This window comes from Paenibacillus sp. 01T443 (assembly GCF_056398325.1).
Genome location: NZ_JBFTPE010000007.1, coordinates 230,686 through 326,614 on the forward strand (window position 1 = coordinate 230,686; position 95,929 = coordinate 326,614).

Genomic DNA, 95,929 nt, shown 5'->3' on the forward strand with positions numbered 1-95,929 from the left:
AAGCAGTCAAGAACGGCAAGTACTATAAGGTAAACGACATTACCTGGAACATGTCCGGCGGCGCGACCGCGGCGAAGATGATGCTCGATGACCTATACTTCTATTTCGATATTTAACAATGGGATAACGATCGCGACACGAGGAAGAATGAGCTGTTTCGGCTCATTCTTTCTCGCTGTCACGGGAATGGAGCGACGATCATGGAAAGGTTCTTCTCTGGGAACATAACTAAATTCTCTGGCCTTGCGTTCGGCTTCCTCATCTTGATCGTGTGCGTATACGCCAGCATGGCATACGGAGCAACGACTATCAGTTTGAGCGACGTATACCATTCTTTCACGCAATACGACGAAACTTCGAACGCGCAAATCATCGTGCAAACTGCGCGTATGCCGAGAGCATTCACCGCGGCCGCCATCGGTGCCAGCCTAGCCGTTGCTGGCTCGCTAATCCAGGGATTAACGAGAAATCCTCTTGCCGATCCGAATGTGATCGGAATCAACTATGGCGCGTCATTCATGATTGTTTTCGCCGTGACTCAGTTATCCATCTCCTCGCTGCCGGTGCTGACGGGCATATCCTTTGCGGGTGCCGCATTGGCATCCATCGCGGTTTACCTGCTGGGATCGCTCGGACGCGACGGCTTGACGCCGCTTAAGATTATTTTGGCGGGTGCCGCGCTAAGCGCCCTGTTCTCTTCGTTCACGCAGGGGATGCTCGTTCTCGACGAACAAGGCTTGAACGAGGTTATGTTCTGGCTAGCAGGATCGGTCGCGGGCAGATCTGTCGAGATGCTGCAAGCCGTGCTGCCGTTCATGGCGGCTGGATGGATCGGCGCTCTCTGGTTAGCCAGACATATGAACGTGCTGACGATGGGCGAGGATACGGCGCAGGGGCTCGGACAGCGGACCTTGTTCGTGAAGCTTGCCGCCGGTCTGATCATCGTGGCGCTCGCTGGCAGCTCCGTCGCAGTGGCGGGTCCGGTCGGCTTCATCGCATTGATCGTGCCTACGATAGCCCGCCAGTTCGCCGGCAACGACTATCGCTGGATTATTCCTTACAGTGCAGTTCTCGGCGCTATTCTCGTTCTCGCGGCCGACATCGCAGCACGTTTCGTCATCCAGCCGGAAGAGCTGCCCGTCGGCATTATGACCGCGATCATCGGCATACCGGCCTTCATCGTGATCGCTAGAAAGGGGATCGTTACGAAGTGAAAACCCATACACATGTCCGATTCGAGAAAATCCCCGTTTCTTTTATCGTTCATAAGAAAACGTTGATACTGACCATCGCGCTTGCGGTCTCCTCCGTTGTCATCTTCTTGCTGAGCGCCTCGCTCGGGGATGTACGTATTCATCCTCTGGACGTCGTCCGAGCGATTTTCGGATACGGCACCGAAGAGCAAAGGCTTATCGTACATACGCTTCGCCTTCCCCGGATCGCAGCCGCGTTCCTCGTCGGGGCCGCGCTTGCGGTCGCAGGTTCGATCTTGCAAGGAATCATCCGCAATCCTCTGGCTTCCCCCGACATTATCGGCATTACGAGCGGCGCTTCCCTTGCCGCGGTTGCATTTATCAGCTATTTGTCGGGGACGGTCAGCATCGTCTGGCTGCCGGTAGCCGCGATGACGGGTGCCGGCATCACGTCTATTCTCATCTACCTGCTCGCCTGGAAAAAGGGAGTGACGGCGATCCGCCTCGTGCTGGTCGGGATAGGTATCAACTTCCTGCTCGGCTCTATTACCAAGGTGATGCTTGTCAAGAACCCGATCTTCACATCTTCACAGGCCTATGTGTGGCTGACCGGTACGGTATACGGCACCGATTGGAGCATCGTAGGCATGATCCTGCCATGGGTAGCCATCTTTATCCCGCTCGCGATCGTATTCGCCAGGAACGTGAACGTCCTTCAGCTCGGGGACGATATCGCGGTAAGTGCGGGAAGCGCTGTTCAGCGTCAACGCTTCACACTTCTTATGATCAGCGTTGCCTTGGCCGGAGCCGCGGTATCGGTAGGCGGGGCCATCTCGTTTATCGGACTGGTCACGCCTCATATGACCCGCAAGCTGGTCGGCCCTTCGTTCGGCGGCATGCTTCCGGTATCGGCCCTGATCGGCGGATTGATTGTCGCCGCAGCGGATACGATAGCTCGGACGGCATTTTTGCCCTACGACATTCCGGTAGGTGTGTTTACCGCCGGCGTCGGCGCTCCTTTCTTCATCTATTTGCTTTATCGCAATCGTAATTCATGAATCGAACGGCAGATTCTGGCGAAAATTAATCCATGCCAAAAAAAAAGAGCTGTATGTAACGCAGCCCTTTTTTTTGGCATTTCATTTCCGAACCTCAACCCGCTCATCGAAATCGGGACCAGGTCCTCTATCATTAATTCCCTAGGCTCCCGGCCTCGCCTTTGTTTACGAGATTCTTAATTTCATTAAGTATTGTTAAATATCTAGCAGAGCCTAACAGCAGTTCATTATACAAAAACACACATTGCATGCTGTACGGATGTTTAAAAGTTTCTTTCCCGGCATTCTGAAGGATACCTGCATACTCTATAAAAAAAGATAATTCTTTGATCATCCTTTTTGTTATGGCTGTACGCTTTAAATACTCGGACAGTTCTGCGATTCTTCCGGATATATATTCGATGACTTCCTTAATTTCCGCTTGCTCTACTTCCCCTTCTTTCATTACAAATATTTCCCATTGTTCCTGATACCATTTGAATTGATCATTGTACAATATAAAATAAATAGGCTTTACTACAATCATCTGTGCTTTTAGCTTTCGGACTGAAACCATACGAAGAATTGCTCTTATGATTAGAATCACCCTTTCCCGCTAAATGAACAGTCTGCAATCCGATGACCTCGATTTCCAACAATAATATCTATGCTATAATACTTGCATTAAGCTTGAGATCTGCGAAAGGCAGGGAGAGAATATGAAAATAATTGTTGATCAGCTCGCTGAATCGAAGGTGGCTATTATTGAGAGCGAAGAAATTGTCATCGAGAAGGCACAGGACGCGCTAGACTTGATGGCTTCCGTTAGATACCATGAGGATTGCGACAAAATTGCAATAAACAAGTCGAACATTACCAAGGATTTCTTCGAGTTAAAAACGCGGCTTGCCGGTGAGATTTTGCAAAAGTATACGAACTATCACGTTAAGCTCGCCATTTTTGGAGACTTTGACGTCTACGACAGCAAGAGTTTAAAGGATTTTATTTATGAATGCAATAATGGCAAGCAGGTTTTCTTCGTAAAAGACTTACCGTCCGCGCTGCAAGCCCTCCACAAGACTCCGTGACCACATCTGCGATGTGGTCTATATTTTTTCCCCACCATCCTTAACTCAAAATAAATCCAGCTGCTCCACTACTGGAGCAGGCGGTTCATTCGGGCTCCCGCCATCCGGACGCGTCAGCCCGAGCAGCTCCATGAGCCGCTTTGCGTTACCTGCCGCATCACCGCCGGAGTTGTTGTTGAAAATAACATAAACATGCTTGCTTTGCTGCTCCAGCAGCCTTAGCTTGTCAGTCCAATCCATCAGCTCGGCATCGCTGTAATGGTACAAATAGCGGACCTCCCGCCAATTCGGTGCGCTGGCCTGATTCCAGCCGGAAACGTTTCGGCCGTGGAACCTAACGACAGTGGCCTCGGCATCCGTAGCCTTTAGCACCGTCGGAATCGAGCCAACTCCCGCCTGCGGCTCGTCGCACACGCTGTGCATCCACTGCTCCCGCGCCATGAATGCCAGTGTTTTCTCCCTGTACTCTTCGGTAAACCAGCTTTGATGGCGAAATTCGAGCGCACAGGGTATTCCGTTCATCCGCGCCTTCGTTTCTCGAAGCATGCGTACATTTGCCTGCGTACAATCGAACCAAGGCGGATACTGGAACAGCGCTGCCGTCAATCGCCCCGCCGCTATCACCGGCTCCAGCATTTCCCGAAACGCTGCGAACATCTCGTTCGTTTCAGTCGCCGGTATGGTTGGACCCCTTTGATGCCCTGTCATGCCCTGATAAGCCTTCACGAGAAAATGCAATGTTTCGGGCGTATCCTCCAGCCATTTTGCAAACCGCTCCTTGGACTGGATCGCATAAAAAGTGCTGTCTACCTCCACGAGAGGAAAATGCTTCGCATATTGCCGCAGCTTGCTGCCGGCTTTGGCAACGGAGACATACAGCTGATCATGATCTCCCCAGCCTGCTAATCCAATATGTATCGTCATGTCCTTCCCCCCCCGTTTCCGCTTTTTAACTATTATACCTAACTTTTATGCAGGAAAAAAACAGCCCCCTTGTAGATGGATCTACTAGAGAACTGTTTTCCGCTTCGTTCATATGCATAGATTTATAAATACTGATACTCCGAAAAGGCAGCCGCTTGTCCCTTGTAGGCACCGTCCTCATCGACCAAATTCCAAACCGTCGCTTTCAGGATATAGAACCTTCGTCCCGTACTTGAAATACGAATGCCTGTGTAATTGTCGACATAGCCGTTCGCCGTTACCGCTTCAAAGAAACGGTCCCGCTCCTGCCGTTCCATTGGCTCTGCCGTAAGTCTCGAAGGTGTACGTGTAAACGTCTCCCCATCCATTTCCCAAAGCTCAAGCCCTCGCCGATTGCCGTAATTCAGCACAGGATCGAGCTCCGTCCCGTGCGACAAAATGACGATTGAGGCTTGAAATAGCTGCTCTCTCAGACTCTCTCCCGGCACATACCCCAGAAGCTCTTTGCCTGTCCATTTCTTAAAGCTGTCCACCAACAGCTTGGCATGCTCCTCCGTTGCGCCTACGCCGGTCAGCGGTATTTGCATCCTGCTTTTCCTCCCCGTTTTGTTCGCTTCCATTTATATATCACGGGGAGCAGCGCATGTCCACCTCTTGTTAACCCTGTGCTCACCGCTCAAGTTATGCCCGGTTAAGCTTCCGCAAACGAAGCAGCGCCGTCAGGATAATCAAATAAGCAGCCAACGCCAGCATCGGAATCGTTATAAAACCAAACCAATTTAAGTAATCGCCCTGACAGGAGACCGGGCCGCAGGCCGCAAGCGGTGAGTCATGCGGCAGCTTTTGCAATACCGAATGATAGAGCGAGAAGCCTCCTCCTATTACCACAAGCGGAAGAGCATAGGAAACGATGCCTGTGTCCCCCTTTGAGTACGCTATACCCAGCAAGATCGCCAGCGGATACATGAAAATACGCTGAAACCAACAAAGGCTGCATGGCGCAAAATGCATCACCTCGCTCAAATACAAGCTTCCCGCTGTCGCCAGAACTGCCGCTCCCCAAGCAAGAAATAACCAAAACGATTTTTTCTTATCCGATTGATCTTCCAGATTGTTCTCCTCACCTTCCTCGGGCTGTTCATGCTTATGTTTATTTTGGCTCAAAGGAAGGAGGAAGGCATGACTCGAAAGGGCTATTGCATTTACTTTTTCATGCTGCGCTTTCAGTCCTTTTAGCAGCTTGAACATACAATAAAGGTTTCTTCACCAAATTTCGGCGGATAATATTACGACCGGTCCATTTTTCAGAAAACCGGATTCCTGATGCTTCGTTTTCTTTCATTTACGCTATAGCCGTCTTTTACCTATACGCCCGCCTCCTGCCTTGTTACTATAAAGCAAGCAGGCATTTTACCAATGAAAGCAGGAATCACACATGAAGATAGAGTTGGCATCGGCCAATCATATTCCCGTTATTTGCAAAATAGACAGCCTCGTTATCGGCTCCAGCAGCCGAGAAAATCTACTCGAAGCAGCCGTAACAAAGAAGCAATGCATCATCGCCCTAGAAAATAACGAAACGGTCGGCTTCGCTCTCTTTGATACTTCATTTTTCGGTTACAGCTATATTCCGCTTGTTATCGTCAGCCCTTTGGCTAGAAGAAAAGGCGCGGCCTCTGCGCTCATCCATTACATTGAGCAAAACTGCAAGACCCAGAAGCTGTTTACCTCTACTAACGAGTCCAATACGGCTATGCAGCGCGTATGCGAATCTCTAGGCTTCGTAAGAAGCGGCATGATTGAGAACCTGGATGAAGGCGACCCGGAGTGGATATATTTTAAGCCGATTCATACGCCTTAAAATTTCGGTAATAAAACTTGCGAATATTACCTTCGAAACACCATAATGTTGAAATTTGTTTAAAATTCAGCTGCTTACAGCCGCCCGCCCGCGTCTGCACTCACGGACACAAAAAAGAAGGGTTGCCCAGCGGCGGATTAATCCGCTCTGGAACAGCCCTTCTATGTTCAAAACCAGCTTAGTTACCGTTGATCATGGCCAGGTTTTCCTGCCATCTTGCCGTACGGAATTCGTTAACCTTGTCGAAGCCAAGATCTGTTGTTGTCTTCTTCGCTTCTTCAATCAGCTTAAGCGCCTCATCATCACTTTTCGCAAACAAGATTTTACCGAAGTATTCGTTTGCAATCTCGCCTACCTGTTGATTAATAATGCCTTCATCCGTCTCAGGAGCCGGATCGATATTGTTGTACTGCGTCATGTTTTGCGATGTTTTCCAAGCAATGTTCAGCTGTGCCAAAGAGCCCCAGTTGCGCTGTTCTTCCGGCAAGGTTTGTTCGATCTTCTGCTTGCTCGTATCGACAAATGTAGCGTTGCCTGCCCATACGTAGGCTTCCAGCTTATCCTTGTCTTTCTCCTCCTGCGGAGTGCTGAACCATTTATCATTCGGGATCGGCGCGCCGTCCGCATCGAAATCATCCCAATACAAGCCTTGCGGTCCAAAGAACATCACCCGCGTGCCTTCTTCGCCCGTCATCCAATCCAGGTAAGCGAAGATCGCTTCCGGATTTTTGGCGCTGGTTGTAATGACGTTAACGTTCCAGCCAAGTGCGTTATAACCGTTCGGATAAACCTTATCTTTATCCAGACCTGACTTCACGACCGGCCAAATAAATTCGTAGCCTGCATTTGGATCCTGTGCCTTCAAAGCATTATGTCCCTCACGGCCCATGTTCGTCGCGTTGCCGCCAACAAATACAGCGACTCTGCCTGTTGCCAGCTTCTCTTTTACTTGATCATCCTTTTGCGTCATTGCATCCTGCGTCATTAGGCCTTCTCTAAACAGCTTGCTTGCATACAGCATTGTTTCTTTCCAAGCTTCATTATTATAGATCGTATCGAATTTGTCGCCGTTCGGATAAGCCTTCATCGCATGGAACGCGCCTGCCGCACCCTCTTGGAAGCTCGGGAACATCACCTCCACGCCCGAAGCATTGCCGCCCACCTCTAAAGGCACAACATCAGGGTATTTCGCTTTAACCTGCTGCAGGTATGCGTACAAATCATCCGTTGTTTCAAGCTTCGGCGAACCGAGCTCTGCGTAGATTTTCTTATTTACGAACCACCCGCCGTTACCTGTCGGTGCTGCCGTATACCAATTCGGGAACTGATAGATTTTACCGTCGCTGGAGCGCAGCATGTTCAGGGTTTCTTCGCCCGCCCATTTCTTCAGGTTCGGATATTTATCGATATATTCATCAAGAGGTACCAGCGCTCCCGCTGCTCTCAAACGTTCTACTTCTGGCCCGCGGTCCATCATAATGGCGTCAGGAAGCTCTTTGGAAGCGATCATCGTGCTCAGCTTTTGCGCCGCTGCGCCGCCGGATTGGACAGGCTCTACGGTTACCTTCAGGTTATCCTGCACCCATTTGCTGTTAGGATTAGCTCCCCAAGGCTCTGTGGTCCACCAGTCATAATGGACATAATAAGAAAATGATACCGGTGTTTCTCCCAAAACAAACCCATCGCTCTTCTCCGTTTTATTAGAGCCGGTATTGCCAGCATTGCCTTCGTTAACAGAGTTTCCGCCGTTATTGCCCGAGCATCCGGCAAGCAGCACAGTGCCGGCAAGACCAACGGTCATAAGCGCGGTAAGCAGCTTCTTTCCTTTCATAATCGTACGCCTCCCAATTTTTAATATATATACTCAAACCCCTCGCCTAAGCAGTAAGGTCGAATACCGAGATTACTCTTTTAAGGAACCGATTAGGACGCCTTTAACGAAAAAGCGCTGAACGAACGGATAGACTAAAACGATCGGAATCGTCGCTACCATCATCGTTGCCATCGTTAACGACTTGCTCGTTACGCTCTGCATCCGGCTTAATGCATCTGAAGCAGCACCACTGCCCTGAGAAGCGATAGAAAGCTGCTCGCTCATCGTGTTGGAATTCATAATTTGCTGAAGGAACGTCTGAATCGGATAAAGCTTCGCATCGTTAATAAAAATCGTGGCGGTAAACCAATCATTCCAGTGGTAAACCGCGGTGAACAAGGATAGCGTAGCGAGTACCGGGCCGGATAAAGGAAGCACGATTTTGAAAAAGATGCCAAACGTGCTCGCTCCGTCAATTTTCGCGGATTCCTCCAGTCCATCGGGCAAGCCCATGAAGAAGGTGCGGAATATAATCATGTTCCATACGCTTACCGCTGTCGGAATAACCATGACCCAGAACGTATCCATCAGGCCCAGCTCGCGGTTCAGCAGGTAGAATGGAATAAGCCCGCCGCTAAAATACATCGTAATAATCGCAAAGATCATATAAAATTTCTTCCCGATAACGCCCTTAATGGACAAGCCGTAGGCGAAAATAGCGGTGAAGAAAATCGATATTACGGTACCTGCAATCGTCCGCAAAACAGAGATAAGAAAAGCGTCAACGATCCGCTCGTTTTGGAACACAATACTATAATTGTCCAGCGTAAAGGCCCTCGGCCATAACGTGATCCCGCCTTTCGCCGTATCCAAGCCTTCGTTAAAGGAAATGACTGCCGAGTTCCAGAACGGATATAACGTTGCCAGCCCCAGCAGCACCAGAAGGATATAAATAACCGTGTGCAATGCTTTATCGCCGCTGCTCAGCTTCACTAGGCTTCGCCCCTTTTCTGCATATTGGTCATCTTGATTTGCTCTACCATAGGCTCGTACCTGCTCTTCTAGCCAAATAGTTGGCCATCGTCAGCAGACCTACGCTAATGATCGCTTTAAACAAGCCGACCGCAGCCGCATAAGAAAAGCGGTTATTAATAATGCCGATCCGGTAAGCGTAAGTATCGATAACCTCTGCTACATCGCGGAGCATCGCGCTCCTGGCGAGCAGCAGCAAATCATCAAAGCCGGCATTTAAGAGACTGCCAATGTTCAGAATGAGGAAAATGACGATAACCGGCGTAATTGAAGGAAGCGTTATCAAAAAAATCTGTTTGAATTTGCTTGCCCCGTCAATGGACGCCGCTTCGTATAAGCTCGGGTTCACGCCCGCAATGGCCGCCAAATAAACGATTGTCGCAAATCCAATTTCCTTCCACAAATTCGTTGTCACGATAATTCCCCAGAAATACTCCGGAAGCGATAAGAAATTAATCGGTTTGTCGATGAGTCCAAGCGCCTGCAGCGAGATGTTCAGGCTGCCGTTATCGACGGACAATATGGAAATCGTAAATCCCGATACGATAACCCATGATAAGAAATGGGGCAGATAGCTGATCGTTTGAATGATTTTTTTGAATGCCATATTTCTTACTTCATTCAGCATGAGGGCAAGCAAAATCGGTGCCGGAAAGTTAATAACCAGCTTTAACAGACTGATGACGATCGTGTTGCGGATGACGCGGATAAAGTCAGGCGAGTTAAAGAACATCTCAAAATGCTTGAACCCCGCCCATGGGCTGCCAAAAAAACCTTTAAACAAACTGTAGTCCTGAAACGCCATCAGCACGCCGTACATCGGGAAGTAGTTAAAGATCAAAATAAAGACTAAAGCCGGAAAAATCATGAGCTGTACTTGCCATTGCGACAAAAACCGCCGCCATAGCGGTTTTTCTCTGCGCGCGATGGTTATCGCTGATTTTGCTGTAACAGGTGTTTGCACGCTGCCTCCGCCTCCCTTTTCTGGCCTAGCCTAACCTTTCACTGCTCCAGCGGTAATCCCGCGTGACATTTGCTCAGTAAAGAGCAAATAAATGATGACTGTCGGCAGCGCGATCATCGTCATTACGGCAAACTGCGCGCCATAATTGGATGAATATTGCCCCGTAAACTTCATGATGGAGAATGGCAGCGTTTTGAACGTTTCAGAGGTTAGAAACGTATTCGCCATAATGAATTCATTCCACCAGCTTATAAAGTTCATAATGCATACCGTCGCAATAGCCGGCTTCGTAATCGGCATGATGATTCGAAAGATGACGCCAAAGACAGAGCAGCCGTCCATGACCGCGGATTCTTCAATGCTCCTCGGAATCGTCTCGAGAAAGCCAGATAAGATCAGCAGGCTGATCGGTAAGGAGAAAGCAATGTACGGCAGAATCAACGACAATGGATTATCGATGAGATTCAGCTTGTCGAACAAAATAAAGTTCGGCAGCAAGGTCGCGTGGATCGGAACGATCATCCCCAGCATAATGAAGGCCATCGCCGGACCGCGCAGCTTCCATTCCATTCGCGTAAAAGCGTAGCTCAGCATCAGAGCCAGAAAGGCGGCTGCCAAAATCGTTACGGTCGTAATAAACACGCTGTTCAAAAGAAAGCGCGGAACGCTCCCGTATGTGAATGCATTCACATAGTTATTCCATTCAAATGATTTAGGCCATTTCAAAATTCCGCTCCCGAAGAAATCTCCGCTCTTCAGAAAGGAATAATTAATGAGCCAAATAAGCGGGAAAATTTGAAGCAGCGCCACTCCCCACAGGATGATGTGAAGAATGACCTTTAAAGCAGGCGATGCGGCATCCTTCTTCTTGCCGTTATTTGCCTCCCGGTTGGTCTTAGCTGCAAGGGCCTCCACTGGCATGCCTCCTAAAGAAATTCATGTCATGAAATGACTCATTCGTGATGCCGTTAAAACTCGCCGACATCTTTTTTGAACGCTTTGTTCATCGCCATCGTTATGACGAGGCAGATGATAACGAACACAACGGAAATCGCGTTCCCATAGCCATAAAGCGATGAAGAAAACGCCGTTTTGTAAAGGTAATTCCCTATAAACTGCGTCGTATTGGCGGGTCCTCCGTTCGTCATGAGAAACACGGTTTCCATCTGCTTCAAGCAAGCGGTAACCGCTATGACGACCGCTACCCGGACCATTGGCGAGAGGAGCGGAATGATGACTCTCGTATAAAGCTTCACTCTGCCTGCTCCATCGAGCTCGGCCGCTTCAAATAAATCCTTCGGTATGCCCTGCAGCCCTGCATAATAGAGAAGAAGCGCATAACCAAAGCCCTGCCACATGACGACGACAATAATGCACCAAATCGCAATATGTGAATCGCCAAGCCAATCCTGCTTCCAAGCGCTTAAGCCGGCGCCCTCGAGCAATTTATTTAACATCCCGAAATTCGGATGAAATACGCTTACCCACATTTTCGATGTTACGACGATTGAAATCACAGCCGGTATAAAAAAGACGGCACGGAACCATTTTTCAAGCTTTCCTGCATGTGTAACGAATATCGCGAAAAGCAGCGCAATCGGATGTTGAATCAGTAGCGTAGCTGCCAGCAGCATCAGGGCATTTAACAGAGACCGCCAAAAAACGCTGTCATGGAACAAGATGTTCATGTAATTCTCGAGCCCAACGAACTCGTAAGCACCGATTCCCGTCCAATTCGTCGTACCGTAATATGCACTCATCAAAATCGGAAAACAAACCATGAAGAGAAACAGCATAAACCCCGGTGCGACTAGCCAAAAAATGGTGATTCGATTGCTCATCAGTTTGTGCATGGTTCTCCCCGCTCTCTCTCTGTAGAAGGGGAGGCAGTCGAAATAGATTCGTCTGCCTCCGCAGCTATCAGGTTAATCTGTTACTTCAACACGGCGACTGCCGCATCCATCTCCGTCAAAAATTGTTCCGGCGTAATTTGCTTGCCGAATAGCTTCTGATGAGCTTCCATCACCTTTGTTTTGAACTCATCCGTTCCATTATCATGGACCGGTGTTCCGCTGGAAGATGTCATGGCGCTAAAAATATCCACCAATTGTTTTTGCAGCGCTGTCTCGTTGCCAGTCAAAAATTGATCAAACTTTTGAGCCGGCGTACCGGAGCCCGTTTCCCAAACCTGCTTCGCCCAGTTCTCAGGTGCGAAGAAATATTTCAAGAAGGCTACCGCTTCCTCTGGATGCTTCGAATTTTTGGATACGGAATATCCGCCGCCATACCATGCCGCTACGTCTGTTGCTTTGCCATTATCGGAGGCTGGATACGAAATCGCGCCTACGTTATTGCGGAATTCCTCCGGGAAATTCTCGTCCGTTGCTAGGCCGGCTTCCCAGTTGCCCATCACATACATTGCCGCTTGGCCTTGACCGAACAGGTTGCGGGATGTGCCGTAGTCCGCTGTCATGAAGCCGTCTGCCAGCCCTTTGCTGTCTGCCAAAGCCGCAATATCCTGCGCCGCTGCGAGGAAGCCTGCATCGCCAGAGAATTTGCCTTCACCCTTCAATACCGCATCCATTTTATTGAAATCGCCTGTATGGCGCTGTGCCGCATATTCGAACCAAATCGGCAGCGACCAGCCTTCCATTGCGTTTGTTGCAATCGGGTTAATGCCCTTTGCTCTTAGCTGCTTCGACACCTCAAGCAGTTCTGCCGTTGTTGTCGGTACCGTCAAGCCATTGTCGTCAAACAGCTTCTTGTTATAGTAGATAACTAAGAAATCGGTACCGCGCGGCAAGCCGTACAACTTACCGTCTTGAGAGAATCCATCTTTTGCGCCCGGCACGAAGTTGCTGCTCTCAAACTCGGCTTCGTTCAGCTCCAGCAGCATGTTGTTATCGATAAGCGGCTTGATGAAGGAGGTTTGGCCCCAAGCTTGAATAATGTCCGGCACCGCATCAGTCGATGCGTAAACCTTGATTTTTGCTTTATAAGGCTCATCTTGAAGCGCTTCGACTTCAATCTTCACATTCGGGTTTTCTGCCATATAGCTATCGATGATGGCTTGCTCGATTTTACCCGCTCCGTTAGAGCGATCGGCCAGTGCCGTAAAAAACTTAAGCGTAACCGGCTCGGCGTCCTTGCCCTCATTCGCGGCATTCGTTTCCTTAGTTTCATTGCTCGGGCTCGGCGCCGTGCCCTTGTTCTCATTCGTACCGCTATTGCCGGAGCTGCATGCTGCCACAGTGAAGACCATGAGCATCGCTACGAGCGTGATCCATATCTTTTTCATCGCTACCCCACCTTTATTTAGTTGACCAGGCGTTCCCTGTTCTGCACCCATTATAACGTGTAACTTAGGTGCCAAAATATGAGCCATAATTTAGAATAGATGCCTCATTTTTTGGATCATCGGCAAAAACCCCCTGCCTGGATTTAATTCTTGGTATACTGAAAGCACAAATTTGAATGGCAAAAGGGGATTGGCATGAGGGCTCTTTTTCCTCCATTTCGACATATTACGCTGCAGCGAAAATTACTTACCTTAGTGATTCCCCTCCTCATTGTTACCGTAGGCATTACCGGTCTATATTCGTATTTCATCGCCTCCGGAGAGGTCGTGGATAAGCTTCGCCAATCCCAATTGAATATGGCGATCAAGACGAAGGACCAGCTGGACTATTTTGCCAAGAGCACATTGAGTTTCTCCAATTATTTGTTTTTGAATCCGACGGTTCAAGGCATGGTTATAAACGGGGATACGCCTCAGCGCCGTGACCAGGTGTTCAAAAATCTGCTGCCGCTCATGGTTACCGGTGAATTCATTCAATCGCTCATCCTTTATCCGACCTCGAAGGAGGATGTATCGGGGCAGCCGTTTGCTATTACGCAAACCGGTATTGCAAGCGCTATCAGTTTTGAAGGATTTACCAAAACCCGCTATTATGAACGATTGGCGAAGACGCCTTCGGGGCAAATATGGGATATGTTTTATCCCTCGGATTATATTTTGCCCGGTGACTACCATCATAAAATCGTCTTAATTAAGCCCTACAAAAACTATTACAACTATGCGCGCAGCGGTCTCCTCGTCATCGGAATGGATGCGGATAAACTGAGCAAAAGCTTATACCATGGCAATGAGGAGGCTGCGCAGTTCATTATGAATGATCAGGGCATCGTCCTCGCCGCAACGGATATGCAGTGGATCGGCAAGCCCATCACGCTGCTGCCCTTTTTCAATCAGGAGGATACGACGACGATTCATCCTGAACGCGGATTGGCCGTATTAAAGAAAAACAAAAAGTATATCGTCTCCGATTCGATTTCGGATATTACCGGCTGGCATACCGTCGTTATTCAGGACCGCAGCAAGCTGGTGCTTGAGCTGAAGCATATCGGCTCTGTTACGTTCTCCATTATGGCTGTCGTAACACTAATTACGATCATCGTCTCTTGGGTCATCGCCCGCATCATTACGAATCCGATGAAGAAGCTGATGTTTTCGATGAGGGCGCTTCAAACGGGAGATTTTACGCAGCGGGTCCACTTCAACGGCAACGATGAGATCGGCAGGCTTGGACATTTGTATAATACGATGGTTGGACGAATTAAAACATTAATCGATGACGTTTATGCCTCGAGGCTGAAGCAGAAGGAAGCGGAGCTTAAGGCGCTGCAATCGCAAATTAATCCTCATTTTCTCTATAACACGTTGAACATGATTAATTGGAGCGCCGTTCAGAAGGGAGATAAGGAAATATCCGAAATGGTCGTTTCGCTCTCGCAAGTATTCCGTTTAAGCCTCAACAGCGGCAATGATCTGGTAGCGCTCGAGCATGAAATGGAGCTGGTGCGGAATTATTTGTTTTTGCAAAAGAAACGCTTCACGTCCCGTTTCAATTTCGAAATTGACTTGGAGACGTCCATCCAGCATTTCCGCATGCCGAAGCTGCTCCTTCAGCCCCTCGTCGAGAATGCGATTATCCATGCGATTGAGCCTTCAGGCGGCAATGGCCATATTCACGTAAAGGCATGTAAAGAAGATTCACTTATTATTCTCGAGGTCTCGGATAACGGTCCCGGCATGCCTGAGTCTCAGGTTCAGCGCCTAAACCAAGCGCCAGTCGATGAGCCGATGCAGACTCTGCAAATGCACGAACCGCATTCAGGGATGGCGCTCTCCAATATTAAAGAGAGACTTGCTTTATTTTATGAGCATGCGGAATTTGAGATTGTAAGCCGTGAGGGTCTCGGCACTAGAGTTCAAATACGAATCAAACAAGGGGGCACATCAAATGGCGCTTAAAATGATTATTGCGGAGGATGAGCAATCGTTTCGGGAGGGTATTCTTACCCTTGTCGATTGGAAGCTTTATGGCATAGAGATTGCCGGTGAAGCCGAGAACGGCCGTCAGGCTTTGGAAATGATCCATAATAACCCGCCGGATTTGCTTCTGACCGATATCCGCATGCCCCACCTGAGCGGTCTTGATTTGATTAGAGAGGCCAAAGCCGCCGGCCATGATTTCCGCTCGGTGCTGCTTACCGGCTATGACGAGTTCGAATATGCAAAGGAAGCGATCAAGCTCGGCGTATCGGATTATCTCTTGAAGCCCTGCATGCCGCATGATATCGTACGCGTTATTTTGGAATTAAAGCAAAAAATCGAGGATTCCGAGAATGAGGATAAAGCGGTTAATGCTCTTAATCAAAGCTGGAACCGAAATATTCATCTGCTGAAAAATCAAATATTGTCCCAGTGGATCCAGCAGCCTTTAATGCCGTTAGAGAACCGCGCAAACGTCATGAACGAGGTCGAGTTGACACTCCTGCCCGGGCAGATACAGGTTGGCATCATTCGGATTGATGCGAATAAAGGGCCTAACGCGGCAGCCTCCAAACGGGATTTGGAGCTCATTCGCTATGCGCTGCTTAATATTACGGGAGAGACGCTTCGGCCTCTATACGAAGGAAAGCTTGAAGTATTCCGTCACGGAGACGAAATGCTTTGGATCGGCAATTATCCGGATCATGCCACGCTCGATGCGATCGGAAGCGCGATGAAGATGCTCCAGTGCAATCTGGAATCCTATTTAAAGCTTTCCATCAGCATATCGATCAGCTCGGCTCAAGCCTCCGTCGATTTTGCCCATATCGGCTATCAGGAAGCGCTTGAAGCGATGGAAGGACGATTCTATCAAGGACGGGGCGGCATTTTCTTTTATGCGGGGGCTGACAAACCGCACACCTCAAAAACCTCTATTCTGGATGATCCGTTTCTGCATCGCATGGAGAAGGATCTGCTCGTTTCGCTGCAAAACGAGCAGTATGAGCAAGCTGTCGATGCCATAGAGGCGAGCATGTCCCATATCCGAAGCAACTCCGGTTATAGTAAGGCCGAGGTGCATCTGCGCTCAACGAGTCTGATTCTCGAGCTGCAAAAGTTCGCCAAGGAACGCAAGGTTGCTTCTATTGAATGGCAGGACAGCTTCGTTAACTGGATGGAGCAAATTCCAAATATGGAGACGCTTGACGACTGCTCCGTCGTGCTCCAAAAAATCGTGCAAAGCATCGTCGAGGCGGTGTCGAAGCAAAAGTCGCTGCATCGCACAGTTCACGCCACCATCGAGCTTATTAAGCAAAGGTACAATACGAACCTCACGCTAGAGCTTGCGGCCAAAGAAACATTCGTCAGCAATTCTTATCTCAGCTCGCTCTTCAAGCAGGAGCTTGGCGTTAACTTCTTGGATTACCTGCATCAATACCGCGTGGAGCAATCCAAGGAGCTGCTAAAGCAAAGCTACAAAATTTACGCCGTATCCAAGCTGGTAGGCTACCAAGAGGAACGCCACTTCAGCTCGACCTTCAAGAAGTGGACGGGATTAACGCCGCGGCAATATCAAAAAAATTACAACCCGGAATGAACAAGCGTAAACGGATGAAGCCGTCCTTGGCGGCAAAAGCTCGTTTCGCGGTGAAATATAAGCATCGTATAAGGTTCAAATTTATACTTTCTTATATTTTGTAAAAAAGGACTGTCCCAAGGTTTTGGACCTTGCGTGACAGTCCTTTTTTTTACAAATTTCCATAATTCGTTAATGAATTAGACTTGTAAACCGATAAATAGATTAGGTCATTAGACCTATCAATATTACGGCTTCGAGGGGGTCATACAATGCCGTTTCGTTTCAAAGCTAAAATAATGGCCATTATGGGCATTTTTAGCATTTTATTGACATTCAGTGTGTCTCTGGTCAACCAGCATCGTTTAAAGGAGAACTTGATAACGGGTTATAAACGTGAATCCGCTTTGGTTGAAGATACGGTCGTTACCGCTGTCTCGGCTGCAGACAAGGCATTTCAAATTTTCAATCAAGACATTGAGAAAAAAATGAAGGCCAGTTCCAATACGCTGCTCCAAAAATACCGCGATAATCCTAATGTAGCTTCGTGGGATTACAAAGCGCTAAAAAAAGAAATGGACGGCATGGATATTTACATCATTGATGATACGCAAACCATCCTGTACAGCAGCTTTGTGATGGATATCGGGCTCCGCTTTGAAGACGAGGGCGAGGGCTCATTCTCCAGACTTCTGCAGGAGCGGCTGCAAGGAGAGCAATTCGTAGCAGATGGGATCGATCAAGAAACGAATACGGGGAAAATCAGAAAATACAGCTACATCCCTACCCCCGATCATAAATATTTAATCGAGCTTGGCCTCTATATGGAAAGTAATCCAATCTTCCAAAGCTTTAATTTTCTCGTTATCAGCAGCAGCCTTATTCAAAAATACAGCTATATCAACGACATTACTATTTTTACGACAACCGGCAAGTCGATAGGAAAAATGGGAGAGGACGGAAGATCCCTCGTCGTTTCCAATGAAAATATGCCCGCCTTCAGCAAAGCATTTCGGGAATCGAACGTACAGGAGGTTTCCGGTGAGCGGGAAGGATATCAGGTTACCTATCGCTATGTGCCCTATTCTATAGAATACGACGACGCGGCGACCCGCTTCACCGATAAACGCATTATTGAGATCGTTTACAATGAACAGGAATTGCAAAACAAATTGAATCAAAATAAGCAGGTGTTCTTGCTTCAGCTGTTAGCGACTATTGCCATAGCGCTCATCATTTCATACATTATAACCAGGCTGGTAGCCAGACCGGTGTACTTAGCCTCCCATGATATGCTGACGGGTCTTTCCAATCGAGCGGCCTTTGAGAGCTCTTTGATGGCGAGTATCGAGAAAAATAAGAAAAAGAAGAGAAAAACAGCGCTGCTGCATATCGATCTGGATCATTTCAAATTGGTCAATGACACCCTTGGGCATGATGCCGGCGATACCTTTCTTAAAGAGGTTGGCAAACGAATCCGCTCTGCGGTTACGAATCCTAATGCCGTGGCAGCACGCTTAGGCGGTGATGAGTTCGCCGTGATTCTGAGCTATATTGAAAACACCCAGGAAGCGATAGAAACGGCTAGCCATATTATTGATGAGCTGAAACGGCCTTGTGAAATCCATGGAATAGATGTTGTAAAAAGCTTGAGCATTACGGCCTCTATTGGAATTGCAATTGCGCCTGAACATGCCGAGGACTCCGAACGGCTTTACATCTGCGCAGACCAGGCTCTTTACCATGCCAAACGCAGCGGTAAAAATACTTACAGCCTTTATGATCACAATAACAAAAACCAGATCATACTTTAGCGTTACAAGCGTTAATGGCTGTTCTTTCGCGGAGATATAGAAACAAAACAACCTGCACAGGCATAGACCCGTGCAGGTTGTTTTCGTTGCGCTTATTTCTAGGATTAAACCATAACTTTACAAATGTCATTCGTGAACGATACCGGATCTTGAATCGGCAAGCCCTCGATGAGAAGCGCTTGGTTGTAGAGCAAGCTCGTGTAAAGGCTAAGCTTCGCTTGGTCTTTGCCATGGGCATCCTTCAATGCCGCGAAAATTTCATGGTTCACGTTGATTTCCAGCACCTTGTCCGCCTTCACGTCTTGGCTGTTCGGCATTGCCTTCAATATTTTCTCCATTTCGATCGTAACCTCGCCCTCGGTCGACAAGCACACGGGATGCGATTTAAGACGTTTTGAAGCTTTGACAGCCTTCACCTTATCTTGGAGGATTTCTTTCATCTGCTCAAAGAGCTCTTTATGCTGCTCCTGCTCCTCCGCCGTTTCCTTATCCTTCTCGTCGGATTCGATGCCAAGATCCCCGCTGGATACCGACTTAAATTCCTTATCCTTGTACTTAGCGACAACCTTGATCGCGAATTCATCGATATCGTCCGTGAAATAAAGGATTTCGTAGCCTTTGTCGGAAACCATCTCTGTTTGCGGCAATCTCTCGATTCTCTCGATCGACTCGCCGGAAGCGTAATAGATATACTTCTGGTCCTCGCTCATTCTTGACACGTACTCATCAAGCGTAACAAGCTTCTTCTCTTTGGAGGAATGGAACAGCAGCAGATCCTGCAGCACTTCTTTATTCATGCCATAGTCGTTGTATACGCCGAACTTCAGCTGTCTTCCGAAGCTTTTGTAGAAGGTCTCGTATTTCTCGCGGTCATCCTTAAGGATGCCAAGCAGCGCGCTTTTAATTTTGCTGTTGATGTTTTTGGCGATCAGCTTCAGCTGGCGGTCATGCTGCAGCATCTCACGCGAGATATTGAGCGACAGATCCTCGGAATCAACCATCCCTTTAACGAAGCTGAAATAATCCGGGAGCAGGTCCGAGCATTTATCCATAATAAGCACGCCATTCGAATAAAGCTCGAGCCCTTTCTCGTATTCCTTCGTATAGTAGTCGAACGGCGTATTTTCCGGAATATACAAGATCGCATTGTAGACGACGGCCCCGTCAGCGCTAATATGCAGGTGCTTGATCGGTTTATCAAAGCCATAACGCTTCTCGAAATAAAATTGATCGTAATCTTCTTGCGTAAGCTCGTTTTTGTTTTTCCGCCAGATCGGCACCATGCTGTTGACGGTTTGCTCTTCCTGGTATTCCTCGAACTCGTTCTCGCTGTCCTGCTTCGGACGTTGGCCTTTCACGTCCATCTTGATCGGATAACGGATAAAATCGGAATATTTTTTGATAATCGATTTTAGGCGATATTCCTCTAAGTATTCATCGTATTGGTCATCCTCAGTGTTCTCCTTGATGTTCAACACGATTTCGGTACCTGCAGAAGCCTTCTCCGCTGGCTCTATCGTATAGCCGTCCGCTCCCGTTGATTCCCATTTGAAAGCTTCGTCGCTGCCGAAAGCCTTCGTTGTTACGGTAACGACATCCGCCACCATGAATGCGGAGTAGAAGCCTACGCCGAACTGGCCGATAATATTATGGCCGTCCTTCAGCTCGTTTTCATTCTTGAAAGCAAAGGAACCGCTCTTCGCGATAACACCAAGGTTATTCTCAAGCTCTTCCTTGGACATCCCAATACCTGTATCTGTAATCGTCAGCGTCCGGTTCGCTTTGTCAGCCACCACTTTGACGTAATAATCCTCTTTGTTAAACACCAACTGCTCATCGGTTAAAGCTTTGTAATAGAGCTTGTCGATAGCGTCGCTTGCATTAGAGATCAGCTCTCTCAAGAAGATTTCGCGCTGCGTATAAATGGAATTAATCATCATTTCCAGCAATCTTTTCGATTCTGCTTTGAACTGTTGTTTGGACATGGATAGATCCCCTTTCCATTCTTCGATTATAAAATCATTATGGATATTTGACAGGATGGCTTGGCCTAGCTTTGTTAAACCATCATCCTATATATTAGCACTCAAACTCTCTGAGTGCTAATCCCTCTTTGTATATAACATAAACTATTTTTCTATGTCAACCCGCTTCCTTAAAAATCCATAAAAAGGAGCTGCCCGAAGGTTCTTCACCTCTAGGCAGCTCCGTTCCATCCTTAAAGCAGCTCCTCGTAAAACGGTTTTTTCAGCAGCTCACGATAACGGATTTGGTGCGTGTAAAACTTTTCACGGATCGTATACGCTTCGTTTTCAATTTTGCCTACTCGGTCGAGTATGCTTTGCTCCAACTGAGGATCCCCCGTAGAGAGCACATAATCGGACAGACCAACCGATAACCCGAAGTCAATACATTTAAAGCGATAGCCAAGGCTGATAAAAGGAACGCCTGCAGCAGCTGAAAGATAACTCGCGTGCAGCTTGAAGTTAATCGTCAGTGCGTAGGATTTCAGCTTTTCAAGCAGGTCCTCGTGATGGTAAAGCTCAAGATCCAATTCGACGTTACGGGGATCCCCCAGCTTCGCGTATAGACGCTTGCACGCTTCTCTGTCCGGCCCCCAAACCGAGAAGATATTCACGCGGTAGCCCTGCGCGATCAATAGCCGCAGTGCCTCTGCCAATTGCTGTTCCACCTTTTCCTCACTGCCGCCGAATATGCGGTTATACGCCGTTCCCCAGTTGACGCCTATCGTACGGCTGCCTTTGGATCGGTTACTCGGCGATGGTGCCGGAAGAAGAAAAGCCGGATCGCCGCTTATGATGGCATCCGCCATCGAAGCGCCGGAATCTTTCAGAAATTGATAGGATAATGGACCCCGGACACCGCAGTATTCGGATAGCTGCACCAGCTCCGCAAGCTTTTCATTGGTCGCTGAATTTTCGCCCGTGTAAGCCAAATTAGCCTCAGCCTTACCGCATGCGTCCATCAGGGGGAACTCTTGATGATCATGCCCGCTCCCCCAGATGATGACCTTTTTTTTCTTCAGCGCTGCTTGATAAGCCACATCGATATAACCCGGAATTAAGAGCGAGCCCCCGCCGAGCACGACCGTATCGTAGGGACCGGGATTCCGGATATCTACGCACGGGATGGAGGGAATCACGTCATATTTTTTATCCGGCAAATAGGATCTGCACAAGTCGCGGAATAAGAGCCACATCAGCTCGTCACCGACATTGTTAAAACCGATCCAGCCTACATACAAAATCCGTTTCATGGCGTACCGCCCTTCATGATGTTTTGTCGATTGCGATTGCCGCACGATACACGTTCAATACCTGCTGGATGATCGGGTCGATATGGAATTTTCGCTCAACCCAGCGTTTCCCTTCTGCGCCCAAGGTTTTCAGCCTCGGCAGATCGCGGCAGCCCTGCCCGATCTCGCTCGCAAAAAGATAGCGTGAATATGCGGTATAGGACCCGTGGTCGCCAAAATAATGCGACCATGCTTCCTCGTAATTGCCAGGCTCGATCCAGCCGAAATAACCATGGTTGCCGACGGCCAGCACCGGCTTCCCGCAAGCCATCGCCTCCAGCGCAACTCTGCCGGTGCCGACGACGATATCCGCGATATTGTAGTACTCGTTCATTCGCGCCTTTTTGCCAAGAACATGGATGAACCTCTGACCGCTCTCCTCCTCAATAAAGGCGGAGAGCTCCTTTATCGCTTCAAATTTGGGACCGTCTCCGATGACGACAAGCTCCAGGCGATTCCAACCATAACGGCGAAGATCCTTCATTGCCCGCAGCAGCGTATCGCAGGCGGTTCCTTTCCCCCATGCCAGCCTGCTTGCGTAGAGGAGAACGACTGCATCATCAGGCAAGCCAAGCTCAGAGCGGAGTCTCGAGCCGTTAGACGGATAAAACTCCTGCAAATCGATTCCATTCGGCACAACCGCCGAGGGAAAGCCTAGCTGCTGCGTATATTTTTGGACAGGCGCACTCACACTGATTACCTCTTTGGAGAGGCTCATCAGCGTCTTTATGCTGCTCTGCGGATAGTAGGTGCCATGAACGGTGAATACCGTAGGAATACCCAGCTGGCTGGCCGCACTTGCCGTGAGCAGTCCGGACGGCGTCTGGTGCACATGCACGCAATCCACCTCTTGCAATCGCATAATCTCCTGCAAGCGTGCTACCTGCACCGCATGGGCTGCATGAAAATCAAAGAGAAAGACCGTGCATCCCGCCTCCTCGAACTGGGGCCGCAAAAGCCCTTCCGCCGAGAGCAGCGTCACCCTTTGCCCGGTGCGTATCAAAGCTTTGGTCAAGCTTAAAACATGCGTTTCCGTGCCGCCGGCATCCATACTGTCCAGAGCCATTAATACGGATAACCGCGAGCTTATCATTTCGCTTCACTCCTTTTTTGCATAAAAAGCCAATGATCGTTGATCGGTATGCAATCGATAGTAATAGAGAATTTCGGGTATATTTTCAATGCGTTCCTTTTGGTGCAAAAATTTGACGATAAACTCATAATCCTCCGCGCCGACAATTCGGCGGCTTAATCCGCCGATACGATCGAAAGCGTCTCCTCTAAACATGATGGTGCCGTGGCAAACGCAGTGCCCGCCATTTCGGTAAACCTTGTTAATTTCCTCGCCGTACCGGAGCCATTTCGCCTGCTCGTATACCCGTTGCCCCGTATTTCCAAAGGCGGCATAGCTCGTTCCAACTAATGCGATATCCTGATGGCTGCGCAGAAAGGCGATCTGCTTCTCGAGGCGCAGCGGATGTGAGAAATCATCGGCATCCTGCACAGCGATATATTCTCCTCGAGCAAGAAAGAGTCCCGTCGTCATCGCGCCGGAGAAGCCCACATTTCTGGGTAATCGAACGAGGACAAAAGCATCTGTCCCCGCTAAACCGTTCTCCTCGCACCATGCTTGTACGACGTCTACGGATCTATCGGCCGAAGCATCATCCACGAAAATAATTTCCGTGCTCGCATGCGTCTGCTTCTTCAAGCTGTCCAAACATTCAATCAGATACGCTGCCCGATTATAGTTAGTAATGACGATGCTCACTTTACCTGGTTCTCGCTGCACGCTATCACTCCTTCCCTTTCCCTTCTTCCGTGAATGGCATATAGAGCCTCAAAATGATCGCCTATGATTTGCATCGCTGCCTCGGAGTGATTCATTCCCCTGTTGTTATGCTTATGGGGCCGATACCGGTTCAAGCGATCCACTTCTATGCGATGCACCGCTCTAATGGACAAGCCTCCGAGCATCCCTAGCGCATAGGCCTTCGGCGGACATAACAGCGTCGACCAATGCATCACTTCAAGCGCCCGCCTATTCATGGCGAACGGGACATTCACCAGAGACGCATTCGCAAGATCCTCTCGGCCCAGAGCCATATTAAGCGCAATTTTCAAGGCGGTCACCGTGCTCCAAGGCATGCGCATGCCAAGATGGTGATCCAGCCGATTTACGGCTATATCACAGTTCTCCCGTACTGCATCGGAGAAAGGAGCAAGCTCTCTCCACGGGATATCGAAATCGCTGTCCACGAACAATATTGTATCGCCTGAGGCTGCATAAGCCCCGATTGCTCGGCCGACATCCGTTCCGAGCGGCTCTTGAAATACGATGGTTGCGGCACCTAGCTGCCTGGCGATCACTTCCGTCTGATCTGAGCTACCGTTAACGACAACTATGATTTCAATAGGTGAAAGCTGTTTTACCTCTCGGATAACGCGCCCGATTGTCCTTTCCTCGTTTTGAGCCGGAATGACGACGGATAAACGCTGCTGAACACCGCTTCGCTTTCCCTTATCAGAAAAATCGCTTCCCTTATTGAGCGGAGGCAAAGCCCGCTCATCCTTCATGAGCTGTTCTACCAAATCGCGTCTCCGCCCACCATCCGTGCAGCCCTGCCTAAAGAACTCGGACATAATTAATAACTCTCGAACGTATTAGGATATCCTCTGTTCCTCCGTATCCCGGTACGCTTAAGGTTTGAACAACGACGTAGGAGAAGCCCACTGAAATTAAAACACCTGATAGTACTTCGCCATTGGAGAGCACAACCTCCACGTTTCTCCCTTGATACGAAAGCAGCTTAAAGTAAAAGGACACATGATCAACTCCTATCAATTTGATACAGTCATCGTATTCGAGAGATTGATAGAGTGAACGGCTGCTGACTAGTTTGAAAAACTTTTCATAGAATCGATGTGATACGGCAGCCATTAAAATCCGTCTCGGCAGTTGGCGGATTGGGTGCAAGCTGATTGAAACCTCGCTCCAAGCGAGCAGTAGCTTATTTTGTGCAAAACAATCTGCAATCGGTGCTCCGTTCCCGGCTACACTGTAGTTTGTGCAATGTAATCTGATGCTGGAAATGTCGCTCCAAGCGAGCAGTAGCTCATTTTGCGCACAGCAAACTGCGATCGGGTGCTCCGTCCCCTGCTACACTGCAGTTTGTGCAATGTAATCTGATGCTGGAAATGTCTCTCCAAGCGAGCAGTAGCTCATTTTGCGCAAAACAAACTGCGATCGGGTGCTCCGTCCCCAGCTACACTGTAGTTTGTGTAATGTAATCAGCTATTCGAGCCCTAGCCCCATGCTACAGTGCAGTTTGTGCAATAGAATCTCGGGTTTTAATTGAAATAGCTAGTTAGTGGCGGATTACGTTGTATTTTCTGCAGCGTAGCTCCTTCGAGCGGGGTGGATGTAAGGTTTCTGTTGTACTTTCTGCAATGGCGGCGGCTTGCGCTGCTGCCCATATGCGTAGGCGATGGGGCAATGGAGCGATCATTCGTTGACGAAGCAAGCTTAACAAGTGCGACCATGCCTTCTCTACCTGCTACACGGCAGTTTGTGCAATAGAATCAGCTATTGGGACACTTGCCTTCTGCTACAGTGCAGTTTGTGCAATAGAATCTCGGGTTTCAATTGAATGAGCTGGTTAATGGCGGATTACGTTGTATTTTCTGCAGCGTAGCTCCTTCGAGCGGGGAGGATGTAAGGTTTCTGTTGTACTTTCTGCAATAGCGGCGGCTTACGTTCCTGACAGTAGGCAGCGGGATCGGCTTGTGCTGCAGCCATTAGGAAATGGCACATTTGTGTGATGGTGCGATGACCCGATAGGATGATGGAGCGAAGTAAGCTCATGATGTAGGGGTTAGTCTAGCTACGCTTCGTAAAAGAAAATAAGCTGCCCCAGCAGGCATCATGCCTGCGGGACAGCCTCTTTTCCACTTTCCAATTGTGCTACTTGTTGTAAATCGCGTACATAATGACCGCCGCTTCCGCGCGGGTCGTATGACCGAGCGGGTTAAGCTTGGAGCCGTCGCCTTGTACGATACCGTTCGCAACAAGCAGAGCAGCGCTATCTGCTGCATACGGAGCAAGCTGCTTCAAATCCGTGAAGCCTTTCAGCTGGTCCACGCTGCCTGCTTGCAGTTTTTTGCCAGATGCGTTTAATGCTCTTTCTGTCATAGCGATCATTTCTTGCCTTGTAATGGCTGCATTCGGATCAAAAGCCCCGTCCGAGCGGCCTGTCACGATGCCCAGCTTCTTCGCTACTGCCACCTCGTCGTAATAGTAATCGTCCTCCGCCACATCGGTAAAGCTGCTGCCCTCAACGGCTGTGCTTAAGCCGAGCGTAGTAACAAGCAGCTTAATAAAGTCTGCGCGCTTCACCTTCTGCGCCGGTGCGTAAGCTTTTTCGGACACGCCGTTTATGACGCCTTTGGAAGCCATCACTTCAATCGCCTGCTTCGCCCAAGCATGCTTGCCTAGGTCATCAAACGATTTGTTCACGAGCACAACGCCATAGCTGCTAAAATGATTGACCGCAAAGGTTACAGCACCCTGCGCTTTCACATATTTTCCGCTTGGCACTGCAATTACTTGGCCGTCAGCGTCAACGTACCATACCGTAATATGCTCGCTGACCAGCAGCTCCTCCGCGCTTGGAGTATAGCTGAACGATACGTTTACGGCAGCTTCCGGATTGCTCCATTCCGCTTTAACGCCGTTCACATAAAGGTTCAGCTCGACCGCCGGACGGCTGCCGATTGCGCTGCGCGCTTCTTCGCTAAGCTTTGTTTTGTCCGCATTCGATATCACAATGGATACGGTTGCCGCATCCGAGGCAAGCGGCTTCAACATATGGCTAGGAACGATGATGGTGCCTGTTCCCGTTTTAATTTCATAACGAACCGTCAGCGCAGCTTCACTGATAGCTGCCTTAGGCAATTGCACCTCGTACCCATTTGCTCCGCTTACACTCGGAACCTCGATTGTAATGGTTTGAACGGCAGCGCTTGGCCCTTGACCCGGTTTCCATGCGCCGTCAATCATCGTCTGGCTGATTACGGTTTTACCCAAGCCGCTTGCGGCATCCACTACCGGAGTCGGTGCTGCAATCGTTTTGCCGCCCGTTTCATTTCCTAAGCCGGTCGGCGCGGTTGGCGCCGGTGTTGCTTCTGGTCCCGGAGTTGGCGTAGGAGTTGACGTCGGCGGCTCCTCTCCAGGCGTAATCACAAACGTGAACGGTGCAATATAGCTGTCTTTCATGCCTTCTTTAATTGCGATTGTACGAAGCACCGTCAAATCGTTCAGCTTAAGCGGAGCGCTATAAAGCGTACCGTTCGTGCGGCTTGGCAGCGAGCCGTCTGTCGTGTAATAAATGGCAGCCCCTTCCGTTGCCGATGCCAGCGTTACCGTTTTCGGCCCATTGTAGGCTCCTGCTTTAAGCGACGCTGTCGGAACCGCAGCAATGCCAGTAATTGGCGCAACCGCCTCCGTTTCATCCAGCACGATCCAATCCAGATTCGCCCCGTCGTTATTGCTTGTGAATTGCAACGTCTGCGCGCCCTCCACAAGCTGGACAATGCCGGAGGTTTCTACGTAGGCATCCCAACCGCCGCTTGCGCCAAGCGGTGTAGTCGACAGCTTGCTGCCGTTCACCGACAGTGAGCCGCTTACGCCTCCTTGCGGCGTCGCGTAACGGTAAGTCACTTTATAGTAGCCTGTTTTTGCGATATTTACGTCAAAATATAACGAGCCTGCCGCGGCGATAAAGCCTACGTTTTTGAACAGAAGCGTTTCACCGCTCATGTTGCTTTGAACGGCTGCCGCGTCTGCACGGCTGTAGCTTTCCGCTTCGATTTTCATGGCGGCGCTTTGATCCATCACTTGTGCCGTGTGAGGCTCAAACTTAATCCCTCTCAGCTCATAGCCGGATGCGCCGGATGCGATGCGCAGCTTCTGATCACCTTCGTTCAGCTCCAAGACCACGCGCATTTCCACCACTTGATTATACAAATTAGGTACGGTCAGCGTTTTCCGGATTGCACCGTTCTGCGCTTCCAGTACGATTCCGTTTACGACCTGGCTATTTGACGTCACCTTGAAGGTAACGACATATGAACCCGATGCCGGTACATTTATCAAATAATCTGCGTAATCACCAGCATCAATTTGCGATAATTTGGCTGAGCTGCCTGTTCCCGTGACTGCAAACCCTTTTAGCCTGTTGAAATCGGCAAGCGAATCAAAACTCAGCAGATTAATCGGCGTTTTTACGTTTTCCGTTCCAAGCAGGGCTGTTTTTGCCGTTAGCGTCGTGCCGCCCGTTGAATCATCGTAAGCCTGAACAGGAACGTTAGCCTGAAGCTCAAGCTCATTGTAATATACCATTTCGTTCCAATTCAGCGTCAGCTTCACGGTTGTAGGACTTAGAAGTTCTGCTCCGCGAAGCGATACGCCACCTTGCGCAACCGCTGGTCCCGATAAAGTAATTTTACCCAGCTGGTCTGCCGCAAAGCTTCCGCCAGCAAGCGTAAGAATAAGCTCCTTGCCATTCACGCCGTAAGCAACCGAACTCTCGGACAACGACACAGATTCTGTATCATTAATGGCCTTAAAAATAACCTTGGAGCTCATCGTTCCGCCCACGCCGCCTGCAGCTGCTTCATATACGCTCGCGGTAACGGTTGCCGTACGGTCAGAGTCATAATCGCTGACTGACGCTCCTCCTAAAACCAGCCTAGCCGATTCGTCAGATTGGCGATAGACGCTGTCTACTACCGTTCCCGCAACCCCTTCGATCGACCAATTCGATACCGTTAATTCCTCTTTGTAAATGTCATTAAGTAGGTGAACGATCACTTCTTGCCCTGCCTCAGCGCCTTCTGTAATTACTGCCGCATCCGCAAGAATAGCCGGTCCGACAGCCAGCGCGTTCAAATTAAAGCCTTTATCGACGATCCGAACGCGCAGGTTGTGAATACCCGCAGTTAAGGTAACCGTATCCGCCGCCGTTGACCATGAATCCCAGCTTGCTGTTTTTGGAAGCGCAGTCGTAGAAAGCACCTCTGCTCCGATTGACAGCTCCGCTTTAGCGCCCTCATTCTCGGTGGCATAGTGATAGGTTATGCCGTAGCTGCCATCCGCCGGAACCTGAACCTGATATTCCAGCCAATCGTTTGGATCTGCATAGCTCACCGCCGAACCATTTACGAGCACATTTAAGGATGCCTTGAATTTGCCGGCTTCGATAAGTGCTGGGAGCTGAATCGGCTCCGCAGCCGCCTTCGAGAACGTAATGCTCTTGATGTTGTAATCATTTTTGCTCACAGTCATCGTTAATTTATGCGTACCCTCCGGCAGGGTAACCCGTATGCGTTGATTAGCGAAATAATCCCACTGGTACGTCGTCTGCTTTACCGGAAGCGTAACGAGGGGCTCGCCATCCAGCTTAAAGCTTACCGAGCCATCCGTTTGGTAGCCCGCCAGCGCCAAATCCATATCATATTCGCCCGCTTCTGCGACATGAACAGCATAGTCAAACGAAGCCGTTGCATTTGCCGCGAAGGAGCCGAGGTAGCCGCTTGGATTAACCTGATATTGACCCTCTGCCGAAGCAAAACGCGTTGCGTCGATAGCTGCTGGCACGCTTGTAATCTGCGTACGGTCCCAGCGATAGGTTGCGGTCGATTTCGCCGGAATGACCGCATTGATTTGCAGCCCGTCAACCAGCACCTTGAACGGCTGCGGATCATTCGTTTGGTTGGTGACAACCGTGACGATTTCTTTGCCGTCCGGGCTTGCAAAAGCAACGTTCGTAATCGTCGATGCCGATCCGTAGTTGCTGTCTATACGCACATAACCAGGCTTCACGAACTTCGTGTATTGACCCATCAAATAATACTCGGGCAGAAGCCAGTAGTTATCCGGATTCGAGGAATCCTGTACCACCGGTGTCGGGTCAGGAATGCCCACCCATTGATGCGTCGAAATATCGCTGTCCAGCATGGTTACCCAGCTGTTATAGCTCTTTGCATAATTGCGGAAATATTGCGCGATCCGGTCAGCGCCTGCGGTACCCCAAACGGCCCGCTCCGTCAAATATACGCTTTTTTCCGGGAACAGCTTATGAAGCTCCGTCATCATGGACAGCTCGCCGCCATAATCATGGAATGCCGTTCCTTCAATCGCATCGTATGCGCCATCCACGGGATTACCGAGAATTTGCGCCGGATATGCCATCGTATCGCCCGGATTGTGGTCGAACATCCATAGCTTCACGCTTTTGATCTTAGCGTTGCTGTGCTGATCCAGCTTCGCCCGCAGCAGCTTCGCAAGCCTCGATGCTTGCTGCCATGACATGGCCGTGCTCGGATAATCAATTTCGAGAAGCGGTTCGTTTTGCAGCGTCATTCCTTCGAAGTAGATCCCCTGATCCGCGTAAGCCTCAAGATACTTCACATAATAGGAAGCGAGAACCGGAAGATACTCTTCCTTCACCTGTCCTCTAACCATACTGTCGGTTGTTTTCATCCAGCCCGGAGGGCTCCATGGCGATGCAAAAAACTTCAGATCCGGATTGATCGCTTGCATTTTTTTTACCGTTCCAATGATGCCGAAATCAATATCCTTCTGAATCGAGAATTTCTCTAGCTCGACATCGGTCTCGCCAGCTGGCAAATCATCATAAGAATAAAACTTCTGCGCCGTAAAATCGGATGTTCCTATGGTCAGACGAATCATGCTCATGCCGATGCCGCTGTCCTTGTCGATTAGCTTGCGAAGCAATTCTGTCTGCTTCTCGGGCGACATTTTGACCAGATTATGAATCGTTGCTTCTTCCATTGAAGATCCGATACCGAGCATCGTTTGGTATTTCTTGTCCGGATCAATCGTAATCGTTATTGCTGCACTGTCATTCGGGAGCGTCAGGTCAAGATTTACTTGCTGCTCCAGCTTCTTGTCCCCATCCAAGTAACGGTCGGCATAATACCATTTGCGGTCACCCGCGTCCCGTTCGCTCGAAATCCAAGCTTCAACAGCCCCGTTGATCAGCGCCGGTTCACTTCCTCCGCCATTACCCGGATCAGTTGTGCCTCCGCCGCCGGCTGGCACATCACCCGTGCGAGTGAGCTCCACCCAGTTAAAGTTGATGTCGCCTGCAATAAACTCTAATCTTAGCTTTTGTAAGCCTGCTTTGCTCAGTACGATGTTTTCCACTTCAGCCGTTTGCCAGTTTTGCCAGCCGCCGGTTGAGCCCACATTCAAGGTACCCGCCGTTGCTCCGTCTTCCGTCTTCACTTTGATGCCTGTCGCACCGCCGTTGCCTGCATAACGGAAAGCCGCTTTATAAGTGCCTGGCTCGTTCACCTTAACGGAGTAGTCCAGCCATGCGCCACCAGAAGTCCAACCGACGTTTTTGCCGCCGCCCGTATCCTGCGTATCTTCCGTATTCAACCCGCTGCTCTTCGCTGTGAAAGCCTCAGCCTCGATTTTGCCCGGTATCGGCAGTGACGGCGACTCCGGCTGCACCGGCTTAGCCGGCAATGCAGGTGTAGCTTGGCCGCTTGTTAAGCCATAGCCGATAGGGAACAGCAGATTCGTGCTATCCTCAGTCGTAATGGGATAATTGGTCAAATAGAATGGCCACTTGATCGGATTTTTCCCTTTGAATTCTTGATCCCCAATCAACACATCCGCAACGCCTTGCCCTTCCGTGCCCGGCAGCCACGCTGCCACAAGCGCATCCCAGTCATCCATTTGATCCGCAATCGTGAGCGGACGTCCGGATACGAGTACCACGATGATCGGAATGTTCGGATCGGCTGCCCGAATGTTCGCAATTGTCGCCAAATCCTCTTCGTCCAGATTAAGGCTGGTCCGGTCTCCCGTTGTTTCCGCATAAGGCGTCTCGCCTACAACCGCGATTGCAGCATCATAACCTGCCGCTCCCCGGCCGTGCTTGTTGTAGGTTACTGTTTTGTTAGCGCCTGCTGCCTCTTTAAGCCCTTCATAAATCGTCGTTCCTGTCGTTATTGCCCCGGAAGCGCCCTGCCATGTGATCGACCAGCCGCCTGATTGATTGCCAATATCGTTAGCATTTTTGCCCGCGACAAAAATTTTGTCCATGTCCTTGATCTGAGACATGATCGGCGAACCGTTCACGACGTCATTTTTCAAAAGCACAAGCGACTCCGCAGCCGCTTGGCGCGCTAGCGCACGGTGCTCGTCTGCGCCGAGGTAGTCTGCCAAATCAGCATCCGTCTTCGGATTTTCGAACAGGCCTGATGAAATTTTAACCTTCAAAATACGCAGTACGGCATCGTTCAGACGCTCCTCCGTAATGCTGCCTTCCTTAACCAGGTTAATCAAATGATTTAGGCTGGCTTTCCAATCGCCAGTCAGCATGAACATATCCACGCCGGCGTTTACCGATGTGAGCAGCTGATTTTTCAAACCGCTCACCGCCTTGCCCTCTTGATCACGCGTGATTTGCTGAATGGCATTGTAATCCGAGATGACAAAACCCTCAAAGCCAAGCTCACCCTTGAGCACATCAGTAAGAAGCCGCTTGTTTGCATGCATCTTCAAGCCCTGAACGCTATGGTACGAGGCCATGACCGTTTGTACGCCGGCATCTACCGCAGCCTTATACATCGCCAAGTCGCTAGCGAGCAGCTCATCCTCCGTGTACTTCGTCACATTCCCTTGATTTGTTCCGTTATCCGTATAGCCTTCTCCGATAAAATGCTTCGCAGCGCCAACGACATGATTCGTTTGGCTGCGCTCGGCAGCTGTCTCTCCTTGCAGCCCTTTGATATATGCCGCGCCTAGCTCCTTGGAAATCGCTTGGCTGCCGCTGTAACCCTCATAGGTACGGCCCCAGCGAATATCCTGCGGAGCGGCAATGGTCGGGGCAAAATCCCAATTTGCACCCGTCGAACGTATTTCCTTCGCGGTTGCGGCACCGATTTGCTTGACGAGCTCTGCATTGTTCGCTGCTCCAAGACCTATATTATGCGGGAACAATGTCGCCCCCTTCACATTGTTATGGCCATGAACCCCATCCACGCCGTACAATAACGGGATGCCAAGTCTCGTCGAGAGTGCTCCATCCTGATAGCTGTCTATGAGCGTCTGCCAATTCTCACGTGTGCTATCCTGCTGCTTGCCATTTGGGAAGGAGCCCCCGCCGCTCAGCACCGAGCCGATAAAATACTGCTTAGCCTCCTCCGGCGTAATATTGCCCTTCTCCGGCTGTATCATTTGTCCTGCACGTTCCTCTAGTGTCATTCTAGCAAGCAAATCCGCTGCCCGGGCATCTACGCTTTTGGACGGATCCAAGTACGCCGGAAGCCCTTCTCCTGACTGCGTCAACGGCGTCGCTCCGACCGAAAAAAGACTCGTCATTAGCGATACGACCAAAAGCATTGCCGTCATCATCGACATCTTTCTTTTCAAAACAAACCCTCCTCAAAACTATAATAGCCATCTCAAGGCTGCAGACGAGATTACCTACAAGTATAAAATTGATAGGGTTTTGAAAATATGGCGCATTCTTGTGATTATGTGCGTTGTTTTTTGGCATTTTGCAATCGGTTCCAGCGATCTCTTCGCCATCCTCATTTTCTGTCCGAGGTTCATCCTTCAAAGTTAAACGGTCCGCGGCAAGCACCGCAGAAATAGACCTTTTTCCGCAAAATTTGCTAATTACCCCCATAAGTATTTACAATAGAGGTACACCAAATAAATTCCAATACGGGAGGCTGAACAAAATGAGTTCATTTACATCATGGCTGACAAGTACCAAACAAGGCCTAACTGATCAGGTCAAAAAATTAAAAAATAAAGATTTCTTGGATGCAGTCGTTGCCGGCTGTGCTATCGTAGCAGGAGCAGACGGTTCCATTAATGCGAACGAAAAGCAAAAAATGACGGGCTACATCAGCCGCAGCGAAGAGCTGAAGGTTTTTGATATGAGCGATGTCATCAACCGTTTCAACCACTTTGTAGGCAATATTGAGTTTGACGGCATGATCGGCAAGCAAGAAGCGCTTAAAGCAATTGCAAAATACAGCAATAAACCGGAGGTTGGCCGGGTAATCGTGGGTGTGTGCAGCGCGATCGGCGCGGCAGACGGCGATTTTGACGCTAGCGAGCAAGCTGCCGTACGCGATATCTGTACGACGCTTGGACTGAATCCGAGCGAATTCAACCTATAATCCAATAAATCAAGCGTAAACGGCTGTCGATGTCCTCAGTGGCAAAAGCTATCGTTTCGCGGAGATATATAAGCACATTTATAAGTGAAAACTTATAAATTCTTATATATACGCAAAGGAACCTCCTGCACCGCTGCGAAAGCGGGGCCGGAGGTTCCTTTACGTGCGCGTATTAGGTTAGATAAAGCCCTGCAGCTGTATGCTTGCTTCAAGCTACGCCTTGCGAAACGCCTCATTGTAGCAGCGCCTGCAGACCGGCTTATAGTCCTCATTGCCGCCGATCTGAATTTGCGCGCCGGCATTCATCGGCTGCCCGTCATTAAAGCGAATGACCATCGTTGCTTTCCGGTCGCAATACCAGCAAATGGTCTTAATCTCTTCGATTTTGTCCGCTTGCACGAGCAAATTATAGCTGCCTTCGAACAGCTGATTCTGAAAATCATTTTTTAACCCGAAGGCCATGACCGGTATGTTAAGCTCGTCCACGACCTGGGTCAGCTCTAAAATATGATGCTTTTTCAAAAACTGTGCCTCGTCAATAAGCACGCAATAAATTTTGGAAGGTACCGCCGCCGCGACAAGAGCCTTCACGCTCTCATAAAGATTCGTATTCTCCTGGACCGGAATCGCTTCCCGCTCAAATCCTACACGCGAGCCTACGCGGTCGACGCTTCCTCTTGCGCTGACGGATGGCGAATAAATGAGCACCTGCTTGCCTTGCTCCTCATAGTTATGGGCGACTTTAATAATTTCAAATGATTTGCCGCTGTTCATCGTTCCATATTTGTAATAAAGCTGTGCCAATCCAATCTCCTCCAAAAACAGTTCAATGCTCCTATTATACAGGAAGCGGCGACGTTATTGTATCGCCATAAGCCTTGACTTCGCCTCGCCATAGGCTTTGACGATTTGTTGGATTTTTTGGAATTCGGGATCAGTTGGACCTAAATCAGCCATGAACATCCGGTGTAAAATTTGATTGTACATATTTTGCCGTGCTTCGATTAGCCCGAGCTCCAGCTGAATCAGGTCCTCCAGCTCATTTTCCTCAATTAATTGATCGATATTGACATCTTCATGGTTAGAGGGGGAGCGCTGTTCATCAAAAATCCGATCCGAGCCTCGTCCAATCCGAGGAAGCTCCTCATATTCCGCCTCAATCTCCGGCTGATTCCCCAGCGGAATCGATGTATTCAGCTCCGAAATAATAATGCCTTCTTTGGCCAGCATAACTTGGAACGGTTTGTGCTGAATCAGATCGGCAATGACCAGCCTGCTCATATCTTTGTTGCGGATGAGGGATGAATCGAACGGGTGAAGCACCCACTGGCCATCTCGGTTAAAGAGGTTGAAGGTAAACCATTCCCCACCATATATAAACCGTATATTAATATTAGACTCCGATATAATTTCATAGGTAAACTCCAAATGGAATACCTCCGATCCGTCAGTATAATTTCTTACTATTATACCAAATCAGAGATAAACGAAACTAGCGATTACTTTATCTCTTGCAAAATAGCTTCTGTTCGTTCCGAGCTCGCAACGACAATCAACACGATAAGGAGCACTGCCAGGGCTATGCTGCCAATCATAACAGGATCACCTCTTTTTTTCTTTAAGGCTATGCCGGTGATCCATGGTTTATGAATGGTTATTGCGGGATTAAGCCAAAGTTAGCTGCGTGAAAAATAAAAAACAGCGGCCGCCAGGACTTTATTTCAAGTCCCATGCGGTCGCTGTACGCTTGTATCTATGTGTCTTCTTATTCCAAAAAGCCCTTGGCAGCCGATGCCGGCAGCTCTGTCTGGCTAGCTCCAGATCCAGCTTGAATTCCTAGGCGCTGGCCAACTTTTTGATTGATTTGGGTCATCTTCTCCGTTTGCTGCGAAACGGTTTGAATGATCTGGCGGTTGGAGTTCTCATACTTGTCCATCGCCGAGAATAGATCAGACATCGCGCGCTCTACAAGCTCCATGCTCATGGCCGGCTTAGTCAGCGCTTGGTTCGCCTTCTCACTGGTTTCGTTAAGCAAGCGTGCATTCTCGGCAAATTGGTTGCCAAGCATCTCATTCGTGGAATTGACCGCTTCGATCGCTTTCATCTGATCATCGATCGCACTGGCAATCAATACCGATACCGACATCAGATGCTGCGTTTTATCAATCGAGCTGTCGAGCGCATCCATCAGCTTGTCATTCGTGTCATTAATAATATCAGTGGCAGCAATGGCCTGCTGATAAAGCATGATCATTTCCGTGTAAGTCTGAAGCTTCGTAACAACCTTCCGGAGCCCGCGCTCCAAATAGGTTTTCCGGTGCTCGTTTTCCGGTTTTGCAATCTCATCCTCGAACATTTTTTTGAGACGGTTGCCGTATTCGACAAGCAGCTGGAGGTCATAGACGTTGTCTAGGCTGCTGCGCTTCAGGTTTCTCATATGCACGACGTTCTCTTCGAGATTGTCGCGGCCGTCGCGCAATGATTTCACGATCACCTGCACGTTCGACTTGGCTGACTGGTACTTATAAATGTAAGCCTTCATCGGCGCCTTGCGCAGCAGCTTCTGCACGAGCGTAAGCTGCTTGCTTCGGCTCAAATCCTCAACCTCGCTGCGCAGCTTGAGCATATTGTTCGCAACCTCAGAGCGCTTCCCTGACATCAGATCCGACAACGGCCGCTCCAGCATCGTTAGTGTCTGCCCCGAGCGCTCCAGCGTCTTTTGGCCTTTTTTCGTAATTTCATCCATCAGCGTGTCCAGATGCATCGCATCCGTTGTCGCTACCTTCTGCATCGTGACTTGCACTTCTTGCTCCAGCTTCTGGAGATCTTCATTTTTCAATTGCACGAGTTGTTGTGACATGGCTAGTTTCCCCCTTCATTAGTCGGTAAGACGATAACGTTGTTGAATTAATTCAGCCTTCGTACGCAGCTCCATCAGGTCCTTCTGTTCAATCGTTTTCGTATAAAAGGTAAGCTTCGAATCGACGTCCTTAATGCCATCCAGCAAAAGCCGCCTGTTCTGGCGTTTCGCTTCGCCGCTTAGCCGCAGAAAGGGATTAATGGTCGAGTTCAGATCCTTCCTCACCAGCCGAACGATATTGTGATTAATGCTGGCGTCGCCCAGCTCGACCAAATCCGGAATTAACCGATTTAGGCGCGAGAGCAATGCGAGTGTTTTCTGCACGATCTCATCGTCTAAATTGTTTTGCTTGCCCTCGAGTAAAATCATATCTTCAATAATACCGATGTATTCTAGCGCAGAAGCCAGCTCCGGATCTAATATCGGCTGCGTGCTGGAAGCTGCTGGAACAGCTTGTACAGCCTGCGGTGCTTGTGCTGGTGCTGTGGAACCTGCGCCTTGCTGTTGGATTGGCGTGTTTTGCGGTCTGTGCTGAAGCTCAGGCTCGCGGGTTGGCTCGTTGATTTCTTTCCTGCCGCGCTGCCTTAACGACAGTGCGACTAACAAACCGACAGCGGGTATGGCAATCGCTATATAGGGAGAAGTAACCCAATAAACAACAAGTCCGACTGCATAGCTGCCGGCCGCGATGCCTAAGGTTTTTTTCATACCACTCATTGCTGCACCTCCATGTTAAGCTTGCATAGTACGATGTTTATACGCATTGGCTTTATCTAATTATCTCGTTTTTGGTACATAGAAGTCAATTTTTAAAATAGACCATCCGTTATCGTTTCATGCTGGTTTATAACCATTCTCCCTCCGATATTTTAGAATGATCTCCTGCTATTAATAACGAGGCTTTCTTGGCTATTTCCTCTTTATCAAACGTTGTATACCCAGAAGCCCATAAATATCCAGCCTCGTGTATGATATTGGCATAAATAGATACGTAAAAACTTTTCTCTGAATCGGAAAATATGTTATCCAAACTTCTCAGCAAATAATTTTTTAACTCCATTAACATTTTTTCTTTCAATTGCGGTGCAAGGCTTAAGTAGCTGCGGCGACATTGAATATTCGGTTGTTGATGAAAATCACATACAGCTAGAACGAGTTGAATGATATTGTTCTGATCGAACTTTACCACTCCTAATGTGCGTTTTTCAATCACAGCAGCAGCTGAATCATTAATAATGTAATCCAACAATTCGTACTTGTCATTGAAATGCGCATAAAAAGTAGCACGATTCACCTGAGCTCCATTTGTTATATCTGCTATTGATATTTTGTCAAAATCCTTTTCATTCACTAAGCTAACAAAGGCATTAATCAAAGACTGCTTTGTTGATGTCATTCGTATATTCCTTACTTTTGTTCCCAATTTCTTCATCCCACCTGACAATTTTTCAATATTGTTGCTATAGCAACATTCGTTCACTATTGTTGGTTGTTCTGTTTCAGTATTGGTTTTATGCTTATTAAAACAACATGCGTTGCTTTAAAATATATCACAAATAAGGAGCAAAATTAAAATGAAAACTATTGCAATTATTGGTGCAGGACCTGGGTTAGGATTGTCTCTTGCGAAAAAATTTGGAGAGAACGGATTTAAGGTAGCGGCCATTTCTCGTAACCCCGAGAAATTAGAAATGATCATGAACGAACTACAAAAGCTGAACATTGAAGTGCGGTCTTATGCCGCGGATGTTACTGATTTGACCGCATTAAAACAAGCTTTACAAGCGGCTAAACAGGATTTTGGCCGAATTGATGTACTCGAATTTAGCCCTTATGCGGGATGGACTAATTTCACAAACGTCTTAGAAACAACGCCTGAGAGCGTCATGGAACAAGTAAACAGCTATTTGCTTCCTGCGGTTCTTTCTGTCAACGAAGTATTGCCTGACATGCTAAACAATGGCTCAGGCGCGATTTTATTTACAACAGGATTATCTTCCATGTTCCCGTTGCCTATGGTTGGGAATGGCGGAATCGTAATGTCGGGTATTCGTAACTATGCGACAAACCTGCACAATGAGCTAAAAGAAAAAGGCATATTTGTAGGACATCTTTCAATCGGAACTTTCATACAAGCAGGTACAGCAGGCGATCCAGACGTCATTGCAGAAGCTTGGTATAACTTATACGAGGAAAAGAATTGCTTTGAAGAAACATTCCCAAAAGAGATTGATCCCACTAAACTGTCAATCTAATATTAAAGCGATAAGATGGCCATTAAAATGGCTGTCTTATCGCTTTTTTGGCATCAATCACGGTCCCATGTTAATGGATAGGTTAATCACGAACGTTCTCTAGTATGGATTTGATCTTTTTCAAATCCTTATTGTTGGCCCTCTTCATCATCAAAGACATAAAAGGAGAAAATAAAAGTGAGAAACCGGCTGGGTTGCCTTTATTTCGTAAGGTCATCCGCGTGGTTTGTCCATCGTTTGATTCCCAGGTGTACGTCGTTTCCATCGGAAAGGGGCCGTCAGCCGTTCTCATGACAAGCTTTTTTCCCGGTATATATTCAGAGATTTGATACACATAGGAAAGTTGTTTTCCAAGAAAGTCTGCTTTAAACGCAATTTTAGAACCCAACTCGAGAGGCTTTGGTGTTTGCCATTCCGCGGAATTGATATTGACATACCATTCAGGCGCGTTGTCCGGGTTAGCCGCATATTCCGATACTTTATGAACAGGATAATTTATAATTATCTCTGAAAATACATCTACCATGTCTCCTGCCTTCTGTGAAAAATAAAAAGCGCGCATTAGAATCGCGCGCTGCTTCAACAAATTAAGCTAATAATTTCTGAATAGGTTCCCAGTAGTTGGTGTGCCATCCGGATGCAAGATGCTCGCTTTGCCCCTCTGGGAAACCGGAATGTTCAAATGCCAGCACGGTTTCGGAGCCTTGCTCCTTGAGCTCGAATCTCGCTATGGAGTAAACGCCCTCCTCCCAATTCGCTACGCGCCATGCTTGTACAATACGTTTGTTAGGTACGAGCTCGATGCTGCGTCCCAAAATCATGCCTCCAAAACAAGAGAACATTCCGCCTTCTTCTGGGGTAATATCAGTCGGAGCGCCGCCGACTGCCTTACTAAAYTGCTCGCTGCTGGTAAGGATTTCGTAAATACGTTCAGGACTAGCTTGAAAAGTAATCTCTTGACGAATCGCTGCGCTATTTAACGTCATTTGCTTCATAATCTCCTTTGATCCTATTTATAATGCTGATTTTATATTAATGCATAGCTTTTTCTGACCACGGATCCGTACCTGGATCATTGCCCTCTGCTATCGATTGCAGGCGAGGCATATAATGCGTCCAGCCTTGTACATGTGAGGCAACTTCCGCTGCCGGCAGATTGTAGTGCGTCAATACCAGAAGAGTTCCGTTGTCTTTCGGGATTAATCTGAATTCAACGGTACTGGATCCTGGAGGCACCGCCTTCGATTTCTCCCAACCCCACGTCATGACGATTTTCTCATTAGGAATAATTTCCTTATATTCGCCCATTGCAATGTCACTTCCGTTAACATCGATGCGATATTTTCCGCCGATACTTGGATCGAGCAATACTTGACGCCCCATCCATCGAACTAATTTATCAGGATCGGTAAAAAACGAGAACAATGTCTCCGGGCGGCATTCGATAAATATCTCTTTCTTAATTGTGTCACTGCTGTTCATTGTCATGTTTTCTCCTTTCCTCTTCTTCCGCGGCTTCCTTCAAACGCAGCAAGCTGTCATCCCAGAAGCTCTCGATGTACTGCATCAATTCGGCGAACCCTTCCCTCCTAATGCCATAAAATCGTTTGGTCCCGGCTCGCCTCACAACGACGAGTCCCGCTTCTTCTAGAACTTTAAGATGCTGAGATATAGCAGGTGCTGAAATGTCAAAATGCGACGCAATGGCGCTTGAGGTCAGTTCCCCTTCACGGACGAGATGTAAAATATCTCTGCGCCTAGGTTCCGTTATCGCTTGAATGGCTTTATCGATCATAACATTAATTTAGCATTCACTTAATTAAGTGTCAACTTAAATTAAAAATTACCAAATGAGCTCATCGGATATATTCTCACCTGAGGCCACTAAACTAATCCGTTTCTTTTTGTGATATTCTGTAGGGGTAAAGATAATAGTAGACGTTTTTCATTAACTTACTTTGGCTCCATGAGAAAGCGAAAACAATACAGATTGCTCTCTATCCATTCTCATACCTGTAATGTTGAATGTTTTAAAGTCCACTCCTTCCATTTTAGCCCCTCTTACATCAGCACCTTGTAACTTCGCTTTTGCCAGTATCGCCATGGTCAGATCACAATCTCTTAAATCGGCTTTTTCTAAACTGGCTCCTGACAAGTCTGCTTCATAAAATTTAACCCCGCGCATGTCCTGACTAATTAATCTCGTATGTCTCATATTTGTATACGACCAATCGCCTTAAAAAATTGTGATCCCATCCAAATTGGAGCCAGAAAAATCAGAACCCGTCATTTTGCATTTATCAAATTTCGTAACAAAAAGATTAGCGCCGTTAAAGTAGCAATTCTCAAACGCGGATTCTTTATGAATGGAGCCATTTAACAACGCTCCGCAAAAATCACACTCAATAAAACGGCAGTTGTTGGATGAAATCTCCTCTAGTGAGCCGTTAGAAAACGAGCAGCGATTAAATGTACAGCTTATTAACTCACCATACCTTAAATCTTGTATGCCAAAATTTACTCCGTCATAATTTCGATTGCTGTATAAAAACATTATCGGCCTCCTCTGTATGTTTAGTAAGCTAGTTATTATGGCTTCTCGCCCTAATTTACTGAAATTTGTAACCCGCTGTAATATCTCTACCCGCAAGAATGCTTTTTTCAATATAGCACACGGCTGTCAAGTACCTGTATGGTCTCGACTAAAAGTCAAGCTGTTTATTTTTTTCGTAATCCTTATTGGACGATTATCGTAAACTTCCCTATCCGCAAAAGAAAACGCGTCCTTCAGCCTGAAGGACGCGTTCTTGACCGATTCGGTCTTTATTTGGTTTTTAGGCAAAAGAAACCAGTCCCCCCTTGGGAACTGGTTCATTTGTGTTTATTCAACTTTCCTAATCATTTAGAGAATTAAGCCAAAACAAAAGAGCAGCTTTCTAGGCAACCTGCTCCTTGACTAAGAAAATTTATCTGGCAGCGCCTTTATAATTTCTTCATATTGCAGAGCAACTGCCACCTCTAAAATATGTATAGGGTTTTGATGAGCGTATGCTACAAGCAATTCCTTAGTAAACTCATCATCATTTAATTTTAGACTTTTTTTTACTAATTCCATCATGGCTCTTTGATTACGAAAATTAAGCTGCTCAATTTTTTCCATTGCTAATTCAATATCACCCTGCATAATACACACCTACTATCCGTTATCCGCGATTTTAAATTATTTTTAGTGCCTAATCGTTCGTTAAATATAATAATAATTCGATGCACTTCATTTTTTTCAGGGGGGGTGTAGATGAGAAAATCTTAACAAGATTATCCTATTCATGCTGTGCTAGAATAAACGCTCTAAGCCATTCAATAATTTACCTATTATTCGTAAACGGAGGGATTCAATCATCATGTACAGATTTCTGACTCTATTCGCTCTACTCATACTAGTTACCGCAACCGCCACAAATCACAGGGTAGATGCTTCTACCGTCTTAAAAATCGGCAGCGAAGGACAGGCCATACCGGATCTGCAGTTCCGGCTTCAGACAATGGGTTATTACCATTTACCTATAGATACAAGCTTTGGTAAGGGCACCCGCAGTGCGGTCCAACGTTTTCAAATAAATAATGGACTTCAGGGAGACGGCATTGTAGGACCGAGAACATGGGCAAAGCTCAAAAAATTGTCAGTCAACAAAAAAGAGCTTTCCATGCTTGCACGTGTCATTTATGCAGAGGCTAGAGGGGAAGATTATAAAGGCCAAGTGGCAGTCGGTGCGGTCGTAATGAATCGCCTCCAGTCTTCAAAGTTTCCGAAAACAGTAAAAGAAGTCATTATGGAGCCAAATGCTTTCTCAGCCGTAAAAGACGGTCAGTACTGGCTTATCCCGAATCAAACGGCATTCAAGGCCGCTAAAGCTGCGGTAAAAGGGATGGACCCGACCGGCAATGCGTTGTTCTACTTTAATCCGGATATCTCCAATTCGGTTTGGTTCAAGACGCGTACAGCCACCAAGAAAATCGGCAATCATCTATTTACGCTATAGGTATAACCAGAGAGAATGACATTTTTCTAGAACAGGAGAACGAAATAAATGAGTATTAACACTCAGGATCGGCATCAGGCTAGAGTTGAATTGGTCATTGATATTATCAAAGGAATTTTTGAAAAAGAGACCATTCCGGAGACTTTCAAACAGAAATTAAATACAATGAGTTATGATGATTTAGGTATTTATGTTATGGATATCGTAAAAAAACGATCCGTTGATGAAATTCAATAATTGGTGAACGGTGTCCAAAGTACTTCATTGCACGCAAGCGTAAACGGCTGATGCCGTTCTTGGCGGCAAAAGCTCGCTTCGCGATGAAATATAAGCATAGTATAACGTTAAAATTTATACTTTCTTATATTTTAAAAACCGGACCCTGTATGTTACATGGGAATCCGGTTTCTTGTATTTTACGACAAACTCGCTTACGTATTTGCGTTACAATGCTACTGCCCTGTTGAAATAGCGTTAATCACTTGAATCACTTGACCCATAAATACCCAGGCGATTGCAAGTAAAGAGATAGTCGCCAAGATTCTCTTAGGATTCTGAAACCACTTCGGATAATGGCCGAGCTGCTTTGGAATTTGGAAGCCTGAAATAATATCGCCATGTTTGATTACATCGTTAAAGGGAGTCCTATCTTCAAGTGAATAATTTGAGGTTTGATTCACGGTAAGGTGAAGCGTCGCGTCAGTTCCGAAACCATCTTAGTTAGTGTGATGCTGAATATTCTTCAAGTTCGGCTGCTGGGTCAAACTTCTCTTTGCTCATGGCCAATGCCGCCACCAGGGCGATAACAGAAGGAATAATTGCCCAAGCAAAGGTATGGACAATTGAAGCGGAGAGCGACTCAATAATTTTATCAAGAACCTCAGCAGGAATTTTTTCACGCGTTTCCGGTGTTAAGATTTTACGAGGATCGCTTAGATCGACGCCTTCCGGCATTTGAGCGCCGCTGCCGAACATGGAAGCCAATTTATTCATAAAGACATGACTCTGAATAATACCGAATACCGTAATACCCAGCGTCATACCCAATGACCGCATGAAGTTAAGCGTAGAGCTTGCAGAGCCGCGCTGCCTTGCAGTGAAGCCATGAATCGCCGCATTGCTTAATACGGAAAAAGATGCGCCGATTCCTAGACCGACCAAAATCATAAAGACCGTGACGATGAAGCGCGAAGAACCGGTCGTTAATGTGGTAAGGAGAGCAACACCGATGACAAGCAGCGCTAATGTCGGAATCATGATAGAGCGGTACTTAAACTTAGCAAGGAAGGAACCGCCACCCGCGGCAGTGACGACGGACCCGAGCATCATCGGAAGCAAAACTAGCGCCGAATTCGTAGCCGAGCCGCCAAGTACGCCTTGAATAAAGATTGGAATGTAGACAGAGGCAGTAATAAACGCTGCAGCACTGAACATTGCCATTATGTTACTCGTTGTATAGAGACGATTCTTGAACATGCCGAAGGTGATGATCGGTTCCTCGGCACGGCGTTCGATAAAAATAAAACCAATGATCAGCACCGCAAAAGCGGCGAATAAACCTAAAATCATACTGGAATCCCAAGCGTATTCCTTGCCTCCAAGCTCAAGAGCAAACATCAGGCAAACGATTGAGGCTACAAGCGTAAATGCGCCAAGATAGTCGATTTTTTGCTTGGAATGCTCGACCGACTCTTTGTAAAAGAAAGCAATCATAACAAATGCAATGAGTCCCAGCGGTAAGTTGATGTAGAAGATCCAAGACCAATTGATATAATCCGTAATGTAACCCCCGAGCAGCGGGCCAAAAATACTGGATAGACCAAATACGGCGCCGAATAAGCCGCCCATCTTGCCGCGTTTATCCGCAGGAACCACATCAAACATGATCGTAAATGCGATAGGCATGAGAGCCCCTCCGCCAATACCTTGAATCGCGCGATAAATAATCAGCTGTTCGATTGTGCTCGCCGTACCGCATAAGGCAGAGCCGGCCATGAATACAATAATCCCGAAAATGAAGAAACGCTTGCGGCCGTACATATCCGATAATTTACCGAAGATCGGCATGCCCGCCATCTCTGCTACCAAATAAGCAGAAGTCACCCACATTAATTTATCAAATCCGCCTAAGTCCCCGACGATCGTGCCGATTGCTGTTGCTACAATGGTATTATCCATCGATGCCATAAGAATGGCGAGCAGCAGGCCTCCAAGGATAACGCCCATATTATTTTTTTTGCCATCTTCTCTTATTCCCTCCGCTTAAAAAGCAATATAATTCTCATACATTCCTCTATCATCAAAGACCTTCGACCAAAACCCGTTTCAGGAACATGCCCGTATAAGAAGCCGGCACTTCAGCTACCTGCTCCGGCGTGCCTTCGGCTACTAGTTTGCCACCGGCGACGCCGCCTTCAGGACCGATATCGATCACCCAATCGGATTCGCGAATCAGTTCCAAGCTGTGCTCAACAACGACAACCGTGTTTCCCGTATCGACCAGCTTATTAAGCAATACTTGAAGCTGTTTAATGTCTGATGGATGAAGGCCGGTTGTCGGCTCGTCGAGCAGATAAAGCGTATGGTTCTTGGAAGGCTTGCTCAGCTCTTTCGCCAGCCTGATCCGCTGTCCCTCGCCGCCGGATAAGGTTTTGACCGATTGTCCCCATTTCAAGTAGCCAAGCCCAACCTCGCACAGCATTGCAATTAGACCTGCAATCTTGGACTCCGACTTAAGGATCGGCAAGCTTTCCTGCACCGACATATTCAGCAAGTCCGAGATGGAGAAGCCTTCATACTGAACCTGCAGCACCTCTTCGATAAACCTTCTGCCCTTACAGTCGTGGCATTTCACCTCTAAATCGGGCAGGAAATTCATATCCACGGACAGCACGCCTAGACCTTGGCATGTCTCACAGCGTCCTCCTGGCGTATTAAATGAAAAATGCTTCGAGGTCAGCTTTCTTTCCTTTGCCTCTGGCAATCCAGCGAACAACTGGCGCAGGTGCGTAAATACATCGGTATAGGTAGCGACATTCGAGCGCTGCATTCTCCCCATTGGCGTTTGATCAAAGATAACGATATTGCCCACTTGCTCCAAACCCGTCATTTCCTTGCATCCCGTTTGCTTCACGTCATTCGGACCCCCTTGCGCAAGGATATCGAATACAAGCGTGGATTTGCCCGACCCCGAGACCCCTGTCACGGACACTAGGCATCCAAGCGGTAAGGAAACCTCAGGGATACTAATATTGCGAGCCTGAGCTCCCCAAATCGTAATATGCTGTCCGTTCCCTTTCCTGCGGATGCGAGCGGGAGCCGGGAGCCTTTCGCCTCTCAAATAGGCTCCTGTTACAGAGTGCTCGCTTGCCATCAAATCCTCCAGGCTGCCTTCACCCACAACGGTCCCGCCGTATAATCCAGCTCCCGGGCCGATATCGATAATATGATCGGCAGCACGCATCATCTCGACATCATGCTCGATAACAAGGACTGTATTGCCCAGATCTCGCAGCTCCTGAAGCACACGGATAAGGCCAACCGTATCCCGAGGGTGAAGGCCCGTTGTCGGTTCATCCAGAATATACAGCACGCCTGTCAGCCCTGAACCAAGCAGCGAAGCAAGCCGCAGCCGTTGTGCTTCTCCGCCGGACAATGTTACCGTCTGCCGGTTCATGGAAATATAGCCGAGTCCGACATCCATAATACGCTTTAACCGTTTCGGCATATCATGGAGAATTGGCTCAAGAAGATGAAGCCCTTCTAACGGAATCACCGCCTCCAATCCTCTCGTCCACTCATATACATCGCCGAGCGACCAGTCCGAAACATCAGTGATGGATGCATCAGCTACCCGAACAAGTCGAATTTCTTTCTTTAAGCGAGCTCCGTGGCATTCGTGGCAGAGCTGTTCATGAAAAAATCCTCCGTCTTTTTCCTGTGCGCCCGATTCTCCCTCTTTCTCCTTGTAACGCCGCCATAATCCAGGAATAACACCTTCAAATTTAGTGCCCTGGGCCGGCTTCACATTCGGATAATGGCGTTTGAATGCCTCGCTCTCGACTCCGTAGTACAGCAAATCACGCTGAATTTCACCGTAATCTTTCAAAGGCTGGTCAGGGTCAAGCTCAAATCCATAATGCTTTCCTGCCGCAGCTAAAATACGGATCTGAATATCGCGGTGGACGCCGTTCAGAGAGGCAACTCCACCTCCGCGCAAGCTGAGCTCCTGATTGAAAACAGCCGCTTCATTGATGCTTGCCACATGGCCAAGCCCACCGCAAGCAGCGCATGCCCCCTCCGGCTTATTGAAGGAAAAGTGCGACATTCCCAGTTTCTCCAGCTCCGTATTGCAATGCGGACAGCTCATCGACCGGTGGTTCATATCCTCGTCTTCCTCTGCCAGCAGTCCTGCCGGCTCAAAGGATGGCGGGATGCTGCCGCTGCAGCATGGACATATGCGCTCCCCCAGTCTAGAAAAAATAAAACGGACGTACGTGTATATGTCTGTCACAGTCCCGACCGTCGAGCGCGGGTTCCGGTTAGTAACAAGCTGTCCAACGCTGATGGACGGGGACAGTCCTTCGATAGACTCTACCTTCGGCTTGCTAATCGAATCCGATGTCAAACCCATGGATTCCATATACTGTCTCTGGCATTCCCGTTGAAGTGTATCCATGGCAATCGTTGATTTGCCCGAACCCGACGGACCTGTCAGAACAACCAGCTTGTACTTAGGAATCGAAAGCGAAACATTCTTTAGATTATTCTCCCGCGCACCCTTTATAACAATGGCTTCTTTCACAAAATATCCTCCTCTTGCTCTATGCCTTTGCATTTTTGTAATGAGTTCGATAAAATAAATTTGATTAATAATACGCCAATCTAGTATCTCGTTGATCTAATATCTCGATAATCAAGATATATTTTATCTTAGAAGGAGGGTTATCCTTTGTCAAGAGACAAACAAGTTCAACCAACGGAACTGCAAGAAAATTTCACCTTACGCATGCGAAGCTTAGGAAACCGAACGGTACTGTACCAGCAAAATGTGGCTGCTTCACTTGGGTTATACAATAATGATTTTTTATCCGTAGATATCCTGCGCGAAAAAGGCCCCGTCACCGCCGGTGAGCTGTCAAAACTAACAGGGCTCGCTACAGGCAGCGTTACTTCCTTAATCGACCGTCTTGAAAAAAACGGCTTTGTCCGCAGGCAAAATGATCCAAATGACCGTCGCAAAGTGATTATTGTCCCTCTGTATGAACATAAAGAAGAGGTGAGCAATACGTATATGCCGCTGCATGCTTCAATGGTGAAACTAGCAGCCTCCTACACGGATGAAGAGCTTAAGCTCATTACAGAGTTTTTAGGCAAAGCAAGCGATGTCCTAGAAGAGCAAATTCATCAGCTCAGCTCCAAGACAAGCAGTAAATCTTCTTCATGAACCCTCTAACTTATAAACAAAAAGGACGATATTCCGGATAGTCAAATGACTTCGGGTATCGTCCTTTTTGATTTAGCTCAGCAAAAACTTTTTCAGTGACAAATACGTAAGATCTCTGTACCATAAAAAATGGAATATTATTGTTAGAAAGGGTGCTAAATGGTGAAATTCGCACGATTCAAGCTGGTGGCTCTGCTAATATCGATGATCCTGCTCGTCCCGTTGACGCAGGCATCAGCCGCAGACGAAGTATACAAATACGATTTCGATAAGATTGAGGTTGTGTACGCCGCCGAATTTACGATGTATCCAGACTTTTCCTCATCAGAACACTGGCTGACGCAAATCGCTGGCGGACCGGACAAGCCGATTCAAGTTTTGTACGGGATTCTTCACCTGTACAGCGGAAATGGCTACATCGATGAGCAATTTATTAAAATGTCCGGCGAAGGCGGTTCGGAGCGCTTCTTAAGCAACTCTCTCCGCAACGATTACGATGAGACCTATTCGCAGAAGCGGCAGACTTCCATTCAGTTTTGGTCCGGAAAGAAGCTCGACGGCAATGTAGTCGTGAAGGATTTTAACGAGCCGCTCAAGTCGGTTACGCTCGTTCAATCGTTCGACGCACAAGGGCAGGTATCAGGCTACAAGCTCCACGCTCAGCCTCTTATATTGCCGGGAAGTGAATCGGATCCGTTCTCAAACTATGTCAGCTCCTACACGTACGATCCAAGCAGCCTTCAGCATGAAGGCGAACCAAATGGCAAGGTAGCGGAGGTGACTTCGCAATGATGAAGAAAAACGTGACCGTTACGCTTCTGCTGGCTATGCTTCTGGTGCTGTCCTCCTCGGTTTACGCCACATCGGACAGCCGTGTAAAGCAGGCTGATACCTTGAAGCAGCTCGGCCTATTCACGGGTACGGGACAAGGTTACCAGCTCGAAGCCTCCTTTACCCGCGCACAAGGGACAGCCATACTGCTTCGTCTTGCCGGCGAGGAAGCGGACGCTGCCAAAGCTAAATTGAAACCCGCCTTTACTGACGTGAAAAGCTCGTACTGGGCTGCCTCATCCATCGCATTTGCCGTGAAAAAAGGCTATGTAAAGGGTATCAGCAGCACCGCCTTCGCCCCGGAACGCCTGATGACGGGGAAGGAGCTTCTGACGCTGGTCAATCGGCTGGTCGGTTATCCTGACGCAGCGCCCACCAATGCGGTCGAGCTGTCTCAAAAGAATGGTCTTTTGCAGGCGGATGCTGTTGCAAGGCTGACTGCAGCCAATCCGTTCCTGCGGGGTGATATGGTAGAAATAGCTTATGCAGCTTTGCTCGCCAAACCAGCCGGAAGCAAGAGTACGCTGCTCCAGAAACTCGTAGAAGAAAAGGGTACAATTACGGTTGCAAATGCTGTTGCAAGCGGTCTTTATAACAGCCCTTCCTCCGGATCTAACGATGCGTCTGACGTTTACATTCCGGAGCCAGGAACGGATCCGATGGATGCAATCRAAGAAGCCATTCAGCAGAAGCTTGATGGGAAATAATTAATGCTATTTAATATCATCAAAGCCCAACAACCTTTTAAGGCTGTTGGGCTTCTTCTTTGTTTCATTTGAAACAGTTGAATTGTTTGGTATTTTATAACTTATTGAAATATATAACAGCGACAAATTTATTAAACTACTTTATGTCTTCTTGGCAAAAGACAACCCTTTCTCTTTTAGAACTTCATTCAGTATCCTCACTGCTTTTGGTCCCACACCATGTAACTTCAAAATTTCCGCTTCAGTAACTTTTGTAAATTGTTCTAGTCTAGAATACCCTGCATTCGTGAGAGCACGTGTAGCAGGCTCACTTATCTTGGGAAGATCGCTTTTTTGTGTTATTTTATTGAAATTGTCCATCATTCAATTCCATCCTTTCTTAAGTTATGCGAAACCTCTGACTACTTCGAGAACTTAAAATGTCTCTAATTCGATATAATCTAGGTTTCAATGTGCACATCCATTCGTTTTCAACAGAATAACATCTAATTTACTAATTTTCTATTATTGAAGTTTTGAAGAATGGATTAAACTAACCAGCAATTTAGGTGTGTAACTCAATCTTTAAATTCAATTCTATTTCCTTCCGGATCAATAACAACTCCTATCGTCCCCCATTCGAAGCACTTCACCTCAACATTTATTCCTCGTGCAGCAATCTCCGATACGGCTGAGTCAAAATTATTAACGTTAAGTCGAAGTACCGTTGGATTTTGCGATCTTGTTTTTTCTTTATCTGAAGCAACACCGTTCTCTTCAAGCATGAGGTAACTGCCACCAAAATCCAAAATGGATAGTTCTTCACCACGTTGACGAATCTTCAAGCCAAGTTTTTCCGAATAAAACTTTAATGCTAATTCGTAATCCTCGCAAAAAAGAATAATGCCAGTTTCTCTAATGTCCATTAGTCATTACCTCCAATCCTATCTTCACTTATCATATGGATTTCACTAAAAAAAATCGTCAATACATTGCAGTAGATAATTTCTACGACTTTAGTCTGAAGATCAATTTGATTTTGTTAGGTTACTCGACATACAATTTAATTTCTAGTGCTGCAGCAACTGCAAAACGATCAAAAACTCCGCCCACTAATGGACGGAGTTCTAAGTCTTCTTATTCTATTATCTACTATTATCTATCAATTACAAAACTCTACGCGCGCTGACGTAATGGCTTGACCACCAGCCGGAGCTTAAGCTGTTAATGGCAATCCCATCGACAGACGGCGTATTATGAATAAACTTCCCGCCGCCCATATAAATGCCAACATGATTAATAGCGCGGTTGTTGCTGCCAATCGTATCAAAGAAGACCAGATCGCCTTTGCGAAGGTTGCTCTTGCTTACAGCAGACCCTTGGCTTTTTTGAGCTCTTGTTCCCCACTTTAAATCTACCCCAACCTTAGCGAAGATGAATTCCGTAAAGGACGAGCAGTCAAAAATAAGACGGCTTGGGTTTCTAGTGCCGAAGTCGTAGCTCACACGGCCTTTGTAGCTCTGGGCAAGGCTGATAACCCTATCTGCCTTCGAGCTTGAAGACACTTGACTGCTGCCGCTGCTGCTACCGCCTTTATAATTCGTATATTTCGAGTTGGCGGATATGTACCCGGTTTTCTTATCTTTGGTGCTTACCTTCAGCCAATAGCTGTTGACCTTGGAGATAACGTTAATGCTTTCGCCTTTGGAGATGAGACGGATCACCTTTCCACTGGTGCTCGGCTGGGATCTAAGATTTACCCCGATCTCGACTTTCGTCTCATAGGTCACGGCTGCTTCAACTTTAGATGTAAAAGGTGCTGGTGCTATCCCTAAAGCACCAAACCCGATAATCGCACTCATTCCGACAATAACAATCTTCTTTTTCAGTAATTCTAGCTGCATTTATTTGTTTCCTCCCTTTCGTTTGATTAATAACAAATATAGCAGGAATTACGTTACCTAAATAATTCCTATGAGAACAAAAACCTAGCATTAATAGGAGATTGCACCTTTTTATTAAAAAATAATGAGAGTTGTTTAATCTTCGCAAACCATGGGCATCGCACGCAAAATAGGGATGAACCCGTCGATTAAATGACGAGTTCATCCCTTCGTGTCTCTAATTATAATTCCTAAATATTACCTTTTTTATCCACTTTGATTAAGCAGATAAACATGAGTAAAGCAAATAAGACGAGAATCCAGATTGTTTTTCCGGCTTGAAAGTGATCCATGCTCCAGCCGATCAGCAAGGGCAGTACCGCTCCGCCAACTCCGCCCGATGCGATCAGAATGCTTGTCGTATGTTTCGTATTTCCGGTGAACACGCGATTAGCGAATACGAGTACGATTGCGAAGATGCCTGATAAAAAAAGCCCGATCAATAACACGAATATGAAAGCGACCATGGCGTTCTTAACTAGAGCAGTACAAATGAGAAAAATAATTGCACCTAAGGTACTGCCGATTAGAAACCGGTTATAATTGACTTTCTCGGCAATCATACCTGAAAAAACTCGTCCAGTGACCATAGCTATCCAAAAAAACGTAACAGACAGTGTCGCGTCTGATGTGTTCAAACTGAAATGTTTTACAAATATAGATGGCAGGAAGTTAATAATACTTGTTTCAATCCCGACATACAGAAATACGAAACCTATAAAGAAAACAAGCTTAGACAGACGAAATGGCTGTTTACCCATTTTAGCTGAGGCTTCAGCATTAATTGCCAGGCTTTGATGCGACGCATCACTGGCATTATCATTATTCTCTATTTTCTTGCTCCAGAGAACCAAGTTAATTATGGCGACTACGATGACAACTGCAAAGGACCAATTCCACGAATGCTGCGCAATTAGGAAACTGGACATAAGCGGCATCAACAACGCCCCGACTCCAAATGCTACCTCCAGCTTGCTCATCGTTACGGCGCCATTTTTAGCAAACTCCAATAAGAAGGCCCCAATAGCCGTTTGAGTTATTCCAAACCCAAACCCGTTTAAAGCTACAAGCAGCATAACCAAGTACCAATGCGGGTGGAATACTAATGCGGTATGCACGATAACTAAGCTGAGCACCCCTATTATGATCGTTCGCTGATACCCTAAACGCAGGGACGCTCTCGGTGCCGCGACAACCCCAATGAAGAAACCTACGAACTGGGCAAAAACCAGTTGTCCCCCGCTGCTATAATTCCGACTGTAGTGATGCAGCATTTCCGGTAACAATGCGCCCAAAGCAACCGTTGCAAGTCCTATTAGAAAATATGCCGCGCAGCCTAACCAAACCATCCTTTTCATTTAATCAGCTCCTTTCATTACCTACCGGCTAACAAAAGAACGATTATATGAAATGATCTGATTAATTGCTTCTGCTACAGAATGAATGACGTTATTCGCTTGGTTTCTTACGTCGATATGGCTGCCGCTCATAGCAAAGCTATGCTCTGTTATGGCAAACATGGATAGATCATTGAAGGAATCGCCTATGCAAGCCACTTCATTTGGCGTTAAACCCAGCTCTTTGATCAAAAGCGTTAACCCGACCCCCTTCGAGACACTTAACGGCATCACATCAAGGCAATCTTTGTCGGATATAAACGTTTCTATTTCACCTTCAAACAGGCTATTTAATTCTGTCTTCAATTGAATCAATTGATCAATCTCGCCAAAGTAGGATATTTTACTGCAGCTTATTTTATCTTCTTTTATTGCTTCTTCCAAATCGCCGCGCACGGCACAAGACGTCAAAATCCGTGATTCATAAGGAAGAGAGGTGTCCGTACGCTTCGTTATATAGAAAGAATCATCTGTACAATGGATAAAATTTATAAAATGATCATAATCGCGGGTTGTTTGAAGAATTCGAGATGACACATCCGCTTTGAATTCGGAGGAGGTCAGAAGATTTAGATCCTTCTTGTGAATAGTGGCCCCGTTTTGGCCTATCGCATGATAACTAGAATCAAACTCCTGCATGATTATTTTAATTTCGGAGTACATCCTTCCTGATGCGATGCAAAACTCAAATCCATCGCCGACAGCTGTTTTCACGGCTAGGAGATCACTATCATTAATTCGACGTGTGTGGTCTAATAAAGTGCCGTCTAAATCACTTACAATCAATTTAATCATCGTTTTCTTCCTCCGATACGACTAATAATTCCACATGATGCTCTGCAAGCTTTTCCATCATTTCCCGATTTGGCTTTTGGTTCGTGATCAACAAATCAATCGACTCTAAGCCCGCTATTTTGTAAAACATCTGATCACCGAACTTCGTATGATCAGCCAACACAATGACTTGATTTGCCCGTTTAATCATCTCGCGCTTAACAACGCCGTCTTCCTCATGCGGATAAGATAAGCCATTAGCCGTAATCCCGCATGCGCCAAGAAATAATTTATCCACCTGATAATCGGCCAACTTATCAATCGTTGCGTTCCCAAATAGAAAACGATGCTGTGAGTGCAGTTCACCGCCCAATAAAATTGTTCTTACCGTTTTTTTTCTGGATAGCACATCTGCAATATCTATCGAGTTGGTAACGACAACGATATTTTCGGCCATTAAATTTTCAGCAGCGAATTGAACGGTAGTTGATGCATCCATCATAATAAAGTCTCCGTTTTTCACAAGCGAAGCCGCGAAATGCCCAATCTCACGCTTCTCGCCGGACTCTCTAACCAAACGCTCCTTATACTCGAAGATTTCCTTTGTTTTTTTCGGTAAAACGGCTCCTCCGTGCGTACGAAGAATTAGGCCCAGCTCTTCCATCTTCAATAAATCCCGACGCGCTGTATCTCGGGATACCTCGAATTGTTGACAAATATCTTTGATATCAATGCGTTCATGTTGATTCAAGTGCTCCATAATCGCGTTTATCCGCTCTTCTTGAAACATGCGTAATGTCCTCCTCGTTCATAGCGATAAGCTTTAAAAGCCAATGTAGTATATAAGGCATTATACTCCACAGTTTAAGTCATTACAATGATTTATCGTCTTTTATGCATCATTCGATTAAATTTACATCATGAGAATAACAATTACCAAATAGTGCAAATTAAAATATATGTAACTTGCAGCTATAAGAATTTTGGGGATGTGACTGGAATTGGATTTTTTTGAGAGTCAGGAATCATTATCTAATATCGAGTGGATCTTAAGAAGTATCGTTAGCTTCTTCTTTTTGCTGCTCGTAGTCAAAATGATGGGACAACGCTCCATTTCTCAATTAAGGCTCCTCGATTTCATTATTGCTATGACCTTAGGTAATATTATTGCCCATCCTCTTTCAGATGAGAATTTGGGATTAAAGGGCTCTATGATCACCACCATTACTTTAATTTTGTTATATGTATCAGCAACGTGGTTGAGCTTGAGATGGCCGTTATTCAAACGATATCTTGATCCGCCGCCACTTAAGCTCATTGAAAATGGTCAGATTCTATTTCATAACCTAACTATTGCAAGAATCTCTATTGATTTTTTATTCTCTGAACTTCGAAAAGAAAAAGTGGAGGATGTACAAAAGGTATCCCTTGCAGTATGGGAACCGGGAGGAACTATATCCGTTTTTGTAACCCCCCAATACCAACCGCTTACTCCTGCAGATATGAAGCTTCTGACTCAACCCTTTACGCTTACGCGGCCTATTATCTTTGAAGGTAAAGTCGATATGCCACTGCTTAAAGAACTCGGAAAAGACCTTCTCTGGTTAGAGAAAAAGATAGCACCTACTTATGCCAATATCCGTGATGTGATATTAGCGACTGTTGACGACAACGAGAACGTGCGGGTCTACTCGAATCCTAAAGAAAAGACTTCCCTATAACCAATAGAAAAAGGCAGCACTAGCATGAGCTGCCTTTCCTATTGGTTATTATTGTAGTCTAACTAAAATCGGCGTTAACTCTTCATTCCCTTCGAATAACAAGATCAATAAAAAGAACAGGCTGCCGCAGCGCCTGTTCAACAACGAATAAGACATATTTACATCGTGTAGAAAGATAGAAAAAAATGAAGCGATACAACAGCCACAGAAGCATGAAGTAAAACATTCATCCAAACCTTGCGGGCCAGCTTAAAATCCTGCACCAACATGATGATTGACCATATGAAAAAAATTACAAAAGCGATTTGAAGTAGAATACTAGGCATAATATCATAACCTCCCAACACTTTGTCATAGTTTAATATATTATGAACATGCGGGAGTTGTGCTTCTTTCTCTCTACTATTTTCACAAAAATTTCGCTATTCAACTGGTCATTAACGTAATAGACTGCCGAAATATCGGCAGCCTTTTGTCCATTCAATTGAAAACAGCAAGCCCCCGAAATGATCAGAATGCTTGCTGTTTTGTCTAGCTATTCAAGTAGATGTGCATGTTTCTACTTTGCCTGAATGTACCCTTCCGCTTTAAGCAGTTCGGCGATCAAAACGGCACCGCCCGCCGCACCACGTAAAGTATTATGCGATAGTCCAACAAATTTATAATCGTATATGGAGTCCTCACGCAATCTTCCCGCCGAAATTCCCATACCGCGCTCAATGTCACGATCAAGCTTCGTCTGCGGTCTGTTCTCTTCTTCAAAATAAGTGATAAACTGTTTTGGCGCGCTTGGCAGGTCAAGCTCCTGCGGGCGCCCTTTGTATTTCAGCCAGCGATCAAGAATTTCTTCTTTCGAAGGTTTTTTCTCGAACTCTACAAATACGGTGGCCAAATGTCCATCCAATACAGGAACGCGAATACACTGCGTAGTAATTAATGGTGCACTTGCTTTAACAATTTCATTATTTACAATGCTGCCCCAAATGCGAAGTGGCTCCTGCTCGCTTTTTTCTTCCTCGCCGCCAATATAGGGGATAACATTGTCTAACATTTCAGGCCAATCGGTAAAGTTTTTGCCTGCCCCCGATATCGCCTGATACGTCGATGCCACCACTTTTATTGGTTTGAAATCCAGCAATGCGTGAAGTGCCGGCACATAGCTCTGAATCGAACAGTTGGGCTTAACCGCAATAAATCCGGTCGAGGTTCCAAGCCGCTTTCTCTGTGCAGCTATCACTTCCAAGTGCCCTGGGTTAATCTCTGGAATAACCATTGGAATATCAGGAGTCCAGCGGTGAGCCGAATTATTGGAAACAACAGGCGTGCCCGTTTTTGCGTAGGCCTCTTCCAACGCTTGAATGTCAGCCTTTTTCATATCAACCGCACAAAAAATAAAATCAACCTGATTGGCAACCTCCTCCACTTTGGAAGCATCCAGAACGACGATATTTTTCACTGCTTCGGGAATTGGGCCCGACAACTTCCATCTGCCTTGTACAGATTCTTCATACGTTTTTCCTGCCGAACTGGCACTAGCTGCAATGGCCGTTACCGAAAACCAAGGATGCTGATCCAGCAGTTGAACAAACCGCTGGCCCACCATGCCCGTTCCTCCTACAATGCCAACATTCAATTTTTTAGTCATATGATATTCAATTCCTTTCAATTTAGCATAATCTTCCCTAAATAAAAAATATTCAAAAAATCCGATTTAGTGTACTTTATGTTGAATGTAAACTGCATTTCCTTTGCACCAATAAAAAAAATCCCACCCCCAAGACTTTAGTCAGTCTTAGGGACGAGATTTGTATACTCGCGGTACCACCCCAAATTCGCTAATATGTCGCCATATTAGCCTCTTCAAGTACGGCATTACCAAGTAATGCTTATACTCTAGCTCTGTAACAGGAGCTCCTGGCACACCATCCCCCTTTATCTTGGGCTCCGATGTGCTGCTCTGAGTCTTTTTTCAATAAGGAACTCTTACTCCTTTTCAGCTAACGGAGCTCTCTGTGAAAGAATTCATTTATCTACTCTTCTCTTCGTCGCATTTGATTATTGATTGCGATTATATTACCAAATAACTCTTATAAGGTAAACAAGAATTTTGAAAATTAGAAAACATTACATATTTGATCGTTGCCTGTCCGTTAGTTGAGCGATAATGAACAGTTCTCCCAGCAGTTAGGCAGCATTAGGCCTTCGGTATCCTAGCTATGATCTCTGTTCCAACATCTCGTTCACTGAGCACTTTTATCTTTCCCTTGAACGATTTGATAATCTGGAAGCAAACCATCATACCTAATCCAGTGCCGCTCTCCTTCAAGGAATAATAGGGAGAACCGAGTCTTTCTACTTCCTCTTTCGACATCCCGATTCCCTCATCTTTCACGCGGATTTCCACATGCGAATCATCCACTGTGATACATGAGGCCCAGATCGTCCCGCTAACAGGCATAGATTCAATTGCGTTTTTTATGATATTAATTAGGAACTGGTTCATTCTTTGGGCATTTCCGTGAACTAAACAGTTACTCTCGATGTTGGTTTTAATAGAGACATTTTTGCTTAACGCATAGTTTTGCATCAGAGTCGTAGCTCGTATTAGTTGATTGCCAACGTCCACGTCCTCATTACAATCCGAGGGCGGCTTTCCCAAGGTCAAAAAATTGTGAATGATATTGTTCGCTTGATCCAATTCTTCAATAGACAGTTTAATATACTGCTTCTTGTTATCAGGCAGATCGGGCGTATCAAGGAGCTGAAGAAAGCCCCGGGCTACCTGCATCGGATTACGGATTTCATGGGCAAATACACCTGTTAAGTTTCCAATCAGTCGTAATCTTTCAGCATTTTGAAGTTCTTTACGCATCATATGGATCTCTGCCATGTTCTCATTTAAAGCAGTCAACAACCAAGCCAGACCAGCAGCACAACCGAAGTGAAAAAACATCATGGTTAAGCTCTCTGTTGTAATTCCCCTCAGCACCGAGACTAAAGAAGCGCCCACGAAGCAATAATACGCCGATAGCATGACTGCTATTTTAATTCGCTTGTCTTTTGATACGCTTACGAATTTCTTCTGAAAATAAAAGACAACAGAGTATCCGAGAATGATACTCAGCAGTGTGCTGTAAAAGCCTGGACCCACGCCTAAATTTAAACGATATAGAATGATCAATAAGGCTAAAAATAAACCTGTTTTTCGACCGCAATACAGAGTACCGATCAGCAAGGGAACGATTCTGAAGTCATGCTGCATTCCGTTTCCGTAGCTTATTGGGAATGACATACATAGTAGAACTGAACTCCCCCAAAGTATGGCCAAAAATAGGTTTTTATTTTTTGCGATTCGAATATGGCCTAACAAATAAGCTTGGTAAATGCCAACAGGCACTATGACTAATGATAACTGCAGCAAGAAGTCCTTGATTATGCTCAAACGAATCCACCTTACCGTCCATTCATATCACGTGGACATGCAACTTTTATCTAACATAACACCCAATACTGCCATTTTTCAACTATCGTTTCCGTTAACAAGGCTTCATTACCGATTCAATGCTCCGGATACATCTCATTTATAAACTTGACAGATTGATTTATCATCGCTTTCAAAACGTCAACATCAATGTCAGCTACTTTATTGATATAGACACATGCTTTGCCTGCAGTATGCTTTCCGAGATTCTGCAACAGCGCATCCCGCTCCGTGTCGCCAGTTAGGATATAAAGACTTACCTTTGCCTTTCTAGGTGAGAAACCAGCGAGCGGTGCAACTCCTTCGTGACCGGAGTCATATCGGTAGTGATAGGAGCCAAAACCAATGATGCTGGGTCCCCACATTTTTGCTGGGTAACCTGTCGTTTCCGTAAATATATCTAATAGCTTATATGTGTCTTCGCGCTTCTTAAGATTCTCCACATTATCAATAAATTCAATGACGCTGTTGTCGGTTTCTTTTGTTTTCTGTTCGTACATCGTAATGAAATCTCCCTTCAATAGTTGATCTATAAATTTAAAGTTACAAAATCATATAATTTGGAAGCTTTACATCAATACTTCTTCAAATATTCCCCAATATCCTGCCCTTTAGCACAATAACCTGGCCACGCATCGCCCCATTACCAGCCATAGCGATACATTTACAGGCCCTTCACTTTAAAAAAAGGCATTTTATTGCGCTATAGATCGGCTTTTGCAAAAAAACGTAAAAAAAGGGCCAAATCCTATGCCCTTTTTTTGTAATAATCCAATATGAATATTTTCTTGAACAGGAATGGATTGATCTAAAGCTCCGATATCAGGTACCGCAAAAGGTTCGGTAAGGGAGACTGGATTGCGTAGGCAGTGTGGAGTACTCAGCCTGTTCGGGAGAGTGCGCGTAGGGGCTCGCTAGAACATCAAGAAGCCGTTCCATCACGCTGTAGTCTCCTTGTTTCACTGCGGCTTCTAGCGCCTCTTCTACCCGGTGGTTACGAGGTATTAACGCAGGATTGCTGTTCCGCATCAACTGATACGAGGCATCCTTTGATTCCTGCTGCCTCCCAAGTCTCGCCTGCCATAGTTCCTGCCATTGCACAAATTCCGTGCTGCCGAACAGGTCCGTATCCTCCAGTTGATCAAAAGTTAAAGCACGGAAGGTATTGGTATAGTCCGCGCGGGAGTTCTGCATCAAGCCTAATAGGCTTACGATAAGGGATTCATCCTCTAGCTCTTCATTAAAGATCCCCAGCTTCGCTCTCATTCCCGCGATCCAGTGATGGTGATACAATTCACTAAAATCTGAAAGTGCATTCTCGGCCAATTCCACAGCCTCTTCCTCGTTGTCATGCAGCAGCGGCAATAGGGTTTCAGCGAATCTCGAGAGATTCCACACGGCTATATGCGGCTGATTGCCATAGGCATAGCGGCCATGAATATCAATCGAGCTAAATACCGTTGCTGGATCAAACGCATCCAAGAAGGCACAAGGACCATAATCAATGGTTTCTCCGCTCAAGGCCATGTTGTCGGTGTTCATCACCCCGTGAATAAAGCCAACAAGCTGCCATTTAGAAATTAGCACGGCTTGACGCTTGATGACTTCCTTAAGCAGGGATAAATAGCGGTTCTCATCAGCTTCAATCTCTGGAAAATGTCTTTGCAAAGTATAATCTGCCAATTCCCTGAGATCCTCGGTTGATCCCCATTTTGAAACGTATTGAAAGGTGCCGACGCGCAGGTGGCTTGCAGCCACACGGGTCAAGATTGCCCCAGGTTGCTTGGTTTCCCGGATGATTAACTCACCCGTTGTTACCACCACAAGACTTCGTGTCGTTGCAATACCAAGCGCATGCATGGCTTCGCTGATGATGTATTCACGCAGCATCGGCCCAAGTGCCGCTCGGCCATCGCCCCCGCGGGAGTATGGCGTTCTGCCTGAACCCTTAAGCTGAATATCTACCCTCTCACCTTGAGGAGTGATTTGTTCGCCAAGCAGCAAAGCCCTGCCGTCCCCTAACATATTAAAATGCCCGAATTGATGCCCTGCATAAGCTTGAGCAAGAGGCGAAGCGCCTTCAGGTATTTGGTTGCCAGCAAGTTCCTTTGCCCCATCCTTGCTTTGCAGCGCTTGGACGTTCAACCCCAATGATATGGCTAATGGTTCATTAAGAATGATCAGCTTTGGTAAGCTAACGGGTGGAGGGGTCATTTTAGTAAAAAATGATTCCGGAAGACGAGCATAACTGTTATCAAAATTCCAGCCTGTCCCTATTATTGCGTTTTCCTCTGCCATCGTTTCTCCTCTTCTTTTCTTTTTATATTTTTATACTAGCTTTCACATCAAACAAAAATCATAGGCATTCTGAAATTGTGTGATCTATTTGCTATATCAACTACACTAATCAGCCACTATATTGTTTACTTCTGCCAATTTATTATACACTTTCTACACATGCGCAGCGCTCTTTATGTACCCAGCCATTCCTTCACGAACTGGTTTATCTATTGTAAGCATATCATCCTGCTACATATTCGAATTGATATTTCATCAGTTTATTTAGCCGCCTGCAAAGTTCTTCATTTCCGAAGGCTAACAAGCAATGTTGTTCAAAATGGATATACATAAATCTTTCTTCCGTATTCTCCTCTTTACATAATTCCGAGAACTTCTCGATGAAACCCAAATCAATCCAATCATAGTTATAGGCTAAAATCCATTCATAATTCCTATGGAACATGTCAAAAGATATCCATGCCTTTTCATTCTCGTGATCAACCTGACTTTTAATGTTTCTTATAGGCAGTTTGTCTTTAGTCAAGGAAGACATTCTTGCTGCTAAATTTGTATAAATATCTTCATCTTCAATACACTCCATATCGAAATACCAAATATCATTTGAGGCAATTTCAAAATCATTATTTCCATCATCGATCTCCCCGCCTAATACGGTTAAGAGTGTATAGTACGGATCTTGTTCATATTCCTCACGTTGGAATTGTGCTAATAAATAATCGATTGAAACATTGCTTTTAAAAGAAATTCCTAATTCCTTAAGTCTAGTTATTTGATCTTCCAATGTTATTCTTTTCTTTTTGAATAAACCGAAAATTTGGGTTCACCCCTGAACTTTTATCTTTTCGAATGAGCGGCAGCTTACTGCTCCTCGTTATCACGTGTTATGCTACATCAACTCGGTACAAAGCTATCACCCTTTCGCAGGCTGAAAATGTAAACCAAATCCTTCCTTAATCCCATACCCTCGGCCGCTCTATACCGACTGTTCTCATATAATCCAATAATTGACCGGTGTGAACGGATTCGTGATAAGCCACCCTCATTAACATATCTCCTAAAGTACGAACGTAACCCACATCGCTTCGGTCAATTTCTACATTTGATAAATCATCTTCAGAAAAAGACGACACCGTATTTATAAATTTTTCTCTATAGTTCTGGGCAAAAGCCAGCTCTTCTTCAACGGTTGTAAATACTCGTTTTTCGTAAGGTGATTCATAAGATACCAAGCTTCCTTTTTTCAGCAACGCAAGGTGGTAATAATGTTCACTCTCCAAGACATGGCGAATCATATCTTTAATGTCCAAGGCATCGACGTCCGGTTTCCAATCTAAACTTGCCTCAGGGATACTTTCCCATACCTTCACGCTTCTACGTCGAACTTCCTCAAAATTCAATAAAATAACTTCTATAGCGTTCATGGGCATCCATCCTTTCTGTTTACAATAATATAATCATCATTATTCCGGAACGTACGTTCCGATTACACCTAACAAAAATTTAAAGCGATCATGGATGATCCTTCGTTCGACTAATACGATGCACTGGAGGCTCAACGCAAGATGCTTCAGGTGAGACACGGCAGGCTGGATAGCATGTTGGAAACGCTGGATTAAACAATCAGGCAAAAAAGGAGAGGTTGATATGTCGAGCGTGAAGAAATTAACTGAAGTCGAGCAGAAAGCTTTAGGGAGAGAAATGAGCACACTTTACCGAAAGCTGGCAGACATGCGCAGCATGTCTGCCGAATCGGACGAAGCTTAAGCAGTAACAAAGAAATGGAAAGTATCGCTAAAACTAACTGGTAGCTACTCGCTAGAAGTAACCAAACGTCGATAACAAACTCTAATCTTGATCCGAGGCTGTTAAGCTAGCTTACAGCTGATTAGCTGACATCAAAAGCGGCTGCTCCACATAGCCGGCTTGTATGCCGAATTGCGGCTTTGGCCGTTCAACCGTTTTGCCTTGCAGCGCTTGAACCGCCAAATAAGGCATGTTTACGCCTGACAAACATGTAATGTATAGACCGCCGGACATACGCGGATTGATCTCGAGCAGCTTAGGTACGCCTTTGTTGTAACGCACTTGAATATTGAAGGCGTACGGTATGCGCAGGCTTGTTGCAATGCGTTCCGCAATGTCCAGCAGCTCGGCCGATTCTTCAAGCAAATACGTTCTTCCCGTAGATTTGCGGCGCGGAATGGCCGTTAGCAGCTCACCCTCGGCGGTTGCTACGCAATCGATGCTGTATTCCGTTCCATCGAGCAGTTCCATCACCATCAACGTGTCGAAGTGATCCGTCAACGATAACGTCTCATACGCCTGCTGGAATGTCGTCGACAGCGTCACATAGCCATAAAGATCTTGAAGCGGATCGCGCTCATTATCGATGATCCGAAAGCCCATGCCGCCCTCAGACTTTGTTGGCTTGAAACACACCTTATGTCCAGCAGCTGTAAGCTCTTCATAAGCTTGCTTAAACTGCTCTGCCGTATTTACCACTTGGTAGTCGGGAATGGTCACCAGCTCTTTCCCTCTCAGCGCTTCATAAAATTTATCCTTTTCAATCATCGCGTCCAGCAGCTCAATATCACGGCAAACCATCACTTTCGTGCCGATCTCATCAAACAAGTGCGCATACCGTGATATTTCTTCCATATGCAAACGCGGAATGAAAATATCGATTTTGTTTTTTTGGCAAAAATCCACACAAAAATCAACGTATTCCCGGCCAAATACAGCCGGCTCCGTTCCAATATGATCAGATGCCAGCAAGGACATATGGTTAATATCGGGATGGGTGCCATAAAACTCAAAGGACTCACCGTCGGGGTTATTCCTAATCATATTAATATAATGGTACGCTACCGAAAACCAACGATTCATATACACGCGTGTCATATCTAAATACCTTCTTCCCTGTCATTAAGAATCATATTGCTTATGCGTTCATGATCTGCGTGCGTGCTCTAGGATGGAATCGAGCAGCTCCTCAGAGGCAAGCGCCCCCTTGGCTTTCGTAAACTGAATATGTGGATGCTCCGAATAAGATCGGCCTAATTCGCCGTGAACGGGCGAGATTGCGTAATCTGCCGCTAGAAGCAGGCTCTCATCGAGCAGGCTGTCTCCTGCCGCGTAAACAAAGGAAGACCCCAGCTTCTCCTTCACATATTGAATCGCTGCGCCCTTGCTTACCTTCTCGGGAACCAAATATATTTTGCGGCCTTGAAGCGAGTAGCTCCAGCCATGCGAGGCAAGCTGCTGCTTCAGCTCCTCCAATGATTCATGCGGCAGATTATCTCTCTCCACGACGATGGAATAAAACAGCTCATCACAAAGATCATTTGATTTCACCCAATGCGAGGAGGAGATTTTGGCAAAGAGATCCGCAATCGCTGAGCTTTCCGCACAATGCTGCTTCACAGCTTCGTGTACAAGGTTATGCCATTCCTGATCGATTTGCCCGTTTACAAGCACGGTACCGCCGTTGCTCACAATAACATATTCAGGACGAAACTGCTCTTTAATGCCGAATATTCGGTTGAACTGCTCAGGTATGCGCGTCGTTACCGGAACGAAACGCGCAAGGCCGGTCAGCTCCTGCAGCTTCTGAATAGCCGGCTTTGTCATATATGAAATATGTCTGCCCTCGTACAGCTCGACCGGAACCATATCTTCAATCGCTGTCTCGCCCTTCGATCTTACGGAATAGATTAACGTTTGGTCTAAATCGCTCGCAAAAATCATTCCGAATCCCCCTTCAAGGCTTTAATAATGCCGCAGCAGGAATAGGACATATCCGGATACTCCTCCACAGGTACGCCGCGATCCTTTGCAAGCAGCAAAATATGCTTGAGATTAGGGTTTTCCAATCGGTCGACAAGGATTTTCCATGGCACCCGCCGCAAGAGAACACGGGTCGTCTCACCTACGCCAGGCTTAATGAAATTGATGTCGCTGATCCCAAAAGCACTCTGGATACGCATAATATCCTGCATTCCCCGCCAAGTGATTTCATTTTGTTTAGGACTCCCTTCCATTTGAAGGGCTTCCATCTTGGAATCGGATGCTGTCTGCTTAAAAAAAGCAGAAATCGTATCTACGAATACGCGTGATTGATCTGCTTTTTCCCATTCCTTATAATACTTCGCACCGTGAAAATCTTCTGCCCCGATCAAATCGCCGCGCAGTACGGTCCGGCTGATCAGGCCTGACACGGTCGCATTCAGACATGCACTTGGGATAAGAAAATCCTCTCTCGTCCCAAATGTACACGCACAGTATCCAGGGTCCGCAAGGACAGCCAGCTCGTCGCTCAGCTCGATTCCATGCTTTTGTTTCATAAGGCCGCACGCCGCAATCAGCACCTTCGTAATAGCGCCCTTGCCAGTCCAGCCGTCTACAAATTGCACATGCTGATTCGGATGGTTCTGGTTGATATATAGCAAGGCGTTCTCGTCAATGCCTTTGCCTCTAATAATCGAAAGGCTGTAATGCGGTATATCTTTGCCGTATACCTGCTTGATATAACGCTTTATGAGTACGCCAATCGGTGTTCCGCCTCTTGCCAAGGACGCAAGCACGATATCAAATCCATGCTTCTGAATGATACGTTCCGATACGGTGCCCACCGCTTTGGCGATTCGCTCCGCAGAGTCGCTGAGCGTAGCTTGGAACAATTGTAGATATTCAGCGGTAGGCTGATATTCAATCGGCAGGCTTTCCGAGTAATGGCCGCCTGTCTGCATGGCCGCTTCTCGATCCTCCGTACGCTGCTCTAACGAAATGTCGCTAAGATCCTTCAAGAGAAAGGTTACATCCCCTTGCTCATAGCTCCCTATGGGAGCAGGATCAGCAAGCTTTTTCCGTCTAAAATAAACGACATGTACCTGCGGAATTCCGAGGGACAGCAAAACCTTCTTCAGCTCTGCCATTTGCTCATCTGCTACTTCCCGCTCCATGAATAGAAACATTTCTTCATAAGTTCCGCGTGGAATATTATACATAAAGTTCATGACATCAGCATGCTCGGGGGAAGCATAGGGGTAAGCGGATCTAACCGCGTAATGTTGATCGGAATCCGGATGAATGGGGCTGCGTGTACTGGATTGATACCAAATGTCCGTGCCAAGCTCAGCAGCTACGCGCATCGGAATGTACATAAACTCTCCCGTGCCCATACAAAGCGTCCTGCCGCCCGTTCTACGCTCCCGCAGAAGCGCAGCAGCCTTTTCTACCTCCTTGTCCAGCAGCTCGCTCTCAGCCGTCGATAAGCCGAAACGTCCCGTATGCTTTAAATAAGAAGCCTCGCCGGTCAAGGTAGAAAAGCCTGCAAACTGATTATTCAAATACACGAAATTAATCGCCGGCTCCTGTTCATGGTCCCACTTCTCTTTCTGATGAACTGTGCTTTCAACAGGCGTACCCGAGACCGTAATCTGCCCAGCTACCAGCGAAAGGCAATCCACGTCAACGCCTAGCACCTGCTCCAGCTCGCTAAAGCGCAGAATATCCTCATCGGAACGCCAGTCCAGCAGGCTTGCTACAATATAATTCTTCTTACCATACCTTGCGTGCAGGTCATGAATGATGTTGATCGCCGTTTTACCCGTCGTCATCTCATCATCCACGAGTACGATCGTTTCGGCTTGCTGAAAAATATCCGGATCATTGGCATAACACCGATGCGTCGTCGCATGGGAATGCTCTTCTTCAAAATCGATACAAGAAGTCCTATACGCGATGTTCTCTCGAGTCGTATGCAAGAAGGCCGCGTCGCCGTCAAACATGTCGAACATGCTGTGTCCAAGCGCTGTTGCGGTTTCCGCAAAGCCAATGAACAGCGTCTTTTCGTTCACCTTCATTTTGTTTCGCTTCATCTGCTCATAAATGCCGCCCGCTGACTCCGGCGATTCGAATGCATGCAGCAGCTGCTCCATTCGAATCGGCAGCGCTCCGCCTTTAAACTGCTGATACAATAATCCGAGTGCCGCTCCCGATAACAAGGAAACATGAGGCTTTACCGGAATATGCTTGCCAAGCACCTTACTTACGAACAAGAAGCTTCGTTTTTTGTTGATACGGGCCGCCATTTGGAACAGCCGCTCCAGCGGAATATGGAAGGCATTGCTCGTCACCTTGATCGTAACCTCTAAATCCCCAATAATATTATACGATTGCAGATTCCCGTTCTTCTGCGAGTAAGCAGGTGAAGTTTTGGTTTTCATTTAGCACCCCATATATGTTCGATCTGATCAATATTCGTTTGGCCCATGTCATATGCGGCTTAAACTCATTCATTTTGTTCGAATAACGGCTTTTCATGACGCCTAGATCACCTTGGTTATTTTCGATAATATGCAGGGCGTCCATATACTCCTCATGCGTTACGACAAGCATGGCTTGTACCGGCTTTATATGTGTTGGATGAATAATCGTTTTACCTATAATGCCGTTTTCCTTATCCATTGCTACTTCGCGAATAAGCCCGTCCACATATTTATTAATATAATCCATTCGTAAAATACGGCCGTGCCTTCCCATGCTCTCCTCAAAAGGCGTTTGCCTTAGCTGCGGCTTGAACACGCGATCGCTCTTGAAATACTCCCATACCGGTCCCGAGATGACAAAATGATTATCCATTCTGCCAAACACATTTACGATATCAGCGATACAATCACGAATAACCGCTATGTCATAGATCGTATGATCCGGACTTCTTCGAAGCCCAAAGAGACTGGAAAAATCAGTGGCGCCGATTCGTACGTTCAGCACATATTCCTTATACTCATTCAGCAGCTCCGAAATGCCAAGCAGCGTTTCTATCCGCTTCTCCCGGTATATAACGTCCGCGCTCTCCAAAATAGGCATGCCGTATAGCATTGAACTGGATCCCGCATTTCTTTGATTAAACTCCGCGAGCAATCTTAAATACTCCACGCCGGTTTCCACGTTGAATTTAGGGAATATGATCCCCGTCACATATTGAATTTCCTCGCCAAAATAGGACAGCAGCCGTTTGAGCTGATCCACGGAGCGTATCCTGATGAAAATAAGAGGAATATCGTTTACACGCAATAAGCCGATCGAAAGATATCTTCCTATGGTAAGTAATGTCGCTTTCAGATTCTCCTCAGCATATTCAAGTTGATTGTCGCCTACTGCATCTTCAAGGTCTATCACCATAGACACGAGCCCTTCGTGTTTATCGGCTACCAAATCATCTGCTATATTATCCTTGGTGGCAGGCATATAAAGCGCTGCACCAATCGCGTGAGCAATTATTTCTTTATCAGCATTATTATTGAACTGAGCCGGAAGGGAGTAAAAGAAATGCTGCTCTTCTTCATTGGTAAGATAGTTGAAATACCTCAAAGCGATCCCTCCTAAAGGTTTGGTAAAACAAGCTGAGAGTGAAAAAATATCCCTCGCGTTCCATTGAGGGATATTTCGATTATCTGTTTATTTGCTTAATTAGAAGCCTTCGAGTCTCTTTTGTTACGTATTGCGCTAAAGATAAGCGTACCGCCGAATACCGCTATGATTAAACCGAAGAACAGCGCATGCGGCACATGAAAGTCGTATGCTCCGCCGATCATTTTCGCAGCAATTAGGATAATAAGAATAAACGCTGCTTTTTCGAGCTCTGGGAACTTATCGATAAGCTTGAGGAATACTTGAGCCACGCCGCGCATCATAAGAACGCCGAGAATACCGCCCAGGAAAAGAACCCAAACCTCTTCGCTCACGCCAAACGCTGCTAGAACGCTGTCGATACTGAACGCAATGTCCATGATCTCAACGGCAAGCACCGTACGCCAAAAGCCGTAGCCTTTGTTTTGTACCACTTCTTCTTCATCTTCGTTCCCTTTCTTGCCGATATACGGAAGAAGCGGAATGCCGCCAACCCGGGCAAGCTTGAATTCGAGATGGAACAAATTGCTTAATGCAATCCATAATAAGTATAATCCGCCCGCGACTTTAATCCATGTAATCTGAACGAGATAAACACCGACGCCAATCGCCACAAAACGGAATATATAAGCACCAATAATCCCGTAGAACAAAGCCCTCTTTTGCTGTTCCTTTGGTAAATGCTTAACCATAACCGCCAGTACCAGCGCGTTATCTGCCGATAGCAGCCCTTCCAAAAGGACCAAAGTTGCAATAATCCCCCAGTTTGTAGGATTAGTGAATACCGCCGATAAATTGTCCCATTGAAAGAAGCTGCCAAAATTCGCTATTACGCTTTGAAAAAAATCAACCATTCTTTACAACCTCCGAATATTGCATTATTTGCTTCCTTGGACCCATCTAAGCCCCCAGTTATAAGCCTCGTCGAGCTCTCGATGCCCAGAGAAATACTGAACGAGACGCTGAATACTGAAGGTTTGATCGCTTACGTTCTCGATCATCGCGATGGCACACATGCCTTTGCGATTATTATGCTCGTCCATCCGCACCTCTATATCCGGTCCGCCGGATTGGGAGATGGTGACAACGCCGTCTGCCTCCGCCCAGTTTGTGGCTCCTTCATAGATATACGCATAGATGACAACTCTTTTAATCTCTGACACTTTATTGCCGTTTATTCTCAGATTTTCACCTGTCGATATGGAGCCTGTCCGATCGTCGCCGTCAAGCGAAACGTACGGCGGCCTCGAGAAGTCGCCGAAGCTGTTGCCTAACGCTTGAACAGAACCCTTCATGCCGTTCTTCAGCTCATACAAGCAGCCTACATCCAGATCGACACCGCCGCTTGATCGTCCAAAAAATCCCTTAGGGGCTTTCTTTTGATTCCAATTCAAATTTACAACGATCTCGCCCAGCGCACCGGCGCCTTTCTGCAAGTTGATTACATCACCGCGCTTGGTTAATGAAATCTTGCTGAGGCTAATTGGAGCGCTCTTAAGCTCCGTAATGACGGGTTCTGGAGGCTTTGACGGAATGATTGGAGCCTTCACCGACGCTGGTGGCGGATTAGGGGCAGGTGCATCAGGCTTCACCTCAATGCCAAAGCTCTTGCAAAGCGCTGCCAGTCCGCCCGAATAACCTGAACCGATCGCATTGAATTTCCACTCGTCATTATATCTATATAAATCTCCTACGACAATCGCAGTTTCGATAGAGAAGTTTTTTCCAAGTTCATATCGCAAAATTTCGCGCCCTGTTCCTTCGTCAATGACACGGATATAAGCATCATTCACACTAGAAAAACTTTGTCTCTTTGCTTCCCCATCATAAATGGTTAACGTAAAGGAAATACGTTCAATCGCTTGAGGCACATCGTTAATGCGTATCATAACTTGTTCCTGATCGATTTTCCCGGCTAAGCTTCGTTTATTGTCACCAGCCAGCTCGATCGAACCGCTTGTATCCTTGGGGTTTCCGTAAAAAATCAAATCCTGATCCCCTGCTGCTTTTCCGCCTGCCCGCAATAAAAACGCCGAGAAGTCAACGTCTACCCCCGCCGCGCTGCTCCATCCCATGCCAACAAGCAGATTTTTAAAGGAAGGATTGTTTTTGGTAATATCGGCCTTCTGACCTTTCATTAGGGAGAGCTCCATGCGTTGACCGCCTTTCAGTAATTATAGAATAGGGTGACAAATCTGCACCCTGCCACCCTAAACTTCATGTGGCCTACACGGATAGACCATAATTGCGGCAAAGCGCCGCGAGTCCGCCCGAGAAGCCGGAGCCAACCGCTTGGAACTTCCAATCCGCACCATGCCGGTAAAGCTCGCAAAATACGATCGCGGTTTCAACGGAGAAGTCTTCTCCAAGATCGTAACGAAGCACTTCTCTTCCGTTAGTCTCGTCCACTAAACGAACAAAAGCATTCGAAATCTGGCCGAAGTTTTGGTGCTTGGTCTCAGCATCATGAATGGTGACGCTAATTCCAATTCGCTCAATGTGAGCAGGAACCTTTGCAAAATCAATTTTGATTTTCTCGTCGTCCCCGTCGCCCTCGCCTGTACGGTTATCGCCTGTATGCTCGACTGCGCCGCCATAAGCAATCAATGCGTTATAAAATACAAAATCCTTCTCGTCCTTGGCCTTGCCATCCTGGTGCAGAAGAAATGCGCTCGCATCCAGATCAATCTCACCGCCGCCTGTATACTTGTTCGTATCCCAGCCGAGACCGAGAACAACCTTCGTAAGCCCTGGGTTGGTTTTGGTAAGATCAATCCGTTGTCCCTTGGAAAGATTAATGGACATCGTTTATTCCTCCTTGAAATGAGCTAGGTTTGAACGCCAAAATCCTTACATAGTCCTTCTAGGCCGTTTTGATAACCGCTGCCTACGGCGCTGAATTTCCAATCGTTATTATAACGGTAAAGTTCACCTACCACGACAGCTGTCTCAACCGAGAAATCCTCACCCAAATCGTAGCGGATTAATTCCTCGCCTGTTTCCTCATTTGCGACACGAACATACGCGTTAGCGACCTGACCGAAGTTCTGGTTTCTTTGCGCGGCGTCGTGAATCGTAATGCAAAAGGCTACCTTCTGAGTATCAGCGGGCACGGCGGATAAATTAATTTTTATGTTTTCATCGTCGCCAGCGCCTTCTCCGCTTCGATTATCGCCGGAGGAGACGATGGAGCCGTTTGTGTTCGATTTATTATTGTAAAAAATAAAGCCGCTCTCGTTATTTACTTTACCGGATGCATTCAAACAAAAAGCTGTCGCATCCAGATCAAACTGATTACCGCCGTCGTATTTATTCACATCCCAGCCGAGGCCTACGGCAATTTTGGATAAACCGGGGTTTGATTTGGTCAAATCGACCTTCTGCCCTTTAGATAAATTTACTGGCATGAAAATGCCTCCTCGTGGACTATTGCAACAATTTTAAAAAAGGGCCGCCACCGGCGACCCTTTACGGGTAGTGAGGTACAATTAGTTAGCGGATAGACCGAAGTTGCGGGCAAGTCCGCCTAGGCCGTCTTGGAAGCCGCTTCCGATCGCGCTAAATTTCCATTCGCCGGAATGACGATAAAGCTCGCCGACGATTACAGCAGTTTCTACGGAGAAATCTTCTCCAAGATCATAACGGATTAGTTCCGTTCCACTTTGCTCATCTACGATACGAACGAAAGCGTTGGATACTTGTCCAAAGTTTTGGCTCCGCTCTGCTCCATCATAGATTGTGATGCAGAATGCGATTTTTTCTGTTTCAGCAGGTACAGCAGAAAGGTCAACGCTTACTTGCTCATCGTCGCCATCGCCTGCGCCTGTACGGTTATCGCCTGTATGAACAACCGAACCGTTGCTGTTTTTTGGGTTGTTGTAGAAAATAAAATCAGACTCGGAACCGGCTTTGCCTTGTCCATTCAAGCAGAAAATGGAAGCGTCAAGGTCAAAGTCTTTCCCGCCGTCATATTTATTAGTATCCCAGCCTAGACCTACAGTGATTTTCGTAAGACCTGGGTTTGTTTTCGTAAGATCGATTTTTTGGCCTTTGGATAAGCTAATCGCCATTTGAAATGCCCTCTTTTCTCAATATAATTATTGGTATTGACGAGCAAGGATATCAACATGAGGAGCATGAGTGCCTTCCCCAATTGCACTAAACTTCCATTCACCACTGTGTCTGTAAAGCTCACCTACGACCAAAGCCGTTTTACCCGAATAATTTTCCGTCAAGTTAAAGCGAATTAACTCTTGATTGTTGGCCGGATTAACGATTCGTATAAACGCGGATTTGATCATGCCAAAATCTTGACGTCTGGATTCACATTCATAAATGTTAACCACGCAAAGGATTTTGTGGATATTAGCAGGTACTTGGTCTAGCTGTACGATGATTTGCTCATCGTCGCCGTCGCCGTCACCCGTAATGTTGTCGCCCGTATGAACAACTGAACCGTTGCCGTTTTGCTTATTGTAGAAACAAACGAGATTTTTCTCGCCGCCAAGCTTGCCGTTTTCGTCAAGCAGCAGCGCTGAAGCATCACAGTCCACGTTTGCCGCTTTCTTCATTCCGAAGAAACCGCCTTTAACCTCAGCAGGATCCCAGCCTAAGCCGACGATAACCTTGCTAAGACCAGCATTGCCCTTCGTTAAATCTATCTTTTGACCTTTTACGAGAGAGATAGCCATTGTATTTGCACCCCCTTAATATCGATTTGAAATACTCTACCCATCAATACGCCCATTCGACATGCAAGTTCCAAAAAAAAAGTGAGGTCATTACATTATTCTACAAAAGCTGAATATTACCTCTTCTTTGCGGCGGCTCGGCATGGAATAAACGGCATGGCAGCGAACGCTCCGAAGCGGAGCAGCCCTGCATCAATTTTATAACAATCGTCACAACAATTACAAATTTATACAAATGAAGAAACATCATGTTGGGGATTAGACAAGGTTTGTCCCGGATACCAACGGGGGCTTTCAAAATAAAACGTATAATTTGCTTCTTTTTCGCAAAAAAAGGTGGATAAATCGGAGCATTAACGAGATAATTATAGGTGTAAATACGATGATGCGAGGTGTTCGAATGGAATTTATAAAAAAGAATAAAACCAGCCTCATTTTTGGTGCCTTGCTCCTCATTAACGGTTTATTTTTATTGTCGCTTGTCCTCTCCAAAAATTAAAAAAAAAGAAAAACCCGACAACCCCACATACGAAAGAGTACATATCCGCAACCCAGCATCCGTTAGCTTGGCTTCGTTCATTCCTGCTCCTTCAAAATAGTTTTTTCATCTTTTTCCGAATCCTTGCAAATTGCTGCACCCGATCCGATAAATAAAAGTAAAAAAGGGAGCTATCGCATGGATAACTCCCTTTTCCGCTGCTATAGCGGTCGGCTTAACGATTAAAAATCCGCAAAATAATGCCCTATTCCCTCAGTTCTCATGGACCCGTGCCTTTGCTCGCCACGTACCATACGGGGCCTAGCTTTTTCAAATAGATAAACCCCAGCTCGCCTCCCGTTGCTCGGTCCATATACCCGTTCACATTGTAGAGATACCCATACTGAGCATCTACTATACCCATTGTTGATATCTCAGCTTTCAAACTATTTATTGGCTGCAAGCTCTCGAGAATTGTTCTACGGATCGTCCATTCGGGGGTTAGAAAGCTAACGCACCATAAGCAAAAGATTAGAATAGCTGCTCCGATTACTATCGTTTTATTCTTCTTAATTATCACATTCACCTCATCGAGCTGGAATCGTTTATCCTTGTATAACGATTGCGAATCGAGTACATTACAGCTATAACCATTAAGGAGTATGATTATGGCGATCCATGAAATCGATGAAGCTTCTTTGCAAAATATCATTCAAGCAAACAGCGGCAAAGCTGCCGTTTATTTCTTCACCCCATTGTGCGGCACCTGCAAAATCGGAGAGCGTATGCTTGAGATTGCGGATATGACCGGCATCTCCGTTCCCTTATACAAAATCAATATCAACTTTGCGCCTCGCTTGCGTGAACAATGGAAAATATCGAGCGTGCCCTGCTTGGCGCTGCTTGAGAACGGCGAGCCGATCCAAATGGAATATGCTATGAACTCGGTGGACCATGTCTATCTCATGCTGAAGTAGCTGCCTATATAGACGGATTGAGATGAGAATTAGTTGCTCTCCAACCCCTAGATATTTCCAGCTGCATCCACTCCTATTTATAGCTTACTTAATTCCTTGCGAAGCCTACGGATTTCCTGCAGCAGCAGCTGCTCCTCCTCCAGCGCCTCCGGCTGTCCGCTGCTCATTAGCTGTGTCAATCGAAGCTGCATTCTTTCCTTCTCATTCTGGTTCAGCTGTTCCTCGGGAGAAAGTAGACTGCTTCGATCCTTTGCGATGTACTCCTCATAGGTGCCCGGGAATAAGCTCGGCTCCTTCGTCCCATCCATCACGAGCAGGCGATTGGCCGCTTGGCGGATTAAATAGCGGTCGTGAGTCACAAGCAGAACAGCGCCGGGATAATGTTGCAGCGCCTGTTCAACCTGCTCTCTCGTGCTAATATCCAAGTAGTTCGTCGGCTCGTCGAGCACGAGCAGGTTCGCTTTGCCAAAATACAGCTTCAAAAACGCAACCCGGCATTTCTCCCCCATGCTTAAATCGCCAATCCGTTTAAACACATCTTCCTTTGAAAATAAAAAGCAGCCCAAAATCGTCCGCGCATGCGATTGTGTCATTTGCGGCAGCATCAGCAGGCTGTCTAGAATCGTCGTCTTGTTATCGAGCTGATCAAGTTCCTGCTCAAAATAACCGATTCTTACCTGCGGATGAATCGTCACGCTGCCTGCGCTTGGTGTTAACCTGCCGGTGGCAAGCTTAAGCAGCGTCGACTTACCCGCTCCATTCGGACCCAGAACAGCGAGGCGGTCGCCCCGTCCAATAGAGAGGCTAAGCTGGCCGAAAATCAGTTTGCGCCCGTCATAACCAAAGCTGACGCCGTCCATGCGCAGCAGTGTTGCAGCCGCAAATTCATCCGTCTCCAGCTGCATGCGCAGCTGCGGCTCCTCGCGAGGCTTCTGCACCTTGTCGCGGTCTAATCGCTCCAGTGCGGATTCCTTCGCGTGCAAGCGCGATACGTTTTTCTTCGATTTTGACCGAAGAAAATCATTTTGGCCCGCAGACTTATGCGCTTGCTGGAACCATTCCGCATACATCCGTATGCTCTCGAGCAGTTTCTCCCGCTCCAGCTCCTGCTTCTTATGCAGCGCCTCCTGCGTCCTCAGCTCAAGCTCCTTCTGCGTCTTGTAGTCGGTATAGCCTCCGGGATAACGTCTGCAGCTGTGTCTATCCAGCTCCAGAACCGTCGTTGCCGTGCGGTCGATAAACGTCCGGTCATGCGAGACATACACGATTGTGCCTGGATATGACTGCACCCATTGCTCCAGCCAATTCAGCGCGTCCGAATCCAAATGATTTGTCGGCTCATCCAGCAGTACAAGCTTTGGCTCCCTAACCATGAGTGCCGCGAGTTGGGCTTTCGTTTTCTGCCCGCCGCTTAATTGCGCGAATGCCACGCCCCACATAGAGGTGTCGAGACTTAACCGGGTTAAGCTTCTCTCCACCCTAATTTCCCAGCCGTATCCATCTAGCTGCAAATATCTTTCATACAGCTCGCTGTATCGGTTTAGCTGCTCCTCGCTGGTCTTAGCGCCCTGCATTTCGTCCGTAAGCTTTGCCATCGCATGCTTCAAAAAGAACAATTCATCTGAGCCCGCTTGTACGAATTCAAGCAAAGTAAGCGAAGAATCAAGCTGCGCCTGCTGGTCCAGCCAGCCCCACTCCTCAAGCGGCAAGAGGCGCTGCACCTCGCCTCCATCCAGCGATAGCCTGCCGGTCAAACCCTGCAGCAGCGTCGTTTTGCCAACGCCATTGCGTCCGAACAGCGCGAGCCGCTCGCCCTCCTTTACCTCGAAGCTTATATTTTCGAACAATAAATTGCCGTCCCATTCTTTATTCACCTGTTTAACCTTTAATAGCATCAAAGAACATTCCCCATTTCTGAAAACAAAATAAAAAACCGTGGCCAGCGGCACACGGTCGAATACGCAGGGGAATATCAGGTAAACGAAAATAACGATGTGTCACCCTAATACATAAAGGGTAACCATCTCGTATCTATCGCTGCTGATTGACCTTTCATAAGCCCCCAAATCGACGCACGTATCCCTGACCGGTTCTCGCAATTCGAGAACGCCGCTTGTACTTAAACAAGTTGTTTACAGGAATCGTGTATTTACTTCATCGGCTGGGTTACCTCCGTCAGTCATCAGTTTTGATATGCGTTTATTATAGCGGACCGTTGAATACATATTCAAGCCTAACTTTTCATACGGTACCAAATAAAGTTAGTACTAGGATTAAAACGCTGCATCAACGATCATTAGATCTATAAAACATTCCAATTGGAGGTGCTTCATGAACCCGGTTTATATTACGAGTATCGGTAAGTTTCTACCCGGCTCGCCTGTCGGCAATGATGAAATTGAGGATTACCTCGGCAAAATAAACGGCAAGAGCTCCAAGTCGATGCGGCGCATTCTCGATCAAAATAAAATACGCTTTCGGCATTATGCAATAAATAAAGAACAAAAGAGCCTTTACTCTAATGCGGAAATGGCCGCTCTTGCTATACGCGATGCGCTTCTTCGAAACAAAGAAGCCTTGGATAACAAAATTGATTTTCTCGCAGTCGGCACGACGCAGGGCGATTTGTTAGTTCCCGGCTTCGCCAGTATGGTTCATGCTGAAACGAGTCTCCCTGTCATGGAGGTGGCCACCCATCACGGCGTATGCGCCAGCGGCATGCAGGCCATGAAGAACGCCTACCTGCATGTGCAATCAGGCGAGCAGCATACAGCAGTTTCCTGTGCCAGCGAATTGCCAAGCCGCGTATTCAAGCATACGAGATTTGAAGCGCAGAAGGGTCCCTCAGATCGCCCTGTGCCTTTCGATACCGACTTTCTGCGCTTTATGCTGTCCGACGGCGCAGGCGCAGCTGTGTTACAGCATCAGCCTGCGGCAAGCGGCTTGTCGCTGCGAATCGAATGGATCGACAACAAATCGTACGCCAACCTGTATGACGTCTGCATGTATGCCGGATCCAATAAGGAAAATGCCGAGATTGCAAGCTGGCTTGACTATGCTTCCGTACAGGAGGCCGCGAACGACGGTGCGGTTAATTTAAAGCAGGATATCCGGCTCGTAAATGAAATGCCAAAGGTGGGCGTCAACCGCTTCTTCGAGCTCGTGGATGAGGGTAAGGTTGATCCTGCCGCGATCGATTGGATGGTTTGCCATTATTCCTCGCATTTTTTCCGCGATGAGATCTTCAGGCTGTTGCAGCTTGGCGGGCTCACGATCCCTGAGGAAAAGTGGTTCACGAATCTATATACGAAAGGCAATACCGGCGCGGCGTCGATCTACATCATGCTGGAGGAGCTGCTGAATGACGGGCATTTAAAGCCCGGCGAGCAGGTGCTTTGCATGGTGCCGGAGAGCGGCAGATTCCAGACCTCGTACATGCTGCTTACTGTAGTAGGGTCCTCCAATGAAGACAGTGCCGTATTTGAGGAACGCCAGCCCGAGGCTCCGCATCTGGAATACAACCAGGCCGATGAAGTTCAAGCCTATCTGGTCAGGCAGCTCGTGCAGGTATGGATTGATTTTGAGCAAAAGCTTGCGCATGTTCCGGTTATCCATAAATTGTACAACAATAAATTCACGCTGGATGATTATAAGGCGCTAATGGAAAATATCCGCCAGCAGGTCATTGACGGCTCGCAGTGGATCGCCCGCGCCGCTTCTTATATCGCCATCGAGCACATTGATCTTCGCTCGACGTTTATTGCGCATGCACGCGACGAGCACCGCGACTTTCAAATATTGGAGCGCAACTACGTTGCCGTTGGCGGGGATTTGAGCACGATTCAGTCCGGTGAGAAAAACATCGGAAGCGAGGCGTTATCCGCTTATTTATTCCAACGGGCCAGCCGTGAAAATCCCGTGGATCTCATCGGCGCGATGTGGATCATCGAGGGACTCGGCTGCCGGATGGCGCGCTACTGGGGCGAAATGATTCGCGATCAGCTTGAGCTCAGCGATGAGGAAGTCTCCTTCCTGCTTTACCACAGCGACTCTGACGAGAAGCATTTCGAGCGGCTGGAGGCGGTCGTCCAGCATCCTATGCTGACAGCCGACATCGCAGCGCGTATCGTGAAAACGGCGAAAACGACAGCTAGGCTGTATCTGCTGCAGTTAGAGGAGCTGGGAAATGTATGAGTGACGCCGATTACTTCAAAAATATGCCGCATGACAAAAACGATCCGAACCCGTTCCTCGCCATCTATATGGATCAGAGCATCCCCTTTAATGAGGAAGCAAAGGCAGCTTACCTCAAGGACTGCTCCAGCAAATCACGGCAATTTCTATTGCCCGTGCTGCGGCCCTTCGCGAGACTAATGATTATCGTGCTGCAAATTTATAAAATCATCGTGCCGAAGGCGCTCACGTCTTCCCGCCTGCTGCACCGGGTGCTGCATTTCGGAATGAAAACGTTCGTGAGCCCGAGCGCCAACTTTATGATATTGCGACATTTCTATCTCGGCTCGGAGGTGCTTGGTTTTATTCGAGACAATGTTCCCGGCGTCCAGATCGAGATGAACCCGCTAAAGCCAACTCATCTTGGGCCGGTTAAGGATGATCTTTTTTTGATCCACGACCTGAATTTGTACAATTTTGTCATTAATCTTAACCGAGAGCTGCGCGAGAAAGGAATCGAGGTAACGAAGCAAGAACTGCTTAATTTTAATGCGATTACCTCTTCCCGCGTGCCCATTGAGCCAATGCCAAAACGTTGGACCAATTTTATGGATTTAACGACAGCAATTGAATGCTTTACGCCCGTTTATCAAATGTTCCTGACAGACAATGATTTCTGGCGGGCAACCAATTCGCTGCAGCTTGATGAGACAATCGGCATTCTCGCTTCCAAAATTATCGGCAGCAACGATCGGCTTGCGCTTATCAACAACAAGCATCCGATGGTGCCGCTAACGACGCTGAAGGCAGGCTTTCGGCTTGTCCTGCATGGCCTGGCGACAGAGCAGCTTCACGCGCTGCTCGTTGAGCTTAAGCTGAAGCAGCAGGCCGTAGCAGCAGGCGTAAGCCACTAGCCCTTTTTAGCCTTCCAAGCGTAACGCTGATGCCGTCCTCTGCGGCAAAAGCTCGTTTTGCGGAGAGATAGAAGCAGATTTATAAGTAAAAACTTATAAATTCTTATGTATGCACAAAGAAACAAGGCAACCGCCGCGTCAGCGGGGCTGCCTTGTTTTTGCATATGACTATCTTTCAATATTATTGGCGAGTTACCGTAAAGCCCTTTTTCTCCAGCAGCGGAACAATGCCGTTCTCGCCCAGCATGTGGGCAGCACCCACAACCACAAAATAAGTTTTGCTCGTGCTATCGTTCAAATAGCCCATTATTTTCTCGACCATTGGTGCGTTTCGGTCTGTCAGCAGCGCTTTATTAAGCTCTTCGTTAGCCGAAGTTGCCTCGGTCAGCTCAAGCAGCTGCTTCTCGTCGCCGGTTACCCACATATCCGTAAGCGCATCAATGCCGGAATCCTCAGCATAATAATTCTCGATTGAAGCATTTACCATTTCCTCCTGCAGCTCGTCTGAGAAATGATCGAACATTTGAAGCTGATATTCGATCGACTCCAGCTCAAGAATCGGCTTTTTGTTTGCATTCGATTGCTCTAGGAAATGCGCGTCGATCCCGATTCCCGCATCATAGCCCGACTGTGTTGTCGACAGAAAGTCGATGGTGGAAGAAACGCTCCATGGCTTATAAGTATCGAGCGCATTTTCCGCTGCGCCGTTCTCTTTCAAAATTTCGCCCAACTTCTTGTAGGCTTCATCTGAAATATGATCTTTGAGCGTCGTGTTATCTTTGTAGACGCTTAAATCCATGACAAGCTTTTGCACATCCGCATTGTTCATTTTTGAAATATCAGCCTCTACAACAAGATAGTCTGACGCTTCATAAGCATCCTGAATTTCAGGACGGAGCGGATACATCGCTTCATTCGCAATATGTATCGAGCCTAGCAGATAAACGGTGCTGCCCGCCTTTTCAACCTTCCATAGGAAGCCGCGGCTCGGTTCTTTTACCTGCAGGGAGATTGAGCGCTGCTCCTTATTCCATGTCACCTCATAGCCCGCTGCTTCGCTTACCGTACGCAAAGGAATATAGGCGGTGCCTTTTACAAGCCTAGGAGCGGCAAGCAAGCCTTGCTCCGTCTCGTTAACCATTGCTCCCAGGTTATCGATTTGGAATAAAAGAACGAGCCCTTCTTTCTTGCCCGTTATGACTTTGTTCTTCTGATCCCATGTTACTTGGAAATCAAGCTTTTGCAGCAGCAGCTTTGCGGGAACTAGGGTTGTCCCCTTTTCCATAATAGGCTGTAAGCCGCCCAACTGCACCTGCTCGTCCTCGACCCATACGGAAATGGGCTTAGCCTCTGCTTGAATGGTAGAAACGAATGAAAATAATAGAGCTAATGATAAAAATAATGCCGAAAGCTTTTTCATTTAAGGCTCTCTCCCCTTCTTCAATCAATGTTACGCATCACACTCTCATTCCATATTTTACATAAAATTGCCACGCAAATGCCAGTTCGGAAAATACGAATCTAGTTTTCGTTGCAACTCTTCCAGCTAATCGCATATAATGTGGCTTCCTATAAATCAGCTGCTGCATTACAAAAAACGATAGCCCAAAAACCGATCCGCATTTCTCATGCTTGCCCATATATCCGGACTTTCCCCGCCCACATACCAGTAGGCTAATCCTGCTAGCTTGGCTTCTGCTGCCAGCTTGTATTTGGCCGTTAAGGAGCGTCCGTCCTCAACCCATATTTGATGTTTCACGCCATTCTTCACATAAGCAGCCGTATACTGGCCTAATTTCGCATCCCATTTTGGCTTAATCGCATACTTGCTCATAATTGTATTTTGCTGATCCAGCGAAATGAATTCAGAGGCTTCTACGCTTCCGTCCTTCTTCAAATCCCAATCACGATTATAAAAAGGCAGCGCCAAAATAACCTTTTCGCGGGGTACTGCTTTGACCAGCTTGTTGACTGCAGCCTCGTCAAAGCCCAATGATGCGTTAGGACCCGCTATTGGACTTCCGCCCCAATGCTCGTCATAGCCCATCAATACGACATAGTCCGCTTGCGCGCCAAGCGCGGCGTAGTCAAACGCATCCGTCCAATCCGTCCCTCGGTCTGGAGATACATCAATCGAGAGCGTGACGTTCATCGCCTTCAGCTTCTTTGCTAATTCCGTTACGAATGCGGTCAGCGCTGCACGGTCCTGCGGGGCTACATTTTCAAAGTCGATGTTGATTCCGTCAATTCCGTATTTTTTGGCATAGGCCGCAAGCTTGGATACCAAGGTGCTGCGTGAAGCCGATTGGGACAAAATCTGATGAGTCATGTCTTGGTCGGACCGATTGCCAACGAGCGCCCAAACCTTTTTATTGTGCTTCTTTGCCCATGTGACAAGGGAGGGATCCGCGTTATCGGACAGTTCACCCGAAGCTTCTATAAAGAACCAACGTGGAGACAAGGTGTTAACGTTAGACTGCAAGATATTGTTCTCGTATTGCTGCGTCGTCTGGGCATATTGCCAGCCAAGCTTAATCGACTCCTTTGGCTTAGCGGCAAGCTCTGCTGCCCATTTCTCGTTTTGCAGCACCCGATGAATCATGACAGCCGTTTCCTGCCTCGTTATCGGATCTTCAGGACGGAAATACCCATTGCTGTCACCCTGCATAAGTCCAAGGCTGCGCACCGCCGCTACGGATGGAATCGCCCAAGCCGCAATGCGGGCGTCATCGGCAAAACCTGCTTTTGCGCTTGTGCCATTATTTTGTTTTTTCAATACCCTTGTTAATAATACGGCAGCCTCCTGCCTTGTTACGGGCTTAGCCGGCGCAAAAAGGCTTGTGCTTACGCCATCCGCTAAGCCCAGCTGCACGGCTGCTTGGATCCAGCCATAATACCAAGCCTTCTTCGCTACATCGGTGAACGGAGTGATGGGGCTGGCTGCCTGCTCGAGTCCGAGCAGCCGGTCCAGCACCGTAACAAACTCCGCTCTCGTAATCGACGCGGCAGGAGAGAAGCTGCGCCCGGACGTTCCCGTTATTATTTTTTTATTATATAGATCAATGATTTCCTGCTTTGCATAGCTGTTTGATATATCATCGAAAGGCAGCAGGCTTTGCGCGCCAACCGTATGCACCGAAGCTGTGATCATGCCAAACAGTACAAATGCCGTAACTACGAATCTATTAAAAATATGCTTCACGAGTACCCTCCTAAAGAGATCAATCCTCGAAGCATATCAAACTTTCTTCTATTACTCATTGCTAAATTATTGGTAGAACAGCACTTGAAAACTTACCTATCCTTGCATTTTCAAAAAAACGACCGCTTCCCCATACCAAGCGGGAGACGGTCGTCTTTGTTTTTGGCGCTTCAATCAACGGCTTCGCGGCTTGTTATGAACACTCGAAGCCAAGAGGTCCGCACGCTTATTCGTTCGGTTTGGTTTGCAGCGGTTTTAATCTGGACTCAATTTGCGCACGCTGCGGTTCTAGGAATGGAGGCAGCGCCAGCGATTCTCCCAAGTGGTTAATATCTTCATCCGTAGCAAATCCAGGACCGTCAGTGGCTAGCTCAAACAAAATGCCGTTCGGCTCGCGGAAGTACAGCGAACGGAAATAGTAACGGTCAACAAAGCCGGAATTCGGAATTCGGACTCCGCGAATATGCTCGATCCACTCGCGCAGCTCCTCATCGTTATCAACCCGGAACGCTACATGATGCACGCCGCCATGGCCCTGCTGCTCACGTGGCAGATCATGCCGCTCTTCGATATGAACTTCAGCGCCGCTGCCGCCTTCACCGGTCTCATAAACGATGATATCCGGCTGCCCGGCAATCGTAGACGGGTACTTGCCTTTTTCTCGGAATCCCATAAGCTGTGTCAGTACGAGTACGGTAGGCTCCGGGTTTTTGACCGTCAGCTGCACTGGCCCAAGGCCAAGAATGCCGTATTCAGCCGGAACCGTGCTTTTCTCCCAAGGGATACCGCCTTTAACGCCTTCGTTATGCTCATCGGACACGAGTACAAGCCGTTGTCCTTCAAAATCTCGGAATGCAATCGTTTGGCGGCCGGCCCTTTCAACGATATCGTCATGATCAACGCTGAATTGCTCAAAGCGCTCCTTCCAATAACGAAGCGCGGCATCGCCGGCTACCCGAAGGGACAGAGAAGAAATGCTGCTTGTACCGGCGCGGTTTTTACCTGTCATCGGGAATTCGAAGAACGTAAGCTCTGTTCCCGGATTTCCCTTCTCATCCCCGTAAAACAAATGATAAACCGAAGTTTCGTCTTGGTTAACGGTTTTTTTGACCAAACGAAGGCCGAGCAGCTGCGTATAAAAATCAAAATTACCGGCAGCTGTGCCTGTAATGGCGGATACGTGGTGGATACCTTTGAGTTGCATAAGAACAACCTCCCTCAATTGTTAGTGTAGCCTATACGTTTCTTTTATGACGTTTACTTTTAACTTTGTATTTTCTTTAGCAATTCGAGCAGCTGCCTCTTTTCTTCGCGGTTAAGCGAAGTATACTGCGAAGCTTGAAACTGCTCCTGCACCGGAACGACATCATCGAACAGCGCCTTGCCCTTTTCGGTTAACGATACGTATTTGGTCTTCCAAGCTTGCTCGCGCTCGATATATCCCAGCTCCTCAAGCTTGCCCAGCAGCTGCGTAATATTTCCTTTGGTGACAAAAAGCTTATCTGCCAGCTGCTGCTGTGTCAGCCGGTCATGCGCGCCTACCTGCGCAAGCACATCAAACTGTGCAGCGGTCAAGCCCCATTTCTTCAAATGCTGATGCGTTTCTCGCAGGCTATGGTTATACACACGCGATAAACGAAACCATATCATTAAACCTAATCGCTCATCGCGTTTGGATAAGAAAGGTTCTGAATCATTTTGATCCATTTGACCACCTCCTGCTTTCGTTCTTATTATCAGTTTAGATCTAAACTGATGAATTGTCAACGATTGACCAGCAATCCCCTACCCTGGACTAGGGCAACGCGATTAACAATATGATAAGATAAGCGGATACAACACGTAAGGAGATTTTGCATGCTGGAACGAAATCATTTCTCTAATCAGCCGATTCCAATTGGACGGACACAGCTGGACCTCGCGGCAAAAAATAAACGCAGACGGAACCGGTTACTGCTATTCATTATTTTGGCACTCACCGCTGTTCTATTGTGGAAAGTCATCCTAGCCTTCGAGCCGTACGTACCAGAGATCGATATCAAACCCGCTCCTCCCGTTACAGAGCTTCATCCTATCGTATTGGCGAAGCAAACCGAGCTGATCGCCGAAGCCGGGAAAGCCGGCATTACCATCCTCATAACGGACGGCTTCCGCTCCAGCGAAGAGCAAAATGCGATTTATGCCAAAGGTCGCTCTACAGAAGGCAAGATTGTAACGCAGGTGCAGGGTGGTCATTCTTATCATAACTATGGGCTCGCCATAGATTTCGCGCTTCGGACCAAGAAGGGCGAGGTCGTATGGGATATGAAATATGACGGCAACAAAAATGGCAAAGCGGACTGGATGGAGGTCGTCGAAATAGCCAAAGGTCTGGGGTTTTCCTGGGGCGGCGATTGGGAGAACTTTCCTGATTATCCGCATCTGCAAATGGATTTCGGCTTCTCAATACGGCAGCTGCGCAATGGACTTCGCCCCCCTGCGGAATCTGCGGAATAAGCCATCGCGCAAAAAAGAGTGCAGACCTTTAGTGGTCCGCACTCTTTTTTTCAGTTCTTCGGCCCTGCTGCCGCGCATAAGTACCTGCTCGGCAGGCGATAGTAAAGAAGACAGCAGATGCCCGTTTATTAAAGTCCTGCTACAATTTCATAGGAACGCAAACGCGCCTTATGGTCAAAGATATGAGCCGCTACCATAATTTCATCGGCTTTCGTCGCCTCAATATACTTCTTCAGCTTGCTGCGGACAGTGTCCGGTCCTCCAACAATGGAAGAACCAAGCTGCTGCTGCAGAGCAATTTTCTCCTGCGGCGTCCAGACAGTATCCATATCTTGAACCGGAGCAGGCAGGGGCCCGCGAGTGTTACGAATAAAGGATAGGAACAGCTGCTGCATGGATGTAGCTAAATAGGCAGCTTCTTCATCCGTATCAGCAGCGACTACGTTAACAGCAACCATCCCTTTGGGTTTATCGAGCACGGCTGACGGCTTGAAGCTGCTTCGATATAGATTCATCGCCGGGACAGTGAAGGTAGGCGAGAAATGTCCCGCGAAAGCGAATGGCAGGCCGAGCTGAGCGGCTAACAAGGCACTGAAATCACTCGAGCCAAGCAGCCAAATCGGAATATCCAGTCCTTCACCAGGAATCGCCCGCACGGGCATACCCACCTCTGAGCTGGATGGATCAAGAAAAGCGCGCAGCTCCGCCAGCTTCTCAGGGAAGTCTTGGCCGTTGCCTCCTCTGCTCCCCCGAAGCGCTGCTGCAGTAAGACCATCGGTACCCGGCGCGCGGCCAAGTCCTAAATCTATGCGGCCAGGAAATAAGGATTCGAGCGTACCGAATTGTTCCGCGATTACAAGCGGCGCATGATTCGGCAGCATGATGCCGCCTGACCCTACTCGGATCGTCGACGTTCCAGCCGCTACATGGCCGATCACGATAGATGTAGCCGAGCTTGCAATGCTAGGCGCATTATGGTGCTCTGCAAGCCAATAACGGTTGTAGCCCCATTTTTCCGCATGCTGGGCAAGATCTAAAGTATGACGCAGTGATTCGGCCGCGGAGCCGCCTTCAACGATCGGAGATACATCAAGAACCGATAACGGGATATGAAATGACGAATTTGTTTGGGTATACTCTGACATGGCACTCATCCTTTTTGTTATAATCGGAGCTGCTTCTATTGAAAGAAACGCCCCTCCAACTGTATGAAAATTAGATACATATTACACAAAAAAATTCAGATCACTCATCTAAGCTATCTCGCTCAATAAGCGGTAATACACTGGCTGTTAGCATGATTACCGCCAATTATGAGACTCCTAGTTGTTGTCATGCTTTGTTACGACTGCTGTGCCTTTTGCTGCAGTTGGCATTTCCGGATCTTATCCAAAGCGGTTTGAAGCGTATTCTTCTCCAGGTAGGCTACATAATGCTGCTCTGCTTCGTAGAAGAAGTGATCCATAACGCCTTGAATATTCGCGGATACAAGGCAATCCTCATCCGGATTCCCCGAACACCAATGCGGCTTCAATGTGCCGCCTGAAAGCGCGCGATAAATTTGAGCCAGCGTAACCTCATCCGGCTCGCAGTTCAAAATATAGCCGCCGCCGATGCCTTCCTTTGTCTTCACAAACCCGTGCTTCCGCAGCGTGCTCATAATTTTGCGAATCCGAGTGGGATTCGTTGACACGTTACGAGCGATCGTCTCGCTGCTGGCCATATGATCAGGCAAATAGGCTAACAGCACTAAGCTGTGAACCGCTACCGTAAATTCACTATTCATATTTGCATCTCCCTCTCAAGAAGGATACTGTAATTTTATTGCATACAGTTGATAAAGTCAAACCTTCTTAGCTAAGCATAGCACAGAGAGAAGGTACTGGTATAGACCTTCTCTCTGCGCTACCCCTATCCTATTCCGCTTGATCGGATGGCTGCTGCCACACTTGATATTTGTTACCGTCCGGATCCTTGAAATTTAGCTGCAGCCCGCAGCTTCCCTCATTCCGTATTTCCTGCTCTACCCATACGCCTGCTTCCTTCAGTGAAGCATGCAGCGTATGGATCTTATCCGTTTCAAAGCATAGCGGGAACATTTCAAAAGCTTGCCCGTCTTCCTCCCAGCCTGTTGTCGAGAAAGTAAGCGGCGTCATATCAGGACTAGGGAGTAGAAACAGCCAACCGCCTTCCTCCATCACCATGATGGCTCCACGCCCCGATTCCACCGGAGAACGCAAACGCATGCCGAGCACCTGCTCATACCAATCCGCCGACTTCTTCACATTTGACACAGGCACATATGCGCATTCAATTCGTTTTATCATGGTTTAACATCTCCCTTTGTTTTCTAGAGTTACGTTTATATATGATATATGACTAGAAATGAATGACGCATTCGTGATTCTCCCACACGTCAAACCCATTGCCACCCGGATCATGCTGCGAAAATATATCCTTCGTTAACGGGTTTTACCTACCGGTGTTGTTCGTAGCGATTGTTTTTGCTCAAGCTGCGAATGGCTTCAACTTCAGCTGCCGTCAGCTCCTTAGCATCGCCTGCGGCTATATTGTGCAGCAGCTGCTCCAATGAGCTTGCTCCGGGAATAACGGAAGCCACGGCGGGATTTGCTAACGCATATCGAATGGCCATATGCGCCATGTCACGCGAGTCATCCCCAGCTTCGTTTAAAGCGCTGCGCAAAGCCGAAAGCTCTTTCTTGTCATAATCCAAATACCCTTTCGCTTCCTTCGCTGCACCGGCATCGGTTAATATCCCTTTCGCTACCGGTCCGCGGGCGATTAAGCTGATCCCTTTCTCCGCCAACAGCGGCAGCACTTGCTCCTCGGGCCTTCTGTCCAAAATGCTATATTGGCTCATCACGCTGACGATATTCGACCGCTCCGCATATTCCCTTATTACGTTCTGGCGGATCGAAGAAATGCCGTAATACCGTATGAGTCCTTCCTGCTTGAGCTCCTCGAATGCCTCAATCGTTTCTGAGATCGGATCCTCAAGCGTTCCGCCATGCAGCTGGTATAAATCGATATAGTCTGTTTGCAGCCTTCTCAAGCTATCTTTGACAGCCGACTTGATGTACGCCCTTGACGGGTCCCAGGTCCAGCCCTCCTTGCCTGGTTCCCATCGATTGCCGACCTTCGTGGCGACTATAATATCCGAACGCCTGCCGCGGATAGCCTCGCCTACGATCTCCTCATTCAATCCCTCGTCGTAGAGATCGGCTGTATCAAAAAAATTAATCCCCTTATCTATCGCTTCGTGGATGAGGGCTGACGCTTTTCCCTTATCCTTACCGAGCGACATACAGCCAAGGCCGATTTCACTAATGTAGAGCTCCGATTTTCCCAGACGATTGCGTTTCATGCCTCAGCGGCTCCTCTCATTACCCTACATATATTTCCATTATATTGGTCTATGCTCCTATTATCAAAACAAATATGATACTCAAACCTTCATTAAAGGCTCAAGCTATTTGATCCAAAATGAGGTGAAGCGCCTTAAGAGACTGCTCGCTTTGTTCAAATCGACTGCGAATTTGCTCCTCCGTCTGAATATAAGGCGCCTCAATCAGCTCGGATGACCAATGCTCAAACATCGTTTCCATACAGGCCGGCGTCGTCTCCAAATGAAATTGCAGACCCAGCACATGTTCACCGTAGGCAAAAGCCTGCACCTTGCATGCCTCCGAATAAGCGAGGAGCCTCGTATCTTTCGGCAGCGCAAACGTATCGCCATGCCACTGAAACGATGTAAACTCCTCCGGTAAACCAGCAAGCCATAAATGCCGTTCCACTGTGCGATTGATCACATGCCAGCCAATTTCCTTATATTCGTTTCGATACACAGGACTGCCTAACAATTCGGCGATCATTTGAGCGCCAAAGCAGATGCCGAGCACTTTTTTACCAAGCTGCATGGCCTGCTGCACAAATTGCTTCTCCTGAATAAGCCACGGATAACGTTCCTCTTCATACACACTCATCGGACCGCCGCAAATAATAAGCAAATCCATTTCATGCATCCATTCCGAATTGATTTCAATAGAGGGATCCCGCATAGCCAGCTGATGCCCCCTCAAGTCCGTCCAGGAACGAAATGCATATTCATCATCAAAATCAAAATGTTTAAAAGCAACAATATTCATCGTTCCATTCTCCTCCAATATACGCCGGCTGCGCTTATTGAGGATTATTATAATCTCGATATTTGATAGAAGTAATAACACTTTCCCGAATAGTGGGATAATGATCAAATAAATTACCGATTAAGCTTATGGCGATAGCCAAGCTCATCTGAAATCAAATCCGCGTATTTTTTGACGAGCACACTATTTTTCTCCATCGTATCTGCAGTAAAGCGTAGAGAAGGACCGGCGACGTTCAAAGATCCGATCACCCTGTTCTCATATGAAAAAATCGGGGCACCTATACCGGTCGTCCCCTCCGTTGCCTCACCTTCAGTAAAGGCATAGCCCTGCTTATGAATCGTTAAAATCTCTTCTTCTATGTAATCACGGGACAAAGGCTTTAACGAGGGAACCGTTTCCCAGTCTACCTCAGCCAGAATTGCCTCTTGCGTTTTTCTCGGTAAATAGGCCAGAATTACCCGATTGGATGCGCCGATGAATAAAGGGAGCTTTAGCCCGATTGGCTCAGATATTTTCAAAATTTGCGGGGAGTCAACTGAATCGATATAGACGCCCTCCTCATTTTCACGGGTAGCCAAATAGACCGTTTCTTTCGTTTTCTGGGAAAGCTCCTCCATAAACGGACGTGCCACCGTTCGCAGCATCAGGCTGTCCCACATGAGGAAGCCGTATTTCATAATGGACAAGCCCAGCTTGTACTTCTTCGTCTTCGCGTTCTGAGCGACAAAGCCATGCTCCATTAAGGAGCTTAATATGCGGTGTACGCTTTGCACGGGCATGTCCAGCTCCCTGCTCATTTCCGTGACGCTTAATTCCTTCTCCTTCCCTTGCGGAAGCAGAAGGTCAAGCAGATGGATCGCCTTCGAGATGACGCCTGACATCGCGACTCTCCTCTCTTATCAATCAAAAATTAACTAGTGCCGGTGACGTCACAATTTATTTTAAAATAACCCAAAGAGTCCCGCTGCTTCCTCTGCGGAACTCCGTTATTATCATTACACTCAATTGAGCAACATGTGGGTCGACTAAGAACATAAATCCTGGCGGTCATTTATAATTTATTCATGAGGAAACGGCTTCCTGCCGATAAACCCGTCATGCAGACCATGATAATGGCTAATTTGTTCTTCTCCTTCTTTCCAGCATATCAGAATATCCTCGCCATCCAGTACCGCTGGAAAATCAATCAGGCCGGGATTGATCATTTTCAAGAGTACGCCTTTTCGTGAAAAATTTTCAATTAACAGGTCCGCCTCCATCTTCATGAATTCCAATTGGCTTTCCTGTTCAAAAAAAGGATCCTTTCCCCCTTGGCCAAAAGCCGAAGCTTGCTCTAAAGCCGCCTTCTCCTTCTGATAGTCCACGTATTTATCCTCAAACGTTGCCGTTAATTGCTGAAGCTGCCGTAAATCCTTTTGCAGCTCAGGCAGCAGCTCGTTGGCTTCGCTCAGTGTAAAGGTTCGGTTTCCCATATGCGTCCACTCCTTATTATCCGATTGCGCTTTTTTTATATCCTACCCTATCGGCAGAAGCCTGTCTAATCCAATTGCGCTGATCAGCATCCGTTCTTTTTTGTTGCCTAAGAGTTGAGCAGGCCAATCTACAAAGCCACCGTCTCCAATGTTAATAATGGTGCCGTTTATGACCGTTCTAATCGTAAATTGAAGCCCTTTATAATATTGATTCTCTTCGTTATCCTCAATTACGGAAAGCTTAATCTTAATCGACTGATCCTGTCCATACTGAATTACCCGTTTAAGGAGACCGTCTGTATCTTTATATCCGCTTCGAGTGCTGAGTATAATCTCGAGGTCAGCCTGAAACAAGGCTTGAAAGAGTGATTGATATACATAAACATGCTCCCAGAAGGCTTGCTTTTCAAACGAATAAGAGCCTTGATCTTTTCCAGACGTAACCAAACAAAACACATGAAAATGCGGCAGCATACCTGGGGCATTTCCCATGCTTTGTGCTCTCACATGTCTATGGGTCGTACTGAAACGAATGAAATCATTCTGATTATCTTCTTTTCCTGTTTTGAGCAAGTGCGCAATATGCAGGGCCAACAAATTAGTTGCATCAGCAACGACCTCCGTTCCTCTTAGAGCAGAAATAATTTTATTCTGATCAACTGCAGCAACAACGGAGCAAGACCCTAGCGGTGCTGTAGGCGATAGCTGGATTGGGGTAAATGACTGGCTCTGCGCAATGTTCAACATATCGATTTCCAACTGCTTGAGCGCCAAGGGTTGAACAGCAGCCGGCTTTACAAATCGATTGACCTCATATTTTTTAAGCAGCTCTTTTGGGCTTGCTTGTATTGTTTTTTCTCTGAACACTTCAAGCAGCAGACTGCTTAAATCCGATGCCGGAATTTGATCTGTCAATAATTCAATAATCTTCTCTTGACCCAGTTCCCGAATGATTCTTTGAAGGTTATGCGACTTTTCTTTTTGCACATCGCTCGCTCCTTTATAAAGTTTTACGCATTAGAAAGGACTACCTTGTGTTATAACGAATTATACTCTATTGCTGAACTGGAAAATACTTCGAGGACATGCTTAAGTTTTATTATTGAAATCACTGTTTGGGGAGCTGAAGCGAGTGGATCTAAAGAAAATTAACTCTTTAACCAAATACCCGAGTATCCTTACCTACCATAAGTTAGGCGAGAAGGGTCGATTAACCGAGTCGCTTTGCGAGGAAAACGGCCTTCTTCATAAATCGGAGCGCCTATACGTTTATGAAAAAGTTGACGGAGAAAATGCGAGACTAGTCATGTTCAAAAACGATAATAATGAAATCGATTATTTGATCGGCTCAAGGGAAGAGCTGTTATATGCAAAAGGAGACCGGATTGGTAATCCATACGGCAGCATAGCGGAGTTTTTGAAGCCTATAGCCGAAAAGCTGCTTCCTGCTGTATTTTCAGAAAATGATTGGGCGTTGACCGTCATCTATCAGGAATCCTACGGAGGAAAGACCAAGGCGGCAAAAAATTATACGGATAACAAAACGCAGGATTATCGTTTCTTCGATGTATTTTCTTTAACGCAGGAAGAGCTTAATCATTTGTTGTCTTTGCCCCAGGAGAAAATTGCAGAATGGCGTGATCACGGAAATCAGCCTTTTTATAATGAGGAGAAGAAGCTGCGGTTTATTCAAACTTTCGACTTAGCCTATGCCCCTCTTTTAATAACCGAACAAGGCTCCAACTTCCCTAGGACACTCGAGGATACCTACGCCTTCTTAAAAAACTTCGAGCAAACAAAGGTAGGCATTGACGCATCAGGGAAGTCGGAAGGAATCATTGTCCGTTCGTCAGATCGGAAGCATATTCGAAAAATTCGGTTTGAGGACTACGAGAGGACTTTTAGAAAATAAGCAATTAACGTTGCGCCATTACAATTTTACAATTGAAATATTAATATTCTAACGATTTTACCCTGGAAAATATCATAGTATCCCGGAGCGAGCCCTCGGCATCACATTTTTCTTTGCGAAGGATTCCTTCTAATGTGAAGCCGCTTCGCTCCGCTACTCTAGCGCTTCGAACATTACGAGAGTCGCAGCGTATTTCAATACGGTTAGCTTCTAGCTCTTGTATCGCAAAATGAGTGATCGCTTCAACCGCTTCGGTGATATAGCCATTTCCGCTGAAAGCAGACCGTACCCAATAGCCGATTTCAAATTTCCGTGCTTCCCAATCTATCCGATGGAGACCGCTGCTCCCAATTAATTGTCCCGTTTCCTTGAGAAAAAGCAGCAGCATCAGATCCGAACGCTCCAGAAACCTAATTCTAGACCTCCTAATCACCATCTCGGACTCCTCGAGTGTTGGGCTATGCACAGCCCATGGCATCCAAGGCAATAATTCCGCCCTGCTTTCCTTAACCGCCTCATTTAACTTAACGCCATCTCCCCATAACGGTGCTCGGATAAGGAGGCGGCTGCTTTCAAAGCTTTCGGGTACTGACAACAGCAAGAGATTGGAATGCAAATCACTCATATCGATAAGCCTCCTATTATAGCTGATGCTTATATCATTGCTATCCTGTTACAGCGTCAAACTTTTGTAGTAATAGACGGTATCATGAAGCTTACCGTCTGCAGATTTTGCATACCGGGGTATCCGTCCTGCTTCAATGTAATCCATTGAACGATATAACAGGTTAGAGGGATCATCAGCCCGTGTGTCTAGTACAAGAAGGCTGCGGTTTTCCAATTTAGCCCGTTCTTCCGCTGCTGTCATTAGTAAGCGCCCAATCCCTTTTCGTCGAGCCTGGGGATGAACCATGAGCTTTGCAATTTCGGCGCGGTGCAAACCATTTGGCCGTGAGCACAATTGCAATTGCACGGATCCAATCGTTTCCCCATTCCGCTGTACAATCCACAAAATAACATCGTCATTCATTGCTCCCGACCAATACGCAAGAGCTTCGGCTTGACTTAACGGAGGCAAAAAGCCAATCGATGCACCCTCATCGACAACCGCTACCAATAAACCTGCCAGACTCTTCAATCTGCTTTCCGATATTTCGGATAGTTCACTTACGATATGGTCTGATGACATTCTTTTCCCTCCTAGCACGCGTTAACGTAAAGATCAAACAATCTTACATAAAATTCCTTTAAAAAGCAACTGTTTACTCTCTCAAGGCTCATTCTATCGGTGGATAAAATAAAAAAAACCTTAAGATCCACTGGATCCTAAGGGCTTAAGTTTGTTATTATGGTGCCGATGAGAGGACTCGAACCTCCACGGTTTCCCTCACGATTTTGAGTCGCGCGCGTCTGCCATTCCGCCACATCGGCATTTGAGTAAAAATGGCGTGCCCTAAGAGATTCGAACTCCTGGCCTTTTGATTCGTAGTCAAACGCTCTATCCAGCTGAGCTAAGGGCACGTATAATGTTACTTCAAAAAAATTGTGGAGGCGCCACCTAGACTCGAACTAGGGGTAGAGCTTTTGCAGAGCTCTGCCTTACCACTTGGCTATGGCGCCATCATTATGGAGCGGAAGACGGGAATCGAACCCGCGACCCTCGCCTTGGCAAGGCGATGCTCTACCGCTGAGCCACTTCCGCATGTAAATGGCTGGGGATTCAGGGATCGAACCTGAGAATGACGGAGTCAAAGTCCGTTGCCTTACCGCTTGGCTAATCCCCAACAAAATTGCTTAATTGATTTGGTAATAATGGGGCGATCGAGGGGAATTGAACCCCCGAGTGTCGGATCCACAAACCGATGCGTTAACCACTTCGCCACGACCGCCATCATAATATTCAGGTGCTAGACAAAAATAAAACCCACAGATGTGGGTCGACTGCTAATGCTTGCATTAGCAAGTTGCGCCCTGAAAACTGGATACGAAAGTTAGGTTTGCTGAAACCTTTTTAGCTGCTGTCTGCCGGATGTATGGGTCCATGCAAACGTGTTTAGGATAAGCCCTCGACCGATTAGTATTCGTCAGCTACACACATTGCTGTGCTTCCACC

The 95,929-nt window shown here is 47.1% G+C and carries 90 protein-coding genes, 6 tRNA genes, 2 pseudogenes and 1 other annotated feature (1 of these 99 cut by a window edge); of the genes and pseudogenes, 21 read left to right on the plus strand and 77 right to left on the minus strand.

The annotated features are described in order from the left end of the window. The 3 genes from AC1DLI_RS13235 to AC1DLI_RS13245 all read left to right on the plus strand — a co-directional run. A protein-coding gene (locus AC1DLI_RS13235; RefSeq protein WP_477603244.1) for a stalk domain-containing protein crosses the window boundary here: on the plus strand, positions 1-116 show its 3' end. It extends 1,156 nt beyond the left edge of the window; the window shows 116 of its 1,272 coding nt (coding positions 1,157-1,272); its start codon lies off the left edge, out of view; its stop codon occupies positions 114-116. A gap of 153 nt (positions 117-269) precedes the next feature. Further along, positions 270-1,214 (plus strand): FecCD family ABC transporter permease, encoded by a 945-nt coding sequence (locus tag AC1DLI_RS13240; protein ID WP_477603246.1) that lies wholly within the window; start codon positions 270-272, stop codon positions 1,212-1,214. Next, positions 1,211-2,251 (plus strand): FecCD family ABC transporter permease, encoded by a 1,041-nt coding sequence (locus AC1DLI_RS13245; RefSeq protein ID WP_477603248.1) that lies wholly within the window; start codon positions 1,211-1,213, stop codon positions 2,249-2,251. Before AC1DLI_RS13240 ends, AC1DLI_RS13245 begins: the two co-directional genes overlap by 4 nt. Positions 2,252-2,384: 133 nt before the next feature. Here AC1DLI_RS13245 and AC1DLI_RS13250 read toward each other — a convergent pair whose 3' ends face one another. Continuing rightward, the gene (locus tag AC1DLI_RS13250; protein ID WP_477603250.1) at positions 2,385-2,837 is read right to left on the minus strand and encodes a hypothetical protein; all 453 of its coding nucleotides are present in this window, start codon (positions 2,835-2,837) and stop codon (positions 2,385-2,387) included. 112 nt (positions 2,838-2,949) lie between these two features. Between AC1DLI_RS13250 and AC1DLI_RS13255 the strand changes: the two genes are divergently transcribed. Next, the gene (locus tag AC1DLI_RS13255) at positions 2,950-3,318 is read left to right on the plus strand and encodes a DUF4180 domain-containing protein (RefSeq protein ID WP_477603252.1); all 369 of its coding nucleotides are present in this window, start codon (positions 2,950-2,952) and stop codon (positions 3,316-3,318) included. Positions 3,319-3,363: 45 nt separating this feature from the next. On the opposite strand, the gene AC1DLI_RS13260 is transcribed toward AC1DLI_RS13255, so the two are convergent. From AC1DLI_RS13260 to AC1DLI_RS13270, 3 genes are all read right to left on the minus strand, one after another. Continuing rightward, on the minus strand, positions 3,364-4,242 hold the full coding sequence (locus AC1DLI_RS13260) for a DUF72 domain-containing protein (protein WP_477603254.1): 879 nt from the start codon (positions 4,240-4,242) through the stop codon (positions 3,364-3,366). A gap of 122 nt (positions 4,243-4,364) precedes the next feature. Continuing rightward, positions 4,365-4,829 carry an MEKHLA domain-containing protein gene (locus AC1DLI_RS13265; RefSeq protein ID WP_477603256.1) on the minus strand — a complete coding sequence of 155 codons (465 nt, stop codon included), beginning with the start codon at positions 4,827-4,829 and terminating at the stop codon, positions 4,365-4,367. Between the two features lie 94 nt (positions 4,830-4,923). Next, positions 4,924-5,490, minus strand: a complete 567-nt coding sequence (locus tag AC1DLI_RS13270; protein WP_477603258.1) for a disulfide oxidoreductase — start codon at positions 5,488-5,490, stop codon at positions 4,924-4,926. Positions 5,491-5,677: 187 nt separating this feature from the next. On the opposite strand from AC1DLI_RS13270, the gene AC1DLI_RS13275 reads away from it, so the two are divergent. Further along, positions 5,678-6,103 carry an N-acetyltransferase family protein gene (locus AC1DLI_RS13275; protein ID WP_477603260.1) on the plus strand — a complete coding sequence of 142 codons (426 nt, stop codon included), beginning with the start codon at positions 5,678-5,680 and terminating at the stop codon, positions 6,101-6,103. 178 nt (positions 6,104-6,281) lie between these two features. On the opposite strand, the gene AC1DLI_RS13280 is transcribed toward AC1DLI_RS13275, so the two are convergent. The 6 genes from AC1DLI_RS13280 to AC1DLI_RS13305 all read right to left on the minus strand — a co-directional run bounded on the left by AC1DLI_RS13280 (position 6,282) and on the right by AC1DLI_RS13305 (position 13,210). After that, positions 6,282-7,934, minus strand: coding sequence for an extracellular solute-binding protein (locus tag AC1DLI_RS13280; protein ID WP_477603262.1), 1,653 nt, complete (start codon positions 7,932-7,934; stop codon positions 6,282-6,284). Between the two features lie 72 nt (positions 7,935-8,006). Next, positions 8,007-8,909 (minus strand): carbohydrate ABC transporter permease, encoded by a 903-nt coding sequence (locus tag AC1DLI_RS13285; RefSeq protein WP_477603264.1) that lies wholly within the window; start codon positions 8,907-8,909, stop codon positions 8,007-8,009. Between the two features lie 43 nt (positions 8,910-8,952). After that, entirely contained in the window at positions 8,953-9,816 is an 864-nt protein-coding gene (locus AC1DLI_RS13290) for an ABC transporter permease (RefSeq protein ID WP_477603425.1), read from the minus strand. A 126-nt stretch (positions 9,817-9,942) separates the two neighbouring features. After that, a complete protein-coding gene (locus AC1DLI_RS13295) occupies positions 9,943-10,827 on the minus strand; it encodes a carbohydrate ABC transporter permease (RefSeq protein WP_477603266.1) in 885 nt (294 codons plus the stop codon). A gap of 53 nt (positions 10,828-10,880) precedes the next feature. Next, positions 10,881-11,765: a carbohydrate ABC transporter permease gene (locus AC1DLI_RS13300; protein ID WP_477603268.1), complete on the minus strand. Its 885-nt coding sequence runs from the start codon at positions 11,763-11,765 to the stop codon at positions 10,881-10,883. Positions 11,766-11,845: 80 nt separating this feature from the next. Then, positions 11,846-13,210, minus strand: coding sequence for an ABC transporter substrate-binding protein (locus AC1DLI_RS13305; RefSeq protein WP_477603270.1), 1,365 nt, complete (start codon positions 13,208-13,210; stop codon positions 11,846-11,848). Positions 13,211-13,405: 195 nt separating this feature from the next. Here AC1DLI_RS13305 and AC1DLI_RS13310 point away from each other — a divergent pair, with 195 nt between their 5' ends. The 3 genes from AC1DLI_RS13310 (at position 13,406) to AC1DLI_RS13320 (ending at position 18,637) form a co-directional block, all read left to right on the plus strand. After that, positions 13,406-15,226: a sensor histidine kinase gene (locus AC1DLI_RS13310; protein WP_477603272.1), complete on the plus strand. Its 1,821-nt coding sequence runs from the start codon at positions 13,406-13,408 to the stop codon at positions 15,224-15,226. Continuing rightward, positions 15,216-16,844, plus strand: a complete 1,629-nt coding sequence (locus tag AC1DLI_RS13315) for a response regulator transcription factor (RefSeq protein ID WP_477603274.1) — start codon at positions 15,216-15,218, stop codon at positions 16,842-16,844. Before AC1DLI_RS13310 ends, AC1DLI_RS13315 begins: the two co-directional genes overlap by 11 nt. 251 nt (positions 16,845-17,095) lie before the next feature. Then, entirely contained in the window at positions 17,096-18,637 is a 1,542-nt protein-coding gene (locus tag AC1DLI_RS13320) for a diguanylate cyclase domain-containing protein (RefSeq protein WP_477603276.1), read from the plus strand. Between the two features lie 104 nt (positions 18,638-18,741). Here AC1DLI_RS13320 and htpG read toward each other — a convergent pair whose 3' ends face one another. From htpG to AC1DLI_RS13360, 8 genes are all read right to left on the minus strand, one after another. Next, positions 18,742-20,622 carry a molecular chaperone HtpG gene (gene htpG / locus AC1DLI_RS13325; protein WP_477603278.1) on the minus strand — a complete coding sequence of 627 codons (1,881 nt, stop codon included), beginning with the start codon at positions 20,620-20,622 and terminating at the stop codon, positions 18,742-18,744. A 233-nt stretch (positions 20,623-20,855) separates the two neighbouring features. After that, positions 20,856-21,914: a polysaccharide pyruvyl transferase family protein gene (locus tag AC1DLI_RS13330; RefSeq protein ID WP_477603280.1), complete on the minus strand. Its 1,059-nt coding sequence runs from the start codon at positions 21,912-21,914 to the stop codon at positions 20,856-20,858. A 13-nt stretch (positions 21,915-21,927) separates the two neighbouring features. Continuing rightward, on the minus strand, positions 21,928-23,046 hold the full coding sequence (locus tag AC1DLI_RS13335; protein WP_477603282.1) for a glycosyltransferase family 4 protein: 1,119 nt from the start codon (positions 23,044-23,046) through the stop codon (positions 21,928-21,930). A 6-nt stretch (positions 23,047-23,052) separates the two neighbouring features. Next, positions 23,053-23,745: a glycosyltransferase family 2 protein gene (locus tag AC1DLI_RS13340; RefSeq protein ID WP_477603284.1), complete on the minus strand. Its 693-nt coding sequence runs from the start codon at positions 23,743-23,745 to the stop codon at positions 23,053-23,055. Further along, positions 23,721-24,596 carry a glycosyltransferase gene (locus tag AC1DLI_RS13345; RefSeq protein WP_477603286.1) on the minus strand — a complete coding sequence of 292 codons (876 nt, stop codon included), beginning with the start codon at positions 24,594-24,596 and terminating at the stop codon, positions 23,721-23,723. Before AC1DLI_RS13345 ends, AC1DLI_RS13340 begins: the two co-directional genes overlap by 25 nt. Continuing rightward, the gene (locus AC1DLI_RS13350) at positions 24,580-24,780 is read right to left on the minus strand and encodes a hypothetical protein (protein WP_477603288.1); all 201 of its coding nucleotides are present in this window, start codon (positions 24,778-24,780) and stop codon (positions 24,580-24,582) included. Before AC1DLI_RS13350 ends, AC1DLI_RS13345 begins: the two co-directional genes overlap by 17 nt. Positions 24,781-25,304: 524 nt before the next feature. Continuing rightward, positions 25,305-25,496 carry a hypothetical protein gene (locus tag AC1DLI_RS13355; protein WP_477603290.1) on the minus strand — a complete coding sequence of 64 codons (192 nt, stop codon included), beginning with the start codon at positions 25,494-25,496 and terminating at the stop codon, positions 25,305-25,307. Between the two features lie 421 nt (positions 25,497-25,917). Beyond that, positions 25,918-33,423 carry a glycoside hydrolase family 3 N-terminal domain-containing protein gene (locus AC1DLI_RS13360; protein ID WP_477603292.1) on the minus strand — a complete coding sequence of 2,502 codons (7,506 nt, stop codon included), beginning with the start codon at positions 33,421-33,423 and terminating at the stop codon, positions 25,918-25,920. 314 nt (positions 33,424-33,737) lie between these two features. Here AC1DLI_RS13360 and AC1DLI_RS13365 point away from each other — a divergent pair, with 314 nt between their 5' ends. Beyond that, complete coding sequence (locus AC1DLI_RS13365) at positions 33,738-34,184, plus strand: tellurite resistance TerB family protein (protein WP_477603294.1); 447 nt, start codon at positions 33,738-33,740, stop codon at positions 34,182-34,184. Positions 34,185-34,397: 213 nt separating this feature from the next. Here the strand turns inward: AC1DLI_RS13365 and AC1DLI_RS13370 are convergent, their stop codons facing one another. The 5 genes from AC1DLI_RS13370 to AC1DLI_RS13390 all read right to left on the minus strand — a co-directional run bounded on the left by AC1DLI_RS13370 (position 34,398) and on the right by AC1DLI_RS13390 (position 38,467). Beyond that, positions 34,398-34,988, minus strand: a complete 591-nt coding sequence (locus AC1DLI_RS13370; protein WP_308997721.1) for a thymidine kinase — start codon at positions 34,986-34,988, stop codon at positions 34,398-34,400. A 54-nt stretch (positions 34,989-35,042) separates the two neighbouring features. Further along, the gene (locus AC1DLI_RS13375; protein WP_477603296.1) at positions 35,043-35,612 is read right to left on the minus strand and encodes a hypothetical protein; all 570 of its coding nucleotides are present in this window, start codon (positions 35,610-35,612) and stop codon (positions 35,043-35,045) included. A gap of 337 nt (positions 35,613-35,949) precedes the next feature. Beyond that, on the minus strand, positions 35,950-37,044 hold the full coding sequence (locus AC1DLI_RS13380) for a toxic anion resistance protein (RefSeq protein WP_477603298.1): 1,095 nt from the start codon (positions 37,042-37,044) through the stop codon (positions 35,950-35,952). An 18-nt stretch (positions 37,045-37,062) separates the two neighbouring features. Then, the gene (locus AC1DLI_RS13385) at positions 37,063-37,761 is read right to left on the minus strand and encodes a hypothetical protein (protein WP_477603300.1); all 699 of its coding nucleotides are present in this window, start codon (positions 37,759-37,761) and stop codon (positions 37,063-37,065) included. Positions 37,762-37,888: 127 nt separating this feature from the next. Then, on the minus strand, positions 37,889-38,467 hold the full coding sequence (locus AC1DLI_RS13390) for a TetR family transcriptional regulator (protein ID WP_477603302.1): 579 nt from the start codon (positions 38,465-38,467) through the stop codon (positions 37,889-37,891). Between the two features lie 151 nt (positions 38,468-38,618). Between AC1DLI_RS13390 and AC1DLI_RS13395 the strand changes: the two genes are divergently transcribed. Further along, complete coding sequence (locus AC1DLI_RS13395; protein WP_477603304.1) at positions 38,619-39,299, plus strand: SDR family NAD(P)-dependent oxidoreductase; 681 nt, start codon at positions 38,619-38,621, stop codon at positions 39,297-39,299. Between the two features lie 82 nt (positions 39,300-39,381). Here the strand turns inward: AC1DLI_RS13395 and AC1DLI_RS13400 are convergent, their stop codons facing one another. The 6 genes and pseudogenes from AC1DLI_RS13400 to AC1DLI_RS13425 all read right to left on the minus strand — a co-directional run bounded on the left by AC1DLI_RS13400 (position 39,382) and on the right by AC1DLI_RS13425 (position 42,483). Further along, positions 39,382-39,825 (minus strand): SRPBCC family protein, encoded by a 444-nt coding sequence (locus tag AC1DLI_RS13400; RefSeq protein WP_477603306.1) that lies wholly within the window; start codon positions 39,823-39,825, stop codon positions 39,382-39,384. A 61-nt stretch (positions 39,826-39,886) separates the two neighbouring features. After that, positions 39,887-40,285 carry an SRPBCC domain-containing protein gene (locus AC1DLI_RS13405; RefSeq protein ID WP_477603308.1) on the minus strand — a complete coding sequence of 133 codons (399 nt, stop codon included), beginning with the start codon at positions 40,283-40,285 and terminating at the stop codon, positions 39,887-39,889. A 46-nt stretch (positions 40,286-40,331) separates the two neighbouring features. Continuing rightward, positions 40,332-40,781, minus strand: a complete 450-nt coding sequence (locus AC1DLI_RS13410; RefSeq protein WP_477603310.1) for an SRPBCC family protein — start codon at positions 40,779-40,781, stop codon at positions 40,332-40,334. Further along, positions 40,768-41,094, minus strand: a complete 327-nt coding sequence (locus tag AC1DLI_RS13415) for an ArsR/SmtB family transcription factor (RefSeq protein ID WP_477603312.1) — start codon at positions 41,092-41,094, stop codon at positions 40,768-40,770. The genes AC1DLI_RS13410 and AC1DLI_RS13415 overlap by 14 nt, the downstream gene beginning before the upstream one ends. Positions 41,095-41,247: 153 nt before the next feature. Continuing rightward, positions 41,248-41,853: pseudogene (locus AC1DLI_RS13420) on the minus strand (pentapeptide repeat-containing protein). 402 nt (positions 41,854-42,255) lie between these two features. Further along, a complete protein-coding gene (locus AC1DLI_RS13425; protein WP_308997745.1) occupies positions 42,256-42,483 on the minus strand; it encodes a hypothetical protein in 228 nt (75 codons plus the stop codon). Between the two features lie 217 nt (positions 42,484-42,700). Between AC1DLI_RS13425 and AC1DLI_RS13430 the strand changes: the two genes are divergently transcribed. Together AC1DLI_RS13430 and AC1DLI_RS13435 are read left to right on the plus strand one after the other, a co-directional pair. Further along, a complete protein-coding gene (locus tag AC1DLI_RS13430) occupies positions 42,701-43,339 on the plus strand; it encodes a cell wall hydrolase (protein ID WP_477603315.1) in 639 nt (212 codons plus the stop codon). 48 nt (positions 43,340-43,387) lie between these two features. Further along, positions 43,388-43,576 carry a hypothetical protein gene (locus tag AC1DLI_RS13435; RefSeq protein WP_477603317.1) on the plus strand — a complete coding sequence of 63 codons (189 nt, stop codon included), beginning with the start codon at positions 43,388-43,390 and terminating at the stop codon, positions 43,574-43,576. Positions 43,577-44,059: 483 nt separating this feature from the next. Here AC1DLI_RS13435 and AC1DLI_RS13440 read toward each other — a convergent pair whose 3' ends face one another. Beyond that, a complete protein-coding gene (locus AC1DLI_RS13440; RefSeq protein WP_477603319.1) occupies positions 44,060-45,565 on the minus strand; it encodes an MDR family MFS transporter in 1,506 nt (501 codons plus the stop codon). Between the two features lie 73 nt (positions 45,566-45,638). Beyond that, positions 45,639-48,143, minus strand: a complete 2,505-nt coding sequence (gene uvrA / locus AC1DLI_RS13445; protein WP_477603321.1) for an excinuclease ABC subunit UvrA — start codon at positions 48,141-48,143, stop codon at positions 45,639-45,641. A 204-nt stretch (positions 48,144-48,347) separates the two neighbouring features. Between uvrA and AC1DLI_RS13450 the strand changes: the two genes are divergently transcribed. From AC1DLI_RS13450 to AC1DLI_RS13460, 3 genes are all read left to right on the plus strand, one after another. Next, positions 48,348-48,785 (plus strand): MarR family winged helix-turn-helix transcriptional regulator, encoded by a 438-nt coding sequence (locus AC1DLI_RS13450; RefSeq protein ID WP_477603427.1) that lies wholly within the window; start codon positions 48,348-48,350, stop codon positions 48,783-48,785. 162 nt (positions 48,786-48,947) lie between these two features. Continuing rightward, complete coding sequence (locus tag AC1DLI_RS13455) at positions 48,948-49,577, plus strand: hypothetical protein (protein WP_477603323.1); 630 nt, start codon at positions 48,948-48,950, stop codon at positions 49,575-49,577. Continuing rightward, positions 49,574-50,323, plus strand: a complete 750-nt coding sequence (locus tag AC1DLI_RS13460) for an S-layer homology domain-containing protein (RefSeq protein ID WP_477603325.1) — start codon at positions 49,574-49,576, stop codon at positions 50,321-50,323. The genes AC1DLI_RS13455 and AC1DLI_RS13460 overlap by 4 nt, the downstream gene beginning before the upstream one ends. A 141-nt stretch (positions 50,324-50,464) precedes the next feature. Here AC1DLI_RS13460 and AC1DLI_RS13465 read toward each other — a convergent pair whose 3' ends face one another. The 6 genes from AC1DLI_RS13465 to AC1DLI_RS13490 form a co-directional block, all read right to left on the minus strand. Beyond that, a complete protein-coding gene (locus tag AC1DLI_RS13465) occupies positions 50,465-50,686 on the minus strand; it encodes a helix-hairpin-helix domain-containing protein (protein ID WP_477603327.1) in 222 nt (73 codons plus the stop codon). Between the two features lie 194 nt (positions 50,687-50,880). Continuing rightward, positions 50,881-51,228 carry a VOC family protein gene (locus tag AC1DLI_RS13470; RefSeq protein ID WP_477603329.1) on the minus strand — a complete coding sequence of 116 codons (348 nt, stop codon included), beginning with the start codon at positions 51,226-51,228 and terminating at the stop codon, positions 50,881-50,883. 240 nt (positions 51,229-51,468) lie between these two features. Further along, positions 51,469-52,206 carry a C40 family peptidase gene (locus AC1DLI_RS13475; protein WP_477603331.1) on the minus strand — a complete coding sequence of 246 codons (738 nt, stop codon included), beginning with the start codon at positions 52,204-52,206 and terminating at the stop codon, positions 51,469-51,471. Positions 52,207-52,436: 230 nt separating this feature from the next. After that, the gene (locus AC1DLI_RS13480; RefSeq protein ID WP_477603333.1) at positions 52,437-53,603 is read right to left on the minus strand and encodes an MFS transporter; all 1,167 of its coding nucleotides are present in this window, start codon (positions 53,601-53,603) and stop codon (positions 52,437-52,439) included. A 21-nt stretch (positions 53,604-53,624) separates the two neighbouring features. After that, a complete protein-coding gene (locus AC1DLI_RS13485) occupies positions 53,625-54,437 on the minus strand; it encodes a Cof-type HAD-IIB family hydrolase (protein ID WP_477603335.1) in 813 nt (270 codons plus the stop codon). Beyond that, positions 54,430-55,206 (minus strand): DeoR/GlpR family DNA-binding transcription regulator, encoded by a 777-nt coding sequence (locus AC1DLI_RS13490; protein ID WP_477603337.1) that lies wholly within the window; start codon positions 55,204-55,206, stop codon positions 54,430-54,432. Before AC1DLI_RS13490 ends, AC1DLI_RS13485 begins: the two co-directional genes overlap by 8 nt. Before the next feature lie 211 nt (positions 55,207-55,417). Here AC1DLI_RS13490 and AC1DLI_RS13495 point away from each other — a divergent pair, with 211 nt between their 5' ends. After that, entirely contained in the window at positions 55,418-56,137 is a 720-nt protein-coding gene (locus tag AC1DLI_RS13495; protein WP_477603339.1) for a DUF421 domain-containing protein, read from the plus strand. Positions 56,138-56,295: 158 nt separating this feature from the next. Here AC1DLI_RS13495 and AC1DLI_RS13500 read toward each other — a convergent pair whose 3' ends face one another. From AC1DLI_RS13500 to AC1DLI_RS13590, 19 genes and pseudogenes are all read right to left on the minus strand, one after another. Beyond that, complete coding sequence (locus AC1DLI_RS13500; RefSeq protein ID WP_477603341.1) at positions 56,296-56,463, minus strand: hypothetical protein; 168 nt, start codon at positions 56,461-56,463, stop codon at positions 56,296-56,298. 233 nt (positions 56,464-56,696) lie between these two features. Further along, complete coding sequence (gene asd / locus AC1DLI_RS13505) at positions 56,697-57,782, minus strand: aspartate-semialdehyde dehydrogenase (RefSeq protein WP_477603343.1); 1,086 nt, start codon at positions 57,780-57,782, stop codon at positions 56,697-56,699. A 146-nt stretch (positions 57,783-57,928) separates the two neighbouring features. Next, positions 57,929-58,192 (minus strand) — a binding site (T-box leader). A gap of 139 nt (positions 58,193-58,331) precedes the next feature. Continuing rightward, on the minus strand, positions 58,332-59,558 hold the full coding sequence (locus AC1DLI_RS13510) for an ATP-binding protein (RefSeq protein ID WP_477603345.1): 1,227 nt from the start codon (positions 59,556-59,558) through the stop codon (positions 58,332-58,334). A gap of 137 nt (positions 59,559-59,695) precedes the next feature. Next, on the minus strand, positions 59,696-60,118 hold the full coding sequence (locus AC1DLI_RS13515; protein ID WP_477603347.1) for a DUF1801 domain-containing protein: 423 nt from the start codon (positions 60,116-60,118) through the stop codon (positions 59,696-59,698). 322 nt (positions 60,119-60,440) lie between these two features. Then, positions 60,441-61,916 carry a protein adenylyltransferase SelO gene (locus tag AC1DLI_RS13520; RefSeq protein WP_477603349.1) on the minus strand — a complete coding sequence of 492 codons (1,476 nt, stop codon included), beginning with the start codon at positions 61,914-61,916 and terminating at the stop codon, positions 60,441-60,443. Between the two features lie 223 nt (positions 61,917-62,139). Further along, a complete protein-coding gene (locus tag AC1DLI_RS13525; protein ID WP_477603351.1) occupies positions 62,140-62,700 on the minus strand; it encodes a hypothetical protein in 561 nt (186 codons plus the stop codon). Between the two features lie 169 nt (positions 62,701-62,869). Then, on the minus strand, positions 62,870-63,340 hold the full coding sequence (locus tag AC1DLI_RS13530; RefSeq protein ID WP_477603353.1) for a DinB family protein: 471 nt from the start codon (positions 63,338-63,340) through the stop codon (positions 62,870-62,872). Positions 63,341-63,794: 454 nt separating this feature from the next. Continuing rightward, positions 63,795-64,820, minus strand: coding sequence for an ATP-grasp domain-containing protein (locus AC1DLI_RS13535; protein WP_477603355.1), 1,026 nt, complete (start codon positions 64,818-64,820; stop codon positions 63,795-63,797). A 48-nt stretch (positions 64,821-64,868) separates the two neighbouring features. Continuing rightward, positions 64,869-65,666, minus strand: a complete 798-nt coding sequence (locus tag AC1DLI_RS13540) for an HAD family hydrolase (RefSeq protein ID WP_477603357.1) — start codon at positions 65,664-65,666, stop codon at positions 64,869-64,871. Then, positions 65,663-66,817 carry a cysteine protease StiP family protein gene (locus AC1DLI_RS13545; protein ID WP_477603429.1) on the minus strand — a complete coding sequence of 385 codons (1,155 nt, stop codon included), beginning with the start codon at positions 66,815-66,817 and terminating at the stop codon, positions 65,663-65,665. The genes AC1DLI_RS13540 and AC1DLI_RS13545 overlap by 4 nt, the downstream gene beginning before the upstream one ends. Before the next feature lie 27 nt (positions 66,818-66,844). Continuing rightward, positions 66,845-68,146: pseudogene (locus tag AC1DLI_RS13550) on the minus strand (phosphoribosyltransferase family protein); the annotation flags it as partial. Beyond that, complete coding sequence (locus tag AC1DLI_RS13555) at positions 68,088-69,293, minus strand: HpcH/HpaI aldolase/citrate lyase family protein (protein WP_477603359.1); 1,206 nt, start codon at positions 69,291-69,293, stop codon at positions 68,088-68,090. The pseudogene AC1DLI_RS13550 and the gene AC1DLI_RS13555, both read right to left, overlap by 59 nt. 95 nt (positions 69,294-69,388) lie before the next feature. After that, on the minus strand, positions 69,389-70,186 hold the full coding sequence (locus AC1DLI_RS13560) for a TerC family protein (RefSeq protein WP_477603361.1): 798 nt from the start codon (positions 70,184-70,186) through the stop codon (positions 69,389-69,391). A 24-nt stretch (positions 70,187-70,210) separates the two neighbouring features. Then, positions 70,211-71,485 carry a TerD family protein gene (locus AC1DLI_RS13565; RefSeq protein WP_477603363.1) on the minus strand — a complete coding sequence of 425 codons (1,275 nt, stop codon included), beginning with the start codon at positions 71,483-71,485 and terminating at the stop codon, positions 70,211-70,213. A 73-nt stretch (positions 71,486-71,558) separates the two neighbouring features. Continuing rightward, entirely contained in the window at positions 71,559-72,137 is a 579-nt protein-coding gene (locus tag AC1DLI_RS13570) for a TerD family protein (RefSeq protein ID WP_308997769.1), read from the minus strand. A gap of 23 nt (positions 72,138-72,160) precedes the next feature. Beyond that, positions 72,161-72,739, minus strand: coding sequence for a TerD family protein (locus AC1DLI_RS13575; RefSeq protein WP_477603365.1), 579 nt, complete (start codon positions 72,737-72,739; stop codon positions 72,161-72,163). An 81-nt stretch (positions 72,740-72,820) separates the two neighbouring features. Next, the gene (locus AC1DLI_RS13580; protein WP_364145132.1) at positions 72,821-73,402 is read right to left on the minus strand and encodes a TerD family protein; all 582 of its coding nucleotides are present in this window, start codon (positions 73,400-73,402) and stop codon (positions 72,821-72,823) included. 27 nt (positions 73,403-73,429) lie between these two features. After that, positions 73,430-74,023: a TerD family protein gene (locus AC1DLI_RS13585; RefSeq protein ID WP_308997772.1), complete on the minus strand. Its 594-nt coding sequence runs from the start codon at positions 74,021-74,023 to the stop codon at positions 73,430-73,432. A 758-nt stretch (positions 74,024-74,781) separates the two neighbouring features. Beyond that, positions 74,782-74,925, minus strand: a complete 144-nt coding sequence (locus tag AC1DLI_RS13590; RefSeq protein WP_477603368.1) for a hypothetical protein — start codon at positions 74,923-74,925, stop codon at positions 74,782-74,784. A gap of 244 nt (positions 74,926-75,169) precedes the next feature. Here AC1DLI_RS13590 and AC1DLI_RS13595 point away from each other — a divergent pair, with 244 nt between their 5' ends. Beyond that, positions 75,170-75,478 carry a thioredoxin family protein gene (locus tag AC1DLI_RS13595; RefSeq protein WP_477603370.1) on the plus strand — a complete coding sequence of 103 codons (309 nt, stop codon included), beginning with the start codon at positions 75,170-75,172 and terminating at the stop codon, positions 75,476-75,478. A gap of 77 nt (positions 75,479-75,555) precedes the next feature. Here the strand turns inward: AC1DLI_RS13595 and abc-f are convergent, their stop codons facing one another. Then, a complete protein-coding gene (gene abc-f, locus AC1DLI_RS13600; protein WP_477603431.1) occupies positions 75,556-77,373 on the minus strand; it encodes a ribosomal protection-like ABC-F family protein in 1,818 nt (605 codons plus the stop codon). 436 nt (positions 77,374-77,809) lie between these two features. Between abc-f and AC1DLI_RS13605 the strand changes: the two genes are divergently transcribed. Together AC1DLI_RS13605 and AC1DLI_RS13610 are read left to right on the plus strand one after the other, a co-directional pair. Further along, complete coding sequence (locus AC1DLI_RS13605; protein WP_477603372.1) at positions 77,810-79,672, plus strand: 3-oxoacyl-[acyl-carrier-protein] synthase III C-terminal domain-containing protein; 1,863 nt, start codon at positions 77,810-77,812, stop codon at positions 79,670-79,672. Further along, entirely contained in the window at positions 79,669-80,565 is an 897-nt protein-coding gene (locus AC1DLI_RS13610) for a DUF6999 family protein (protein ID WP_477603374.1), read from the plus strand. Before AC1DLI_RS13605 ends, AC1DLI_RS13610 begins: the two co-directional genes overlap by 4 nt. 181 nt (positions 80,566-80,746) lie before the next feature. Here the strand turns inward: AC1DLI_RS13610 and AC1DLI_RS13615 are convergent, their stop codons facing one another. The 4 genes from AC1DLI_RS13615 to AC1DLI_RS13630 form a co-directional block, all read right to left on the minus strand. Continuing rightward, complete coding sequence (locus AC1DLI_RS13615; RefSeq protein ID WP_477603376.1) at positions 80,747-81,985, minus strand: TraB/GumN family protein; 1,239 nt, start codon at positions 81,983-81,985, stop codon at positions 80,747-80,749. A gap of 168 nt (positions 81,986-82,153) precedes the next feature. Beyond that, on the minus strand, positions 82,154-83,767 hold the full coding sequence (locus tag AC1DLI_RS13620; protein ID WP_477603378.1) for an S-layer homology domain-containing protein: 1,614 nt from the start codon (positions 83,765-83,767) through the stop codon (positions 82,154-82,156). A gap of 226 nt (positions 83,768-83,993) precedes the next feature. Continuing rightward, positions 83,994-84,971, minus strand: a complete 978-nt coding sequence (locus AC1DLI_RS13625; protein WP_477603380.1) for a ring-cleaving dioxygenase — start codon at positions 84,969-84,971, stop codon at positions 83,994-83,996. 59 nt (positions 84,972-85,030) lie between these two features. Further along, entirely contained in the window at positions 85,031-85,474 is a 444-nt protein-coding gene (locus AC1DLI_RS13630) for a MarR family winged helix-turn-helix transcriptional regulator (RefSeq protein ID WP_477603382.1), read from the minus strand. A gap of 150 nt (positions 85,475-85,624) precedes the next feature. Here AC1DLI_RS13630 and AC1DLI_RS13635 point away from each other — a divergent pair, with 150 nt between their 5' ends. Beyond that, positions 85,625-86,263, plus strand: coding sequence for a M15 family metallopeptidase (locus AC1DLI_RS13635; RefSeq protein ID WP_477603384.1), 639 nt, complete (start codon positions 85,625-85,627; stop codon positions 86,261-86,263). A 128-nt stretch (positions 86,264-86,391) separates the two neighbouring features. Here the strand turns inward: AC1DLI_RS13635 and AC1DLI_RS13640 are convergent, their stop codons facing one another. The 8 genes from AC1DLI_RS13640 to AC1DLI_RS13675 form a co-directional block, all read right to left on the minus strand. Next, entirely contained in the window at positions 86,392-87,408 is a 1,017-nt protein-coding gene (locus AC1DLI_RS13640) for an LLM class flavin-dependent oxidoreductase (RefSeq protein ID WP_308997790.1), read from the minus strand. 197 nt (positions 87,409-87,605) lie between these two features. Further along, the gene (locus tag AC1DLI_RS13645) at positions 87,606-88,049 is read right to left on the minus strand and encodes an Rrf2 family transcriptional regulator (protein ID WP_477603386.1); all 444 of its coding nucleotides are present in this window, start codon (positions 88,047-88,049) and stop codon (positions 87,606-87,608) included. A 130-nt stretch (positions 88,050-88,179) separates the two neighbouring features. Beyond that, complete coding sequence (locus tag AC1DLI_RS13650) at positions 88,180-88,590, minus strand: VOC family protein (protein WP_477603388.1); 411 nt, start codon at positions 88,588-88,590, stop codon at positions 88,180-88,182. A 149-nt stretch (positions 88,591-88,739) separates the two neighbouring features. Then, positions 88,740-89,648, minus strand: coding sequence for an aldo/keto reductase (locus AC1DLI_RS13655; RefSeq protein ID WP_477603390.1), 909 nt, complete (start codon positions 89,646-89,648; stop codon positions 88,740-88,742). Positions 89,649-89,748: 100 nt separating this feature from the next. Beyond that, on the minus strand, positions 89,749-90,429 hold the full coding sequence (locus tag AC1DLI_RS13660; RefSeq protein ID WP_477603392.1) for a type 1 glutamine amidotransferase: 681 nt from the start codon (positions 90,427-90,429) through the stop codon (positions 89,749-89,751). A 113-nt stretch (positions 90,430-90,542) separates the two neighbouring features. Further along, positions 90,543-91,313, minus strand: a complete 771-nt coding sequence (locus tag AC1DLI_RS13665; protein WP_477603394.1) for an IclR family transcriptional regulator — start codon at positions 91,311-91,313, stop codon at positions 90,543-90,545. 177 nt (positions 91,314-91,490) lie between these two features. Further along, the gene (locus tag AC1DLI_RS13670; RefSeq protein WP_308997796.1) at positions 91,491-91,904 is read right to left on the minus strand and encodes a DUF2203 domain-containing protein; all 414 of its coding nucleotides are present in this window, start codon (positions 91,902-91,904) and stop codon (positions 91,491-91,493) included. 42 nt (positions 91,905-91,946) lie between these two features. Then, positions 91,947-92,891, minus strand: coding sequence for a hypothetical protein (locus tag AC1DLI_RS13675; protein WP_477603396.1), 945 nt, complete (start codon positions 92,889-92,891; stop codon positions 91,947-91,949). A gap of 145 nt (positions 92,892-93,036) precedes the next feature. Here AC1DLI_RS13675 and AC1DLI_RS13680 point away from each other — a divergent pair, with 145 nt between their 5' ends. Beyond that, a complete protein-coding gene (locus AC1DLI_RS13680; RefSeq protein ID WP_477603398.1) occupies positions 93,037-93,816 on the plus strand; it encodes an RNA ligase family protein in 780 nt (259 codons plus the stop codon). Between the two features lie 40 nt (positions 93,817-93,856). On the opposite strand, the gene AC1DLI_RS13685 is transcribed toward AC1DLI_RS13680, so the two are convergent. The 8 genes from AC1DLI_RS13685 to AC1DLI_RS13720 all read right to left on the minus strand — a co-directional run bounded on the left by AC1DLI_RS13685 (position 93,857) and on the right by AC1DLI_RS13720 (position 95,705). Further along, positions 93,857-94,441, minus strand: a complete 585-nt coding sequence (locus AC1DLI_RS13685) for a GNAT family N-acetyltransferase (protein ID WP_308997800.1) — start codon at positions 94,439-94,441, stop codon at positions 93,857-93,859. 48 nt (positions 94,442-94,489) lie between these two features. After that, positions 94,490-95,005 (minus strand): N-acetyltransferase family protein, encoded by a 516-nt coding sequence (locus tag AC1DLI_RS13690; protein ID WP_477603400.1) that lies wholly within the window; start codon positions 95,003-95,005, stop codon positions 94,490-94,492. Positions 95,006-95,165: 160 nt separating this feature from the next. Continuing rightward, positions 95,166-95,247, minus strand: a tRNA-Leu gene (locus AC1DLI_RS13695). A gap of 13 nt (positions 95,248-95,260) precedes the next feature. After that, positions 95,261-95,337, minus strand: a tRNA-Arg gene (locus tag AC1DLI_RS13700). Positions 95,338-95,362: 25 nt separating this feature from the next. Beyond that, positions 95,363-95,436, minus strand: a tRNA-Cys gene (locus AC1DLI_RS13705). 7 nt (positions 95,437-95,443) lie between these two features. After that, positions 95,444-95,518, minus strand: a tRNA-Gly gene (locus AC1DLI_RS13710). Between the two features lie 7 nt (positions 95,519-95,525). Beyond that, positions 95,526-95,600, minus strand: a tRNA-Gln gene (locus AC1DLI_RS13715). Between the two features lie 29 nt (positions 95,601-95,629). After that, a tRNA-His gene (locus AC1DLI_RS13720) sits at positions 95,630-95,705 on the minus strand. Between the last annotated feature and the right edge of the window lie 224 nt (positions 95,706-95,929).

Bases quoted from the DNA above. Each gene is read 5' to 3' on its own strand.
- AC1DLI_RS13255 (WP_477603252.1), top strand. From the start codon at position 2,950: ATGAAAATAATTGTTGATCAGCTCGCTGAATCGAAGGTGGCTATTATT.
- AC1DLI_RS13260 (WP_477603254.1), bottom strand. From the start codon at position 4,242: ATGACGATACATATTGGATTAGCAGGCTGGGGAGATCATGATCAGCTG.
- AC1DLI_RS13265 (WP_477603256.1), bottom strand. From the start codon at position 4,829: ATGCAAATACCGCTGACCGGCGTAGGCGCAACGGAGGAGCATGCCAAG.
- AC1DLI_RS13270 (WP_477603258.1), bottom strand. From the start codon at position 5,490: ATGTTCAAGCTGCTAAAAGGACTGAAAGCGCAGCATGAAAAAGTAAAT.
- AC1DLI_RS13275 (WP_477603260.1), top strand. From the start codon at position 5,678: ATGAAGATAGAGTTGGCATCGGCCAATCATATTCCCGTTATTTGCAAA.
- AC1DLI_RS13280 (WP_477603262.1), bottom strand. From the start codon at position 7,934: ATGAAAGGAAAGAAGCTGCTTACCGCGCTTATGACCGTTGGTCTTGCC.
- AC1DLI_RS13290 (WP_477603425.1), bottom strand. From the start codon at position 9,816: ATGATTTTTCCGGCTTTAGTCTTTATTTTGATCTTTAACTACTTCCCG.
- AC1DLI_RS13300 (WP_477603268.1), bottom strand. From the start codon at position 11,765: ATGCACAAACTGATGAGCAATCGAATCACCATTTTTTGGCTAGTCGCA.
- AC1DLI_RS13305 (WP_477603270.1), bottom strand. From the start codon at position 13,210: ATGAAAAAGATATGGATCACGCTCGTAGCGATGCTCATGGTCTTCACT.
- AC1DLI_RS13310 (WP_477603272.1), top strand. From the start codon at position 13,406: ATGAGGGCTCTTTTTCCTCCATTTCGACATATTACGCTGCAGCGAAAA.
- AC1DLI_RS13315 (WP_477603274.1), top strand. From the start codon at position 15,216: ATGGCGCTTAAAATGATTATTGCGGAGGATGAGCAATCGTTTCGGGAG.
- AC1DLI_RS13320 (WP_477603276.1), top strand. From the start codon at position 17,096: ATGCCGTTTCGTTTCAAAGCTAAAATAATGGCCATTATGGGCATTTTT.
- htpG (WP_477603278.1), bottom strand. From the start codon at position 20,622: ATGTCCAAACAACAGTTCAAAGCAGAATCGAAAAGATTGCTGGAAATG.
- AC1DLI_RS13330 (WP_477603280.1), bottom strand. From the start codon at position 21,914: ATGAAACGGATTTTGTATGTAGGCTGGATCGGTTTTAACAATGTCGGT.
- AC1DLI_RS13335 (WP_477603282.1), bottom strand. From the start codon at position 23,046: ATGATAAGCTCGCGGTTATCCGTATTAATGGCTCTGGACAGTATGGAT.
- AC1DLI_RS13345 (WP_477603286.1), bottom strand. From the start codon at position 24,596: ATGTCCGAGTTCTTTAGGCAGGGCTGCACGGATGGTGGGCGGAGACGC.
- AC1DLI_RS13355 (WP_477603290.1), bottom strand. From the start codon at position 25,496: ATGGTCGCACTTGTTAAGCTTGCTTCGTCAACGAATGATCGCTCCATT.
- AC1DLI_RS13365 (WP_477603294.1), top strand. From the start codon at position 33,738: ATGAGTTCATTTACATCATGGCTGACAAGTACCAAACAAGGCCTAACT.
- AC1DLI_RS13380 (WP_477603298.1), bottom strand. From the start codon at position 37,044: ATGTCACAACAACTCGTGCAATTGAAAAATGAAGATCTCCAGAAGCTG.
- AC1DLI_RS13385 (WP_477603300.1), bottom strand. From the start codon at position 37,761: ATGAGTGGTATGAAAAAAACCTTAGGCATCGCGGCCGGCAGCTATGCA.
- AC1DLI_RS13395 (WP_477603304.1), top strand. From the start codon at position 38,619: ATGAAAACTATTGCAATTATTGGTGCAGGACCTGGGTTAGGATTGTCT.
- AC1DLI_RS13400 (WP_477603306.1), bottom strand. From the start codon at position 39,825: ATGGTAGATGTATTTTCAGAGATAATTATAAATTATCCTGTTCATAAA.
- AC1DLI_RS13410 (WP_477603310.1), bottom strand. From the start codon at position 40,781: ATGAACAGCAGTGACACAATTAAGAAAGAGATATTTATCGAATGCCGC.
- AC1DLI_RS13415 (WP_477603312.1), bottom strand. From the start codon at position 41,094: ATGATCGATAAAGCCATTCAAGCGATAACGGAACCTAGGCGCAGAGAT.
- AC1DLI_RS13425 (WP_308997745.1), bottom strand. From the start codon at position 42,483: ATGCAGGGTGATATTGAATTAGCAATGGAAAAAATTGAGCAGCTTAAT.
- AC1DLI_RS13430 (WP_477603315.1), top strand. From the start codon at position 42,701: ATGTACAGATTTCTGACTCTATTCGCTCTACTCATACTAGTTACCGCA.
- AC1DLI_RS13435 (WP_477603317.1), top strand. From the start codon at position 43,388: ATGAGTATTAACACTCAGGATCGGCATCAGGCTAGAGTTGAATTGGTC.
- AC1DLI_RS13440 (WP_477603319.1), bottom strand. From the start codon at position 45,565: ATGGGCGTTATCCTTGGAGGCCTGCTGCTCGCCATTCTTATGGCATCG.
- AC1DLI_RS13450 (WP_477603427.1), top strand. From the start codon at position 48,348: ATGCGAAGCTTAGGAAACCGAACGGTACTGTACCAGCAAAATGTGGCT.
- AC1DLI_RS13465 (WP_477603327.1), bottom strand. From the start codon at position 50,686: ATGATGGACAATTTCAATAAAATAACACAAAAAAGCGATCTTCCCAAG.
- AC1DLI_RS13470 (WP_477603329.1), bottom strand. From the start codon at position 51,228: ATGGACATTAGAGAAACTGGCATTATTCTTTTTTGCGAGGATTACGAA.
- AC1DLI_RS13475 (WP_477603331.1), bottom strand. From the start codon at position 52,206: ATGCAGCTAGAATTACTGAAAAAGAAGATTGTTATTGTCGGAATGAGT.
- AC1DLI_RS13480 (WP_477603333.1), bottom strand. From the start codon at position 53,603: ATGAAAAGGATGGTTTGGTTAGGCTGCGCGGCATATTTTCTAATAGGA.
- AC1DLI_RS13485 (WP_477603335.1), bottom strand. From the start codon at position 54,437: ATGATTAAATTGATTGTAAGTGATTTAGACGGCACTTTATTAGACCAC.
- AC1DLI_RS13490 (WP_477603337.1), bottom strand. From the start codon at position 55,206: ATGTTTCAAGAAGAGCGGATAAACGCGATTATGGAGCACTTGAATCAA.
- AC1DLI_RS13500 (WP_477603341.1), bottom strand. From the start codon at position 56,463: ATGCCTAGTATTCTACTTCAAATCGCTTTTGTAATTTTTTTCATATGG.
- asd (WP_477603343.1), bottom strand. From the start codon at position 57,782: ATGACTAAAAAATTGAATGTTGGCATTGTAGGAGGAACGGGCATGGTG.
- AC1DLI_RS13515 (WP_477603347.1), bottom strand. From the start codon at position 60,118: ATGTACGAACAGAAAACAAAAGAAACCGACAACAGCGTCATTGAATTT.
- AC1DLI_RS13520 (WP_477603349.1), bottom strand. From the start codon at position 61,916: ATGGCAGAGGAAAACGCAATAATAGGGACAGGCTGGAATTTTGATAAC.
- AC1DLI_RS13530 (WP_477603353.1), bottom strand. From the start codon at position 63,340: ATGAACGCTATAGAAGTTATTTTATTGAATTTTGAGGAAGTTCGACGT.
- AC1DLI_RS13535 (WP_477603355.1), bottom strand. From the start codon at position 64,820: ATGACACGCGTGTATATGAATCGTTGGTTTTCGGTAGCGTACCATTAT.
- AC1DLI_RS13540 (WP_477603357.1), bottom strand. From the start codon at position 65,666: ATGATTTTTGCGAGCGATTTAGACCAAACGTTAATCTATTCCGTAAGA.
- AC1DLI_RS13560 (WP_477603361.1), bottom strand. From the start codon at position 70,186: ATGGTTGATTTTTTTCAAAGCGTAATAGCGAATTTTGGCAGCTTCTTT.
- AC1DLI_RS13565 (WP_477603363.1), bottom strand. From the start codon at position 71,485: ATGGAGCTCTCCCTAATGAAAGGTCAGAAGGCCGATATTACCAAAAAC.
- AC1DLI_RS13570 (WP_308997769.1), bottom strand. From the start codon at position 72,137: ATGTCCATTAATCTTTCCAAGGGACAACGGATTGATCTTACCAAAACC.
- AC1DLI_RS13575 (WP_477603365.1), bottom strand. From the start codon at position 72,739: ATGCCAGTAAATTTATCTAAAGGGCAGAAGGTCGATTTGACCAAATCA.
- AC1DLI_RS13580 (WP_364145132.1), bottom strand. From the start codon at position 73,402: ATGGCGATTAGCTTATCCAAAGGCCAAAAAATCGATCTTACGAAAACA.
- AC1DLI_RS13585 (WP_308997772.1), bottom strand. From the start codon at position 74,023: ATGGCTATCTCTCTCGTAAAAGGTCAAAAGATAGATTTAACGAAGGGC.
- AC1DLI_RS13590 (WP_477603368.1), bottom strand. From the start codon at position 74,925: ATGGGTATAGTAGATGCTCAGTATGGGTATCTCTACAATGTGAACGGG.
- AC1DLI_RS13595 (WP_477603370.1), top strand. From the start codon at position 75,170: ATGGCGATCCATGAAATCGATGAAGCTTCTTTGCAAAATATCATTCAA.
- abc-f (WP_477603431.1), bottom strand. From the start codon at position 77,373: ATGCTATTAAAGGTTAAACAGGTGAATAAAGAATGGGACGGCAATTTA.
- AC1DLI_RS13605 (WP_477603372.1), top strand. From the start codon at position 77,810: ATGAACCCGGTTTATATTACGAGTATCGGTAAGTTTCTACCCGGCTCG.
- AC1DLI_RS13610 (WP_477603374.1), top strand. From the start codon at position 79,669: ATGAGTGACGCCGATTACTTCAAAAATATGCCGCATGACAAAAACGAT.
- AC1DLI_RS13615 (WP_477603376.1), bottom strand. From the start codon at position 81,985: ATGAAAAAGCTTTCGGCATTATTTTTATCATTAGCTCTATTATTTTCA.
- AC1DLI_RS13625 (WP_477603380.1), bottom strand. From the start codon at position 84,971: ATGCAACTCAAAGGTATCCACCACGTATCCGCCATTACAGGCACAGCT.
- AC1DLI_RS13630 (WP_477603382.1), bottom strand. From the start codon at position 85,474: ATGGATCAAAATGATTCAGAACCTTTCTTATCCAAACGCGATGAGCGA.
- AC1DLI_RS13635 (WP_477603384.1), top strand. From the start codon at position 85,625: ATGCTGGAACGAAATCATTTCTCTAATCAGCCGATTCCAATTGGACGG.
- AC1DLI_RS13640 (WP_308997790.1), bottom strand. From the start codon at position 87,408: ATGTCAGAGTATACCCAAACAAATTCGTCATTTCATATCCCGTTATCG.
- AC1DLI_RS13645 (WP_477603386.1), bottom strand. From the start codon at position 88,049: ATGAATAGTGAATTTACGGTAGCGGTTCACAGCTTAGTGCTGTTAGCC.
- AC1DLI_RS13650 (WP_477603388.1), bottom strand. From the start codon at position 88,590: ATGATAAAACGAATTGAATGCGCATATGTGCCTGTGTCAAATGTGAAG.
- AC1DLI_RS13655 (WP_477603390.1), bottom strand. From the start codon at position 89,648: ATGAAACGCAATCGTCTGGGAAAATCGGAGCTCTACATTAGTGAAATC.
- AC1DLI_RS13660 (WP_477603392.1), bottom strand. From the start codon at position 90,429: ATGAATATTGTTGCTTTTAAACATTTTGATTTTGATGATGAATATGCA.
- AC1DLI_RS13665 (WP_477603394.1), bottom strand. From the start codon at position 91,313: ATGTCAGGCGTCATCTCGAAGGCGATCCATCTGCTTGACCTTCTGCTT.
- AC1DLI_RS13670 (WP_308997796.1), bottom strand. From the start codon at position 91,904: ATGGGAAACCGAACCTTTACACTGAGCGAAGCCAACGAGCTGCTGCCT.
- AC1DLI_RS13685 (WP_308997800.1), bottom strand. From the start codon at position 94,441: ATGAGTGATTTGCATTCCAATCTCTTGCTGTTGTCAGTACCCGAAAGC.
- AC1DLI_RS13690 (WP_477603400.1), bottom strand. From the start codon at position 95,005: ATGTCATCAGACCATATCGTAAGTGAACTATCCGAAATATCGGAAAGC.